The sequence below is a fragment of the Thauera sp. SWB20 genome, from assembly GCF_000831325.1.
GTDB lineage: Bacteria > Pseudomonadota > Gammaproteobacteria > Burkholderiales > Rhodocyclaceae > Thauera > Thauera aminoaromatica.
This window is the reverse complement of record NZ_JTDM01000010.1, coordinates 1-115,343: the sequence shown is the minus strand read 5'-3', so window position 1 is coordinate 115,343 and position 115,343 is coordinate 1. Positions and strand designations below refer to the sequence as shown.

101 protein-coding genes and 1 pseudogene (1 of these 102 running past the window's edge) are annotated in these 115,343 nt (G+C 69.3%); 54 read left to right on the top strand and 48 right to left on the bottom strand.

The features are described from left to right. The 4 genes in view from PO78_RS01980 to PO78_RS01965 are tightly spaced (each overlapping or abutting the next) and all read left to right on the top strand, a layout consistent with a single transcriptional unit that may run on beyond the window. Positions 1-744: the final stretch of an AmpG family muropeptide MFS transporter gene (locus tag PO78_RS01980; protein ID WP_043741766.1), read on the top strand. The gene continues 786 nt to the left of window position 1, outside the view; 744 of the gene's 1,530 nt are visible here — the last part of the coding sequence; its start codon lies off the left edge, out of view; its stop codon occupies positions 742-744. Then, entirely contained in the window at positions 744-1,487 is a 744-nt protein-coding gene (locus PO78_RS01975) for an AzlC family ABC transporter permease (protein ID WP_043741764.1), read from the top strand. The genes PO78_RS01980 and PO78_RS01975 overlap by 1 nt, the downstream gene beginning before the upstream one ends. Continuing rightward, positions 1,484-1,813 (top strand): AzlD domain-containing protein, encoded by a 330-nt coding sequence (locus PO78_RS01970; protein WP_004324376.1) that lies wholly within the window; start codon positions 1,484-1,486, stop codon positions 1,811-1,813. The genes PO78_RS01975 and PO78_RS01970 overlap by 4 nt, the downstream gene beginning before the upstream one ends. Then, on the top strand, positions 1,810-2,532 hold the full coding sequence (locus PO78_RS01965; protein ID WP_043741760.1) for a uracil-DNA glycosylase family protein: 723 nt from the start codon (positions 1,810-1,812) through the stop codon (positions 2,530-2,532). Before PO78_RS01970 ends, PO78_RS01965 begins: the two co-directional genes overlap by 4 nt. Before the next feature lie 119 nt (positions 2,533-2,651). Here PO78_RS01965 and PO78_RS01960 read toward each other — a convergent pair whose 3' ends face one another. Together PO78_RS01960 and PO78_RS01955 are read right to left on the bottom strand one after the other, a co-directional pair. Then, on the bottom strand, positions 2,652-3,485 hold the full coding sequence (locus tag PO78_RS01960) for an aldo/keto reductase (protein WP_043741758.1): 834 nt from the start codon (positions 3,483-3,485) through the stop codon (positions 2,652-2,654). Between the two features lie 242 nt (positions 3,486-3,727). Further along, positions 3,728-4,702 carry a YcjF family protein gene (locus tag PO78_RS01955; RefSeq protein WP_012586315.1) on the bottom strand — a complete coding sequence of 325 codons (975 nt, stop codon included), beginning with the start codon at positions 4,700-4,702 and terminating at the stop codon, positions 3,728-3,730. A gap of 198 nt (positions 4,703-4,900) precedes the next feature. Here PO78_RS01955 and can point away from each other — a divergent pair, with 198 nt between their 5' ends. After that, positions 4,901-5,548 (top strand): carbonate dehydratase, encoded by a 648-nt coding sequence (gene can / locus PO78_RS01950; RefSeq protein ID WP_043741756.1) that lies wholly within the window; start codon positions 4,901-4,903, stop codon positions 5,546-5,548. A gap of 16 nt (positions 5,549-5,564) precedes the next feature. Beyond that, positions 5,565-6,470, top strand: a complete 906-nt coding sequence (locus PO78_RS01945) for an ROK family protein (RefSeq protein WP_012586317.1) — start codon at positions 5,565-5,567, stop codon at positions 6,468-6,470. A gap of 216 nt (positions 6,471-6,686) precedes the next feature. On the opposite strand, the gene PO78_RS01940 is transcribed toward PO78_RS01945, so the two are convergent. From PO78_RS01940 to rpmH, 26 genes are all read right to left on the bottom strand, one after another. Further along, positions 6,687-8,861, bottom strand: coding sequence for a primosomal protein N' (locus tag PO78_RS01940; RefSeq protein WP_043741753.1), 2,175 nt, complete (start codon positions 8,859-8,861; stop codon positions 6,687-6,689). Positions 8,862-9,252: 391 nt separating this feature from the next. Then, positions 9,253-10,323: a uroporphyrinogen decarboxylase gene (hemE, locus tag PO78_RS01935; protein WP_004315390.1), complete on the bottom strand. Its 1,071-nt coding sequence runs from the start codon at positions 10,321-10,323 to the stop codon at positions 9,253-9,255. Between the two features lie 100 nt (positions 10,324-10,423). Continuing rightward, complete coding sequence (locus PO78_RS01930; RefSeq protein ID WP_012586319.1) at positions 10,424-11,899, bottom strand: TrkH family potassium uptake protein; 1,476 nt, start codon at positions 11,897-11,899, stop codon at positions 10,424-10,426. Between the two features lies 1 nt (position 11,900). Further along, positions 11,901-13,304, bottom strand: a complete 1,404-nt coding sequence (trkA, locus tag PO78_RS01925) for a Trk system potassium transporter TrkA (protein WP_004315386.1) — start codon at positions 13,302-13,304, stop codon at positions 11,901-11,903. 130 nt (positions 13,305-13,434) lie between these two features. Next, positions 13,435-14,682, bottom strand: coding sequence for a sigma-54-dependent transcriptional regulator (locus PO78_RS01920; protein ID WP_012586320.1), 1,248 nt, complete (start codon positions 14,680-14,682; stop codon positions 13,435-13,437). A gap of 9 nt (positions 14,683-14,691) precedes the next feature. Then, complete coding sequence (locus PO78_RS01915; RefSeq protein ID WP_012586321.1) at positions 14,692-16,809, bottom strand: sensor histidine kinase; 2,118 nt, start codon at positions 16,807-16,809, stop codon at positions 14,692-14,694. Continuing rightward, entirely contained in the window at positions 16,806-17,405 is a 600-nt protein-coding gene (locus PO78_RS01910) for a DUF4390 domain-containing protein (protein WP_012586322.1), read from the bottom strand. Before PO78_RS01910 ends, PO78_RS01915 begins: the two co-directional genes overlap by 4 nt. Next, a complete protein-coding gene (gene rsmB, locus PO78_RS01905; RefSeq protein WP_043741746.1) occupies positions 17,365-18,672 on the bottom strand; it encodes a 16S rRNA (cytosine(967)-C(5))-methyltransferase RsmB in 1,308 nt (435 codons plus the stop codon). The genes PO78_RS01910 and rsmB overlap by 41 nt, the downstream gene beginning before the upstream one ends. Positions 18,673-18,780: 108 nt before the next feature. Beyond that, the gene (gene speE, locus PO78_RS01900; protein WP_043741805.1) at positions 18,781-19,671 is read right to left on the bottom strand and encodes a polyamine aminopropyltransferase; all 891 of its coding nucleotides are present in this window, start codon (positions 19,669-19,671) and stop codon (positions 18,781-18,783) included. A gap of 137 nt (positions 19,672-19,808) precedes the next feature. Continuing rightward, entirely contained in the window at positions 19,809-20,579 is a 771-nt protein-coding gene (locus PO78_RS01895) for a sulfite exporter TauE/SafE family protein (protein ID WP_043741743.1), read from the bottom strand. A 421-nt stretch (positions 20,580-21,000) separates the two neighbouring features. Then, on the bottom strand, positions 21,001-21,333 hold the full coding sequence (locus PO78_RS01890) for a hypothetical protein (RefSeq protein ID WP_156147755.1): 333 nt from the start codon (positions 21,331-21,333) through the stop codon (positions 21,001-21,003). Next, positions 21,330-21,518 carry a hypothetical protein gene (locus PO78_RS01885; protein ID WP_043741737.1) on the bottom strand — a complete coding sequence of 63 codons (189 nt, stop codon included), beginning with the start codon at positions 21,516-21,518 and terminating at the stop codon, positions 21,330-21,332. Before PO78_RS01885 ends, PO78_RS01890 begins: the two co-directional genes overlap by 4 nt. A gap of 2 nt (positions 21,519-21,520) precedes the next feature. Next, positions 21,521-21,643, bottom strand: coding sequence for a hypothetical protein (locus PO78_RS23490; protein WP_269429715.1), 123 nt, complete (start codon positions 21,641-21,643; stop codon positions 21,521-21,523). Positions 21,644-22,061: 418 nt separating this feature from the next. Further along, entirely contained in the window at positions 22,062-22,592 is a 531-nt protein-coding gene (locus tag PO78_RS01880; RefSeq protein ID WP_231570592.1) for a hypothetical protein, read from the bottom strand. Positions 22,593-22,776: 184 nt separating this feature from the next. Then, positions 22,777-23,142: a hypothetical protein gene (locus tag PO78_RS01875; protein ID WP_043741730.1), complete on the bottom strand. Its 366-nt coding sequence runs from the start codon at positions 23,140-23,142 to the stop codon at positions 22,777-22,779. Positions 23,143-23,146: 4 nt separating this feature from the next. Then, positions 23,147-23,761: a hypothetical protein gene (locus PO78_RS01870; RefSeq protein ID WP_043741728.1), complete on the bottom strand. Its 615-nt coding sequence runs from the start codon at positions 23,759-23,761 to the stop codon at positions 23,147-23,149. After that, the gene (locus PO78_RS01865; protein WP_052484340.1) at positions 23,758-25,605 is read right to left on the bottom strand and encodes a hypothetical protein; all 1,848 of its coding nucleotides are present in this window, start codon (positions 25,603-25,605) and stop codon (positions 23,758-23,760) included. The genes PO78_RS01870 and PO78_RS01865 overlap by 4 nt, the downstream gene beginning before the upstream one ends. Then, on the bottom strand, positions 25,598-26,485 hold the full coding sequence (locus PO78_RS01860; protein ID WP_043741726.1) for a toprim domain-containing protein: 888 nt from the start codon (positions 26,483-26,485) through the stop codon (positions 25,598-25,600). The genes PO78_RS01865 and PO78_RS01860 overlap by 8 nt, the downstream gene beginning before the upstream one ends. 2 nt (positions 26,486-26,487) lie before the next feature. Next, the gene (locus PO78_RS01855) at positions 26,488-26,856 is read right to left on the bottom strand and encodes a helix-turn-helix domain-containing protein (protein ID WP_082047674.1); all 369 of its coding nucleotides are present in this window, start codon (positions 26,854-26,856) and stop codon (positions 26,488-26,490) included. An 11-nt stretch (positions 26,857-26,867) separates the two neighbouring features. Beyond that, the gene (locus tag PO78_RS01850; protein WP_082047673.1) at positions 26,868-27,167 is read right to left on the bottom strand and encodes a helix-turn-helix transcriptional regulator; all 300 of its coding nucleotides are present in this window, start codon (positions 27,165-27,167) and stop codon (positions 26,868-26,870) included. A gap of 197 nt (positions 27,168-27,364) precedes the next feature. After that, positions 27,365-28,678, bottom strand: a complete 1,314-nt coding sequence (locus PO78_RS01845) for a tyrosine-type recombinase/integrase (RefSeq protein WP_043741723.1) — start codon at positions 28,676-28,678, stop codon at positions 27,365-27,367. A gap of 346 nt (positions 28,679-29,024) precedes the next feature. Continuing rightward, the gene (gene mnmE / locus PO78_RS01840; protein WP_043741721.1) at positions 29,025-30,371 is read right to left on the bottom strand and encodes a tRNA uridine-5-carboxymethylaminomethyl(34) synthesis GTPase MnmE; all 1,347 of its coding nucleotides are present in this window, start codon (positions 30,369-30,371) and stop codon (positions 29,025-29,027) included. Beyond that, on the bottom strand, positions 30,343-32,001 hold the full coding sequence (yidC, locus tag PO78_RS01835; RefSeq protein WP_043741719.1) for a membrane protein insertase YidC: 1,659 nt from the start codon (positions 31,999-32,001) through the stop codon (positions 30,343-30,345). Before yidC ends, mnmE begins: the two co-directional genes overlap by 29 nt. A gap of 20 nt (positions 32,002-32,021) precedes the next feature. After that, positions 32,022-32,231, bottom strand: coding sequence for a membrane protein insertion efficiency factor YidD (gene yidD, locus PO78_RS01830; RefSeq protein WP_004329522.1), 210 nt, complete (start codon positions 32,229-32,231; stop codon positions 32,022-32,024). Further along, entirely contained in the window at positions 32,228-32,590 is a 363-nt protein-coding gene (rnpA, locus tag PO78_RS01825; protein ID WP_012586328.1) for a ribonuclease P protein component, read from the bottom strand. Before rnpA ends, yidD begins: the two co-directional genes overlap by 4 nt. Before the next feature lies 1 nt (position 32,591). Further along, positions 32,592-32,726 carry a 50S ribosomal protein L34 gene (rpmH, locus tag PO78_RS22075; protein WP_002926183.1) on the bottom strand — a complete coding sequence of 45 codons (135 nt, stop codon included), beginning with the start codon at positions 32,724-32,726 and terminating at the stop codon, positions 32,592-32,594. Between the two features lie 318 nt (positions 32,727-33,044). Between rpmH and dnaA the strand changes: the two genes are divergently transcribed. The 3 genes from dnaA to gyrB are packed head-to-tail and all read left to right on the top strand — an operon-like array spanning position 33,045 to position 38,268. Next, positions 33,045-34,547 carry a chromosomal replication initiator protein DnaA gene (gene dnaA / locus PO78_RS01820; protein WP_012584160.1) on the top strand — a complete coding sequence of 501 codons (1,503 nt, stop codon included), beginning with the start codon at positions 33,045-33,047 and terminating at the stop codon, positions 34,545-34,547. A 60-nt stretch (positions 34,548-34,607) separates the two neighbouring features. Continuing rightward, positions 34,608-35,717 (top strand): DNA polymerase III subunit beta, encoded by a 1,110-nt coding sequence (dnaN, locus tag PO78_RS01815; protein ID WP_043741717.1) that lies wholly within the window; start codon positions 34,608-34,610, stop codon positions 35,715-35,717. A gap of 49 nt (positions 35,718-35,766) precedes the next feature. After that, positions 35,767-38,268 carry a DNA topoisomerase (ATP-hydrolyzing) subunit B gene (gene gyrB, locus PO78_RS01810; protein WP_012584161.1) on the top strand — a complete coding sequence of 834 codons (2,502 nt, stop codon included), beginning with the start codon at positions 35,767-35,769 and terminating at the stop codon, positions 38,266-38,268. Between the two features lie 389 nt (positions 38,269-38,657). On the opposite strand, the gene PO78_RS01805 is transcribed toward gyrB, so the two are convergent. Continuing rightward, on the bottom strand, positions 38,658-38,945 hold the full coding sequence (locus PO78_RS01805) for an addiction module antidote protein (protein ID WP_012584197.1): 288 nt from the start codon (positions 38,943-38,945) through the stop codon (positions 38,658-38,660). Between the two features lie 3 nt (positions 38,946-38,948). Continuing rightward, positions 38,949-39,248 (bottom strand): type II toxin-antitoxin system RelE/ParE family toxin, encoded by a 300-nt coding sequence (locus tag PO78_RS01800; RefSeq protein WP_041589583.1) that lies wholly within the window; start codon positions 39,246-39,248, stop codon positions 38,949-38,951. Positions 39,249-39,402: 154 nt separating this feature from the next. Between PO78_RS01800 and PO78_RS01795 the strand changes: the two genes are divergently transcribed. The 16 genes from PO78_RS01795 (at position 39,403) to PO78_RS01720 (ending at position 59,215) form a co-directional block, all read left to right on the top strand. Next, positions 39,403-40,014 carry a hypothetical protein gene (locus PO78_RS01795; RefSeq protein WP_012584199.1) on the top strand — a complete coding sequence of 204 codons (612 nt, stop codon included), beginning with the start codon at positions 39,403-39,405 and terminating at the stop codon, positions 40,012-40,014. Continuing rightward, positions 40,011-41,201 (top strand): hypothetical protein, encoded by a 1,191-nt coding sequence (locus PO78_RS01790; RefSeq protein ID WP_012584200.1) that lies wholly within the window; start codon positions 40,011-40,013, stop codon positions 41,199-41,201. The genes PO78_RS01795 and PO78_RS01790 overlap by 4 nt, the downstream gene beginning before the upstream one ends. A gap of 115 nt (positions 41,202-41,316) precedes the next feature. Beyond that, on the top strand, positions 41,317-41,559 hold the full coding sequence (locus PO78_RS01785; protein WP_012584201.1) for a type II toxin-antitoxin system Phd/YefM family antitoxin: 243 nt from the start codon (positions 41,317-41,319) through the stop codon (positions 41,557-41,559). Further along, the gene (locus PO78_RS01780; RefSeq protein ID WP_012584202.1) at positions 41,556-41,819 is read left to right on the top strand and encodes a Txe/YoeB family addiction module toxin; all 264 of its coding nucleotides are present in this window, start codon (positions 41,556-41,558) and stop codon (positions 41,817-41,819) included. Before PO78_RS01785 ends, PO78_RS01780 begins: the two co-directional genes overlap by 4 nt. Positions 41,820-41,944: 125 nt before the next feature. Continuing rightward, positions 41,945-42,172 carry a DUF2281 domain-containing protein gene (locus PO78_RS01775; RefSeq protein ID WP_012584203.1) on the top strand — a complete coding sequence of 76 codons (228 nt, stop codon included), beginning with the start codon at positions 41,945-41,947 and terminating at the stop codon, positions 42,170-42,172. Then, the gene (locus tag PO78_RS01770; protein WP_012584204.1) at positions 42,169-42,555 is read left to right on the top strand and encodes a type II toxin-antitoxin system VapC family toxin; all 387 of its coding nucleotides are present in this window, start codon (positions 42,169-42,171) and stop codon (positions 42,553-42,555) included. The genes PO78_RS01775 and PO78_RS01770 overlap by 4 nt, the downstream gene beginning before the upstream one ends. A gap of 35 nt (positions 42,556-42,590) precedes the next feature. After that, on the top strand, positions 42,591-44,045 hold the full coding sequence (locus PO78_RS01765; RefSeq protein ID WP_012584205.1) for a DUF3375 domain-containing protein: 1,455 nt from the start codon (positions 42,591-42,593) through the stop codon (positions 44,043-44,045). A gap of 163 nt (positions 44,046-44,208) precedes the next feature. Then, the gene (locus PO78_RS01760) at positions 44,209-44,880 is read left to right on the top strand and encodes a DUF4194 domain-containing protein (RefSeq protein ID WP_041589727.1); all 672 of its coding nucleotides are present in this window, start codon (positions 44,209-44,211) and stop codon (positions 44,878-44,880) included. Positions 44,881-45,422: 542 nt separating this feature from the next. Further along, positions 45,423-48,845: an ATP-binding protein gene (locus tag PO78_RS01755; RefSeq protein WP_012584207.1), complete on the top strand. Its 3,423-nt coding sequence runs from the start codon at positions 45,423-45,425 to the stop codon at positions 48,843-48,845. Beyond that, positions 48,842-50,167 carry a Wadjet anti-phage system protein JetD domain-containing protein gene (locus PO78_RS01750; protein ID WP_043741714.1) on the top strand — a complete coding sequence of 442 codons (1,326 nt, stop codon included), beginning with the start codon at positions 48,842-48,844 and terminating at the stop codon, positions 50,165-50,167. Before PO78_RS01755 ends, PO78_RS01750 begins: the two co-directional genes overlap by 4 nt. A gap of 93 nt (positions 50,168-50,260) precedes the next feature. Then, positions 50,261-51,655 (top strand): AAA family ATPase, encoded by a 1,395-nt coding sequence (locus PO78_RS01745; RefSeq protein ID WP_052484339.1) that lies wholly within the window; start codon positions 50,261-50,263, stop codon positions 51,653-51,655. Positions 51,656-51,657: 2 nt separating this feature from the next. After that, a complete protein-coding gene (locus PO78_RS01740; protein ID WP_043741713.1) occupies positions 51,658-52,338 on the top strand; it encodes a DUF4276 family protein in 681 nt (226 codons plus the stop codon). Positions 52,339-52,539: 201 nt separating this feature from the next. Continuing rightward, the gene (locus tag PO78_RS01735) at positions 52,540-53,886 is read left to right on the top strand and encodes an NYN domain-containing protein (RefSeq protein WP_043741711.1); all 1,347 of its coding nucleotides are present in this window, start codon (positions 52,540-52,542) and stop codon (positions 53,884-53,886) included. A gap of 91 nt (positions 53,887-53,977) precedes the next feature. Further along, positions 53,978-54,532 carry a DUF2760 domain-containing protein gene (locus PO78_RS01730; RefSeq protein ID WP_043741709.1) on the top strand — a complete coding sequence of 185 codons (555 nt, stop codon included), beginning with the start codon at positions 53,978-53,980 and terminating at the stop codon, positions 54,530-54,532. After that, positions 54,529-56,376, top strand: coding sequence for an Hsp70 family protein (locus tag PO78_RS01725; RefSeq protein ID WP_043741707.1), 1,848 nt, complete (start codon positions 54,529-54,531; stop codon positions 56,374-56,376). Before PO78_RS01730 ends, PO78_RS01725 begins: the two co-directional genes overlap by 4 nt. A gap of 10 nt (positions 56,377-56,386) precedes the next feature. Next, the gene (locus PO78_RS01720; RefSeq protein WP_043741705.1) at positions 56,387-59,215 is read left to right on the top strand and encodes an Hsp70 family protein; all 2,829 of its coding nucleotides are present in this window, start codon (positions 56,387-56,389) and stop codon (positions 59,213-59,215) included. A 63-nt stretch (positions 59,216-59,278) separates the two neighbouring features. On the opposite strand, the gene PO78_RS01715 is transcribed toward PO78_RS01720, so the two are convergent. Beyond that, positions 59,279-59,593: a monooxygenase gene (locus PO78_RS01715; RefSeq protein ID WP_043741703.1), complete on the bottom strand. Its 315-nt coding sequence runs from the start codon at positions 59,591-59,593 to the stop codon at positions 59,279-59,281. Between the two features lie 328 nt (positions 59,594-59,921). Between PO78_RS01715 and PO78_RS01710 the strand changes: the two genes are divergently transcribed. Together PO78_RS01710 and PO78_RS01705 are read left to right on the top strand one after the other, a co-directional pair. Further along, the gene (locus tag PO78_RS01710) at positions 59,922-60,800 is read left to right on the top strand and encodes a methylated-DNA--[protein]-cysteine S-methyltransferase (protein ID WP_043741701.1); all 879 of its coding nucleotides are present in this window, start codon (positions 59,922-59,924) and stop codon (positions 60,798-60,800) included. Then, positions 60,797-61,318 (top strand): M48 metallopeptidase family protein, encoded by a 522-nt coding sequence (locus PO78_RS01705; RefSeq protein ID WP_043741699.1) that lies wholly within the window; start codon positions 60,797-60,799, stop codon positions 61,316-61,318. The genes PO78_RS01710 and PO78_RS01705 overlap by 4 nt, the downstream gene beginning before the upstream one ends. Positions 61,319-61,648: 330 nt before the next feature. On the opposite strand, the gene katG is transcribed toward PO78_RS01705, so the two are convergent. Next, positions 61,649-63,823, bottom strand: a complete 2,175-nt coding sequence (gene katG / locus PO78_RS01700) for a catalase/peroxidase HPI (RefSeq protein ID WP_012584218.1) — start codon at positions 63,821-63,823, stop codon at positions 61,649-61,651. 251 nt (positions 63,824-64,074) lie between these two features. Between katG and PO78_RS01695 the strand changes: the two are divergent. The 4 genes and pseudogenes from PO78_RS01695 (at position 64,075) to PO78_RS01680 (ending at position 68,524) form a co-directional block, all read left to right on the top strand. Further along, positions 64,075-65,607, top strand: a pseudogene (locus PO78_RS01695) (OprD family porin). Between the two features lie 122 nt (positions 65,608-65,729). Beyond that, the gene (locus PO78_RS01690) at positions 65,730-66,377 is read left to right on the top strand and encodes an RluA family pseudouridine synthase (RefSeq protein ID WP_043741697.1); all 648 of its coding nucleotides are present in this window, start codon (positions 65,730-65,732) and stop codon (positions 66,375-66,377) included. Between the two features lie 61 nt (positions 66,378-66,438). Further along, positions 66,439-67,533, top strand: a complete 1,095-nt coding sequence (locus PO78_RS01685) for an FUSC family protein (RefSeq protein ID WP_043741695.1) — start codon at positions 66,439-66,441, stop codon at positions 67,531-67,533. Positions 67,534-67,567: 34 nt separating this feature from the next. Then, the gene (locus tag PO78_RS01680; RefSeq protein ID WP_043741694.1) at positions 67,568-68,524 is read left to right on the top strand and encodes a LysR family transcriptional regulator; all 957 of its coding nucleotides are present in this window, start codon (positions 67,568-67,570) and stop codon (positions 68,522-68,524) included. 123 nt (positions 68,525-68,647) lie between these two features. Here the strand turns inward: PO78_RS01680 and PO78_RS01675 are convergent, their stop codons facing one another. Then, entirely contained in the window at positions 68,648-68,917 is a 270-nt protein-coding gene (locus PO78_RS01675; RefSeq protein WP_043741692.1) for a hypothetical protein, read from the bottom strand. A 242-nt stretch (positions 68,918-69,159) separates the two neighbouring features. Here PO78_RS01675 and PO78_RS01670 point away from each other — a divergent pair, with 242 nt between their 5' ends. The 4 genes from PO78_RS01670 to PO78_RS01655 all read left to right on the top strand — a co-directional run bounded on the left by PO78_RS01670 (position 69,160) and on the right by PO78_RS01655 (position 72,886). After that, positions 69,160-70,176 (top strand): class I SAM-dependent rRNA methyltransferase, encoded by a 1,017-nt coding sequence (locus PO78_RS01670; protein WP_043741691.1) that lies wholly within the window; start codon positions 69,160-69,162, stop codon positions 70,174-70,176. Positions 70,177-70,232: 56 nt separating this feature from the next. Beyond that, positions 70,233-70,577, top strand: coding sequence for a hypothetical protein (locus tag PO78_RS01665; RefSeq protein ID WP_004312780.1), 345 nt, complete (start codon positions 70,233-70,235; stop codon positions 70,575-70,577). Positions 70,578-70,758: 181 nt separating this feature from the next. Then, on the top strand, positions 70,759-72,411 hold the full coding sequence (gene gpmI, locus PO78_RS01660) for a 2,3-bisphosphoglycerate-independent phosphoglycerate mutase (RefSeq protein WP_043741690.1): 1,653 nt from the start codon (positions 70,759-70,761) through the stop codon (positions 72,409-72,411). A 79-nt stretch (positions 72,412-72,490) separates the two neighbouring features. Beyond that, on the top strand, positions 72,491-72,886 hold the full coding sequence (locus PO78_RS01655; protein WP_004312784.1) for a hypothetical protein: 396 nt from the start codon (positions 72,491-72,493) through the stop codon (positions 72,884-72,886). A gap of 381 nt (positions 72,887-73,267) precedes the next feature. Here PO78_RS01655 and PO78_RS01650 read toward each other — a convergent pair whose 3' ends face one another. Further along, positions 73,268-74,044: a polyprenyl synthetase family protein gene (locus PO78_RS01650; RefSeq protein ID WP_004312786.1), complete on the bottom strand. Its 777-nt coding sequence runs from the start codon at positions 74,042-74,044 to the stop codon at positions 73,268-73,270. Positions 74,045-74,246: 202 nt separating this feature from the next. Between PO78_RS01650 and PO78_RS01645 the strand changes: the two genes are divergently transcribed. The 3 genes from PO78_RS01645 to PO78_RS01635 all read left to right on the top strand — a co-directional run bounded on the left by PO78_RS01645 (position 74,247) and on the right by PO78_RS01635 (position 77,723). Beyond that, positions 74,247-75,587 carry a ferredoxin reductase family protein gene (locus tag PO78_RS01645; protein ID WP_012584226.1) on the top strand — a complete coding sequence of 447 codons (1,341 nt, stop codon included), beginning with the start codon at positions 74,247-74,249 and terminating at the stop codon, positions 75,585-75,587. A 207-nt stretch (positions 75,588-75,794) separates the two neighbouring features. Continuing rightward, entirely contained in the window at positions 75,795-76,628 is an 834-nt protein-coding gene (locus tag PO78_RS01640) for a DUF3025 domain-containing protein (protein WP_043741688.1), read from the top strand. A gap of 198 nt (positions 76,629-76,826) precedes the next feature. Continuing rightward, a complete protein-coding gene (locus PO78_RS01635; RefSeq protein ID WP_012584228.1) occupies positions 76,827-77,723 on the top strand; it encodes a DNA ligase in 897 nt (298 codons plus the stop codon). 201 nt (positions 77,724-77,924) lie between these two features. On the opposite strand, the gene PO78_RS01630 is transcribed toward PO78_RS01635, so the two are convergent. Further along, on the bottom strand, positions 77,925-79,856 hold the full coding sequence (locus tag PO78_RS01630; RefSeq protein WP_043741686.1) for an ABC transporter transmembrane domain-containing protein: 1,932 nt from the start codon (positions 79,854-79,856) through the stop codon (positions 77,925-77,927). A 207-nt stretch (positions 79,857-80,063) separates the two neighbouring features. Between PO78_RS01630 and PO78_RS01625 the strand changes: the two genes are divergently transcribed. Beyond that, positions 80,064-80,672: a DUF924 family protein gene (locus PO78_RS01625; RefSeq protein WP_004302857.1), complete on the top strand. Its 609-nt coding sequence runs from the start codon at positions 80,064-80,066 to the stop codon at positions 80,670-80,672. 38 nt (positions 80,673-80,710) lie between these two features. After that, positions 80,711-81,415 (top strand): type 1 glutamine amidotransferase, encoded by a 705-nt coding sequence (locus tag PO78_RS01620; RefSeq protein ID WP_004302859.1) that lies wholly within the window; start codon positions 80,711-80,713, stop codon positions 81,413-81,415. A gap of 7 nt (positions 81,416-81,422) precedes the next feature. On the opposite strand, the gene PO78_RS01615 is transcribed toward PO78_RS01620, so the two are convergent. From PO78_RS01615 to PO78_RS01595, 5 genes are read right to left on the bottom strand one after another with little or no spacing between them, the layout of a single operon-like run. Beyond that, positions 81,423-82,385, bottom strand: a complete 963-nt coding sequence (locus PO78_RS01615) for a DUF4332 domain-containing protein (protein ID WP_004302862.1) — start codon at positions 82,383-82,385, stop codon at positions 81,423-81,425. Between the two features lie 38 nt (positions 82,386-82,423). Continuing rightward, positions 82,424-82,816 carry a hypothetical protein gene (locus PO78_RS01610; RefSeq protein ID WP_004302864.1) on the bottom strand — a complete coding sequence of 131 codons (393 nt, stop codon included), beginning with the start codon at positions 82,814-82,816 and terminating at the stop codon, positions 82,424-82,426. Positions 82,817-82,868: 52 nt separating this feature from the next. Continuing rightward, positions 82,869-83,762, bottom strand: coding sequence for a hypothetical protein (locus PO78_RS01605; protein WP_012584232.1), 894 nt, complete (start codon positions 83,760-83,762; stop codon positions 82,869-82,871). A gap of 27 nt (positions 83,763-83,789) precedes the next feature. Beyond that, a complete protein-coding gene (locus tag PO78_RS01600) occupies positions 83,790-84,809 on the bottom strand; it encodes a hypothetical protein (protein WP_043741683.1) in 1,020 nt (339 codons plus the stop codon). A 21-nt stretch (positions 84,810-84,830) separates the two neighbouring features. Further along, positions 84,831-87,431, bottom strand: coding sequence for a S8 family serine peptidase (locus tag PO78_RS01595; protein ID WP_043741679.1), 2,601 nt, complete (start codon positions 87,429-87,431; stop codon positions 84,831-84,833). Positions 87,432-87,677: 246 nt separating this feature from the next. Between PO78_RS01595 and PO78_RS01590 the strand changes: the two genes are divergently transcribed. The 5 genes from PO78_RS01590 (at position 87,678) to PO78_RS01570 (ending at position 94,373) form a co-directional block, all read left to right on the top strand. Then, positions 87,678-88,178 carry an LEA type 2 family protein gene (locus PO78_RS01590; RefSeq protein ID WP_004302870.1) on the top strand — a complete coding sequence of 167 codons (501 nt, stop codon included), beginning with the start codon at positions 87,678-87,680 and terminating at the stop codon, positions 88,176-88,178. A gap of 86 nt (positions 88,179-88,264) precedes the next feature. After that, entirely contained in the window at positions 88,265-89,056 is a 792-nt protein-coding gene (locus PO78_RS01585) for an enoyl-CoA hydratase-related protein (protein ID WP_004302873.1), read from the top strand. 20 nt (positions 89,057-89,076) lie between these two features. Further along, positions 89,077-90,576, top strand: a complete 1,500-nt coding sequence (locus PO78_RS01580; protein WP_043741677.1) for an AMP nucleosidase — start codon at positions 89,077-89,079, stop codon at positions 90,574-90,576. 41 nt (positions 90,577-90,617) lie between these two features. Continuing rightward, positions 90,618-92,549 carry a B12-binding domain-containing radical SAM protein gene (locus PO78_RS01575; RefSeq protein WP_012584236.1) on the top strand — a complete coding sequence of 644 codons (1,932 nt, stop codon included), beginning with the start codon at positions 90,618-90,620 and terminating at the stop codon, positions 92,547-92,549. A gap of 126 nt (positions 92,550-92,675) precedes the next feature. Next, positions 92,676-94,373 (top strand): DUF342 domain-containing protein, encoded by a 1,698-nt coding sequence (locus PO78_RS01570; RefSeq protein ID WP_043741674.1) that lies wholly within the window; start codon positions 92,676-92,678, stop codon positions 94,371-94,373. 43 nt (positions 94,374-94,416) lie between these two features. Here PO78_RS01570 and tpx read toward each other — a convergent pair whose 3' ends face one another. Further along, a complete protein-coding gene (gene tpx, locus PO78_RS01565; protein WP_012584237.1) occupies positions 94,417-94,917 on the bottom strand; it encodes a thiol peroxidase in 501 nt (166 codons plus the stop codon). Positions 94,918-95,159: 242 nt separating this feature from the next. Between tpx and PO78_RS01560 the strand changes: the two genes are divergently transcribed. After that, positions 95,160-96,311, top strand: a complete 1,152-nt coding sequence (locus PO78_RS01560; protein WP_004302882.1) for a TIR domain-containing protein — start codon at positions 95,160-95,162, stop codon at positions 96,309-96,311. Positions 96,312-96,325: 14 nt separating this feature from the next. Here the strand turns inward: PO78_RS01560 and htpX are convergent, their stop codons facing one another. The 3 genes from htpX to def all read right to left on the bottom strand — a co-directional run bounded on the left by htpX (position 96,326) and on the right by def (position 98,721). Continuing rightward, positions 96,326-97,165, bottom strand: coding sequence for a zinc metalloprotease HtpX (gene htpX / locus PO78_RS01555; protein ID WP_004302884.1), 840 nt, complete (start codon positions 97,163-97,165; stop codon positions 96,326-96,328). A gap of 90 nt (positions 97,166-97,255) precedes the next feature. After that, complete coding sequence (gene fmt, locus PO78_RS01550; RefSeq protein ID WP_012584238.1) at positions 97,256-98,218, bottom strand: methionyl-tRNA formyltransferase; 963 nt, start codon at positions 98,216-98,218, stop codon at positions 97,256-97,258. Then, positions 98,218-98,721 carry a peptide deformylase gene (def, locus tag PO78_RS01545; protein WP_004302887.1) on the bottom strand — a complete coding sequence of 168 codons (504 nt, stop codon included), beginning with the start codon at positions 98,719-98,721 and terminating at the stop codon, positions 98,218-98,220. Before def ends, fmt begins: the two co-directional genes overlap by 1 nt. Before the next feature lie 192 nt (positions 98,722-98,913). Between def and PO78_RS01540 the strand changes: the two genes are divergently transcribed. The 4 genes from PO78_RS01540 to PO78_RS01525 all read left to right on the top strand — a co-directional run bounded on the left by PO78_RS01540 (position 98,914) and on the right by PO78_RS01525 (position 104,371). Next, positions 98,914-99,954 carry a LysM peptidoglycan-binding domain-containing protein gene (locus tag PO78_RS01540; protein WP_041589585.1) on the top strand — a complete coding sequence of 347 codons (1,041 nt, stop codon included), beginning with the start codon at positions 98,914-98,916 and terminating at the stop codon, positions 99,952-99,954. 31 nt (positions 99,955-99,985) lie between these two features. After that, complete coding sequence (gene dprA / locus PO78_RS01535) at positions 99,986-101,149, top strand: DNA-processing protein DprA (RefSeq protein ID WP_043741670.1); 1,164 nt, start codon at positions 99,986-99,988, stop codon at positions 101,147-101,149. An 83-nt stretch (positions 101,150-101,232) separates the two neighbouring features. Next, complete coding sequence (locus tag PO78_RS01530; protein WP_004302893.1) at positions 101,233-101,703, top strand: DUF494 domain-containing protein; 471 nt, start codon at positions 101,233-101,235, stop codon at positions 101,701-101,703. A gap of 103 nt (positions 101,704-101,806) precedes the next feature. Then, the gene (locus tag PO78_RS01525; protein ID WP_043741665.1) at positions 101,807-104,371 is read left to right on the top strand and encodes a DNA topoisomerase III; all 2,565 of its coding nucleotides are present in this window, start codon (positions 101,807-101,809) and stop codon (positions 104,369-104,371) included. Between the two features lie 277 nt (positions 104,372-104,648). On the opposite strand, the gene PO78_RS01520 is transcribed toward PO78_RS01525, so the two are convergent. After that, a complete protein-coding gene (locus PO78_RS01520) occupies positions 104,649-105,170 on the bottom strand; it encodes an Lrp/AsnC family transcriptional regulator (RefSeq protein WP_004302896.1) in 522 nt (173 codons plus the stop codon). 119 nt (positions 105,171-105,289) lie between these two features. On the opposite strand from PO78_RS01520, the gene ipdC reads away from it, so the two are divergent. Beyond that, a complete protein-coding gene (gene ipdC, locus PO78_RS01515) occupies positions 105,290-106,918 on the top strand; it encodes an indolepyruvate/phenylpyruvate decarboxylase (RefSeq protein ID WP_012584242.1) in 1,629 nt (542 codons plus the stop codon). A 485-nt stretch (positions 106,919-107,403) separates the two neighbouring features. Here ipdC and PO78_RS01510 read toward each other — a convergent pair whose 3' ends face one another. Continuing rightward, positions 107,404-107,874: a Dps family protein gene (locus tag PO78_RS01510; protein WP_004302900.1), complete on the bottom strand. Its 471-nt coding sequence runs from the start codon at positions 107,872-107,874 to the stop codon at positions 107,404-107,406. 116 nt (positions 107,875-107,990) lie between these two features. Continuing rightward, positions 107,991-108,947: a hydrogen peroxide-inducible genes activator gene (locus PO78_RS01505; protein WP_043741661.1), complete on the bottom strand. Its 957-nt coding sequence runs from the start codon at positions 108,945-108,947 to the stop codon at positions 107,991-107,993. Positions 108,948-109,076: 129 nt separating this feature from the next. Here PO78_RS01505 and PO78_RS01500 point away from each other — a divergent pair, with 129 nt between their 5' ends. Next, on the top strand, positions 109,077-111,113 hold the full coding sequence (locus PO78_RS01500) for a TonB-dependent receptor plug domain-containing protein (RefSeq protein WP_043741784.1): 2,037 nt from the start codon (positions 109,077-109,079) through the stop codon (positions 111,111-111,113). A gap of 148 nt (positions 111,114-111,261) precedes the next feature. Continuing rightward, a complete protein-coding gene (locus PO78_RS01495) occupies positions 111,262-112,731 on the top strand; it encodes a DegQ family serine endoprotease (protein WP_012584244.1) in 1,470 nt (489 codons plus the stop codon). Between the two features lie 81 nt (positions 112,732-112,812). Here PO78_RS01495 and PO78_RS01490 read toward each other — a convergent pair whose 3' ends face one another. Further along, entirely contained in the window at positions 112,813-114,435 is a 1,623-nt protein-coding gene (locus PO78_RS01490) for a methyl-accepting chemotaxis protein (protein ID WP_043741659.1), read from the bottom strand. Positions 114,436-114,706: 271 nt separating this feature from the next. Between PO78_RS01490 and PO78_RS01485 the strand changes: the two genes are divergently transcribed. Continuing rightward, a complete protein-coding gene (locus PO78_RS01485) occupies positions 114,707-115,159 on the top strand; it encodes a c-type cytochrome (protein WP_004304669.1) in 453 nt (150 codons plus the stop codon). Positions 115,160-115,343 lie beyond the last annotated feature (184 nt).

Sequence of the window (115,343 nt, the reverse complement as noted above, 5' to 3'; positions counted from 1 at the left end):
CCGCTGGCGGGCTGGGCGGCGCGTCGTGCCGGCTTCGAGACGCTCAACCGCTCGCTGTCGAGCTACTTCGCACAGCAGGGCGCGGCCGCCTTCCTGGCGCTGATCATCCTCTACAAGCTCGGCGACGCCTTCGCCGGCAGCCTGACCACGCCCTTCCTGATCAAGGGCATGGGCTTCTCGCAGGAAGAGGTCGGCATCGCCAACAAGGTGATCGGCATCTGGCTGACCATCCTCGGCGCCTTTATCGGCGGGCTGATCATGACGCGGCTGGCGCTGTACCGCTCGCTGCTGTTGTTCGGCGTGCTGCAGCTGGTGTCCAACTTCGGCTTCTACCTGCTCGCAGAGCTCGGCAAGGGCGCCTGGGGCGCAGTCATGGTGCCGGCCTTCGACTGGGGCTTCGTGGCGATCGACACGCCGGCCGCGCTCGACCGGCTGCTGCTGACCGTGATCGCCGGCGAGAACATCAGCGGCGGCATGGGCACGGTGGCCTTCGTCGCGCTGCTGATGGGGCTGTGCAACCAGCGCTTCACGGCGACCCACTACGCCATGCTGTCGGCCTTCGCCGCAGTGGGGCGGATCTACGTCAGCCCGCTGTCGGGCGTGCTGTCGCAGAGCATCGGCTGGCCGGCCTTCTTCCTCTTCTCGATCGTGGTCGCCGTACCGGGCGTGGTGATGGTATGGTGGCTGCGCGACGCGCTCGCGCGCCTCGGCCGCCCGCAGACCGACGGCATGGTGGACGACTGATGGCGCACACCGGCACGAGCGCACGCGGCGAGTTCCTCGCCGGCTGCCGCGACGAGGCGCCGCTGCTGCTCGGCGTGGCGCCCTTCGGCATGATCTACGGCATCGCGGCGCTCGCCGCCGGGGTGCCGGCCTGGCTGGCGCAGCTCGCCTCGGCCATCGTCTTCGCCGGCGCCGCCCAGCTCGTCATCGTGCAGATGCTGGCCGCCGGCGCGGGCTTCATTCCCATCGCGCTCACCTCCGGCCTGCTCAACCTGCGCCACGTGCTCTACAGCGCCTCGATGGCCGAATACGTGCGCCACCTGCCGCGGCGCTGGCGCCTGCTGCTGGCCTACGTGCTCACCGACGAGGCCTATGCGGTGGCGGTGCTGCGCTACCAGCAGCGTCATGCGGCAGCGGCGGACCACGCCGAGCACACGAACGCCACCGCCGACCTGCGCCACTGGTACTTCCTCGGCGCCGGCTTCACGCTGTGGGCGGGCTGGCAGTTGTCCACCGCCGCCGGCCTGCTGTTCGGCACCACCATCCCGCCCGAATGGGAACTCGACTTCGCCGTGCCGCTCACCTTCATCGCCTTGCTCACCCTGCTGCTGCGCGAGCGCGCAGGCCAGGCCGCAGCGCTGGTGGCCGGCCTCGGCGCCCTCGCCTTCGCCGCCCTGCCCTACAAGCTCGGCCTGGTGGCGGCGATCGTGCTCGGGCTCGCTGCTGGCGCGTGGACGGTGCGCCGGCTGGAGCAGGCACGATGAGCACGACAGCCCTGCTCCTGCTGCTGGTGCTGGTCGGCCTGCTGACCTACCTGTACCGCTACGCGATGATCGGCCTCTTCGCCAGCCGCAGCCTGCCGCGCTGGCTGCATGCCTTGTGCCTTCACATCGCACCGGCAAGCTTCGCCGCGCTGACCGCGAGTGCCCTCTTCGTGGCCGGCGGCGAAGTCGTTTTCGCCTTCGACACCCCGCGCCCCTGGGCGGCGCTGGTCGCGGTGCTGGTGGCCTGGCGCACGCGCAACGTGCTCGCCACCATCGGCGCCGGCATGGCCGCCCTCTACCTGCTCAAGCTGCTCTTCCCGACATGACCGCCCGCATCCTGATCGACGCCGCCCGCGAACTCTCCGCGGCGGTGGACGCACTCCCCTTCGCTCCGCCCGTGACCCACGTGTACAACCCGCTCGACTACGCCTGGGAGGTGCACCGACGCTACCTCGGGCGCTATGGCGACGGCCGCCGGCGGGTGGTCTTCGTCGGCATGAACCCCGGCCCCTTCGGCATGGCGCAGATCGGCGTGCCCTTCGGCGAGATCGCCAGCGCGCGCGACTGGCTGGGGCTGGAGGGCCCGGTCGGGCAGCCGCTCATCGTCAACCCGAAACGGCCGGTGGAGGGCTTCGCCTGCGCGCGCTCGGAGGTCAGCGGCCAGCGCCTGTGGGGCCTGTTCCGCGCCCGCTATGGCGCACCCGAGGCCTTCTTCGCCGAGCACTTCGTCGCCAACTACTGCCCGCTGGTGTTCTTCGAGGGTGGCCGCAACCTCACCCCCGACAAGCTGCCGGTGGCCGAGCAGCGCCCGCTGCTGGCGGCCTGCGACGCGCATCTGCGCATCCTGGTCGGGGCGCTGCAGCCCGAGTGGGTGATCGGCATCGGCAACTGGGCGGAAAAGCGCGCCAGCGAGGCGCTTGCCGGCCTGCCCGGGGTGAAGTTCGGCCGCGTGCTGCACCCCAGCCCCGCCAGCCCTGCCGCCAACCGCGGCTGGGCCGAGGCGGCGACGAGGCAGCTGACGGAGCTGGGGGTCTGGCGCAGCTAGCCGGCGCCGATCGGTCGATGGGTGGCGTTCGCGGCTTGCGCCGCTCCTGCAGGAAGCGGGAGCCGCGCCGGTTCTCGTAGGAGCGGCGCAAGCCGCGAACGCCGACCGCGGCAGCGGCCTCAGTGCCCGAACACGTCCGAATCCAGCATCTCCGGATCGGGGCGGTCGAGCGCACCGATCGCGGCGAGCTCCTCGGCGGAGAGCTCGAAACCGAACACGTCGAGGTTCTCGGCGAGACGCGTCGGGTTGGACGACTTCGGGATCGGCACGTAGCCGAGCTGGGTGTGCCAGCGCAGGATCACCTGCGCCGGCGTGCGGCCGTGGCGGCGCGCGACGTCCAGGATCGTCGGGTCGGCCAGCATGGCGTTGGCGCGTCCGAGCGGGCTCCACGACTCGGTGACGATGCCGCGCGCCTCGTGCACCTCGATGTGGTCGCTGCGCGCATGCCAGGGGTCGAGGTGGATCTGGTTCACCTGCGGGCACAACCCGCGATCGAACAGTTGCTGCAGGTGGGCGGGCTTGAAGTTCGAGGTGCCGATCGCGCGCACGAGGCCGGCCTCCTGCAGCTTCACCAGGCCTTCGAAGGCCTCCACGTAGCGGCCCTGGTCCGGGTTGGGCCAATGCACCAGGAAGAGGTCGATGTAGTCCAGGCCGAGGCGCTCGAGGCTGGCCTCGCAGGCCTGGCGCGCGCCCTCGACGCTGTGCCATTTGCGGTTGAACTTGGTGGTGACGAAGAGCTCGCCGCGCGCGACACCCGCGCGCCGGATACCTTCGCCGACGCCACGCTCGTTCTCGTAGTTCTCGGCGGTGTCGATCAGTCGATAGCCCATGTCGAGCGCGAGAGCGACCGTCTCGGCGGCCTCGCTGTCGTTCATCGGCCAGGTGCCGAGGCCGAGCCGCGGCATCTCGACACCGTTGGACAAGGTGAGCAGGGGAGCTGGCGTGATTTTCATGAAAATCTCGAGAAAGAGAGAGGGGCTACAGGATTCCACATTCCGGCGTCTTATGTAAGGACCCTGGGAACCACGCCAGTGCAGATCCGTCGGGCGTGGCGCCGTCACAGGGTCAGCGCGCACCGAGGCATGGCCTCGAAACGGGCAGGCCGGCGGGGCGGCCTCCGCGTGCCATCTCCCGCCTTGCAATCACTCCCGAGGGCGGTTCCACGTGAAACCGCCCTCGCGCGGCCCTCCCCTGCTCAGCGCCGCAATTCATCCGTGAGCCGCTTCAGATCCAGCGTGCGCGCACGCTGCGCGATCTCGGGCGCGTAGCGCTCCTGCATCGCCTTGGCCTGCTCGAACAGGCCTGCGAAGGCCTGGCGCAGTGCATCGCCATCGACCGTGCGGCCGCCACCGTAGTACTGCACCGCGACCTTGCCGATCGCCCAGGTGGTCGCGAAGGAGAAGGCCGAGCCGGTCGCCTGGCTGCCCACCGCGCGCCCCGCCCCGCCGAGCACCTTGCCGAGCAGGCCGCCGATCAGCCGGCGGCCGAACTGCTCGACGTACTGACCGGTCAGGCCCACGCCCGCTGCGGCGAGGAAGTCCTTGATATGCCCGCGGTCGAGCTCGTACCCATGCGCCTGGCCGATGCGATACACCAGGCGCAGCTGCAGCGGGATGATCGCCATCGAGGCCATCGACTGCGGCAGCAGCTCGAGCGCGCCGTTGAGGATCGACGCATTCAGGATGGTCCGGTCGAGCGCTGCCGCATCGGGGGCGGCGGCGGCGGACGGCGCAGCCGCCGGCTCGTCCTCGCCCAGGCCGGGAAGGCTGGCGAGCGGCCCGTCGGCCGGCGCCTGGCCGAGCGCTTCCGCCTCGCGCACGAAGGCGTCCGCAGCCGGCCGCGAGAGCTCGAGCAAGCCGGACAGGCGCTCGAGGAAGTCCTTCTCGCGCGCATCCAGCCCACCATCGGCCTCGCACACCCCGACCGCCAGCTCGAAGGCGAGCTGGCGCAGGTTCGCCTCGCCCAGCCCGGCCACCGCCGCCTCCAGGCCGAGCCCGCCGAGCAGGACGTCCTGGTAGAGCGCGATGAAGTCGATCTCCGCCTCGCGCCCGAGCGATTCGGCGACCTTGCGCACATGGTCGCGCTCTACCGCCCCCTGGTGACCGTCGGCGAAGGCCGCATGCAGGCAGATCGCGACGAGGGAACGGGCTTGCTGTGGATTCAGGTTCATGGACGGACTCCGCGGTGGAAAACATTCAGGTTGGGGATGGGCGGTGGCGCTTCAAGCGCGCATGACACGCTGTAACGATTCGACCGGCGCGGCGGCGGGACGATCCCCCCGTGCTGCGAGCACGGCGCGCCGATGCTGGCCGCCGCCGGCCGGCACGGACATAATTACGCATTACCGCACTCCAGGCCCGCACACACCATGTCCCAGTCGATCGAACATCTCTTCGCCAACAACAAGAACTGGTCGGAACGCATGCACTCCGAGGACCCCGAGTTCTTCTCGCGCCTGGTCAAGCAGCAGTCGCCGGAATACCTGTGGATCGGCTGCTCCGACAGCCGGGTGCCGGCGAACCAGGTGATCGGGCTCGCGCCGGGCGAGGTCTTCGTGCATCGCAACATCGCCAACGTCGTCGTGCATACCGATCTCAACGCACTCTCGGTCATCCACTACGCGGTCGAGATCCTGCGCGTGAAGCACATCCTCGTCGTGGGCCACTACGGCTGCGGCGGCGTGAAGGCGGCGATGAACGACAACAAGACCGGCCTCACCGACAACTGGCTGCGCCACATCCAGGACGTGCGCGACCGCCACATCGATCGCCTGGAGCGCTTCACCGACCCGGCCGAGCGCGCCGACCGCCTGTGCGAGCTCAACGCCATGCACCAGGTGGTGAACGTGTGCCAGACCTCGGTGCTGCGCGAGGCCTGGCAGCGCGGCCAGGGCGTCACCGTGCACGGCTGGTGCTACAGCCTGCAGGACGGCCTCGTGCGCGACCTCGGCGTCAGCGCGGGCACCCGCGAGGAGGCCGTGGAGCGTTATCGCGACGCGGTCGAGCGCATCGGCTGACGCTGCCCGCCACGGCATGGGGACCCGCATCGGCATCGACCTCGGCGGCACCAAGATCGAGCTCGTGGTGCTCGACGCCGACGGTCGCGAGCGCTGGCGCCGCCGGGTGCCGACCCCGCAGGGCGACTACGGCGGCACGCTGCGAGCCATCGCCGCGCTGGTCGAGGAGGCCGAGCGCCTCACCGGCGCGGGCGCCCGCATCGGCGTCGGCACACCGGGGTCGCCTTCGCCGCGCGACGGCCGCATCCGCAACGCCAACTCCACCTGCCTGAACGGCCAGCCGCTGCAGCAGGACCTCGAAGCCCTGCTGCGCCGACCGCTCCGCCTCGCCAACGATGCCAACTGCCTGGCCATGTCGGAGGCCGCCGACGGCGCCGGCGCGGGTGCACGTACCGTGTTCGCAGCCATACTCGGCACCGGGGTGGGCGGCGGCATCGTCGTCGACCAGAAACTGCTGGTGGGCGCCAACGCGGTGGCCGGCGAATGGGGCCACAACCCGCTGCCGCTGCCCGCGCCCGACGACCTCCCCCTGCCCGCCTGCTATTGCGGACGCGCCGGCTGTATCGAGACCTACCTGTCCGGTCCCGGCCTGGCCGCCGATCATCTGCGCCATGGGGGCGAGCCCCTCGACGCTGCAGCCATCGCCCGCCAGGCCATCGAGGGCCAGCGCGCCTCTCAGGCCAGTCTCGAACGCTACGAGCTGCGGCTCGCGCGCGCACTCGCGGGCGTGATCAACCTGCTCGACCCCGAGGTCATCGTGCTCGGCGGCGGCCTGTCGCAGATCGCGCGCCTGTACGAGCACGTACCGCGGCGGTGGGCTGCGCACGTGTTTTCCGACACCGTGTCCACGCGCCTGCTGCCTGCACGGCACGGCGACGCCTCGGGCGTACGCGGGGCGGCCTGGCTGTGGCCGTCGAACTGAGCGCGTCGAGCGGGAATTCTCCCGGGCAGCGCGGCACGGTGTGAATCGCGACTGGCGTCGCTCCTACAGGCGCCTGCGGGGGCGCGGCGGTTTTCTGTAGGAGCGACGCCAGTCGCGATTCGGCCGCCAGGATCCTCACGCAGCCCGTCGGGGCACGACGCCGGCGACCGAGACGAACATTCCCGCCTGGCTGCCCTGACGAACCATCACCCTGCCTCAGACCTCCAGCGGATCCACGTCCAGCTGCCAGCGCAGCTCGCGCGCGGTGCGCTGGCGGTAGAGCACCGCGACCCACTCCGCGAGGAAGGCCTGCAGCGGACCGCGGTGGTCGGCCTCCACGAGCAGCTGCGCGCGTTCGCGGCGGGCGAGGCGGGTCATGCGCATCGGCACCGGGTCGTACAGACGCAGCCCCACGGGCGCGCGCTCCTCGGCGAGCCGGCGCGCATGGCGCAGGAACTCGACGGCATCCTCCAGCGCCGGCGCATCGGCACGCAGCATGGCCTGGTGGGTGAAAGGCGGGAAGCCCGCGGCACGGCGCTCCTGCAGGGCCATGCGGGCGAAGGCGTCGAAGTCGTGCTTGGCCAGGTGCAGATAGAGCGGGTGCATGGGGTATTCGGTCTGGATCAGCACCTCTCCGGGCAACGCGCCGCGACCCGCACGGCCGCCGACCTGCATCAGCTGCTGGAACAGGCGCTCGGGGGCGCGAAAGTCCGCGGCATGCAGCGAGGCGTCCGCCCCCACCACCCCGACCAGGGTGAGCTTGGGGAAGTCGTGGCCCTTCGCCATCATCTGGGTGCCAACCAGGATGTCGGCCTCGCCTGCGGCGATGGTGTCGAGCAGCGTCTCCCACTGGCTGCGCGTGCGCGCCGCGTCACGATCGACGCGCAGCACGCGCGCCTGCGGAAAGAGTTCGGCCAGGCGCGCCTCGATACGCTGGGTGCCGCGGCCGAAGGGCTGGATGTCCTGGTCGCCGCAGCTCGGGCAGGCGTGCGGGATCGGACCGTCGCAGCCGCAGTGATGGCAGCGCAGGCGGCGATCGGCGAGGTGCACCACGAGGTTGGCCGAGCAATGCGGGCAGCGGCTGACCCAGCCGCAGGACGGACACGACAGCACCGGCGCGTAGCCGCGGCGGTTGAGGAAGACCAGGCTCTGCTCGCCGCGCTCCAGGCGCTGCGTGATCGCAACATGCAGCGCCGGGCTCAGGCCTTCGTCGAGCTTGGTCCTGCGCGTGTCGATGCAGCGCACCGCCGGCAGCGTGGCGGCGACCGCACGCCGGCTCAGCCTCTGCAGCGCATAACGCTCGCTGCGGGCGTGGAACCAGCTCTCCAGCGAGGGCGTCGCCGAGCCGAGCACCACCGGCACGTCGCGCTGGCGGCCGCGCCACACCGCCACGTCGCGCGCCGAGTAGCGCACGCCTTCCTGCTGCTTGTACGAGGCATCGTGCTCCTCGTCGACCAGGATCAGGCCTAGCCGCGGCAGCGGCGCGAACACCGCAAGGCGGGTGCCGAGCACGATGTCGGCACGACCGCTGAGTGCCTGCACGAAGCCGCGCGAACGCGCACCGTCGGCGAGTGCGGAATGCAGGCTGACCACGTTGGCGGCGGCAAAGCGCTGCGCCACGCGCTGCTCGAGCTGCGGCGTCAACGCGATCTCCGGGACCAGCATCAGCACCTGACGGCCCTGCGCGAGCGCGTGCGCGGCGAGGCGCAGATAGACCTCGGTCTTGCCGCTGCCGGTGACGCCATGCAGCAGCCAGGGCCGGAAACGCATCCCGGCACCGACGATCGCGTCCACCGCGGCGGCCTGCTCCGGCGTCGCCAGCGGCTGCGCGCCGGCTTCGTGACGCGCGCCGGGGTCGGCAACGATCTCCAGCCAGCCACGGCGCAGCAGTTCGCCCACCGCCTCGCCACCCTCCCGGGCACGGATCGCGCTGCGCCGCCACGGCCCCGGCTCCGCAGCGAGCGCCTGCAGCAGCGCGAGCGCCCGGCTCGCCCGCCGCGCCGCGCAAAGCGCCTCGCCGCCCTTCGGGGCGACGCCAAGCAGCGGATCCTCGTCCTCGTCACTGACGCCGTCGGCGCGACGCAGGCCAGGAGGCAGCGCGAGCGCCACCACCTCGCCGAGCGGCGCGTGGTAATAGCGCGCCACGAAGGACACCAGCTCCAGCCAGTCCGCAGGCAAGGCCGGCACGCCGCGCTGGATGTGCAGCACGGGCTTGATCCGTGCGAGTTCCACCCCCGCTTCGTCGCCGATACCGACGATCAACCCGGTGCGTTCACCGCGCCCGAACGGCACCTTCACGCAGCGCCCGACGTCTCCCACGCCCGCATCCGCGGCCGTGTAATCGAAGGCTTGCGGCAGCGGGATCGGCAGGGCGACGCGGACGATGGCCATGGAGCGGCGGAGGCTGGAGAAAAAATTGTTCTTCTTCAGCGACTTGTACGACTTCGCTGAGAGCGGGCCGAGAAAACGGCGGGCAAGTGGCTGGCGGGAAATGAGGCTTCCAGCTTGTCCACAAAACCTGTGGATAAGTTTGTGGGAAAGCTGGGTGAATCGGGCTCAAACCTGCGCCGCACAAGGGGTTTCGTCACAATGCCTTAACATTGCGCGAATTTTTCTACTTTATTTTCAATGACTTATGAAAACTATCGGACAAAGCCCGTTATGGGCGGCATTCCCGGGCAGAACCCGTGAAATGTGCATAAGTCAAGCCCGGAAAACACGAATTCGTGCTTGACAGATGGCGGCGGAGGCCTGTTCTGCAGCGCACCGCCGCCCGCACGCCTCAAGCCCCGGCGCGGATCGCCCGGCTGTGCGCGTGCACGGTGTCTACCAGCACGCTCACGCTCTCCGGAGGGGTGTACTGCGAGATGCCATGGCCGAGATTGAAGACGTGTCCCGGATGGTTGCCGAAGGCATCGAGCACCCGGCGCGTCTCCGTCGCGACCGCCTCGGGCGGGGCGAACAACACGTTGGGGTCGAGGTTGCCCTGCAGCGCCACCTTGTCGCCCACCAGGCGACGCGCGCGGCCGATGTCCATGGTCCAGTCGAGGCCGACCGCGTCGCAACCGATCGCGGCGATCGACTCCAGCCACAGGCCGCCGCCCTTGGTGAACACGATGCTGGGCACGCGCTGGCCGTCGCGCTCACGGATCAGGCCTGCTACGACCTGTTCCAGGTAAGGCAGCGAGAACTCCTTGTACGCGGCCTCGGACAGCACACCGCCCCAGGAGTCGAACACCATCACCGCCTGCGCGCCGGCCTCGATCTGCGCGTTGAGGTACTTCACCACCGCCTGCGCGGTGACGTCGAGGATGTGGTGCATCAGGTCGGGGCGGCTGTAGGCCAGCGACTTGACCTTGCGGTAGTCGTCGGAGGAGCCGCCCTCGACCATGTAGCAGGCCAGGGTCCACGGGCTGCCCGAGAAACCGATCAGCGGCACGCTGCCGTCGAGCGCACGGCGGATCTCGGCGACCGCATCCATCACGTACTGCAGCTCGGCGTGGGGGTCCGGCGCGCTGAGGTTGCGGATCTCCCACTCGTCCTTGAGCGGGCGCTCGAAGCGCGGGCCCTCGCCCTCGGCGAAGTACAGGCCGAGGCCCATCGCGTCGGGCACGGTGAGGATGTCCGAGAACAGGATCGCGGCGTCGAGGTCGTAGCGCGCGAGCGGCTGCAGGGTCACCTCGCAGGCCATCGCCGGGCTCTTGCACAGCTGCAGGAAGCTGCCCGCGCGCTTGCGCGTCTCGCAATATTCGGGGAGGTAGCGCCCGGCCTGGCGCATCAGCCAGACGGGGGTGTATTCGGTGGGCTGGCGCAGCAGGGCGCGCAGGAAGGTGTCGTTCTTCAGGCGGCTCACGTCGAGTCCTCTATCGGGGCGTTCATGCACAAGCCGGGATTATCGCCTGTCCGGCCCCCGAACGGGCTTGTCGTCGGTCAAGCAGTCGCGGCAGGGCCGCTCAGCGCCGCCAGAACGTGGGGGTGAGCACCACCAGGAAGGTGAAGATCTCCAGACGGCCGAGGATCATCGCGAAACACAGCACCCACTTGTGGAGGTCGTCGAGCCCCTGGTAGTTGGACGCCGGCCCCACCAGGCCGAGCCCCGGGCCGGTGTTGTTGAGGCAGGCCACGACCGCCGAGAACGCCGTCACCAGTTCCAGCCCGGCAGCGGAGAGCACCAGGGTCAGGCTGACGATGCTGACCATGTACATGAAGCTGAAGCCGAGCACGGCGTGCAGGATGTGCTCGGGCACCGGGTTCCTGCCCATGCGCACCGGGCGCACCGCGTTCGGATGCAGCGAGCGCACGATCTCGCGGATGACCTGCTTGTACAGGATCATCGCCCGCATCATCTTGATGCCGCCGCCGGTCGAGCCCGAACAGGCGACGAAGCTGCCCAGGAAGAGGATCCAGATCTGCGCGAACATCGGCCACAAGGTGTAGTCGTGCGTGGCGAGCCCGAGCGAGGTCGAGATCGAGACGACGTGGAAGGCGACGTAGCGCAGCGCCTCGCCGAAGTCGGTGAAGATGCCCTGGGCGAGGAGGTACGCGGTGAGCATCAGCGTGGAGAGCGCGAGGACGCCGAAATAGAAGGGGATCTCGGGATCGCGCCGATAAGGCGCCGACGAGCGCCGGACCAGCGCGAGATAGTGGGTCGCGTAGTTGAGTCCGGCGAGCAACGCGAAGCCGGCGGTGACCAGCTCCACCCCGACGCTGTCGAAATGCCCGAGCGACGCGTCGCGGTTGGAGAAGCCGCCCAGGCCGGCGACGGAGAACGCGTGGATCACCGCATCCCAGGGCGCCAACCCTGCCCACCACAGGCTGAATCCGCAGGCGATGGTCAGCAACACGTAGGTCAGCCACAGCCCCTTCGCCGTCTCAGCGATGCGCGGGGTCAGGCTGGAGTCCTTCATCGGCGTCGGCACCTCGGCCTTGTAGAGCTGACGACCACCGATGCCGAGCAGCGGCAATATCGCCACCACGAGCACGATCACCCCCATGCCGCCGACCCAGTGCATGAAGGTGCGCCACAGGTTGATCGAGATCGGCAGGTGCTCGAGCCCGGTGAGCACCGTGGCGCCGGTCGCGGTGAGTCCGGAGACCGCCTCGAAGTAGGCGTCGGTGAAGCCGAGATCGGGGATGTAGGCCAACAGCGGCAGCGCGCCGAAGAGCGGCAGCACCACCCAGGTCGCCGCCACCAGCAGGAAACCGTCATGCACCCGCAGATCGCGCCGCTTGCTGCGCGTCGCCGCCCAGAGCAGCAGGCCGGCGACGAAGGTGACGAACAGGCCCTGGTCGTAGGCCAGGGTCGCGCCGTCGCCCAGCACGGCCGACACGACGAGCGGGAAGCCCATCAGCAGCCCGAAGATCATGATGATCAGGCCGAGGGCGTTGAGCGCGGGGTAGTACGCGCGGGCGCGGGCGTCGGACGACATGTCAGAGGAAGTGGAAGCCGACCTGGAACAGCTTCTCGACCTTCTGCACCAGCTTCTTGTTGGTGCAGAACACGATCACGTGGTCATCCTCGCGGATCACCGTGTCGTGGTGCGGGATGATCACCTCGCGGCGGACCACCCTGCCCTCCTCGTTCTTCTCGTCGCGCACCACCGCGCCGATGCTCGCGCCACGCGGCAGGGCGATCTGCTCGATCGGGCGCCCGACCACCTTGGAGTCCTTGCTGCTGCCGTGGGCGATGATCTCCAGGGCCTCGGCGGCGCCGCGGCGCAGGCTGTGCACCGCGACCACGTCGCCGCGGCGCACGTGGGCAAGCAACGTCCCGATCGAGGTGTGCGCGGGCGAGATCGCAATGTCGATCGGTCCGCCCTGCACCAGGTCGACATAGCTCTTGCGGTTGATGAGCGCGAGCGTGCGGCGCGCGCCCATGCGCTTGGCGAGCGAGGCGGACATGATGTTGTCTTCCTCGTCGTTGGTGAGCGCGACGAATAGGTCGGTCTCGTCGATGCCCTCGGTCTCGAGCAGCTTCTCGTCGGTGGAGTCGCCGCGCAGCACGAGCGCATTCGACAGATGCGAGGCGAGCATCTCGGCGCGGGTGCGATTGAGCTCGAGGATCTTGACGTGGTGGTTCTCCTCGATCGACTGCGCGAGCCGGAAGCCGATGTTGCCGCCGCCGGCGATCATGATCCGCCGCATCGGCCGGTCGGAGCGGCGCAGCTCGCGCATCACCTGGCGGATGTGCACCGTGGCGGCGAGGCAGAACACCTCGTCGCCGGGCAGGATGATGGTGTCGCCCTCCGGCATGATCGGCTCGCCGTTGCGATAGATCGCGGCGATGCGGACCTCGACGTTGGGCAGGTGGAAGCGCAGCGCCTTGAGCGGATGGCCGACCAGCGGCCCACCCTCGAAGGCGCGCACGCCGATCAGGCTCACCACGCCGTCGGCGAACTCGAGCACCTGCAGGGCCTCGGGGAAGGCGATCAGGCGCTTGATGTAGTCGGTGACGACCTGCTCGGGACAGATGGAGAAATCCACCGCGAAGTTGTCGTCGTCGAGCAGTTCGGGATGGTCGACGTAGTCGGTCGAGCGCAAGCGCGCGATCCGCGTCGGCAGGTTGAACAACGCCTTGGCGATGCGGCAGGCGCACAGGTTGGTCTGGTCGGACTGGGTCACCGCGATGAGCAGGTCGGCATCGTCCGCGCCGGCCTCGCGCAGCACTCGCGGCGAGGCGCCGTTGCCGCACACGGTGCGGATCTCGAGGCGCTCGCGCAGCGCGCCGAGATACTCCTCGCTGGTGTCGACCAGGGTGATGTCGTTCGCTTCGGAGACGAGGTTCTCGGCCACCGAGGCGCCGACCTGGCCTGCACCCAGAATGATGATCTTCAACGTTGTATCCGGAAGTGTCCAAGCCGCCGATTCTACGCCCCCCACCCGGCCCGGCAAACGCAGACGTTGCGCCGCAGCAACCGCCGGATCCTGCCGAGCCGTGGCGCAGCGGCAGGAGAGCGCGCAGGGTTCAGGACTCCTCGTGCCGGCGCCCGGCCTGCAGGCCGAGTTGCTTGAGCTTGCGGTAGAGGTGGGTGCGCTCCAGGCCGGTCTTCTCCGCCAGGCGGGTCATGTTGCCGCCCTCGAGGCGCAGATGATGTTCGAAGTACATGCGCTCGAAGGCCTCGCGCGCCTCTCGCAGCGGCTGGTCGAGCGACACGCCGCAGGCGCCGGCGCCCAGATCCGGTGGCAGCAGGCGACGCACTTCGCCGGCGCCGATCTCCTCCTCCAGCGTGCCGAGCGCGAGCGACTTCACCGCGGCGCGCAACTCGGGGTAGCCCCCCGGCCACGGCAGGTTGCGCAGCTGGTTGAGCGCGGCGGTGGAAAAGCGCCGCAGCGGCACTTCACCCGCCTCCACCAGATGCAGCAGCATCTGGCTGGCGAGCTCGGGCAGGTCCTCGCGGACGTCGGCGATCGAGGGCGGCGCGAGGCTCACCTCGAACAGGCGGGCGAGCAGCCCCTCCTCCCAGCCCTCGCCGACCAGGGCCTCGAGACTGCGGTCGGTGGCGACGACGAGGCGCAAGTCGTAGCGCTCGAGGCGGTCGAGCGCGAAGGCGAGGTTCTTTTGCTGCGCGCGCGACAGGCGGGCCAGCTCGCCGACGAACACCACGCCGCCCTGGGTGGACTGCAACTGGGTGATGTCGAGCGGCGCGGTGACGGCGGCGAGGTCGAGCCAGGGGGCGTTGGCGGGTTGCACGCTGCGTGCGACCAGTTCGGCGAGCGACCCCGCGCCGACGCGCAGCAGCAGCACGCGAGAACTGCCGACGATCTGCTCGAGCCGGCGGCGCAGCTCGCGCAAGGGCACGGAGCGATGAAAGGCGGCGAGTGTCGGTGCCGACTGCACGCCGGGCGCCTGCGGACGCTGCAGCCCGCGCTTGACCGCGGCGAGCAGCTTCTGCAGCGCGATCGGCTTTTCCAGATAGTCGATCGCGCCGATGCGGGTGGCCTCGACCGCGGTGTCGATGGTGCCGTGCCCCGACATCATCACCACCGGCATGTTGAGCTGGCCATTGGCCGCCCATTCCTTGAGCAGGGTGATGCCGTCGGTGTCGGGCATCCAGATGTCGAGCAACACCATGTCCGGACGCACTGCGTTGCGTGCTGCGCGCGCGGCGGTGGCATTCTCGGCGAGCAGGATGTCGTGCCCCTCGTCGCGGAGGATCTCCGAGAGCAGTTCGCGGATGCCGATTTCGTCGTCAACGATCAGAATCTTTGCCATTTTTCTTCGTCATGCTTCCTTGTTTTCGGCCAGCCGCAGGCGGATGCGCACTTCGGCGCCACCGCCCTCGCGGTTGCTGAGGCGGACCTCGCCGCCATGCTCGTCGACGATCTTCTTGACCATCGCCAAGCCCAGGCCGGTGCCGCGCGACTTGGTAGTGAAATAGGGCTCGAAGGCGCGCGCCAGGACTTCGGGCGGAAAACCCGGGCCATTGTCGCGACACAGCAGCAGCGCGCTCTCGCCGTCACGACGGGTGATCACCGAGATCTCCGCGTCCTCCTGCGCGCCAAGCGCGTCCTGCGCATTTTGCAGCATGTTGTGGATCACCTGCCGGATCTGCGTCGGATCGCCCTGCACCGGAGGCAGCGCTCCCCCCAGCTCGGTGCGGATCTGCACCGCGGCACTCTCGTACAGGTGGAGCACCTCGCGGATCAGCGCGTTGAGGTCGAGCGGCGCGAGCTGCGGCGCCGGCAGCCGCGCATAGTCCCTGAAGGCGTTGACCAGGTTCTTCATCGCCTCGACCTGATTCACGATGGTGGTGGTTGCGCGCTCGAGCATCTCACGCCCGTTGTCGTCGAGGCGATCGGCGAGCTTGAAGGAGAGACGCTCGGCCGAAAGCTGGATCGGCGTCAGCGGGTTCTTGATCTCGTGCGCGAGCCGGCGCGCGACCTCGCCCCACGCCGCCGTACGCTGCGCGGCGATCAGGCTGGAGATGTCGTCGAACACCACCACCAAGCCGCCCCCCGTGCTCTCGGGCAGGCGCGAGCCGCGAATCAGCAGGGTGCGCGGCGGGCGGTCCCTGACCGGCAACTCCATCTGCTTCTGCCAGTCTCCCGTGTTGGCGGTGAAGCCCTCGCGCAGCATGTGGCCGAGCTCGGCCTGGCGTGGCCAGGCCTCGAGCGGGATGTCCTCGAATCCGCCCAGATCATCCTCGAGGATTTGCAGCGCACCATGGTTGGCGGCGCGCAGGTGACCGTCGGCCGAGAAGGCGAGGACGCCGGTGGACAGATTCGCCAGCACCGACTCCAGGTAGGCGCGCGCAGCCTCGACCTCGGCGCGATTGCGGTCGGCCGCCGCGCGCGCCTCCTGCAGCTGGCGCGTCATGCGATTGAAGGACTGCGTCAGCACGCCGAGTTCGTCGTTCGCCGGCAAGGCCTGGCGCGGGCTGAAATCGCCCTGCGCCACCGCCTGCGTGCCCTCGGCCAGGATCAGCAGCGGTTGCGCCAATCGACGCGCGATCAGCACCGCGACCGCGAGCGCGCCAAGCAGCGCGAGCAGCAGGGTCAGGCTCAAGGTGACCGTGTAGATGCGCTTGAGCCCGCTGCGTCCGAGCGTCAGCTGCTGGTACTCGCGGTATGCCTCCTGGACCGCCTCGGCATTGCGACCGAAGGATTCGGGGACCGGCTGCTGCAGCATCAGCAGATTGGACTCGCCCGCCAGCGTGCGCACCGGGATCGGCGTCAGCACGCGGATCACCAGGCGACCGTCGGGTTCGGCGATCACAGAATGAAAATGGCGGCTCTGACGGGCCTGTCGCAGTTCGGCCGTGCCCGGAAGCTCGGGAAGCAGCGTCCGGCCCGACTCGGCCGCGGTGGCGAGCACCTGGCCCGCGGGGGCAAGGATGGTGGCGCTCGCGATCCCGGCCTGCTCGCGCAGCCGATTCAGCCGGGTACCCGCGCCCTGCCCGGCCCCCTCGAGCTCCAGCACCATGTCGTCCGCCTTGTCTCGCACCTGGCTCACCAGGTAATCGAGCGCGTTCTGGCCGAGCGCGATCCCGCCTTCGAGCGCCGAATCGACCCGCACGTCGAACCAGGATTCGATGCTGCGCACCACGAACTGCAGGGACACGCCGTAGATCACCAGCCCCGGCACCACGCCCATCAGCGCGAACATCAGCACCAGGCGCATCTTGAGACGGGAACCGAACTGCCCCTCGCGGTGCTCGCGCAGCAGGCGATGCAGCTGCATGCCGACGAGCGCGGCGAGGACCACGGCCATGCCGCCGTTGAGCGCGAGCAACCAAGGATAGCTGGTCGCGAACAGGGTGGTGTTCGAACTCGCCGAGGTGAGCAGGAACAACGAGATCCCCGACAGCGCTGCGGCGACGGCGAGCAGGACGCGCTTCATCGGAACCCCGGCGCCCCCGGCAGGAAGGTCCAGCGCACCCACTCGGTCTCGACGTTCCAGTCGTTGCTGCCGATCGCGGTGACCTGAAAAGGCTTGGGAAGCTGGCTGGTGTCGAGCCGGAAGCGAAGGGAAACCTCGTGCGAGACCCCGGACTGGAGGACGCCGGTCTCCGCGACAAGCCAGTTGCGCACGCGCTGCATGGTGCGCAGCGCCTCGTCGAGTTCGTCGAAGTTCTGGTGCAGATTGCCGACCGAGAGCCGGAAGCTGCGCGTGATCGCGTGGTAATAGAGCCGGTAGTCCAGGCTACGACGCGCCACCGTCTCGTTGAGCCAGTACCAGCGCGGGCGCTCGATCAGCACCTCGGTGGTGAAGTAAAGCGAGACGCCGCGCGTGACCACATCGATCAGGCGGGGATTGAGATCGATCGCGATATCCGCGTTGAGGACATAACCGCCGTCACCGGGCACGATCTCGGCGCTGCGGATGACGCTCTCCGCGCGTACGCTCAGCGCCCACAACAAGAGCAGCGCGGCCACGGCGAAGCGAACGGCGCGCTCAGGGCCGCTTGCGGAGGAGCGCGTAATAGAAGCCGTCATGGTCGGCACAAGGCAGCAGCTGCAGGTCGGAAGATCCGCGAATCGGGAGTCGCTCCGCGTCGGCATGGCGGACGCAGAAGCGGGCGACCTGACCGGCGTTTTCCTCGTCGAACACCGAGCAGGTGACGTAGAGCATTGTGCCACCCGGGGCGAGCGTGCGCCAAAGTGCCTCCAGGATTTCCGCCTGCTGTGCGGCAAAGTTGGCGATATCGCTGTCCCGGCGCAACCACTTGATGTCCGGATGTCGGCGCACCACGCCGGAGGCCGAGCACGGCACATCGGCCAGGATGCGGTCGAAGGGACGACCATCCCACCACGCTGCCAGGCGGCGGCAGTCGGCGACCTTCAGCTCCGCGCGCAGGCCGAGGCGGTCGAGGTTGCGCGCCACCCGACCCGCCCGCAGCGGATCAAGCTCCAGCGCGAGCACGTCCGCATCGGCCCTCTCGAGGATGTGTGCAGTCTTGCCGCCGGGGGCCGCGCAGGCGTCGAGCACACGCTCGCCGGCTCGAGCATCGAGCAGTTGCTCCGCCCACTGTGCCCCCGCGTCCTGCACCGACAAGCGCCCTGCGGCGTACCCGGGCAGGCGTGCGACCGCCAGCGGACGCGCGAGCACCAGCGCGTCGTTGTCGAGTCGCCTGAACTCCAGCCCGGCTGCGGCAAGCTCCGCCTCGACCTCGGCCAACGTCGCACGGCGCGGATTGACCCGCAAGGCCATGGGGGGACGCGTATTGCCGGCCGCGAGCAGATCCTGCCAGGCCTGAGGATGCGCGCTGCGCACACGCTCCACCCACCAGGCCGGAAAGGCATGACGCGCCTCGGGCTCGGCCTCGATCCAGCCTTGCCACTCCGACTGCCGACGCAGGGCATTGCGCAGCACACCGTTGACCAGGTTGCGCAGGCCGGGCATCGCCACGGCCGTGGCGCCCACAGCCTGATCGACCACCGTGTGGGCTTGCTCGGGGCGCTGCGTCAGGCGCTGCAGGGCAACCAGCAGAAGCGCCCGAATCTCCACCGGAGGAGGACTATGCAGCAGGCGGGAAAGGATCGCATCACCGCGCCCGAACTCGCGCAAGGTCGACCAGGCGAGGTCGCGCACGGCGCCACGCGTGCCTTCCGGCCACTCCGGATGCCCGGCCTGCATGCGCTCGAAGGCATCGGTCAGGTTGGCGCCGTCGATCACGCCAGCGACCAGTTCGGTTGCCCGTGCGAGCGCGTAGCCGAGGCTGTCGATGGGCTGTTCCGGAGCACGGCGTGGGGCACCACGCACACCGGCTGTGCGGGAGCGGGGCGAGCCGGCGGCCGGCAGGGCGGACCGTCGGTCTTTGGGGTGGGCTGGGGTCAAGGTCTGGAGAACGGCCGAAGAAGCGGCACTGGCTCAGGCCAGCAAGGCACGCAGATGATTGGGCAGGGCGAACTGCGCACAGTGTACCGCACCATTGAAGTGCTGCAGTTCGCGGATGGCGCGCTCGGCAAGACGGCGGTCCACCTCGTTCGCGTCGAGCGCAGCCGGGTCGAGCGTATCGGACGCGCAGGCCATGCCCCAGAGGCTCCCATAGAGCGGAATGTAGAGGAAGTACGGCCGCACCCGCGCAAACACCCGACGCAGGCGGGCGAGCAACTCTCGCACACGCTCGGGCTGGAATACCGGCGTACCGATATGCAGCGTCAGCGCCCCGCCCTCGGCCAGCAGGGCCTTGCAGGCTGCGAAGAAGTCGGCGGTGTAGAGCGCTTCCGCCGGCCCGATCGGGTCGGTCAGATCGAGCACGATCAGGTCGTAGCGCTCGCCCGCGGCGGGAGCATGCTCGCACACATGGGCCATCCCGTCCCCGATGCGGATCTCCACGCGGGGATCGTCGAGGGCGCCATGATGCACGGCGTCGAGGTAGCGCCGGGCGATGTCGACCACCTTCGCGTCGAGCTCGGCGATCACGATACGCTCGATGCCCGGATACTTGAGCAGCTCTTCGGCCGAACCGCCATCCCCTCCCCCGATGAGCAGCGCCCGGCGCAGGCCAGGATGGGCAACCCCGGGAACGTGGATCAGGTTCTCATGGTAGTGGAACTCGTCGCGCTCGGACGTCATGAAACAGCCATCGAGGCGAAAGAGCTTGCCGAAGCGCGGCGTTTCCCAGACCTCGTAGTCTTGCCACTCGGAGCGGCCGGACTCGAGCAGGCGCGCACCACGGAGAAAGTAGCCGGCATCCTCGCCGAGGAGCTCGGCGAGGACATCCTTCGGCAGATCGGCAAACCAGGACGCTCCGCACATGATCTTCTGCACTCCACAGCTTTCGATTTCAGGCAGCCACGAACACCGCCCGCCGCCACCCCGGCGGCGTCAAGCCATCCTTCCATCCAAACACGAGGTGCATCCGCACGCGCGGCTGTTCCACGTGAAACAGCCCGTCAGCGCAGGAAGGTATCGTAGGCAAGGCGAAGGATCAGCACCGCTACCACTGCAAGGAACATCTTTCGCACAAAACCCGTACCGTGCCTCAGCGCCACCCGGGAACCGAGGATCGAGCCGCTCAGATTGCACACCGCCATGATCGCCGCCAGCTTCCACATCAGCTCCACATTGCCGACAAAGAAACTGATCGCCGCGAGGTTGGTCGCCACATTCACGATCTTGGCCGAAACCGATGCGCGGAGAAAGTCCATCCCCAGCAAGCGGATGAAAAGGAAGATCAGGAAGCTCCCGGTTCCAGGCCCGAAGAAGCCATCGTAGAACCCGATCACTCCACCCACGCCGAGCCCGATCGCAACCGAACGCGCCCCGTGCTCCGGCTCGGACGAGACCGCGCCGAGATCCTTGCGCAGGAAGGTGTACACGGCCACCAACACCAACAGTGCCAGAATCAACGGACGCAGGATCGCGGGATCCAGGTAGGCCACCGCCTTGGCTCCGTACCACGACCCGACAAGCGCAGCCAGGGCACCCGGCGCCGCGACGCGCCACGGAATCTCGACCCGTCGGCTGTACTGGACGGCGGCACTGGTCGTGCCGACGATGCTCGCGAGCTTGTTGGTGCCGAAGAGCGTCGCAGGCGCGGTCGTCGGAAAGGCCGCAAAAAGTGCGGGCAACTGGATCAAGCCTCCACCGCCCACGATGGAGTCCACGAAGCCGGCAAACAGCGCGGCGACGCCGAGGGCAAGGAAGAGGAATTCGGTTTCCATGGGAGGGGTGTTTCACGTGGAACAGAGAGAGACGGCCGAGGAGGATCGCGACGGTTTGACGCGACGGCGGCCGACGGCGCGCACGCGACACCGGATCCCGGCATGAACGCCGGCTGTCGGCGCGCCTCTGTTTGCGACTTCCGCCGCGCCAACCGACCGACGGTCAGCCCACTTACTTCGATGCAGAAGCGAGCGAATCCGCCACCCCCCTTGCGCTTCTTGGCCTTCATTCTGAATATCGCCTCGAATGGGCACAACCTTGGGCACAAACGGCGCAGCACCCCCCGGAATCTATCAGAACATCAGCCGTTGCAGCCCCAACCCGCCCTGTTGCGCCACCTTCATGCCTTCGCGGTCACCACGCCACAAACAACAAACCCGGCGCACGGCCGGGTCTGGTTGCTGCTGGCGCAGCGTGCGGTCAAGCGCCTCCCCTCTGCACGTCCAGCGGTATCAGCCTCGATGCGGCGTAGCTGCCGACCTCGGCCATTGCGCCGACCGTCTCCAGCGAGTGCGACAGCGAGCACAGCAGGGCGAACACGTCTTCCGAGTTCTGGAAGAAGCCTGAGCGGGCCGCGCTCTCGCCGTCATCGCTCACCATGCAGCCGATATGCTCGGTCACCTTGGCCAGCCGTAGCGCCTCGCTGGCGGCGGCGTCTGCCAAGTCGGTCAGTTGAAACCAGTCAGCGGGCGTCAGTTGGTCGTGCGCCCGCTGCATCAGCAGGTGCATGGATTCGTAGATCGGTCGTCTCATACCTCCCCCCCTTCGGAGTCCGTCAGCGCCAGCGCAAACAGTGCATCAGCAGCGGCGCGCATGATGCCGGTCAGCAGCTCGCGCAGTTCGGCGGCGCGGTCGGCGCAGTCGGTGCCGGGGATCGTGAGCGCGGAGGCCAGCGCCTCGATAGCGGTGATGGCGGCGTGCAGTTTGGCGGTGTCCATGCTCACGCCCTCCACGCGAAGGCGATGCGATAGGCCAGCGCAGGCCCGAAGGCATGGCGCAGGGTGCGGTAGAGGTGCAGGCGGGTGATGGTCGGCGCGGCGTGCGCCTGGATGATGGTGTGCATGGTGCGTGCTCCTGTAGCGGTCTGAATCTCCGCACCCCGCTTTCCAATCGGGGTGGCGGAACCGTGCGGGGTTGGAAAGACCGGCCTACAGGAAACCGGCAGCCCGAAGGCTCCCCGCACGGCCCGCCATTGAGCAGGCGATGCCATGCAGCCGACGTGAAAAAGCCGCGACGTGCGCGGCCTCATCGGCCTGTAGGTTTCGGGCTTTCCAATTCCCGGCACCGTTGTTTGCGATGCGCCTGCATCATCGCCGCGATGTGCGTCACGGTCAAGCGGTGTGGCCTGAGAGTCCGTTTTTGCCGGTAACCATGCTGGTAACCATGGGCTGGTAACCATCGATCACAGCCCGCGTTTCCGTGGATACCCTGCTGGATACCTCGGCCTTGGATACCAGTCGGGCAGATACCGCGCCGCAAGGTCAGCGCCCGGTTCCGCCCAGAATGCCCAGCCGCTTCGCCCACGCGCCCAGCGCGCCGCCCTTCAGTCGGTCATGCTCTGCCTTCAGCCGCCAGAAGGTGCGCCAGTGCATCCCTTTCGGCTTCCATCCATCCGAGTTGAGGATGCCCGCCTCCCATTTCAGCCGCTCCCGGATGGCGTCCGCCCGTCTGGCGATGCGGTCCATCACATCCTCCCGCTGCACCTCGTAGGCCAGCCGGTAGCAGCGCCGACACGCGAACATCGCGCCGCCGTACAGGATCGCCACGCGCCGCCCGCAGCAGGGACACAGGAACCACAGTCGAGCACCGCCGTAGTTGCAGGCCGAGCGCGAGAGCGTCACCGCGTAGTCGTAGTTCTTGCGCTCGCCGCCGCTGGTCGCGTCGTACCGCAGCCTGATGGATGACTCGCCCGCCTCGATGTTGATCTCGGCCCGTTTCTCCCCGCGTCGATACCAGCACCAGCCACCGCGCCAGCCGGGTGTCAGCACGCCCGCACGGTGCAGCTCGCGCACATCGAGCCGCCGATAGTGCGCAGTCAGATCACGTCCACCGCGCCGCCCGCTACCACTTCCGCCCATGTTGCCCTCGCAAAAAATTCACCGAAATCAAAAGGGAGTTTGCGCGCTCGTAAAACGTACCGATTCGCCCGCATCCCTCGCCACCATTGGGATACAGGCGTTTCTGATGATGTTGCGATCAATGCAGCGGGTGCAGGTCGCGTGCATCCTTCGCCTGGATCGCATCCGACAGGCCCATCGCCGCCGCGTCGGCCCTGAGCACATCCATGTGCTGCTGCACCTCGTCTGCGGGGATGCCCAGCTTCGCCGCCAGCGCATCGAGGCTGTAGAACCTCTGGCCGTCGTCGTCGCACACGCACGGCTCAGGGATCAGGCCCATGTCCTTCGCCATCGCGGACATTTCATCCATGAACCACGAAGGCGCGGTGTGCACCACCAGCAGCCACAGGCGGCGTGCCAGGGGATGGTCGTCACCCAGGCCAGCAGCGGTGTCGCGGTACTGCTGCATCAGCGCGGAGAACTCCGGGGGAAAGGTCTTTTGCATGGTGTCAGTCCTCGTGCGGTCGGTAGCTGGCGCAGCTCGCGCCCTGGTCATCAGGCAGGCGACGAAGCGGGTGATGGTCGCCATACGCCCCAGGCAGATCGTCACGCCCTGAGCAGTAGCCCGCCGACAGGCCCGGCCTCCTTCGGTGTCGGCAGGACTTGCAGCCCCGCGCCGTCGTTTCCGTGCGTACCTCGTCGCGTACTGGCGGCGTGCGTACTTCGGGCAGCGGTTCAGCCGCCACCGCATCGGGATAGCCCACCAGCGCCTCGGCATGGTCGGCAGCAGGCGCGAACCACACCTCCATCGGCTCGCGGTCGGCGTAGTGCAGCAGCCAGCGGGTTGCTCGGACGGGCGGCGCGGTGTCGGTCGGCGTCTCGCGGTGAACGTCTCCGGCAAGGGGTAGTTCTTCCCCCGCAGGGTTCGTACATAGGAAATGAAGTTCACCACGTTCACCAACTTCACGCGCCGTCTGTATCTCAGCGAGCAGGCTGGGCTTGTGATGGCGTATGCGCTCGATCAACTCCGGGGTGAGCGCCCCTTTCGGGGCGTCGAGTTGCAATCCGCCGTCGCCGCCGATGCTGGCGATGATGCCCAGCTTGAGCAGTTCAGAGAGGTTCATAGGGTCACAACCTCCCTTTGCGGTGAACGTTGTGAACTTGGTGAACTTGGTTCTCTATTTACGGACTCGCCGGGGAAAGACTCGCCCCCGGCCCTTAGATGGCAGTGCATCCCATCGCGCCTCGGCTTGGTATCCACGGAGAGATGAATACCGATCTGCCGAAGCGCAGGTGCAGCCCGCCGCAGAGCATCGCCTAGACCTTTGGGGCTTCGCGGCCAGTAGTCGCCGCGCTCGATGTTGCTGTCCGCGTTGCGCGTGTTGAACAGTTCCAGCAATCCCTTGACCGTGCCGCTGTAGCGCCCGCCGCTCTCCACCAGTTCGATGCAGGCTTGCGCCACTGGCGACGAATCAATGGTGCGCCGGATCGCATCCCGCCGATGGCCCAGGTACATCGCCAGCCATGCCCCCGGAGTGCCGCCCATCGCCCGGTGCATTGCTTCTCCCAGGTGCGCGAAGTCCGCCATGCGCGGCCTGTCTTTGGGGTCGATATGAACAGCATCGAGTCCCGCAAGCGTCTGAGCAAACAGGTCGAGCAGCCCCGCCATGACGGAAGGTGCCGAACGATCAACGGCTACTGCGTGCTCGGCCTCGGTGATGCGCTCACCGATTACCGGGAGGCAGACTGCAATCGTGCGGTCGAGCAGGTCAGGCCGGGTGACAACTGCGCCGATGCCGTTGAGCATCACCGGGTTGTGCGCCTCGATGATGTGTTCCTCGCCGTTGGTGAAGAACAGGCGTCCGGCCTGCCCGCCCCCGGTGCTGATGGTGCAGAGCGCATCCGACAGTTCCGGCGTGATGCCCGAGAGGTTTTCCAGACTGATGACATGGTTTGCCCCAGCCGCGACAAACACATCCTCTACGCCCTTCGGCCTGCCCCGCAGCATCACCTTGTTGGGGTCGAGGAACAGCCGGATCGTCTCTTGCGTCGTGCTCTTGGCGCTACCTTGCTCGCCAATCAGTTCGAGTACCGGATAAGGCGTGTCCGGCCGCAGGGATTCCAGAATCCACGCGAGAACCAGCGGACGATCTTCCTCCGGCACGTTCACCAGCGCCCACAGCAAGTCTACGTTGCCGTCTGCCGAAGGAACGATCATCGAGCGCATGGCCTTGTTGCGAATGAACCGGACAGGCGGCTTTTCGACAATCGCCCACCCTGTCGTCGTCGTGTGGATCGCCCTCCACTGGTCGTCGCACATGTCGAGCCAATAGCCCGCGCCCGTCTTGGCGACACGCAATGCCGGTGTGTGCTCTGCGCCGTCGAACTTGGCTTTGCCGCTGATGGCGTTGCAGGCTGATTTGACCGTCTCGGACGATGGCGCGGCCCCTAGCCGGGTGTGGCCCAGCCATGCCAGCCAATCCTTGAAGCCGGTCGATTCGACACGCCAGTGCTCACGATGCACGCCACCGTCGTGCTCGCGCTCGAAGCTAGCGAAAGCGTTACCGTCCGGGTCGTGCCACAACTCGCACAGCTCCGAAGCGAGCGCCGTCAGTGCGGTAGCTGCCGATTCGTGAACTTGCGCTCCTGAGTTGTCCGACTTGGTGAAGTCGTCCAGCGTCTCCACGCGCACCAACTTGTTCGCCTGCTTCATCCGGGTGCGGGCAATCTCGTATTCAAGCGGATCACACTCGCGCACCAGCTTGAAGGCACTCATGGCCGACGGGTCGAGGTGTGCAGTCGGGTCGTCCTTCGCGGCCTCGATGATTTTGGCGACCACGGCCAGCGCCGCCGCTAGCTCATCGCGTGCGGGATCGGTTGCGCGCTCGATCAGGTCTGCAATCGTTGGAACGTCTGCCGCGTCTGCGCCGAAAAGATCGGCGGCCAGGGTGTCGATTGCTTCACTCATGGCGGCCCCCTTTGCGACGGAGCATCGCCAAGTCGTTGAAGTCCGAACCCGCCACGCCCTCGGGGAACTCGGGAACGATCAGCTTCGCCCCGGTCGCCTTCGCCGCAGCGGTCGCGTAGGTCACGCCCGGATTGCCTTCGGTGAAGCGGTCGTTGTCCGCGCAGATTACAAGTTCAGCACCAGCCCAGGCGGAACGCGCCGCCTTCGCCACGGCCAGCAAGCTGCCCGCGTTCATCGCGCACAGCACCGGATGCCCGCTTTCCTCATGCAGCGTTGCGCCGGTCGCCCATCCCTCGCAGGTCAAGATCGTCGTCGGGTTGGTGAAGTCGCCAATGGGAGAGAACAGACCACCGGCCCGGCCCGGCTTGAACCGCTTGCCGCCGTCCGCCTGGATGCGCTGCACGTTCCACAGCAGCCCGAAGGCATCAAACAGGGGAACGATCAGCAGCCCGCCACGCTGGCGCAGGTTGTGCGGCCCCACGCCCTTCCTGGTCAGATACGGGTGCGCCGGGTCAGCCGGTGCCGCAGCATCCCATTCTGCCCGCGCCTCGATAGCTCGCGCTTCGTGTTCGGCCCGCCGCTCGGCTTGCGCCTTCAGCCGCGCCGCCTCGATCAGCCGGGAGAACGTCTCGCGCTCGGCCTCAGACATGCGCTTGCCGTCCGCCGCCCACGTCGAGCGCAGTCCGGTTTTCCACGAACCGAACATGCCAGCGGCTCGGCCATCGGGATGCAGGACGTAGTAGCCGTTGCGGGTGCCGGGCTTGTCGCCATGCACATGGAAGCGGTGCAGTTGCCCGTCTGCCTCGATCACATCAGGCGGGGCCAGGCCAGCGTCGAGCATGGCGGTGCGAAACTGGTTGATGGTGTCGTGAATGCTCATGGTCACGCCCCCATCCAATCAACATCGTCATCGAACGGATCGCCAGCAGCCGCGCCGCCCTGGTTCGGAGTCAGTACATACCGCGCTTGGCGATGCGGATCGCGCCCGGCCTCCGACGGTTCGAGCGTCCACGCGGTGTCGATCTCCGCGCCCTGGTTGCGCAGCTCGGTCACGCGCTGCGACGGGTTCATCACTTCGAGGAACAGCCGCGCCTCTGTCGTCGTGATGTGCCCGGCCTCGCGCATCGCGGCCAGCAGTCGCGCCCGTTGCGCTTCGGTGCTGTTACCCGGAAAATCGGCGTGAATCTGCTGAAGCAAGCTCTTGCGGGTCGCGCCGTCGCCACGGTCGCGGCCCGTTCTCTTGTAGTCCATGGCGCGCCCCCTTACCGGATCACGCCAGCTTCATCGGCGCGCTTGCCTCCGCGCCGGCATTGCTCGGCCTCGTTGGCCTGTGCGCGGCTCTTCTCGATCTGCGCCGCCAGCCAGCCGTCAATCTCGGCCTCGATCCAACCGACAGCGCGAGCGCCTACGGCGATGGGCTTAGGGAACGTGGGGTCGAAATCGCCCGGCCTCTTGGGATTCGGGCGCATCTTCGCGTAGATGGTCGAGCGGGAAAGCCCGGTGCGGGCTTCCACTTTACTGCGCCTCAGGATGGTAGGTGCGGGCTGTTTGATTGCGGTCATGCTTGCTTCTCCTTGGAACTGAGCAGCGCGCCCCGGAACGCCCGGAGCACATGACGCACTAGTATTAGCATCCGCAAGTGGTTTGCACGCCCTACAGGGGGTCAGTGCGGAACGTCGCGGAGTTTTGCGGCCTTCTTTGGCACGATGCTTGCTTAATTCACTCCCTTTTCCAGTTGAACAGACCTCCCATGACGGGATCACGCCGCCCGGTAAGTCTTCCCGAAGCGCCCGATGATGACCTTCCGGCCTTCCTCGATCTGCGCATCAACGAAGTCGGCCCACCACTGAAGCATCTCGCGCCGGTGTCCGATGTACTCGGCCCTGTTGTACACGCCTCGGATACCCTTGGTTTCGTGCGCTAGGCACTTCTCGATCCAGTCGGAGTTGAATCCGGCCTCGTGCAGCAACGTGGACGCCGTGCGTCGGAAGTCGTGCAGCACGAAGTCCCGCACGTCGAGGTCGAGCGTGCGAACGGCGACGTTCAGCGTGCTGTGCGCGATGGGCTTGTTCAGGCTGCTACGGCTCGGAAAGATGAAGTCGGAGCCACTTGAAAGCCCTTTCAGTTCCTCGAACATCGCCAGCGCCTGCTTGGACAGCGGCACCACGTGCGGGCGATCCTTCTTCATGCGCTCACCGGGGATCGACCACACCGCCTCATCGAAGTCGACTTCATCCCATCGCGCCTCGATCAGTTCGGACTTGCGCACCATGCACAGGATCAGCAGGTGCAGCGCCAGCTTGTTGGCGCGCTTCATCGAAGACTGGTAGATCGACCTTAGCAGCCTGCCCACCTCGTCCGACGACAGCGCCACATCCCGGCTCTTGGCGGTGGCGATGTACTTCGCCTCCACCGCCGCAGCCGGGTTGAATTTCGTCAGCCCGCGAGCGATGGCATAGGCAAACAGCCGCTTGAGCACATTGCGCGTTGCCAGCGCCATCTGGTCGGCCCCTCGCGCCTTGATCTTGTCCGTGATCGCCAGCACATCATCTGCGGTAACTTCCGCCACCTGCTTATCGCCCATGCCCGGAATCACGTCCTTGTCGAGGATGCGCCGGATGTTGCGCGGGTTGCTGTTGCTCGGCTCGGCCACCTCGCTGAACCACCGCTCCGCAAATGCCTGGACCGTGCTGGCGGCGCGGGCTTCCGCCGCCTTCGCCTCAATCTTCTTGCGGACGTGCAGGCACCAGTCATCGATGAACTTCTGCGCTCGTTCCTTCACCGCCACGGCCACATCATTCGGGATCGCATCACCGCGCTTCAGTGCCATCGGAGATACGCCCCGCTCCACCAGCGCCGTGCAATCGTCGCGCCACAGCCGGGCGTCCGCCAAGGAGTAGGCAGGGTAGTCGCCAAGCGTCACCTTCTCCTGTTTGCCATACAGGCGATAGCGCAGTCGCCACGGCATCGCACCGCCAGGCATCACCTCAACAAACAGCCCACCGCCATCAGATACCTGGAACGGCTTTTCCGCCGGTTTCAGGCTTCGCAGCTTCGCATCCGTCAGTGCCATGTCTCACCTCGCGCTTGTGCCCATGCATTATGCTTTTCAGGTTTTTGTGCCCATCTTACGAAGGATCGCACCCAGCGCCTTAACCCCAATACCAGCGCAGCATTCCGGACCATCCGTTGTTCGCTGTGCCCATCGTGCCGCGCTGTTCGTCTGCGCCTTGGGCGTAAAAAATGGGAAGTTGTGCCCATTATCGAAACCCCCTGTGCCCATCTGCCGGGCACTGATATGGGCACATTCTAGGCGGTAGCTTGCGGAACTCGCAAGACGATACAGGAACAAAAAAGCCCGCATTTACGCGGGCTTGATGGGTGTTCACATGACGCTTTGGAAGCTCGCGGAAGCCTCGCTATTTTCCGATGCAGAAGCGGGCGAAGATCACCCCGAGCAGGTCGTCGGCGCTGAACTCGCCGGTGATCGTGCCGAGTTCCTCCTGCGCGAGGCGCAGCTCCTCGGCAAAGAGTTCGAGCGCACCGAGTTGCGTGCCTGCGGCCTCCACATGGCGGAGCGCTTCGCGCAGCGCGAGCAGATGACGCTCGCGCGCAAGAATCACATCCTCACCGTGCGCATGCCAGCCGGCGATCCGCAACAGCTCCTGGCGCACCAGCTCGACACCCTCCCCGCTTCGCGCCGACACCTGCAGGCGAACCCGTCCGCCCGCCTCCACGCGGCCCGCGGGCAATCCTGCGAGGTCGATCTTGTTCGCCACCATGATGCGCTCTACACCTTGCGGCAGGCGCTCGTCGAGGTCGCCCTCGGCCGCCACGCCCGCCTCGACCAGATGCAGGATCACGTCGGCGCGCGCGATCTCGCGCCAGGTGCGCTCGATGCCAATGCGCTCGACCCGGTCCTCGGTCTCGCGCAGGCCGGCGGTGTCGATGATGTGGAGCGGGATACCCTCGACCTGGATCGTCTCGCGCAGCGCGTCGCGAGTCGTTCCGGCGATGTCGGTGACGATCGCGCGCTCCTCGCCGGCGAGCTGGTTGAGCAGGCTGGACTTGCCGACGTTGGGCGCACCCACGAGAACCACGTCGAGCCCGCTGCGCAGCAGCGCCCCCTGGCGCGCACGGTCGAGCACGCCCTCGAGCGCCTCACGGATGGATTCGAGCCGCGGCATCGCGCGCGCACGCTCGAGGAAGTCGATCTCTTCCTCGGGAAAATCCAGCGTTGCTTCGACCAGCATGCGCAGGTCGATGAGCGCGTCGACGATGCGATGGACTTCCTCGGAGAACTGTCCGGACAGCGAGCGCACCGCCGAGCGTGCAGCCGCCGCAGTGGAGGCCTCGATCAGGTCGGCGACACCCTCGGCCTGAGCGAGATCGAGCTTGCCGTTGAGAAAGGCGCGACGAGTGAATTCGCCGGGCTCGGCCAGGCGGGCGCCGAGTTGCAGGCAGCGCTCGAGCAGCATCTGCATGACCACCGGGCCGCCGTGGCCCTGCAGCTCGAGCACGTCCTCGCCCGTGAAGGACGCCGGCGCGGCGAAGTAGAGCAGGATCCCCTCGTCGATCGGCCGCTCGTACTCGTCGAGGAAGCGGGTGAAGTGCGCGATGCGCGGCTGCGGCGTACGGCCGCACAGCGCGAGCGCGAAGGCGCCGAGACCGGCACCCGAGACGCGGACGACACCGATGCCGCCGCGGCCCGGTGCCGTCGCGATCGCGGCAATCGTGTCAGGCGGGCTTGCCGGCCGACTTTCCACTTTCGATCATCCGCGTGATCTGCCACTGCTGGGCGATCGACAGGCAGTTGTTCACCACCCAGTACAGCACCAGGCCGGACGGGAACCACAGGAACATGAAGGTGAAGATGATCGGCATCGCCATCATGACCTTGGCCTGGATCGGATCCGGCGGCGTCGGGTTGAGCTTCATCTGCACGAGCATGGACACGCCCATGATGATCGGCAGGATGAAGTAGGGGTCCTTGGCCGAGAGGTCCTGGATCCAGCCCAGCCACGGCGCGTGGCGCATCTCGACGCTGCCGAGCAGCACCCAGTACAGGGCGATGAACACCGGGATCTGCACCAGGATCGGCAGGCAGCCGCCGAGCGGGTTGATCTTCTCGGTGCGGTAGAGATTCATCATCTCCTGCTGCATCTTGGCCTTGTCGTTGCCGTACATCTCCTTCATGCGCTGCAGGCGGGGGCCGAGCACGCGCATCTTGGCCATCGACTTGTAGCTCGCCGCCGACAGCGGGAAGAAGATCGCCTTGATCGCGACGGTGACCAGGATGATCGCCCAGCCCCAGTTGCCAGTCAGGTTGTGGAACCAGGACAGCACCCAGAACAGCGGCGCCGCGATCACGGTCAGCCAGCCGTAGTCGACCACCAGGTCGAGGCCCGGGGCGATGCCTTCGAGCTTGTCCTGCTCCTGCGGGCCGGCATACAGACGATTGGACACCGTACCCTCGGCACCCGGGGCGATCGCGGTCACCGGCAGGATCACGCCCGCCGAGAACAGGTTGTTGCCCAGCGCGCGCGCGAAGTACTCGCGCTGCAGGCCCTGCTCCGGCAGCCAGGCGCCGACGAAGTAGTGCTGCACCATCGCCACCCAGCCGTCGCTGGCCGTCTTCGCGAACTTGGCGCTGCCGTCGGTGATGTGCTCGAAGGTAACCTTCTGGAACTTGGCCGCATCGGTGTAGAAGGCCGGGCCCGTGAAGGTCCGCACGCCGAAGGCCTCGACCTGTTCGGCCGGATTGCCGTCGCGGGTGAGCTGGAAGTAGGCGTGCGGCGCGAGCGCCTGGCCCGATTCGTTGCGGATCTCGTAGGACACGTCGATCAGGTAGCTGCCGCGCGCGAAGCGCATCACCTTGGTGACCTGCACGCCGTTCTGCTCGGGCGCCTGCAGACGCAGCTCCACGCCGTTCTCGCCGTCCTTCAGGCGCAGCTCGCCGGCCGGAAGCTGGAACAGGGTCTTGTGGGTGGGCAGGCCCTCGCCGATCAGGCCCGACTGCGCGGCGTACTGGTGCCGCGTGGTGCCGTCGTCGAGCAGCACGAAGTTGCCGCCCGCCTCGCCGCTCGCCTTGTGCTGCTTGAGCTCGAGGCGAACGATGTCACCGCCCTGCGCCGAGACCTCGGCACGCAGCAGATCGGTCTCGACCACGGCACGCGGCGCGGCCGCAGCCTGGGCGGCCTGCTCGCCCGGCACCACCGGCTGGCCGGGCGTGGCGCTCAACGTGGGCGTGGGCACCGCGCCGTCGGCCGGCGCCGCGCTTCCGGCGGCGGCCTGCTGCTGGGCCACGGGAGGCTGGTTCTGCTTGATCCAGCCGTCCCACAGCATGACGAGCGAGAAGGAGAAAATCAGAAAGAGGATGAGGCGGCGTTGATCCATCGGAATCGTTCTGTCTCAGGTCAGGGAACGGGATCATACCCGCCCGGATTGAAGGGATGACAGCGCCCCACCCGTTTCGCGGCCATCCAGCCGCCACGCAACGCGCCGTGGCGCTGCACGGCCTCGATCGCGTACTCGGAGCAGGTCGGGTGAAAGCGGCAATTGCGGCCGAGCATCGGGCTGATCGCGTAGCGGTAGAAACGCAGCAGGGCGATCAGCACGGTCTTCATTGCCGGGGCAGCCTTTGCAGAAGGGAGAGCAGGTCGAGGTTGATCTCGGCGCGCGTGGCCTTGGCCACCGGCGCGTTCAGGCGCACGACCAAGTCCATCGCCGGAAGCTCGATGCGCTGGCGCCGGAAGATCTCGCGCGCGATGCGCTTGACCAGGTTGCGCACGTTGGCGCGCTTGGCCAGCTTCTTCGCCACCACCACGCCGAGGCGGGCGGTGTCCAGACCATTGGGCCGGTAGTGCAGCATGTAGAACCGGCCGCGCAGCGCCCGCCGAAAAGCAAAAACGGATGAATACTCATCCGTTTTGTGCAATCTGTGAGCGCTGCGGAAACCCTGGTCAGCGCCCGTGGGCGAAACCACCTCAGACGGCGAGGCGGTGACGACCCTTGGCACGGCGTGCGCGGATGACCGCACGGCCGCCACGGGTCTTCATGCGGACCAGGAAACCATGGGTGCGCTTGCGGCGGACAACGGAGGGCTGATAAGTGCGTTTCATGATCGGACTGCCAGTGTTAGGTCAAACGCGAGAGTTAAATGGATAATGCCATGTTTGTCAATAAGAATTTTTGCCCGAGCCTGTGGATAAGTCTGCCTCCGCAGTTTAGAATGCTGTCTTTCGACGCCACGCTCCCATGCGCTGCTGCGCGGGGCGAGGCGCGCACAGTGCGCCGCTCGAGTGCACCGTCGGTACCACTCCCCGACTCGTACAGCAACCCGGCCGCGCCCCCAGGCGCCGCGCATCAGGAATCCCGCTGCAGCCTGACCCGCCGCACGCTTTCCCGCCATCCTGCCCGACGACATCCAAGCCCCCGCCGTGACTCAAGATTTCTGGACCTTCTGCCTGTCGCGCCTTGAACAGGAGCTGCCCCAGCAGCAGTTCAACACCTGGATCAAGACCCTGCGGGCCGAACCCGGCGAGGGTGGCTGGGCGCTCATCGCGCCCAACCGCTTCGTGCTGCAATGGGTGCGCGAGCGCTACCTGCGCCGCGTCGAGGAACTCGGCGAAGAGTTCGCCGGCGCCCCGCTCGCCATCGAGTTGCAGCTGCCACCGGCCGGCGCCGCACGCCCGGCGCGCGCCGCAGCCACGGCGGATGTCGCTCCGGCGCGCGCGAGCGCGCCGAGGTCGACGATCGAGGCCACGCCCGCCCAGGCGGTCGAAACCGCCGAAACAGCGCCTGCAGTCCTCGATACGGTGGACGCCGCCGAGCCGGCGGAGCCGCCCGTGCGCCCCCGGCGTGCCGCAGCACCCCGCTCCCACAGCAGCGAACCGAGTTCCGGCCTCGACCTCGCCTACGAGAAGACCCGACTCAACCCCGACTTCACCTTCGACACCCTGGTCACCGGCCGCGCCAACGACCTCGCCCGCGCCGCCGCCATGCAGGTGGCGCAGAACCCGGGCACGTCCTACAACCCGCTGTTCGTCTACGGCGGCGTCGGCCTGGGCAAGACCCACCTGGTGCACGCCATCGGCAACGCGGTGTTCCGTCACAACCCGCGCGCGGTCATCCGCTACGTGCACGTCGAGGACTACTACGCCGACGTGGTGCGCGCCTATCAGCAGAAGAGCTTCGACGCCTTCAAGCGCTACTACCGCTCGCTCGACATGCTGATCATCGACGACATCCAGTTCTTCAATAACAAGAACCGCACCCAGGAAGAGTTCTTCCACGCCTTCAACGCGCTCACCGAGGCGCGCAAGCAGATCGTCATCACCTGCGACACCTACCCCAAGGACATCCAGGGCCTGGAAGACCGCCTCATCTCGCGCTTCGACTGGGGCCTCACCGTGCAGATCGAGCCGCCCGAGCTCGAGATGCGCGTCGCCATCCTCAAGAAGAAGGCTGAGGCGCTGCGCGTGCTGGTCGACGACGATGTCGCCTTCCTGATCGCCAAGAACCTGCGCTCGAACGTGCGCGAGCTCGAGGGCGCACTCAACAAGGTCGTCGCCTACGCACGCTTCCACGGCCGCCAGATCGGCCTCGAAGTCGCCAAGGAGGCGCTCAAGGACCTGCTGCACGCGCACAACCGCCAGCTGTCGATCGAGCACATCCAGAAGACCGTCGCCGACTACTACAAGATCAAGATCGCCGACATGCACTCCAAGAAGCGCACGCGCGTGATCGCACGCCCGCGCCAGGTGGCGATGTGGCTGGCCAAGGAGCTCACGCCGATGTCGCTGCCGGCGATCGGCGAGGCCTTCGGCGGCCGCGACCACACCACCGTGCTGCACGCCTGCCGCACCATCACCGAGCTGCGCCTCGGCGACGCCCAGCTCAACCACGACGTCCACGTGCTCACCCAGGTCCTGCGCGGCTGAGCCGGTTGAACGCCAATCCATCGAACACTCCCGATCAACCCATCGACCCGATCTGACGCCATGCTCCTGCTCACCACCACCCGCGATGCGCTCCTGGCCCCGCTGCAGTCGGTCGCCGGCATCGTCGAGAAGCGCCACACCCTGCCCATCCTGTCGAACGTGCTGATCGAGAAGCACGCCGACCAGCTCACCATGCTGGCCACCGACATCGAGATCCAGATCCGCACCACCACCGGCGGCCACATCGGTGGCGAGGACGCCTCGATCACCGTCGGCGCGCGCAAGCTGCAGGACATCCTGCGCGCCCTGCCCGACACCGCCGAGATCTCGCTGACGCTCGACGACAAGCGCCTCACCGTCAAGGCCGGGCGCAGCCGCTTCCAGCTCCAGACCCTGCCCGCCGCCGACTACCCGCGCCTGAACCCGCCCACCGATGCCGCTGCGCACCTGAGCATCGGCCAGCGCACCTTCAAGCGCCAGCTCGCCCAGGTGGCCTACGCGATGGCGCAGCAGGACATCCGCTACTACCTCAACGGCCTGCTGCTGATCGCCGACGGCGGCGAGCTGCGCATGGTCGCCACCGACGGCCACCGCCTCGCCTACGCCGCGTCCGACCTCGAGGCGCCCATTGCCACCCGTACCGAAGCCATCCTGCCGCGCAAGACCGTGCTCGAGCTCGCCCGCCAGCTCGCCGACAGCGACGACCCGCTCGAGATCCTGCTCGCCGGCAACCAGGCCGTGTTCCGCTTCGGCCCGATCGAGCTCGTCACCAAGCTCATCGATGGCAAGTTCCCCGACTACGAGCGCGTGATCCCGACCGCGCATCCCAAGCTGATCCACTTCGCCCGCCAGCCGCTGCTGTCCGCGCTGCAGCGCGCCGCCATCCTCACCAACGAGAAGTTCCGCGGCGTGCGCATGGTGCTCGAGGACGGCGTGCTGCGCATCGCATCGACCAACGCCGAGCAGGAAGAGGCCATGGACGAGCTCGAGATCGACTACCAGGGCGACAAGCTCGACATCGGCTTCAACGTCACCTACCTGCTCGACGTGCTCAACAACCTGAGCTCCGAGACGGTCGACTGGCGCTTCAATGACGGCAACTCCAGCGCCCTCATCACCCTGCCCGGCAACGACAAGTTCAAGTACGTCGTGATGCCGATGCGCATCTGAGTAGCCGCCGCACCGCAGCACCCGTTCTTTACGAATCACCGAGATGACCATGTCCGAACCGCAAGACCAGCCCACCGCATCCGCCAAGGCGCACGAAGACTACGACGAAACCAGCATCCAGCAGCTCGAAGGGCTGGAAGCGGTGCGCAAGCGCCCCGGCATGTACATCGGCGACACCTCCGACGGCACCGGCCTGCACCACATGGTCTTCGAGGTCGTGGACAACTCCATCGACGAGGCCCTGGCCGGTCACTGCGACGACATCGTCATCACCATCCACGCCGACAACTCGATCTCGGTCACCGACAACGGCCGCGGCATCCCGGTCGGCGTCAAGATGGACGACAAGCACGAGCCCAAGCGCAGCGCGGCCGAGATCGTCATGTGCGTGCTGCACGCCGGCGGCAAGTTCAACCAGAACAGCTACAAGGTCTCCGGCGGCCTGCACGGCGTGGGCGTGTCCTGCGTGAATGCGCTGTCCAAGTGGATGAACGTCACCGTCGCCCGCGACGGCAAGCGCCACCTGCTCGAGTTCGAGCGCGGCAAGCCGCAGAACCGCGTCATCGAGGTCGTGGATGGCGTCGAGGTCAGCCCGGCGCGCGTCATCGGCGAGACCACCAAGCGCGGCACCAAGGTGCATTACCTGGCCGACGAGGAGATCTTCGGCACCATCGAGTACCACTACGACATCCTCGCCAAGCGCCTGCGCGAGCTCTCCTTCCTCAACAACGGCGTCAAGATCCGCCTCATCGACCAGCGCACCGGCAAGGAGGAAGACTTCGCCTTCGCCGGCGGCGTCAAGGGCTTCGTCGAGTACATCAACCGCGCAAAGACGGTGCTGCACCCCAACGTCTTCTACGCCACCGGCACCACCCGCATCCCCACCGGTCACGGCCACGACGCCGAGCTCGCGGTCGAGGTCGCCATGCAGTGGAACGACAGCTACCAGGAACAGGTGCTGTGCTACACCAACAACATCCCGCAGGCCGACGGCGGCACCCACCTCACCGGCCTGCGCGCGGCGATGACGCGGGTGATAAACAAGTACATCGAAGAAAACGAGATCGCCAAGAAGGCCAAGGTCGACATCACCGGTGACGACATGCGCGAAGGCCTGGCCTGCGTGCTCTCGGTCAAGATGCCCGACCCCAAGTTCGCCAGCCAGACCAAGATGAAGCTGGTGTCGTCCGAGGCCCGCCCGGCGGTGGAAGAAGTCGTCGCCAGCAAGCTCGGCGACTTCCTGCTCGAGAACCCGATCGACGCCAAGACCATCTGCAACAAGATCGTCGAAGCCGCCCGTGCCCGCGACGCCGCCCGCAAGGCGCGCGAGATGACGCGCCGCAAGGGCGTGCTCGACGGCGTCGGCCTGCCCGGCAAGCTCGCCGACTGCCAGGAAAAGGACCCCGCGCTGTGCGAGCTCTACCTCGTCGAGGGCGACTCCGCAGGCGGCTCCGCCAAGCAGGGCCGCGACCGCAAGTTCCAGGCGATCCTGCCGCTCAAGGGCAAGATCCTCAACGTCGAGAAGGCGCGCTTCGACAAGCTGCTGCAGAGCCAGGAGATCGCCACCCTCATCACCGCGCTCGGCACCAGCATCGGCAAGGACGACTACAAGCCCGAGAAGCTGCGCTACCACCGCATCATCCTGATGACCGACGCCGACGTCGACGGCGCCCACATCCGCACCCTGCTGCTCACCTTCTTCTACCGCCAGATGCCCGAGCTGGTCGAGCGCGGCCACATCTACATCGCCCAGCCGCCGCTGTACAAGATCAAGCACGGCAAGAGCGAGATGTACATCAAGGACGACAGCGAGCTCTCCAACCACCTGCTGCGCCTCGCCCTCGACGGCGCCGTGCTGGTGCCGCGCGAAGGCGCCGATCCGATCAGCGAAGAGGCCCTCGGCGGCCTGGCGCGCACCTACCTGCTCGCCGAAGCCGTCACCCGGCGCCTGGCCAGCTACATCGACCCCGAAGTGCTGCAGGTGATGCTGGCGCACGACATCGAAGTCAGCCTCGACGACGAAGCCGCCGCCCGCGCCTCGGCCGAGCGCATCCAGCCCCACCTGCCCGAAGGCCTGCAGATCTACGCCGAATACCACGACGAAGCCGAGGGCTGGCGCCTCACCATCGAGCGCCTGCACCACGGCAACCGCAAGTTCGGCTGGGTCGAGCACGACTTCCTCGTCTCCGGCGACTACCGCGCCATCCGCAACGCCGCCGAAGCCATCTCCGGCCTCATCGGCCCCGGCGCCGAGATCCGCCGCGGCGAAAAGCGCCAGACCGTCTCCCGCTTCGCCGACGCCATCAAGTGGATGCTCGCCGACGTCGAACGCGGCATCACCAAGCAGCGCTACAAGGGTCTGGGCGAGATGAACCCCGAGCAGCTGTGGGAGACCACCATGGACCCCGCGGTGCGCAGGCTGCTGCGCGTGCAGATCGACGACGCGATCGCGGCGGACGAGATCTTCACCACGCTGATGGGCGACAACGTCGAGCCGCGCAGGGCGTTCATCGAGGGCAACGCGCTGTATGCGCAGAACATCGATGTGTGACACCTGTAGCGGCGACCATAAACTGGCAAATGGCTAGCCAATTATTGGCAGACGGCCAGGAAGGGCGGGCGAATCCGATGGGTTCCCCGCCCTTTTCTTTTGGCTGCTACAGACGGGAAGGCTTGCCCTGACTGGGCTCCCGAGCGCATGCCTGATCGCCTTTATGACATGTACCTGACGCGTGACGACCTTGTCGCTCTCGGTGAGTGCAGATGTCCCAGTCCGGCCCGTTGCCGTCGTTCGGACCACGAAGGCATCTTCGTTCGAGCCACCGACTCGATCTGAAACTTGCCTGACGTTCGACCGTCAGAGATTAAAGCTCGGAGGGAGACTGCAGGCGGTTCTGTCGATCGACTGCTCGGGCGCGGTGGCCGACGCTAGCGCAAGTCTCAAGAATGGACTGGCGTTGCGGTGATCTTCACGCCCAGAGCATGAAGCAGCTTGAGCACTGTGTCATAGCGAGGCTTCGCGCCGGGCGTGAGCGCCTTGTACAGGCTCTCACGGCCAAGACCCGCATCCTTGGCGAGTTGCGCCATGCCGCGGGCGCGCGCAACGTCGCGGACGGCAGCGAGAAACACATCAGGGTTTGGGTCTTCCAGGGCGGCCGTCAGATACTCCGCGATGGTTTGCTCGTCGTTCAGGTAATCGGCAGCATCAAAGCTGGCGGTCTTGACCATCGTTCACTCCTTGTCCAAAGCCCGCGCCATCTCGATGGCACGTTTGATGTCGCGCTTGTGCGACGACTTTTCCCCGCCCGGCAGAAGCAGATAGATCACAGCCCCACGTCGCGTGTAGTAAGCGCGATACCCAGGGCCGACGTGGATGCGCATTTCCGAAACGCCTTCGCCTACCGGCTCACAGTCACCAAGATTTCCATGCTCGGCAGAGCGGATACGGTGGACGATGCGGGCTCGAGCCACGTTGTCTTTCAAGCCGGCAAGCCAGGCGTCGAAATCGTCGGTGCGCAGGAAAGTGTTCATGCCGGCATGTGTGTCCATACGGATACGCTCGCACAAGGGCGAACCAGTGGCGAAGACCGAGCTTCCGCGGCACCAAACGCCCCCGCGATCCCGCTGCTATGCTCACGCGCTCGGACTAGCATGCCCCCAAGCCACCGGGACCGGAGCGACCTGCATGAAACAATTCATCCGCGACAACCCGACCATCGCCTTCGGGCTCGGCCTGCCGCTGCTGCTCGTCGCGGTCTTCCTCGCCATCTCGGGCATTCCCGTCCTGCTGGTCGCACCGGCGCAGTACGAGGTGCTGTACGCGACCCATTACAACTTCCACAACAACCCGCACAACGCGATCCGGATCGCGGTCGTCGGTGATCGCGTGCAGGTCAGCTACGTCGGCAACACGCAGCCCTACCAGACCCCGCGGCTGTGGCGCTTCAATCCGAAGACCGGCGCGGTGAAGGAAATCGCGCTGCCCTTGCCGCCCGGCCTCGCCCCCAACAGCGGGCGCCCGGTCGAGGCGGAGAAGACACCGAGCGTAACGCCCATCGACGTCCCCGACCTCGCCGGGCTCAGGGTCGATTCGTCGAGCCTGGCGCCCGACGGCTACAGGTTCAGCAGCGGCGCCGATGGCTACGGCGGAAAGGTCTTCGACGGCCTGTTCCTCGGTTCTTCGCGCTACCGGGTCCACGCCGAACTCGTCAAGGACGGGCGCAGCATCCGACTGCCCGAAACCGAAGGCGCCTACTACGGCAACGCTGTCCGCTTCGTCGGCTGGGTGCTGCCGTGACCTGGCTCCTACTGCTGATCGTGCTGATCGTCCTCGCCGGCGGCTGGTGGGGCTGGCCGCTGGCCGCGGCGCTGTTCGGCAGCCGCGCGGTGCATGACAAGACCAGTGCGCTCGGCAGGATCGCCGAGCTGATGCGTGCCCATGACATCTCGCCGGCTGAAGTCGCTGCGGTATACCGCGATCCGACCCTGCTCGCGACCACGGCGCCCAAACGCAGCAGCGGCGAGATTGCACGGACGCTCTTCATCTATCTCGGCGCGATCTTCATCCTCGCCGGCATCGGCACCTACATCGGCATGTTCTGGAACCGCATGGGCAGCGTCATGCGGATCGTCGTCACCCTCGGCGTAGGTTATGCGCTGCTGGTCGTGCTGGTCTCGGCGCTGCACGAGAGGAAGTTTCCCAGGCTCGTCCTGCCACTGACGCTGGCGACGGCGTTCATGCTGACGAACGGCTGGTTCGTGTTCATCCACGAGCTCTTTCCGCGCGGCAACGACTGGCGGCTGGCCGCGCTCGCCGTCTTCGGCACGATGGCGATTCATCAGGGCCTGCTGTTCCGCCAGTACGCGTCGAGCGTGCTCGCCTTCACCGCCCTGTGCTTCGTCTACGGCTTTCTGGCGGTCGGCCTCGACCTGCTCGACGTGCCGGCGGGCTTCAGCGCGCTCGTCCTCGGCGCCTCGCTGTTGCTCGTCGCCAGCGGGCTGGAAGGATCGCCGCAGCGCAGCCTCGCCGAGTTTGCCTACCTGATCGCGCTGTGCTGGTTCAACGCCGGCCTGTTCGACCGCGTCGCCATCGCCGCCGCGGCCGACTGGGCGGCGCTACTGACCGGCGCCTCGGTCATGTCGGCCGCCTACGGCCTGCACAAGGACGGGCGGCAGCTCCGGCTATCCGGTCTCGGCTACCTGATCGGCTCGGCGCTCGCCTACAGCGGCCTCTTCGACCTGCTGCGCCAGACCCCGGTCGAACTGCTCTATTTCGCCGTCACCGCGGCGATGCTCTACGTCTGCGTGTTGCTGCAGAGTCGCGCGCTGCTCCTGACCACGGTGCTCGCGATGCTCGGTTTCATCAGCCACTTCACCGCCCGGCACTTCGTGGACTCGCTCGGCTGGCCGATCTCCCTGGTCCTCATGGGTGTCGCCTTCATCGGCGTCGGCGCGCTGGCGATGCGGATCAAGCGGCAGATGTGAGGGCCTTGGCCTGGAAGGGGCAGCATTAAACGGGAACTTGCGACCCTCGAACGAACGCCAGGATTGACGCCACGTACGCTAACGCGTACGTTAGCCGCATCGACGGAGACCCGCAATGACCACGCTCACCGCTTCCGAAGCACGGGCCAACCTGTACCGCCTCATCGATCAGGCCGCAGAGTCCCATCAGCCCATCCACATCGCGGGCAAGCGCACGAGCGCCGTCCTGCTCTCCGCGGAGGACTGGCAGGCCATCCAGGAAACGCTTCACCTGCTTTCCATTCCGGGGATGCGCGAGTCCATCAAGGAGGGCATGGCCGAGCCGCTTGACGAGAGCGCCCGGGAGCTCGACTGGTGAGCTGGCAGCTCGTGTTCTCGAAGTACGCCCGGAAGGACGCGAAGAAACTGGCGGTAGCCGGCCTGAAGTCGAAAGCCAAGGACTTGCTTGCGATCCTGGCGAAGGATCCCTTCCAGAAGCCTCCGCCCTACGAAAAGCTCGTGGGTGATCTTGCCGGGGCTTACTCGCGCCGGATCAACATCCAGCACCGCCTGGTCTATGAGGTCTTCGCCGAGGAGCGCGTGGTTCGCGTGCTGAGGATGTGGTCGCATTACGAATAGGAAGGCGGGAAACGTGGCGGGCGACGACGCCTCGCAACCGTTTCCAAAAACGGAACGGTTCAAAAGGAAGGCGCTCGTGTTCGACCCTTCAGCGTGTGCGAGAATCCAGCGCGGGAGCTATTCACATGAACCTTGCAGAAGCCATCTATCGACACAGCCAGCGCCTGCCGGATGAAGCGGCTCGCGAGGCGCTCGACTTCATCGAGTTTCTCGAACAGCGCTATGGCGTGAAGCCTGCTGAAACCACCGCTACGCCGCGCGAATTTCGCGAGCCGGGCAGTGCCCGCGGCAAGCTGGAGATTGTCGCGGACGATGACGACCACTTGGTCGACTTCAAGGACTACATGCCTTGAAGGCCCTGCTCGACACCCATACCCTGCTGTGGTTTCTGCTCGACGACCCGGCCTTGTCGGGCACTGCACGGGAGTTGATCCGCAGTCCGGAGACCGAGGTCTTCGTCAGCCCGGCCAGCTACTGGGAAATCGCGATCAAGATCAGCATCGGCAAGTACCGCTTGCCCGAACCGCTTGCAGCATTCATGGATCGAGAACTGTCCCGCAACCGCTTCGACATCCTGCCCATCTCGGTCCGCCATGCCGATCGCGTCGCACGCCTGCCCTTCCATCACCGCGATCCATTCGATCGCCTGATCGTCGCGCAGGCCCTGGAAGACGCGATGCCGCTGCTGAGCGCCGACCAGGTCATGGACCGCTACGGAGCTCAACGCGTCTGGTAAGCGACGTCCTCCATTCACGCTGACCTCCGCAGTCCATGCCCCTCGACTTCACCACCCTCGACACCCTGCGCAGCCACCACCCCGCGTGGCGGCTACTGCGCTCGGACCACGCGGCGCTGGTGGCGAGCTTCCTGCACCGCGTCTTCGTCGCCCCCAACGTGCGCGGCATGGCGGCGGCGGACCTCGCCGAGGCGCTCGAGGACGAGCTCTACGCGCTGCGTCTGCTGCGCGGCGACGACGCCTTCCCCAAGCCGGCGCTCGACTACCTCAACGACTGGGCCGCGGCCGACAAGGGCTGGCTGCGCAAGTACTACAGGCCCGGCACCGACGAGGCCCAGTTCGACCTCACCCCGGCCACAGAGAAGGCGCTCGCCTGGCTGGCGCAGCTGAGCGAGCGCCAGTTCGTCGGCACCGAGTCGCGCCTGCTCACCTTGTTCGCCCTGCTCAAGCAGATGGGCGAGGGCAGCGAGACCGACCCCGCGCGCCGCATCGCCGAGCTGCAGCGCAAGCGCGACGAGATCGACGCCGAGATGGCGCGCGTGCTCGCCGGCGACATCCCGCTGCTCGACGACACCGCGCTCAAGGACCGCTTCCAGCAGTTCATGCAGGGCGCACGCGAGCTGCTCGCCGACTTCCGCGAGGTCGAGCACAACTTCCGCCAGCTCGACCGCCGCGTGCGCGAGCGCATCGCGCTGTGGGAGGGCAGCAAGGGCGCGCTGCTCGAACAGATCATGGGCGAACGCGACGCCATCGCCGACTCCGACCAGGGGCGCAGCTTCCGTGCCTTCTGGGACTTCCTGCTGTCGAGCCGGCGCCAGGAGGAACTCAGCGACCTGCTCGACCAGGTGCTCGCCCTGCCCGCGGTGGCCGAGCTGAACCCCGACGCCCGCACCCGCCGCGTGCATTACGACTGGCTCGAGGCGGGCGAGCACACCCAGCGCACGGTGGCGCAGCTGTCGCAGCAGCTGCGCCGCTTCCTCGACGACCAGGCGTGGCTGGAAAACCGCCGCATCATGGACCTGCTGCACGGCATCGAGAGCAAGGCGCTCGCCCTGCGCGCCGCGCCGCCGCCCGGCCCCGTGATGGAGATCGCCCTGCCCGGCGCGGCGATCGAGCTGGCGCTGGAGCGCCCGCTGCACACCCCGCCCACCCGGCCGGCGATCGCCGCGCTGCGCGTCGAGGCCGGCGACGAGGATGTCGACCCGCACGCGCTCTTCGAGCAGGTCACGGTGGACAAGGCACGCCTCGCCCGCCACATCCGCCACGCCCTGCAGGACCGCGCCCAGGTCACGCTCGCCGCGCTGGTCGCCGCGCAGCCGCTGGAGCAGGGCCTGGCCGAGCTGATCGCCTACCTGCAGCTCGGCAGCGACGCCTTCACCACCACCGTCGACGAGGCCACCCCCGAGCCGATCGAATGGCAGGCGAGCGCCGCCGACGGCGCCATGGTCACCCGCAAGGCCCGCCTGCCGCGGGTGATCTTCATGCGCTGAGCGCGCGCACGCGCAACCAAGCCGGGCATCGGATCAGATGCTTGCACAGGGCGGGCAGGATGAGGAACATGCCGACCCGACAGGGCGACAATCCATGCGCTCACTCGATCGATTTGCGCGCCCCGAGGCGCAAGCTGACAATCCCCAACCGATGAAGCACTCGATGGACGACGAAGACCTCGCCCCCAGCCCGGCCGAGCCGCCCGGCCCCGCCGCCGCACCCGACCTCTCGGTGCTGCTCATCGGCCTGCTCAAGGGCGTGCTCTACCGCGAAGCCGACGAACGCCAGTGGTCCGGCCTGCTGCAACTGCAGGCGCGGGTGCGCGAATACGTCGCCGTGCTCGCCCTCGAGCTGGTGCTCGACGAGGCCGAGGGCTACGCCTTCCTGCGCGGCCGCCCCGAGCCCGCCGACGACGACCCGGCGCCGCGCCTGCCGCGCCTGGTGGCGCGCCGGCCGCTGTCCTACCCGGTGAGCCTGCTGCTCGCCCTGCTGCGCAAGAAGCTCGCCGAGTTCGACGCCGGCGGCGGCGACACCCGCCTGGTGCTGGGGCGCGACGACATCGTCGAGCTGGTGCGCGTGTTCCTGCCCGAAGGCCCCAACGAGGCACGCCTGATCGACCAGATCGAGACCCACATCAACAAGGTCGTCGAGCTCGGCTTCCTCGCCCGCCTCAAGCCCGCCAGCGCCAGCGCCACCGCGCCCGCCAGCTTTGAAGTGCGCCGCATCCTCAAGGCCTTCGTCGACGCGCAGTGGCTCGCCGACTTCGACGCCCGCCTCGCCGCCTACCGCGCCGCCCTCGCCGATGGCAAGGAGACCCCGTCCGATGAGCCCTGAAACCGTCGAGCCTTCCCCTGTGGGAGCGACGCACGTCGCGATTGCAGCGCCGGGAATCCGCGCCGGCGCAGCGGTAGCCGCCGAATCGCGACTTGCGTCGCTCCTACAGGCGCGCCGCAGACCGCGTGGGTTCCTGCCAGATCCACCGGCGAGCAAGGGCGGTGATGCCGGCGCCGACACCCGCGAGCACAGCCTGCGCTCCTATGTGCTCGGCCACTGCAAGTCCGAACGCAACGAGGTCACCGGCGCCGCGCGCCCGCCTCGCCGGCTACCGCACCGCCCTCGCCGACCGCAAGGAAACCCCGTCCGATGAGCCCCGAAACCTTCGAGCACCCCCCCGTAGGAGCGACGCAAGTCGCGATTTCAGCGCCGGGAATCCGCGCCGGCGCAGCAATAGCCGCCGAATCGCGACTTGCGTCGCTCCTACGGGCGCTCCTACGGGCGCGCCGCAGACCGCTTGGTTTCCTGCCAGGAGCGGCGGCGAGCAAGGGCCGTGATGCCGGCGCCATCGATGGCGCGTATGCGCAGCGCAGGTGCAGCCCATGAACGACCCGCAATCCCTCGGCCTCGACTTCGTCGCCGACGACACCCTGTCCGGCTTCCGCCTGCAGCGCCTGGAGGTGCTCAACTGGGGCACCTTCGACCGCCACGTGTGGACGCTGCAGCTCGACGGCCGCAACGGGCTGCTCACCGGCGACATCGGCTCGGGCAAGTCCACCCTGGTCGACGCGATCACCACCCTGCTCGTCCCCGCGCAGCGCATCGCCTACAACAAGGCCGCCGGCGCCGACACGCGCGAGCGCAGCCTGCGCTCCTACGTGCTCGGCCACTACAAGTCCGAGCGCAACGAGGTCACCGGCGCCGCGCGCCCGATCGGCCTGCGCGAGCCCGGCAGCTACTCGGTGATCCTCGGCGTATTCCACAACGCCGGCTACGACCAGACCGTGAGCCTGGCCCAGGTGTTCTGGTTCAAGGAGGCGCAAGGCCAGCCGGCGCGCTTCTACCTCGGCGCCGAGCACGCGCTGTCGATCACGGACGATTTCTCCGGCTTCGGCCCCGACATCACGCAGCTTCGCAAACGCCTGCGCGGCGCCGGGGCCGAGGTGCTCGACAGCTTCCCGCCCTACGCAGCGTGGTTCCGCCGCCGCTTCGGCATCGACAACGAGCAGGCGCTCGAGCTCTTCCACCAGACCGTGTCGATGAAGTCGGTCGGCAACCTCACCGACTTCGTGCGCAACCACATGCTCGAGCCCTTCGAGGTCGGCCCGCGCATCCAGGCCCTGATCGACCACTTCGACGACCTCGACCGCGCCCACCAGGCGGTGCTCAAGGCGCAGCGCCAGGTCTCCCTGCTGGGCCCGCTGGTCGACGACTGCCACCGCCACGACGCGCTCGCCGCCGACATCAGCGCGCTGCGGCGCTGCCGCGAGGCGCTGCAGCCGCACTTTGCCGCGCGCAAGCTGGCCCTGCTCGACCACCGCCTCGAACTCGCCGCCGAGGAGTGGGCGCGCGCCGACGCCCAGGTCATGCGCCTCGACACGCTGCGCGAGGAACAGGCCGGCCGCATCGACGCGCTCAAGCAGGCGATCAACGCCAACGGCGGCGACCGCCTCGAGCGCCTCGCCGCCGAGATCCGCAAGCAGGAGCAGGTGCGCGACGCGCGCCTGGCCAAGGCACGCCGCTACGGCGAGCTCGCCGCGGTGCTCGGCGCGTCCGCGGCCGCCGACGCCGAAGCCTTCGCCAGCCAGCGCCTGCACTTCGCCGCCAGCCGAGAGGAGGCGCGCAACCGCGACGCCGAACTGCAGAACACGCTCACCGAGCACGCCGTCACCCTGCGCCAGGGCAAGCTCGAGTACGACGCGCTGAGCGCCGAGATCGACAGCCTCAAACGTCGCCGCAGCAACATCGACGACCGCCAGATCCAGATCCGCGCCGCGCTGTGCGGCGCGCTCGGCATCGACGTCGAGGACATGCCCTTCGCCGGCGAGCTGCTCCAGGTGCGCGAGGACGAGCGCGACTGGGAGGGCGCCGCCGAGCGCCTGCTGCGCGGCTTCGGCCTCGCCCTGCTGGTGCCCGACGCGCACTACAAGGCGGTCGCCGAGTGGGTGGACGGCAACCACCTGCGCGGCCGCCTGGTGTACTTCCACGTCCGCCCGCCGCGCGCGGGCGAGCTGCCCGCGCTGCACCCCGACTCGCTGGTGCGCAAGCTCGCGATCAAGCCCGACAGCCCGCACTACGACTGGCTGGAACGCGAGCTCGCCCACCGCTTCGACGTCGCCTGCTGCGCCACGCAGGAGCAGTTCCGCCGCGAGACGCGCGCGATCACCCGCGCCGGCCAGATCAAGGACCCCAGCGGCCGCCACGAGAAGGACGACCGCCACGCCATCGCCGACCGCAGCCGCTACGTGCTGGGCTGGAGCAACACCGCCAAAATCGAGGCCCTGGAAGCCCAGCGCCGCCAGCTCGAAGCCCGCCTCGGCGAAGTGGGCAGCCAGATCGGCCGCATCGAGGCCGAGCGCCGCACCCTCGCCGGCCGCCTCGACGCCCTCACCCGCCTGGAAGAATTCACCGCCTTCGACGAGCTCGACTGGCACGGTGTCGCCGGCGCGATCGCCACGCTGGAGGACGAACGCCGCGCGCTCGAAGCCGCCTCCGACCTGCTCAAGACACTCAACCAGCAGCTCGCCGACCTGCAGCGGATCCGTGTCGACACCGAGCGCGAGCTCGGCGCCGCGCGCGAACGCCGCGCCAAGGTCGAGCAGCGCCAGGCCGACGCCGAGGCGCTGCGCACCGCCACGCTCGCCCTCGTCGACGCCGCGCCGATCGACCCGGAGCTCGTCCCCCGATTGGAAGCCCTGTGCGCCGAGGTGCTCGGCGAGCACCCGCTCACCGTCGAGTCCTGCGACAACCGCGAGCAGGAGGTGCGCACCGCGCTGCAGTCGCGCATCGACGCCGAGGATCTCCGCCTCAAGCGCCTGGCCGAGAAGATCATCAAGGCGATGGCGGCCTTCAAGCAGCAGTTTCCCCTCGAGACCGCCGAGATCGACGCCAGCCTGGAGGCCGGCTTCGAGTACGAGAAGCTGCTCGCGCAGCTCGACCGCGACGACCTGCCGCGCTTCCTCGCCCGCTTCAAGGAGCTGCTCAACGTCAACACCATCAACGAGATCGCCAACTTCAACGCCCAGCTCGCGCGCGAGCGCGAGACCATCAAGGAGCGCATCGCCCACATCAACAAGTCGCTCGGCGAGATCGACTACAACCCCGGGCGCTACATCGTGCTTGAATCGCAGGCGAGCCCCGACGCCGAGATCCGCGACTTCCAGCAGGAGCTGCGCGCCTGCACCGAGGGCGCGCTGACCGGGGCGGGCGAGGGCGACGACGAGCAGTATTCCGAGGCGCGCTTCCTGCGCGTCAAGGGCATCATCGACCGCTTCCGCGGCCGCGAGGGCCTCTCCGACCAGGATCGCCGCTGGACCGCCAAGGTCACCGACGTGCGCAACTGGTTCCTCTTCGCCGCCAGCGAACGCTGGCGCGAGGACGACAGCGAGCACGAGCACTACTCGGACTCCGGCGGCAAGTCGGGCGGGCAGAAGGAGAAGCTCGCCTACACCATCCTCGCCGCCAGCCTCGCCTACCAGTTCGGCCTGGAGTGGGGCGCGGTGCGCTCGCGCTCGTTCCGCTTCGTCGTCATCGACGAGGCCTTCGGCCGCGGCTCGGACGAATCCGCGCAGTACGGCCTGCGCCTGTTCGAGCAACTCAACCTGCAACTGCTGATCGTCACCCCGCTGCAGAAGATCCACATCATCGAGCCCTTCGTCGCCAGCGTCGGCTTCGTGCACAACGAGGGCGGCAGCGCCTCGAAGCTGAGGAACCTGTCGATCGAGGAGTACCGCGCGCAGAAAGCCGAGATGCGGGCGGCGGCGCAGGCCGCGCCCCGCGCCGGCGGCGGCGCATCCGCATCATGAGCTGGAGCACCGCGCAGGACCTGAGGGCGCAGGTGATGCGCCTGTGGGAGCGCGGCGAGCTGCTGCGCGAGGGGCTGCCGCAGGACAGCGGCGCCCCCCCGTGCGCGTGCTTGCCGGAGGAGGAGAGCGAGGGCTCTGGCGCTCAGCCTTGCGAGCTACCGGCCGATGCCGCGGCGTACACGGCCGTGGGACCACCTGCAGGCCACAGCCGCTTCCCGCTGCGACTCACCCTGAAGACCCCAACCTCGGACGACATCACCCGCCACTTCGATGCCGTGCGCGCCTGGGTCGCGGCGATCTCGGCCACGCCCCATGTGCGCCTCGAATGGCAGGAGACCCGCCACCGCGTGCAGGGCAGCCAGCGCCTGCCCGCGAGCGCCTGGGTCGACCGCCTCGACGACGCCCTGGCCTGGATCGGCAAGCGCGCCGAGGACGCGCGCTTTCGTGCGCTGCACGCCGAGACTGCCGCACGCCAGCCCCTGCTGCTGCCCTGGCTGCACAAGCGCCCGCTGCGCGCGCTCGAACTCGCCGCCGAGTGGTCGCGCCTGCTCGACGTGGTGGCCTGGCTGCAGGCCCACCCGCGCCCGGACGTGTATCTGCGCCAGGTCGACCTGCCCGGCATCCACACCAAGTTCATCGAATCCCAGCGCGGCGTGCTCGCCGAGCTGCTCGAGCTCGCCCTGCCCGCGGCGGCGATCGACCCGAGCCGCACCGGCGCGCAGCAGTTCGCCGCCCGCTACGGTTTCCTCGACAAGCCCGTGCGGCTGCGCTTGCGCGTGCTCGACCCGGCGCTCGGCCTGCTCCCCGGCGCGCCCTGCCCCGACCTCGCCCTCGACGCCGACAGCTTCGCCCGCCTGCGACTCGACGTGGCACGCGTCTTCATCACCGAGAACGAGACCAACTTCCTCGCCTTCCCCCGCGTCGACAAGGCCATCGTGATCTTCGGCGCCGGCTACGGCTGGGAGGCGCTCGCGCGCGCCACGTGGCTGCAGCGCTGCCCGATCCACTACTGGGGCGACATCGACACCAACGGCTTCGCCATCCTCGCCCAGCTGCGCGCCCGCTTCGCCCATGTCGAATCCCTGCTGATGGACCGCGCCACCCTGCTCGCACACGAGGCGCTGTGGGGCAGGGAAGACAGCCCGCGCCCGGCCGACATATCCCGCCTCACCACCGAGGAACGCAGCCTCTACGAAGACCTGCGCGACCACCGCATCCGCCCGTCCCTGCGCCTGGAGCAGGAACACATCGGCTTCGGCTGGCTGGAAAAATGGCTGAAAATCGTCCATTTGATGGATGATTTTCAGCCGTACGGCGGTTGATTTTCATCCGCCCTTGCTACGATCCGGGCAACAAGCCGCAACCAGACTCACCCGAGCACCCGGATCAAGATCCACGCCGAGAAGGACCGCCGCATGCTGACCCGCCTCGAAATCGACGGCTTCAAGACCTTCGAGAACCTCACGATCGACTTTCTGCCCTTCACGGTCGTGCTGGGCAGCAACGCCGCCGGCAAGAGCAATCTGTTCGACGCGATCCGGCTGCTTTCTCTGCTCGCCACGCGCGACGTCGCCGAGGCGGTCAAGGACATGCGCGGCGAACCGCTCGAGCTGTTCCGCCTGACGCCATCGGGCCGCAGCACCCAGATCCGCATCGCCGCCGAGGTGCTCGTCGACCCTCTGGTGCGCGACCCGTGGGGTAGCGAGGTGAAGATCACGCACACGCGGCTCCGCTATGAGGTGACGCTGGAGCGGCGCCAGACCAAGCCCGGGATCGAGCGGATTCAGGTGGCACGGGAGTGCGTGACCCCCATCATGCGCAAGGACGATCGCTGGGCCAAGGCAGTGAACCCGACCAAGGACTTTCGTTCGACGTATCTGAAGTACACGCGCCTGAAGCCGTGGCTCACGACCGACGAGACGGACGAAGGCCTGGCTTTCAGCATCCATCAGGACGGCAAGCAAGGGCGCAATCGACCCGCAAGCGCGGCCGAGGCAACGGTGTTGTACAGCGTGACCAACGCCGAGTTTCCGCACCTTTTCGCCCTGCGAGAGGAGATGCGCCACTGGCGCCTGCTGCAGCTCGACCCCGCACTGCTGCGGCGTCCAGTCCCGGCGACGGCATCGGACATGCTCGATGCGGATGGCTCCAACCTTGCCGCGGTGCTGACTCAACTCAAGGCCGAAACCGCGAGTGCCGAGAAACCGGATGGGGTACTGAGCGACATCGCGGCGGAACTGAACCACCTGATCCCGGGGATTGCCCATCTCGACGCCAGGCTGCACGAGGCGAGCCGCGAATACCGGATCGAACTCACGATGCGCGACGGCCTGCCCTTCACCTCGCGTGTCATTTCGGACGGCACGCTACGCATCCTCGCCCTGCTGACCCTGCTGCACGACCCGCGCCATCGGGGCCTGATCTGCTTCGAGGAACCGGAGAACGGCGTGCATCCCGGCCGCATCAAGCAGCTCGTTCAGCAACTAAGGGACATCGTCACCGACCCAGCCGAGTACGACGCCGAAGACAACAGCCCACCGCTCAGCCAACTGCTACTGAACAGCCATTCGCCGGTGGTCTTGTCCGCCCTCCTCGACGCGAATCGACGCCCCGTCGACGGTGCGGTGCTGTTTGCCGACACGGCCGTGGTGACCGACCCCGCACGCAAGGAGCAGCGCCGCAAGACGCGCCTTCGGCCCATTCACTCCAGACCGCAAGCCGCCCTGTTCGGGGACGACGCGAATCCGCAAGGCATCGTCTCCGATCTCGAGGTGCGCAAAGTGCTCGATACCGTGGCGGCGGAGGGCTGAGGATGCATTACCTCGGACTGGCGCTCTATGCCGAAGGCCCCACCGACTACTACTTCCTGCGCCCCTTGCTGCTTCGCCTCTGTGAAGAGATCTGCCTGAACGAGGCGAACCAGTCGGTGGAGTTCGGCGAGGAGGTCATCTCCTTGAACGAACCCGCACGAATGAAGGACGCCCCACGCGAGGAACGGATCATCGAAGCTGCTCGCGAAGCGCGGGGCGCCTGGCGCATCGTTTTCATTCACACTGATGGCGCAGGGAGTGCGGAGCGCGCCCGTGCGACGTGCGCGCAGCCCGCCATCGACAGGCTCGCTCAGGAACTTCCCAATGATGGTCTCGCCATCGCGGTGGTCCCGATACGCGAAACGGAGTCATGGGCGCTTGCAGATGGCGATGCGATTCGCAGGGTATTCGGTACCCCCCTATCCGACGAGGTGCTGGAGTTACCGCGCAACGCCGCAGATGTGGAAACAACACGTGATCCGAAGAGGACCTTGCACCTCGCCTTTCTGAAGACCAACCCAAGCTCACGGAAACGACGGCAAGGCGTTTCTCCGATGTTGAATGCGCTTGGCGAAGCTGTGTCGCTGGATCGATTGCGGCGCCTGTCGGGGTTCCAGGCACTTGAGACGGAATTGCGCCTGGGCATGAGAAGGCTCGGGATCCTCAGCGAGCTCAGGAGCTAATCCAGCCACAACGCTCAGCTTTGCCGTCCGCTCGGTCAGAATCTCCTCCCGTGACTGAGCGCTTCCCGTCCGCAGGCTCGACAGTTCAGCACGCAAGTGCTTGTTTCAACTGAATCACACTTCCAGAAATGCCACCACACGACGCCCGCCCCCACGGCCCGGCCACGAGCCCTACCTGACCCCCCATCCCCGCGAGACATCTTGAAAAGCGCCCTCTTCGTCGACTTCGACAACGTCTATTCCGGCCTGCGCAAGCTCGACCCCGCCATCGCCGACCGCTTCGCCCGCCAGCCCCTGGAGTGGGTGAACTGGGTGATCGGCGCGCTCGAGCTGCCCGACCACGCCCCCGCCGGTGCGCGCCGCCGGCTGCTGGTGCGGCGCTGCTACCTCAACCCGCAGGCCTACCAGCGCTTCCGCCCGTCCTTCAACCTCGCCGGCTTCGAGATCATCGACTGCCCCGCGCTGACGAGCGAGGGCAAGACCAGCACCGACATCCACATGGTGCTCGACATCATCGACCTGCTGCAGCACGAGGCCCGCTACGACGAGTTCATCGTGTTTTCGGCCGACGCGGACTTCACCCCGGTGCTGCGCAAGCTGCGGCGCTGGGATCGGCGCACCACGGTGCTGGCGATCGGCTTTCCGTCCGCGGCCTATCGCGCCTCGGCCGACCTGCTGATCGACCCCGACGAGTTCGTCCGCAACGCCCTCGGCTTCAAGGACGAGGACGAGGCGCCCGGCGCCGGCGCGCCCCCTGCCGACGTCACCCCGGAAAGCCTGTCGCTCGCAGCGAGCGCACGTTTCGCGCAGGCGTCGCCGGAAGCGGCCCGGAGCGTTCCCCCGGCCTCGCTCTCCAGCGGCGCCGACGCCCTCGACCACGACCTCGCCGAGATCGTCGAGACCATGCGCGTCGAGGTTGCGCGCTCGGCCGCGCCCGTCCCCTGCAGCCGCCTGGCGAGCCTGATCACCACGCGCCACCCCGCCCTCGCCGCCGACTGGAACGGCAAGGGCAGCTTCCGCAGGTTCGTCGACAGCCTCGAGCTCGCGCCGCTGCGTTTCGACTGGAGCAACAGCGGCGGCTTCGTCTTCGATCCCGCCCGCTCCGGCGCCGGCATGCAGGACGGCAGCGTCACGCCCGACTGGGGCGAGGATCAGGACATCCTGCCGCTCGCCATGCAGATCCACGAGGTCTCCGGCGTCCCCCTGCTCGGCCCGGCCGAATACCGCGCGCTGTTCTCGATCATCGCGGACGACGTCGGCCGCCATCCCTTCGACCTCAAGGAAACCGGCAAGCGCGTGCGCGACCGCCTGCGCGAAGCCGGTCTCGGCGGCAGCCGGCTCGACGTCAACTGGATCCTGCGCGGACTGCTGATGCGCGGCCACGCCTTCGGCGAGGGGCAGGACCGCGCCGCGACGCTCGCCACCAAGACGGCGAACAACGTGCGCTCGCTCTGCCTGCGCGAGCAGATGATCCTCGACCGCGCGGCCGAGACGGCGATCGCGCGCTGGTTCGGCACCCATCCGGCTCCCACCCGCAGCGGGCAGTGAGCCGATGCGGGTGCCGCGGCCCTCGACTCCGCCTCCCACACGCTTCTGAGCTATATTGCGTCGCAACAGATCCAGCACGAGGACCACCCCCATGGCCAGTCGCAACCCCTCCTTCTTCCGCCGCATCGGCCTCGCCTTCTCCGTCCTCTTCGGCGCCGAGCTCGCCGGCCGCCTCGTCCGCCTGCGCGAGGAAGGCGCAGACACCGAGGCCGCTGCCGGCACCGAGGACGCCGCCGCAGCCGCCCAGCCCGCCATCGTGCGCGAGACCACCCCCGAGGCCGCGCTGCAGCTGCTCGGCCTGCTCCAGCGCGACGCACGCTTCATCGATTTCGTCCAGGAAAACATCGCCGCCTATTCGGATGCCGACATCGGCGCCGCCGCGCGCGTAGTGCACGAGGGCTGCCGCAAGGTGCTCGACGAGCACTTCGCCATCGCGCCGGTGCGCGACGAGGCCGAAGGCAGCCGCCTCACCCTGCCCGAAGGCTTCGACGCCGCGGCCGTACGCCTCACGGGCAAGGTGGTGGGCAAGCCGCCCTTCACCGGCACCCTCGGCCATCGCGGCTGGCGCGTGACCGACACCCGCCTGCCGGCGCTGGCCGAAGGCCACGACGCCAGCGTGATCGCCCAGGCGGAGGTGGAGCTGTGAGCGCCCCCGCCCGCTACACCCTCGGCATCGACCTCGGCACCACCCACTGCGCGCTCTCCTATGTCGACCTCGAAGCCAGCGACGGCGACCAGGCCGCGCAGCAGGTGCTGGAGATCCCCCAGCTCACCGGCCCGGGCAGCATCGAGGCGCGCCCGCTGCTGCCCTCCTTCCTCTACCTGCCGCACGCCGACGAGCTCGCCCCCGGCGACCTGAGCCTGCCCTGGGGGGCGACGCAGGATCACGCGGTGGGCGAGTTCGCCCGCAACCGCGGGGCGGCCACGCCGATCCGCCTGGTGGCCAGCGCCAAGAGCTGGCTGTGCCACCCCGGCGTCGACCGCCGCGCCGACATCCTGCCCGCCGAGGCGCCGCCCGAGGTGGCGCGCATCTCGCCGCTGACCGCCTCGGTGCGCTACCTGTCGCACCTGCGCGCGGCCTGGAACGCCGCCCATCCCGAGGCGCCCTTCGACGCCCAGGACGTCACCGTCACCATCCCGGCCTCCTTCGACCCCGCGGCGCGCGAGCTCACCGCCGAGGCCGCGCAGGCCGCCGGCTACCCGCCGATCACCCTGCTCGAGGAGCCGCAGGCGGCGCTCTACAGCTGGATCCAGCGCAGCGCCGGGCAGTGGCGCAAGGAAGTGAAGACCGGCGACCTGATCCTGGTGGTCGACGTCGGCGGCGGCACCACCGACCTGTCGCTGATCGCGGTGCTCGAGCGCGAGGGCAACCTCGAGCTGCACCGCGTGGCGGTGGGCGAGCACATCCTGCTCGGCGGCGACAACATGGACCTGGCGCTGGCCTACACGGTCACGCGCAAGCTCGCCGAGCAGGGCACCCGGCTCGACCCCTGGCAGACGCGCGCGCTCGCCCATGCCTGCCGCGGCGCCAAGGAGGCGCTGCTGAGCGACTCCGACCTCGACAGCGTGCCGGTGGTGGTGCCGAGTCGCGGCTCGAAGCTGATCGGCGGCTCGATCCGCACCGAGGTGCGGCGCGAGGAGCTGGTCGCCACCCTGGTCGAGGGCTTCTTCCCCCGCGTCGCGGTCACCGAGATGCCCATCACGCGGGCGCGCGCCGCGCTCACCCAGCTCGGCCTGCCCTATGCGCAGGACGCGGCGGTCACCCGCCACCTCGCCGCCTTCCTCACCCGCCAGCTCGGCGCCACCGCCGATCTCGAAGGCTTCGCCGCGCAGCCCGAGGAGAGCGTCTTCCTGCACCCCACCGCGGTGCTGTTCAACGGCGGCGTGCTCAAGTCCGGGCTGATCGCCGGGCGCGTGCTCGACACCCTGAACGACTGGCTCGCCGCCGACGGCGCCGCGCCGGCGCGGCTCCTCGGCGGCGCCGACCTCGACCTCGCGGTGGCGCGCGGCGCGGCCTACTACGGCTACGTGCGCCGCGGACGCGGGGTGCGCATCCGCGGCGGCACCGCGCGCGCCTACTACGTCGGCATCGAGTCCTCGATGCCCGCCATCCCGGGCATGGAGCCGCCGCTCGAAGCCCTCTGCGTCGCCCCCTTCGGCATGGAGGAGGGCAGCGAGGCCGCCCTGCCCGCGCAGGAGTTCGGCCTGGTGGTCGGCGAGCCGGTGCGCTTCCGCTTCTTCGGCTCCTCGGTGCGCCGCCAGGACGAGGTCGGCACCCTGCTCGACTTCTGGCAGCCCGACGAGCTGCAGGAGCTCGAGGAGATCGAGGCCACCCTTCCCACCGAAGGCCGCCGCCCCGGCGAGGTCGTGCGCGTGAAGCTGCACGCCCGCGTCACCGAGACCGGCACGCTCGAGCTCGAGGCCCTGCCGGTGGACGGCAGCGCGCGCTGGAAGGTGCAGTTCGACGTGCGCGGTAACGCAGAAGCCTGAGGTCCTTCGCGTGGCGACGCGCTACACCGTCGGCATCGACCTCGGCACCAGCAACACCGTGGTCGCCTTCGCCGCAGAAGGCGAGGACCGCATCCAGGTGCTGGAGATCGAGCAGCTCGTCGGCCGCGGCGAGCTCGCCGCGCGCACGCTGCTGCCCTCGGTGCGCTACCACCCCGCCGCGGGCGAGCTCGACCCCGCCACGCTGCGCCTGGTCGCGAGCGCCGGCGAGGGGCAGGGCGCGCCGCCGGCGGTGCTCGGCGAGGCGGTGGTCGGTCAATACGCCCGCGAGCTCGGCGCCCAGGTGCCCGGGCGTGCGGTGGCCAGCGCCAAGAGCTGGCTCTCGCACGCCGGCGTCGACCGCAACGCCGCGATCCTGCCCTGGGGCGCGGCCGAGGACGTGCCGCGGGTGTCGCCGGTGGTGGCGAGCGCGAGCTACCTCGCCCACGTGCGCGCGGCGTGGAACCGTCAGCATCCCGGGGCCGCGCTCGAAAATCAGGACATCGTGCTCACGGTGCCCGCCTCCTTCGACGAGGGTGCGCGCGCCCTCACGCTGGAGGCGGCGCGGCTGGCCGGCCTGCCGCGCCTGCGCCTGCTCGAAGAGCCCCAGGCCGCCTTCCACGACTGGCTGTTCCGCCACCGCGAACAACTCGCCGCGGAGCTCGCGCAGTCCCGCCTGTTGCTGGTGTGCGACATCGGCGGCGGCACCACCGACCTCACCCTGATCCAGGTCGAGCCCGCCGCGGACGGTCTCTCGCCGCCGCGCCTGACCCGCATCGGCGTCGGCGACCACCTGATGCTGGGCGGCGACAACATGGACCTGGCGCTCGCCCACCTGGTGGAGAAGCGCCTGCTCGCCGGCGGCGAGCGCCTGTCCGCCGCACAGCTCGCACAACTTGTGCAGCGCTGCCGCGCGGCGAAGGAGCAGCTGCTCGCCGCGGACGCGCCGGAAGAACTCAAGGTCACCCTGCTCGGCGCCGGCTCGCGCCTGATCGGTGCGGCGCGCTCGACCGCGCTACGCCGCGACGAGGTCCTGCGCCTGGTGGTGGACGGCTTCCTGCCTCTGGTCGGAGCCGACGAGGCACCCGCGCGCCGGCGCGCCGCGATCGTCGAGTTCGGCCTGCCCTATCCCGCCGACCCTGCGATCAGCCGCCACCTCGCCGCCTTCCTGCGCCGCCACGGCCAGGTTTCGCGCGCGGCGCTCGGGATGCCCGGTCCGGGCGCGGGCAGAGATGCCGACGGAGATGCGGACGAAGCCGCAGCCCCGCTCGCGATCCCCGACACCCTGCTGCTCAACGGCGGCGTGTTCCGCGCCGACGCGATCTCCGCCCGCCTGGAAGGATTGCTCGCACACTGGCGCGGCGCGCCCCCGCGCGTGCTGCACAACGACGCCCCCGACCTCGCCGTCGCCCGCGGCGCGGTGGCCTTCGCGCTCGTGCGCGCGGCGCGCAGCGGCCCCGGCATCGGCGGCGGCTCGGCACGCAGCTACTTCCTGGTGCTGGAGGCGGGTGGCGAGGCCGCGCGCGCGATCTGCGTGCTGCCGCGCGGCACCGAATCCGGCACCGAGGTCGCGCTCCCCGAGCGTCGCTTCGCGCTGCGCCTCGGCCAGCCGGTGCGCTTCCACCTCGTGTCCTCGACCGGCGACCGCGCGTGGCAGGCGGGCGAGCTGGTCGAGCTCGACGCCGACGATTTCATCCACCTGCCCCCGCTCGCCGCCCGCCTGCCCGCCACCGCCGCCGGACGTCGCGAGAACGTCGCCGTGCGCCTGGTCGCCTGCCTGACCGAGGTCGGCACGCTGGAGATGCAGTGCGTGGCGATCGACGACGACACGCAACGCTGGCAGCTCGCCTTCCAGGTGCGCGCCGAGACCGACACGCCCGCCACCGAGGCCGCGGCCGGCGCCCATCCTCGCCTCGCCCAGGCCATCGCCCTCATCGACGAGGTCTTCGGCGGGCAGGCGCGCGAACTCGACGCTAAGGCGGTACGCCAGCTGCGCGCCCGCCTCGAGCGTGTGCTCGGCCGCCGCGACGACTGGGACATGGCGCTGCTGCGCGCGCTCTTCGACGCCCTGCTCGAGCGCGCGCGCCGGCGCCGGCGCTCGGCCGAGCACGAGCGCGTGTGGCTCAACCTCGCCGGCTACTGCCTGCGCCCCGGCCTCGGCGCGGCGCTCGACGACTGGCGCGTCGACCAGCTGTGGGCGCTGTTCGGCCAGGGCCTGCAGTACGTGCGCGAGGGCAACAACTGGAGCGAGTGGTGGACGCTGTGGCGGCGCTGCGCCGGCGGCCTCGACGAGGCACGCCAGCTGCAGGTCCTGGAGGTGCTGGCCGAGCACCTCGAAGACACCGACGCCGCCCGCCGCCGCGGCGACCCGGTGCAGGGCAGCTACGACGACATGGTGCGCCTGGCCGCTGCCCTCGAACGCGTGCCGGCGATGCACCGCATCGAGGTCGGCAAGTGGCTGCTCGAGCGCCTCGCCCGCCCCGCCGAAAAGGCCCACACCTGGTGGGCGCTCGGCCGCGTCGGCGCGCGCGAGTCGCTCTACGGCAGCGCACACAACGTGGTGCCGCCGGAGACCGCCGCCGAGTGGCTGCAGGCCGTGCTCGCGCTCGACTGGAAGGTCGTCGAGCCCGCCGCCTTCGCCGCCGCCCAGCTCGCCCGCCTCACCGGCGACCGCGCGCGCGACCTCGCGCCCGAACTGCGCGACGAGGTCGCGCGCCGCCTCGCCGCCCTCCGCGCCCCGCAGAGCTGGATCACCATGGTGCGCGAGGTCGTCAGCCTCGACGACGCCGACCGCCGCCGCAGCTTCGGCGAAGCGCTGCCGCCGGGCTTGCGGCTGCTGTAGCGCTGCGCGGTGGAGGGAGGAGGGCGCGCCGTCGCCGGCTCGATGCCGACGGCGCCCATCCGGTCACTGCAGGCCGGCGAGCGGCGCGCGGTCGATCGCCGACAGCGGCGCGTTGACCTCGAACAGCTTCGCATGCACCTCGGGCACGCCGAAGCCGAGCAGGCGCGCGCGGTGCATCGCCAGGTAGCGCTCGGCGTCGGCGCGGTCGGCGAACAGGTAGATCCCGCCCGCCTCGCCGCTGTCGCGGTTCTCGGTCCAGATCTTCCACAGCAGGCCGGGCTCCTGCGCGATGGACTCCGCCAGGCCCCGCATGGCCTGCGCCATGTCCTCGCCCCAGGGGCCGGCATAGGGAAAATCGACTTGAAGAAGGATGGGCACGCGCGATCTCCTGTGCGTCGGGGTCGGAACGGAAGGCAAGCCGGGTCGCGCCGGGAGGGTGGACCGCGACGTTCGCACGGTTCAGGACGGCTCCGGATTCATCGGCCATTCTACCGTCGCGGCGCAGGTATCCGGTCGCGGCGCCAAACGAACCGACGCATCGCGACTTGCGTCTCCTATGGAAAACCGGGCAGGTTTCCGGAGCGCCCGCAGGAGCGACGCCAGTCGCGATAGCAGCGCGTCCTGCACAAGCCTCGCCGGCCAGGCCGGCTACCATTGTCGACCGCAAGGCCACCCCGCCTTGTCACCCATCACACCCGCACCCGCCATGTCCACCGACTCCGCTGCCCTGCACTACGACACCATCGCCCGCGCGATCGCCTTCGTGCGCGCCCGCCCCCGCCACACGCCACCGTCCGGGGCGGTCGCGGAGGCGCTTGGCCTCGATCTCGGGCAGTGGCAGCAGGTGCTCGCGGAATGGGCGGGGATCACGCCCGAGCGCTTCCTGCACTGCCTGGGGCGGGCGTATGCACGCGAGCGCCTGTCGCCGACGCCGGAGCGGCTCCCGGAGCGCGACGCCGGCGATCCCGCACCGTCGGACCTGGCCCGCGCCGTGCCGCTCACCTGGGAGCCGATGCCCCCCGCCTCAGGGCGCACCGTCGCACTCGGCCACGGCCTTGCAGCCACGCCCTTCGGCGACGCGCTGCTGGCGTGGACCACCCGCGGCGTGTGCCATCTCGCCTTTCGCTGTCGTGACGAGGCGGCCCTGCTCGTCGAGCTACGCAGCCTCTGGTCCGCCGCCGCGCCGGTGCGCGACGATGCGCACGCACACCGCCTGGCGCAGCGGATCTTCCCGTCGCGCGCGCCTTCCACCCCGGTGGCTGCAGCCACCGGGGCTTCCGCGCCCGCCGAAGCGGCGAACCCCGCCCCAGGCGGCGTTCACCTGATCCTGCGCGGCACGCCCTTCCAGGTCCGCGTCTGGTCCGCCCTCATGCGCATCCCGCCCGGCCGCCTGATGTCCTACCGCCAGCTCGCCACCCTGCTCGGCATGCCGGCTGCACCGCGCAGCGTCGGCAGCGCGATCGCGGCCAACACGCTCGGCTACCTCGTCCCCTGCCATCGCCTGATCCGCGCGGACGGCGACGCGGGCGAGTTCCGCTGGGGCCGCGAGCGCAAGCTGGCGATGCTGGCCTGGGAGGCCACTTGAACACGCGGCGCAGCCCCGACTACCTGGCCGGCTACCCACCGGCGCTGGTGCATCAGGTGAGAACGCTGATCGAGCAGGGCGGACTGGCCGACGCGCTGCGCCGACGCTATCCGCAGGGGCACGCGGTGCGTTCGGACAGCGCGCTCCACGACTACGTGCAGGCGCTCAAGGCCGCCCACCTGCGCAGCGCGCCGCCACTCGCCAAGGTGCGCTTCGACAACACCCTGCATGTGATCCGCAACGCGCTCGGCACCCACACCGCGATCTCGCGCGTGCAGGGTTCGCGCCTCCAGGCCAAGCGCGAGATCCGCATCGCCACGCTGTTCCGCGCCGCGCCGGAGGCCTTCCTGCGCATGATCGTGGTGCACGAACTCGCCCACCTGCGCGTGCGCGAGCACGACAAGGCCTTCTACCAGCTCTGCCTGCACATGGAGCCGGATTATCACCAGTACGAGTTCGACCTGCGCACCTACCTGAGCTACCGCGACGCGGGCGGCGAGGCGCTGTGGGGGGCGTAGGGATGCCGGAGTCCAGATACGCAGCGCGCGTCGCGGCCGCACCGCACGATCGCGACTTGCGTCGCTCCCACCGGGCACGGCGGAAGCACGGCGGCTATCCGTAGGAGCGACGCAAGTCGCGATCGGCCGGCGCGGCGGTTTTCCGTAGGAGCGACGCAAGTCGCGATCGGCCTGCACGGCGGTTTTCCGTGGGAGCGACGCGAGTCGCGATCGGCCGGCACGGCTCGACACGACGTGGCGAAGGGCACATCCCGGCCGTCCCCGAACGAAACCGCCCACACCGCGCGGCTGCACGGTGTGGGCGGGAGGGTGCTGCAGGCGGGAACCGCGTCAGCGCAGGTCGAAACGATCCGCGTTCATGACCTTGGTCCACGCGGCGACGAAGTCGCGCACGAACTTCTCCTGATTGTCGTCCTGGGCATACACCTCGGCGTAGGCGCGCAGGATGGAATTGGAGCCGAACACCAGATCGACGCGGGTCGCAGTCCACTTCTTCGCGCCGCTCTTGCGCTCGACGATGTCGTAGCTGTTGCGCCCGGTGGGCTTCCAGCTGTAGGACATGTCGGTCAGATTGACGAAGAAGTCGTTGGTCAGCGCGCCGACGCGGTCGGTGAACACGCCGTGCCCGCTGCCGCCGTGGTTGGTGCCGAGCACGCGCAGGCCGCCGACCAGCACGGTCATCTCGGGCGCGGTCAGGCCGAGCAGTTGGGCGCGGTCGAGCAGCATTTCCTCGGGCTGGACCACATAGTCCTTCTTCTGCCAGTTGCGGAAGCCGTCATGCACAGGCTCCAGCACCTCGAAGGACTCGACGTCCGTCTGCGCCTGGCTGGCGTCGCCTCGACCCGGGGCGAAGGGCACCTCGACATTGAAGCCGACGGCCTTGATCGCCTGCTCCAGGCCGACGTTGCCGCCGAGCACGATCACGTCCGCGATGCTGGCGCCGGTCTCGGCGGCGATCTTCTCGTAGGCCGCCAGCACCCTGGCCAGCCGCGCCGGTTCGTTGCCTTCCCAGTCCTTTTGCGGGGCGAGGCGGATGCGGGCGCCATTGGCGCCGCCGCGGTAATCCGAGCCGCGGAAGGTGCGTGCGCTGTCCCAGGCGGTGGCGACCATGTCGCCGACCGACAGGCCGGCGGCGGCGATCCTCGCCTTCACCGCGGCGACGTCGTAGGTCTTGTTGCCGGCGGGCACCGGGTCCTGCCAGATCAGGTCTTCGGCAGGCACGTCGGGACCGAGGTAGCGCGCCTTCGGGCCCATGTCGCGGTGGGTGAGCTTGAACCAGGCGCGCGCGAAGACGTCCTCGAAGTAGGCCTGGTCGTTGCGGAAGCGCTCTGCGATCTTGCGGTACGCCGGGTCGAATCGCAGCGCCATGTCGGCGTCGGTCATCATCGGCTTGCGGCGGATCGACGGGTCTTCCACGTCCACCGGCATGTCTTCCTCGGCGATGTTCACCGGCTCCCATTGCCAGGCACCGGCGGGCGACTTCTGCAGCCACCAGTCGTGCTTGAAGAGCATGTCGAAGTAGCCGTTGTCCCACTTGGTCGGATGCGAGGTCCACGCGCCCTCGATGCCGCTGGTCACGGTGTCACGACCGATGCCGCGGGTGGTGTGGTTCATCCAGCCGAAGCCCTGCTCCTCGAGATCCGCAGCTTCGGGCGCGGGGCCGAGGACGGCGGCGCTACCGTTGCCGTGCGCCTTGCCGACGGTGTGGCCGCCGGCGGTGAGCGCCACGGTTTCCTCGTCGTTCATCGCCATGCGGGCGAAGGTCACGCGCATGTCGTGGGCGGTCTTGATCGGGTCGGGCTTGCCGTCGACGCCCTCCGGGTTCACATAGATCAGGCCCATCATCACCGCGGCGAGCGGATTCTCGAGGTCGCGTTGGCCGGAGTAGCGCGAGCCCTCGCTGCCGCTGGGGGCGAGCCATTCCTTCTCGGAGCCCCAGTAGATGTCCTTCTCGGGATGCCAGATGTCTTCGCGACCGAAGGCGAAGCCGAAAGTCTTGAAGCCCATCGACTCGTAGGCCATGTTGCCGGCGAGGATGATGAGGTCGGCCCAGCTGATCTTGTTGCCATACTTCTTCTTGATCGGCCACAGCAGGCGGCGCGCCTTGTCGAGGTTGCCGTTGTCGGGCCAGGAGTTCAGCGGCGCGAAACGCTGGTTGCCGGTGCCGCCGCCGCCACGACCGTCGGCGATGCGGTAGGTGCCGGCGGCGTGCCAGGCCATGCGGATCATCAGGCCGCCGTAGTGGCCCCAGTCGGCCGGCCACCATTCCTGGCTGTCGGTCATCAGCGCCTTGAGGTCGTTCTTGAGCGCGTCGACGTCGAGCTTCTTCAGCTCTTCGCGATAGTCGAAGCCCGGGCCGAGCGGGTTGGTCTTGCGGTCGTGCTGATGGAGGATGTCCAGGTTCAGCGCCTTGGGCCACCACGCCATCACCGCATCCTTGGCGGCGGTATTGCCGCCATGCATCACCGGGCACTTGCCGGCGGTGTTCGTGCTGTTCTCGCTCATCTGATTCTCCCTCTGTGACTGCTACGCAGACTGATTGCGAGGGGCGGTCGCGCCTCGCAGAAAACCGCTTCCGAAGCTCGCTCCACGATCGCGGAACAAGGCCGGAAACGGCCGAAAACCGCTGCTGACAGGCTCAGACTAGCAAAGATCGGGCGCTTTGGAAGCAATGGAGAGAATTGACGGAGGCTATCTTCCGACGTTGCGGTGCACAATAAAATTTATCCGGCTGGCCTGCGGAACGCGTTCCGCTCATGCGGCTCCACATCGTCCAGCAGAGGTGCGAACGCCCTGCCGGTCGCGCGCACGAAACCCAGCCTGGCTACCCAGTTCGAGCAGTTTTCTCCATAGCCGGGTGTAAGAAAACCCGACACTCCGGGGTCGCCAACCTTGTTCGGCCAGGGACTGTCATTTTCCTGCAACCCGCCGCACCGCTTCGCGCCGGAAATGCGAGAATCGCGCCCCCTCTCCCGCGGGCACGACCCGCCGGCAGGCTGGAAAAGACAACGGACACCATCGAGGAAAGCAACATGTCGAAGAAGTTGGCAGGTTTGATCGTTCTTGGGCTCGCGAGCGCGACGCCCGCATTCGCCGCCGGGCAGGCCGAGGCGAAGGGTCTCGTGGAGGACAGCTCGCTGAACGTGCTGCTGCGTAACGCGTTCATCAATCGTGATTACAAGGGCGGCCGCCACGACAGTGGCGAATGGGGCCAGGGTGCGATCGCGAACTTCGAGTCGGGCTTCACACAGGGCACGGTCGGATTCGGTGTGGACGCATTTGCCGCCTATGCGGTTCGCCTCGATGGCTCCCGCGACCGCGCAGGCAACTGGGGGATCGACTTCTTCAAGCAGGACAGCACCGGCATGCCGGAGAAGGATGTGGCAAAGGGTGGCGCCTCCCTCAAGCTGCGCTTCTCGAACACCGTGCTCGCTTACGGCGACCTGCGCCCCAACCTGCCGGTGCTGAGCCACGACAACTCCCGCCTGCTGCCCGAGAGCTATACCGGCACCATGCTGACCTCGACCGAGATCGAAGGCCTGGAATTCAATGCCGGCACCTTCCACGCCCAGTCGCGCAAGAGCGACGAGGGTCGTGACAGCGGTGGCCTGAAGGGCATTGACGTGATCGGCGCGAGCTACAAGTTCAACGACGCCTTCAGCGGCGCGTTCTAAGTCTCGGACGTCGAGGACGTGCTCAAGCGCCAGTACCTCAACCTGAACTATGTGCTGCCGATCGCCAGCAACTCGCTGACCTTCGACTTCAACGGCTACCGCACCAAGCAGGACGCCGACTTCCAGCCCGGCAAGAGCCGCATCTGGAGCCTGGCCTCGACCTACGCGACCGGCCCGCATGCCTTCACGCTGGCCTACCAGCGCAACAATGGCGACATCGACTACAACTACGGCTTCTACCAGAGCGAGGGATGGATCGGTGACGGCGGCGGCTCGATCTGGCTGGCCAACTCCTACTGGTCCGACTTCAACGCTGCGGACGAGCAGTCCTGGCAGGTGGCTTACTCGGTCGACTTCGCCGAGTACGGCATCCCCGGCCTGAGCTACCGCATCGCCTACGTCCGCGGCCACGACATCGACGTCGGCACGACCACGGATGGCAAGGAGCACGAGCTCTTCAACCAGCTGTCGTACAAGGTGCAGAGCGGCGCCGCCAAGGATCTGAACGTCCGCCTGCGCGCATCGACGCTGCGCGTCTCGGATAACGCCCGTGCCTACAACTCCAGCGGCAACGAAGTGCGCGTCTTCCTCGACTACCCCTTCAGCGTGTTCTGACCCACGCCATGCGCAGCGCATCGGTCACGGCCGACACGCTGCACGGTCGTGCAAACGGGAGCCCTGGCTCCCGTTTTTTCTTGATGAATCCCGCGCGGACGCTCCCGGAGGCCCGTTCCACCATGTCTGCCGAAGCCTGCCCACCCGTCCTGTTCATCGACGAGTTCCTCCTCGTCGTCGACAAGCCCGCTGGCCTCCTCTCCGTCCCCGCGGGCGGGCCGGGCCGTGACGACTGCCTGGCGGCGCGCATCCAGGCGCGCTGGGCCGATGCCCGCATCGTGCACCGGCTCGACGCCGCCACCTCCGGTCTGGTGCTGTTCGCGCGCGGCGCGGAGATGCTGCGCCGCATGAGCCTCGCCTTCGAGCAGCGCGTCGTCGGCAAGCAGTACGTGGCCGTGGTGCACGGGCATCTCGCGCGGGACGACGGCGAGATCGACCTGCCGCTCGCGGAGGACGCGGACCACCGCCCCCGCCAGGTCGTCGATCCACTGCGCGGCCGGCGCGCGCTCACCCGCTACCGCGTACTCGATCGCCAGGGACACGACGCCGACGCCATCAGCCGGCTGGAACTCAAGCCGGTCACCGGACGCGCGCATCAGCTGCGCGTACACCTGCTCTCCCTCGGCCACCCCATCCTCGGCGATGCGCTGTACGCTCCGCCCGAGTCCGCCGCCCGCTTCGCCCGCATGCACCTGCACGCCACCCGCATCGCCTTCATGCATCCGCACACCCGCGTACCGATGCTGCTCGACAGCCCGGCGCCCTTCTGAAGCCGCTCCCCCTTGCCACCCGCGGCGTGCTATACATCGTGCCCTCGACCGGCAGAAGCGCATGACGATCCGCTCCCCGCTGCAACGCGTCGCAGACCTGCTGCGCACCGAGTGGCACCACCTCACCGCGTTCACCCCCAGCACCCGGCGCTGGCAACTGGCCTTCGCCGCCGCGCTGGCCTCCGGCCTGCCGCTGATGGTGGGGGCATGGTTCGGCCATCTCGAATACGGACTGATCTCGTCGATCGGCGGGCTCGCGCTCCTCTACCTCCCCAACACGCCGATGTCGCACCGCATGGTGTGGCTGATGGCCTGCGCCTTCGGCATGGCGGCGAGCTATGCGCTCGGGCTGATGACGCATTTCCTGCCGCTGGCCAAGGTAGGCGTGCTGGCGTTGATCGCGATGCTGGTGACCATGGTGTGCCGCTTCTATCGCGTCGGCCCCCCGGGCAGCCTGTTCTTCGTCATGGCCGCGGCGATCGGCGCCTACACGCCCGGGACGGTGGAGGAGATCCCGCTGCGCGTGGGCTTGCTGACGATGGGCGCGCTGCTCGCGAGCCTGATCGCCTTCGTCTACAGCCTCCAGGTCCTGCGCCTGCAGCCGGCCGATGCGGTGCCGCCGCTGCAGCCGCCGACCTTCGACTTCGTCGTCTTCGATTCGGTGGTGATCGGCGCCTTCGTCGGCCTGTCGCTGGCGATCGCACAGGCGCTCCAGCTCGACCGCCCCTACTGGGTGCCGGTGAGCTGCCTGGCGGTGATCCAGGGCGTCTCGCTGCGCGCGGTGTGGAACCGCCAGCTCCAGCGCGTGCTCGGCACAGCCATCGGCATGCTCTTCGCCTGGTGGCTGCTGAGCCTGCCGCTCGACGCGTGGCGGATCGCGCTGCTGGTGATCCTGCTCGTCTTCGTGATCGAGAGCCTGGTGGTGCGCCACTACGGGCTCGCGGTGATCTTCATCACTCCGCTCACGATCCTGCTCGCCGAGGCCGCCACCCTGGGCCACGCGCCGCTCGCCGAGCTGATCGCGTCGCGCTTCACCGACACCCTGCTCGGCTGCGTCGTCGGCCTGGTGGGCGGCATCTGCCTGCACAGCGCACGCTTCCGCACGCTCGTCGGCAACCCGATGCGCCGGCTGATCCCACGCCAGCCGCCATCCTGACCGGCTTCAGTTCGTAACCGCACCGCCAGCACCGATGAAAATCAACCAGTTGCGCTATTTCCTCGCCGTGGCCGACAAGGGCAGCGTGCGCGCGGCCGCAACGGCACTCGGGGTCTCGGCTGCCGCCGTCAGCCAGGCCCTGCGCGAACTCGAGACGGCGATGGGGACGCCGCTGTTCACGCGCGAGTCGCACGGCGCGGTGCTGAGCTACGCCGGACGACAGTTCCTCATCCACGCCCGCCTGATCCTCGGCCAGGTCAGCCGCGCCGAAGCCGAGATCGCGCAGATCCGCGGCGCAACCGGTGGCTCGCTGACGATCGGGGTCACGCCCTGGGTCGCGCAGTCCATCCTTCCCCACGCCCTGGCCCGCTTCCACGCCCTGCGCCCGGATGTGCATCTGGACGTCACCGAGGCGGTGGGCACGGTCCATCCGCTGCTGCGCGACGGCACCCTCGACCTGGTGATCGCGATTCCGCCACCACGCCAGGAGGCGTCGATCTTCTACACGCGCGAGCTGTTCCGCTGCGATCTGGCCGTCGTCGGCCGCCTCGGCCATCCCTTGGCCAGCGCCACTTCGCTCGAGGAGCTCGTCGACCAGGACTGGGTGCTGACGATGCTCGGCGCCGGCCAGGACGAGCCGCTGGTCAACCTGCTCGCCCCTCACGGCATCGCGCCGCCGCCGCACCGTGTGCATTACGCGCGCTCGGCGCTGGTTGCCATCAGCATGCTCGAGGTCGGCAACATGCTCACCATCTGCCCCTGGCCGCTGCTCGAGACCCCGCTGCTGCGCGGGCGCGTGCAGGCCCTGCCGATCCGCAACCCGCTGCCCGAAATGCACACCGCCATCATCGTCCGCCGCAACGATACGCTGAGCGCGGCGGGGCAGTTGTTCATCGACTGCTTCGAGGACGCCACCCGGACCTGCGTGGCCACCGACGATCCCGCGCTCAAGCGCATCATGAACTCGGTCGAACGGACGCCGGAGGGCTGATCTGCATCAACCTCGGCAAAAAAATGCCCGCAAGCTGCGGGCATGAACCACATTGAAGTGGAGGAGGGAGACCAGAAAGGATTTGCAGGCGGTCGCGTGGCACCACGCCACGCCCTTGCAGGCTCAGGCGGCGCAGCGTTGCGCGACCGCGCCCGGCGGCCACCGCCGGGTCACGCTGGGCGCCGGGCGCGCGGCGCGTGCCGACAGGACGGTAGCGCGGGCATGGGCGAGGGCGACGAAGCGATCGACCGCAACGCGATCGAAGGTCGCGCCGCTGCGCACGCCGACGTACGCGGCCGCATCGACCAAGGCGCGTCGCCAGGCATCGAGGGCATCACCTTCACTGATGCCGGCCTTGCGGGCAACCCAGGGCAGAATTTTGGGGGCTTGCATGGTGAGAACTCCCGTGAATTTCGTCGAAGGCCGCGCGCCGGTGAGCCTGGTTGCACGCCTCTTGCAGTGCACAAATCTTATGGGACGATGGACCGTCCGAATAGACAGGCATTTCCGTGGGCGTAAGGTTTTTGTTTACGCGTGACGACGCCCGCTGGTCGCACTGCCCGCGGGGCAGGACAGGCGCCAGCCCGGGCCGGCGCGCTTCGGGCATACTGGCGCGCCCCGCGCAGGAACCCGCCATGTCCTCCACCCTCACCGACCTGCTCTCGACCGCGCTCGCCGCCCGCGCACCGCTGATCGCACAGCTGGCTGCCGAAGACACCGACGCCTGGCGCCTCTTCCACGGCACCGTCGAGGGCGCGCCCGGCATCACGGTCGACCGCTACGGCAGCGTGCTGCTGGCGCAGACCTTCCATCGCCCGCTCAGCGCCGAGCAGCTGGCCGAGCTCGAGGCCTTCTACGCCGCCGCCCTGCCCGGCCTGGCGCTGGTGTGGAACGACCGCAGCGGCAAGAACTCGCGCGTCGCCAATCCCCTTCCGCCCGAACAACAGGCCCTCGCCGAGCAGCCTTCGGAGTTTTCCGAGCTCGGCGTGCGCTACCGCTTCCAGGCCCGCCATGGCGGGCAGGACCCCTGGCTGTTCCTCGACCTGCGCGCCGCGCGCCGCCGCGTCATGCAGGAGGCCGCGGGCAAGTCCCTGCTCAACGTGTTCGCGTACACCTGCGGTGTCGGCATCGCCGCAGCCAGGGCCGGCGCGCGCCACGTGGTGAATGTGGACTTCGCCGAGTCCGCCCTCGCGGTCGGCAAGGACAACGCACGCCTCAACGAGCTGCCGATCCGGGTGCGCTTCATCAAGTCCGACGCCTTCGCCGCGCTGCGCCAGTACGCCGGCATCGGTCAGCCGAAGATGGTGCGCGGCAAGCACCTGCCGCCCTTCCCCGAGCTCGCGCCGCACCGCTTCGACCTCGTCTTCCTCGATCCCCCGCGCTACGCCAAGAGCCCCTTCGGCGTGGTCGACCTGGTGCACGACTACGCCGCGCTGTTCAAGCCCGCGCTGCTCGCCACGGAAGAGGGCGGCACCCTGATCTGCTGCAATAACGTCGCCCGCGTGGATCGCGAGGACTGGCTCGAGCAGCTCGAGCGCAGCGCCCGCAAGGCGGGCCGTGCGGTGCGTGAGGCCGAATGGATCAGCCCCGAGGCGGACTTTCCCAGCCGCGACGACAACCCGCCGCTGAAGGTGGTGCTGCTGCGCGTTTGAGCAAGGCGCCGGCACGCCGCCACCGCCCATCCACCGGACACGCCCCAGGAGAGGTCATGGCAGGATTCGAGAACTATCAGGAAGCCACCCGCAAGATCGAGGACGAGATCGAGCACATGGGCGTCGCGCTCGGCATCGACTGGTCCGACGAGGCCCAGGTGAGGGCGCTCGCGCGCGAGGCGCTGGACCACTCCCAGGACAGGATCCGCGAGGCCGCGGCCAGCCCGGACGACCACGAGCTGGGGGCGAAGGTGACGCTCTTCGGCCTCGCCAGCCTGATGCTGCGCACGATGGAAGAGAGCGCCGGCGTCGGCATCGAGAGCCATGGCGGACCGGTCTGGAAGGCCTTCGGCCGCGCGCTGTGGCTCGAGGCCGAGCAGCGCCGCCAGCCCGAAGCCTGAGCCTTGCGGATCCCGATCGCGCCGCATGCGGTCTCGGCGCGGGAGGTGCGCGGAAAGAAGTCATTGGGCCGATAAACAACGCGCATGAAAATCCGCTGCGGATTTGACGGAAAATATGGTTTTGGCCGGTCCGCAGCCCCGCTGCCCCGCCGGCCCCGGATTTCTCCTTCAGGAAGCGACCATGCTGCAGAAATTCCCCGCCTTCGCCGGCGTCCAGGGCCCTGTCGTCGTCATCGTGATGGACGGCTACGGCATTCCCAAGCACGAGGTCGGCAGCGCCATCGACGCCGCGCGCAAGCCCACGCTCGACCGCCTGTTCGCCCAGTACCCCAACATCGTGCTGCGCGCCCACGGCACCGCGGTGGGCATGCCGTCGGACGACGACATGGGCAACTCCGAGGTCGGCCACAACGCCATCGGCGCCGGCCAGGTGTATGCGCAGGGCGCGGCACTGGTCGCCAACGCGATCGCCGAAGGCGCGATCTGGCAGGGCGAGGCCTGGCAGCAGATCGTCGCCGGCGCCAAGACGGGAGCCAACGGAAAGGCAGGGGTGCTCCACTTCATCGGCCTGTTCTCCGACGGCAACGTGCACAGCCACATCGACCATCTCAAGGCGATGGTGCTGCGCGCGAAGGAGGAGGGCGTGCCCACGGTACGCATCCACGCCCTGCTCGACGGCCGCGACGTGCCCGAGACCAGCGCGCTCGACTACGTCGTGCCCTTCGAGGCCTTCCTGAAGGACATCAGCACTGCCGGCTTCGACGCCCGCATCGCCTCCGGCGGCGGCCGCCAGACCATCACCATGGACCGCTACGACGCCAACTGGCCGATGGTGGCACGCGGCTGGCGCACCCACGTGCTGGGCGAAGGCCCGCAGTTCGCCAGCGCCACCGACGCGGTGCACGGCCTGCGCGAGAAGCACCCCGGCACCATCGACCAGGACCTGCCCGAGTTCATCGTTGCCGAGGATGGCAGGCCGATCGGCACCATCGAGGACGGCGATGCGGTCGTGTTCTACAACTTCCGTGGCGACCGCGCGATCGAGATCACGCGCGCCTTCGTCGAAGAGCACTTCACCGCATTCGACCGCGTGCGCCATCCGCGCACGACCTACGCCGGCATGCTGCAGTACGACGGCGACCTGCAACTGCCCAAGCGTTTCCTGGTTGCCCCGCCGGCGATCAAGGACACCTCCAGCGAGTGGTTCAGCAAGTCCGGCCTCGCCCAGTTCGCCTGCTCCGAGACGCAGAAGTTCGGCCACGTCACCTACTTCTGGAACGGCAACCGCTCGAACAAGTTCGACGGCGAAACCTGGCAGGAAGTCCCCAGCGACGTCGTGCCCTTCGAGCAGCGCCCGTGGATGAAGGCAGCCGAGATCACCGACGCGATGATCGCCGCGCTGCAGTCCGGCCGGTTCAAGGTGCTGCGCTGCAACTACGCCAACGGGGACATGGTCGGCCACACCGGCAACTTCCGCGCCGCGACCATGGCGATCGAGGCGGTGGACCTGGCGCTCGCGCGCCTGCTGCCGGCGATCGACGCCGCCGGCGGGGTGGCACTGATCACCGCCGACCACGGCAATGCCGACGAGATGTTCGAGCTCGACAAGAAGACCAGGCAGCCGGCGCAGAACAAGGACGGCAGCTACAAGGCCAAGACCGCGCACACGCTCAACCCGGTGCCGCTGATCCTCTACGACAACGTCAGCGGCGGCAAACTCGGCCTGAAGCCGCTCGAGACCGCCGGCCTGTCGAACATCGCCGCCACGGTGGCCAACCTGCTCGGCCTGCACAAGCACGACAAGTGGGACGACAGCCTGCTGGAGGTGAAGTGATGGCTACGGCCACCGGGCGCCGCCCCTTCCCCGGCTTCGTGGTCGGAGTCTTTCCTTTGGAGCCGGTTCGATGCGAAGCATGAAGAAGCCCGTGCGTGCGGCCTCTGGCGCACTCCTCTTCGTCGCCGCCCTCGCGACGGGCGCATGCGGCCTGCTCCCGCAGAAAACCGAGGTCGCCCCGGGCGTGACCCAGCAGACCGGCCAGTTCGAGTTCGCCCTCCCCAGCGGCGAATACCGCTGCGAGCGCGGCGAACGCCTGCAGATCCGCCGCGAGCTCGCCAACGCGGTGAACAACCGTATCCAGCTCGGCTGGAACGGCAGCCAGTACCAGCTCGAGCGCGACCTGTCGTATTCCGGCCTGCCACGCTTCGAGGACGGCGCCAGCGGCCTGGTCTGGATCGACCTGCCGTGGAAGGGCCTGCTGCTCGACGGCCGCACGCACAAGCCGCTGGCCAACGAGTGCCGGGCGGCCTGATGGCACGGTGACGACAGCCGGAGTCCGAGCCTACCCGCCACAATCGCGACTTGCGTCGCTCCTACAAACGCTCGAGAGACCGTGCTGGTCCGTGTAGGAGCGACGCAAGTCGCGATCCGGACGATGCGGTGGCGACGGGCGTCGTCGAATCGCGACTGCCGTAATCGCGACTTACGTCGCGCCTACGAAAGCTCGAGAGACCGCGCTGGTCCGTGTAGGAGCGACGCAAGTCGCGATCCGGACGATGTGGTGGCGACGGGCGTCGTCGAATCGCGACCGCCGTAATCGCGACTTGCGTCGCTCCCGCAGACAGCCCGCGACAAGCCATCCGCAGGCGATCGAACCCATGTCAACGCGAGGCCTTGGGCAGGGATCCCGCGCTCAACCCTCGACCACCACGCCCAACGCGGCGGCGTTCGCCAGCGCCAGCCCGTCGGCGACCGCCCGCGCCGCCTCGATCTCCGCCTGCGCACGCGCCTGCGCGTCGGCGACGCCGAAGCGCGCCGCGTCCTCCGCCTCGCTGCGCAGCGCATGCGCGCTGCCCACATGCAGGCCGAAGCGCGCCAGCGCCGAACGCGCGGCCGGATCGGCGCCGTGCACGATCGCCATGCACTCCGCGCCCGCCTCGAAGAGCTTTGCGCGCCGCCGGCGCGCGATGTCCAGCCAGGCCTCCGGCGTACGGGACGCCGGCGCGGCGAGCAACTCGCGGTACGCCACCTCACCCTCGGCGATCACGTTGGTCGCATCGGACAGCACCCGCATCACCTCCATGTCGCCGAGGTCCACGATCATGCGGAAGGCGCTGGTGTAGAGCAGGTCGCCGAGCAGGATGTTGCCGGCGTTGCCGAACAGCGCTCCCTCGCGCTCGCCGTCGGCCGCGCCGCCGCTCGCCTCGGTGACGTCGTCGTGCAGCGCGAGCGAGATGTGGATCAGCTCCACCGCCGCCGCCAGCGCGTGCGGGCGCTCGCCGCCGTGACCGAGGGCGCGCGCGCTCGCCAGAACCAGCGCCGGCCGCCGGCGCTCGGCACCGTGCAGGATGAACTCGACGACCTGGCGGATCAGCGCCACGTCGTTGTTCATGTGCGCGCGGATGATCGCGTCGACCCGCTCCATGTCGTGCTGGAGCCAGGCGGGGGAGGGGGCGGAGTGCTGGAACATGTTCGGGGTGCCGTGCGGTGGCCGCAAACGGCGGCCGGTCGAGGTTCGCCCGCGAGTCTATAGGCGCGCCGCCACGCTGACCAGCCGCAGGCGCCCGCGCGGGCTACAAGCCGGTACAAGGCGGACACATGCTGTGGCGCACAATTTCCCGCATGGGATCCGCTGCCTCATGGCGGCCGCATTCCGCTCGAAGGGAGCCATCATGAAGAACATCAAACTCGCACTCCTCCTCGTCCTCGCCACGCTCAGCCTGCTGTGGTGGTGGGCCGATCCGCTGCTCGTCCAGGGCGACACCTACTTCGCGCTGCGCACGCTCGCGGTCAACTACACCGGCGTGCTCGCCATGGGCGCGATGAGCATCGCGATGATCCTCGCCCTGCGCCCGGCCGCGCTCGAGCCGCTGCTCGGCGGCATGGACAAGGCCTACCGGCTGCACAAGTGGCTGGGCATCGCCGGCCTGTCGGTCGGCGTGGTGCACTGGCTGTGGGCCAAGGGTACCAAGTGGGCGGTCGGCTGGGGCTGGCTGCAGAAACCCGCGCGCGGCCCGCGCCCCGAGCAGACCGTCGAGCTCTTCCGCTTCTTCCAGGAGCAGCGCGGCCTCGCCGAGACCATCGGCGAGTGGGCCTTCTACCTCTTCGCCGTGCTCGCCGCGATCGCGCTGATCAAGCGCTTCCCCTACCGCCGCTTCGTACAGACCCACCGCGTGATGGCGGCGGTGTACCTCGCACTGGTCGTGCATGGCGTGGTGCTGCTGCCCTTCGCCTACTGGACGCAGCCGCTCGGCATGGTCATGGGCATGCTGATGGCCGCCGGCAGCTGGGCCGCGCTGCGGTCGCTCGCCGGCCGCATCGGCCGCGGACGCCGTGCACACGGCCGCATCGAGCGCGTGGTGCGGCACCCCGCCAACCAGGTGCTCGAGGTCGGCCTGCGCCTCGACACGCCTTGGCCGGGACACCAGGCCGGACAGTTCGCCTTCGTCACCTTCGACGAGCGCGAGGGTCCGCACCCCTTCACGATCTCCTCCGCCTGGGGCGGCGACGGCCGCATGGATTTCATGATCAAGCCGCTCGGCGACTACACCCGCAGCCTGCCGGCGACGCTGAAGCTGGGTGACCCGGTGCGCGTCGAAGGCCCCTACGGCCGCTTCGACTTCGGCGGCGCCCAAGCTCGGCAGATCTGGGTCGCCGGCGGCATCGGCATCACCCCCTTCGTCGCCCGCATGCAGGCGCGTGCGCAGGAAGACAGGCCGGGTGGGCGCGCGGCGGCGATCGACCTCTTCTACAGCACCAGCGCCCCCGACGAAGGCTTCATCGCCCGCCTGCGCGAACTCGCCGCGCGGGCGCGGGTGCAGCTGCACGTGCTGGTCTCGCCACGTGACGGCCGCCTCGACGCCGACGGCATCTGTCGCAGCGTGCCCGACTGGAAGCAGGCCGGCGTGTGGTTCTGCGGCCCGGCCGGCTTCGGCGCGATGCTGCGCGACACCCTCGCCGCCCGCGGCCTGCCCGCCGAGCGCTTCCACCAGGAGCTGTTCGAGATGCGCTGAGGCGGATGATCCGGAGTCCCGGGCGACTTCCAAGGGTTTGGCACAGGAGCGACACAAGTCGCGATTTGAGCGCTCACGCGACGCGACACGTCGTCTCCTGCGAATGGCGCGGCAATCGCGACCTGCCTCGCCCCTGCCAAAGGCTCGAAACCCCGACCGCGGCACGCACCCTGGCTGCACCGCCCGCGAGCCGGCACAATTCCACAGATGAACGACGCCCTCGCCATCCCCGCCGCCTTCGCCGAGCGCCGGCTGTTCGAGCCGATCGCACCGTGGCTGGCCCGCTTCACCACACCCAGGCTGCCCTCGCGCGCCGCGCTCGACGCCCTGCTCGCCGAGGCCGCGCCCGCGGCGCGCAGCGGTGGCGGCGCGCCGATCCGCTTCGCCGCGCCGGGCGACGACGAGGCCGGCTACGAGGCGCGCATCTTCGCCACCGGCGAGGTCCCCACCCGCGAGGCCGACTGGCACGACTTCTTCAACGCGCTCGCCTGGTGCGCCTGGCCGCGCACCAAGGCCTGCTGCAACCGCCTCCACCTCGACGAGCTGCGCGCACGCGATGCCGCCGGCCTCGCCGGGCGCGGGCCGCGGCGCGACGCGCTGACCCAGTTCGACGAGTGCGGCATCGTCGTGGTGTCCGCCGACCCGCAGGTCCTCGCCCTGCTCGCCGCGCACGCGTGGGAAGAGGTGTTCTGGAACCGGCGCGAGGCCCTGCAGCACAGCACCCGCTTCCTCGTCTTCGGCCACGGCAGCTGGGACCAGCTGCGCGCGCCCTTCCCCGGCCTGTGCGCCAAGGCCATCCACCGCGTGGTCGATCCGGCCTGGCTCGCACTGCCCGCGGCCGCGGCGCGCGCCGAGACCGATGCCTGGCTCGCTGCCCGGCTCGCCGCCACGATCGGCGACTTCAGCCCGCGCAGCCTCGCCCCGCTGCCACTGCTGGGCATCCCCGGCGTGACGCCGGCCAGCGAGTCCGCCGGCTACTACCGCGACACCCGCCAGTTCCGCCCGCAGCGCATGCCTGCGGGCACCGCCGCCGGCGCTTGAACTTCCGCCTGGCGGCGCCCACGCACCGCAGCTATAATCCCTTTGTCATTTTCCGGCCTCGCATGCCGACGTGCTCGAGGCGAGCATCGAGGGCACAGGCTGCCGCCCCGCGAGGGGCTTGCCCGCAAGCCTTGTCCGCGTTGGCGCGGCACGGGCGAAGAGGCGCCCACACCCGCGATCGGACTGGAGGGTTCGCCCGTGAGACCGCCCACCCGCATTCCCGCACCGGCCCTGCGCAGGCCGGGCAGGTGCATCCGCAGCCTGATCCTGGCCCTCGCCCTGCTGCCGGCCGGCGCGGTCGCACAGACCGCGGAGCCCGCAGACGCGCCCGCAGCCATGCTCGCCCTGCGCTACGACCCCGCGATCGACCCCGCGGGCTGGTGGGTGAGCGAGAAGCTCGACGGCGTGCGCGCGTCGTGGGACGGCAGCGTGCTGCGTTTCCGCAGCGGGCGCGCGTTGCCGGCGCCGGCCTGGTTCCTCGCCGCGCTGCCGCCGGTCGCCCTCGACGGCGAGCTCTGGCTCGGCCGCCGCCGCTTCGACGAGCTCTCCGGCCTGCTGCGCCGCGAGGATCCCGCAGACCCGCTGTGGCGCGAGGTGCGCTACATGCTCTTCGAATTGCCCGGCGCCGCCGGCGACTTCGACACCCGGCTGGCGCGTCTGCGCAGCCTGGCCGAGGCCGCCGATGCGCCCTGGGTGCAGGCGATCCCGCAGCAGCGCGTACCCGACCGTGCCGCCTTGCAGCGCCTGCTCGGCGAGGTCCTCGCAAGTGGCGGCGAAGGCCTCATGCTGCATCGCGCCGACGCCCTCTGGCAGCCCGGCCGCAGCGAGGCCCTGCGCAAGCTCACCCCCTGGCTCGACGCCGAGGCGCGCGTGGTGGGCTACCTGCCGGGCAAAGGCAGGCTGCAGGGCAGGGTGGGTGCGCTGCAGGTCGAGCGCGCGGACGGGCGGCGCTTCCGCATCGGCAGCGGCCTCAGCGACGCGCTGCGCGCCAACCCGCCCGCGCTCGGCGCCCTCGTCACCTACCGCTACCGCGAGCTCACCCCCGCCGGCCTGCCGCGCTTTCCGCGCTACCTGCGCGAACGCACGCTGCCGTGAAGCGCCGGCGCCATCCGGGAGCGTCAGCGCGTGCGTGCCCGCCGCAGGGCGCAACGGATCCGCGCCTGCGCCACAGGGCCGCCCGATCGCGACTTGCGTCGCTCCCACAAGGCTCGCCGAAGCGCGGCGGTTTTCCGTGGGAGCGACGCGAGTCGCGATTGCAGCGCACCGGGTCCGCGCCTGCGCTGCGGGAGGCTCCGGTCAGCCCTCCAGCTGCAGCGCCGCCAACCGCGCATACAGCCCGCCCTGGCGGCGCAGGTCGGCCGGGGTGCCGGTCTCGACGATGCGCCCCGCGTCCATCACCACGATGCGATCCACCTTCTGCACCGTCGCAAGGCGGTGGGCGATGATCAGCGTGGTGCGGCCCTGCATCGCGGCGGCCAGGCCTTGCTGCACCAGGACCTCGGCTTCGGCGTCGAGCGCGCTGGTGGCCTCGTCGAGCAGCAGGATGGGCGCGCCCTTGAGGATCGCGCGTGCGATCGCGATACGCTGGCGCTGGCCGCCCGAGAGCCGCGTGCCGCGCTCGCCGAGGAAGGTTGCGTAGCCCTCGGGCAGGCGGGCGATGAACTCGTCGGCGGCCGCGGCACGCGCGGCGGCGATCACCTCGGCGTCGCCTGCGTCGGGGCGACCGTAGCGGATGTTGTCGAGCGCGCTCGCGGAGAAGATCACCGGGTCCTGGGGCACGAGGGCGATACGCGCACGCAGGCTTCGCAGCGGCAGCGCGCGGATGTCCTGGCCGTCGATGCGGATGCAGCCCTCGCCGGCCTCGTAGAAGCGCAGCAGGAGCTGGAACAGGCTGGTCTTGCCGGCGCCCGAGGGGCCGACCAGCGCGAGCCTTTCGCCCACCGCGATGCGCAGGTCGATGCCGTCGAGCGCTGGCACGGCGGGGCGGGCAGGGTAGCGGAAGACGACGTCGGCGAGCTCGATCGCGGGGTGGGTGGCAGGGGCCTTGGTGGGGGAATCGGGTGCGGGGTTCGCGGCGGGCGCCGCGCCCGCAGGGCGCGTGCTGCGCGGGTTCTCATGCAGGCGCGGCGCCCGTCGCGAACCGCCACCTCCGGCCGCCTCCGCTACGCCCTCCGCCGCCTCTGCATCCCGGATCACCGGCTCTGCCTGCAGCAGCTCCAGCAGCCGCCCGCTCGCCCCCGCGGCGCGCATCACGTCGCCCCACACCTCGGCAAGCGTGCCGGCGCCGCCCGCGACCAGCGCGGCGTAGATCACGAAGGCGCCGAGATCGCCCACCGACAGCGCGCCGGCCTGCACCTGGCGCGCGCCGATCCACAGCACGAAGATGATCGTGCCCATCACCGCGGCGATGATCAGCCCGGTGAGCGCCGCGCGCACCCGGGTGCGCCGCACCGCGGCGGCGAAGCTGGTCTCGGCGCGGGCGGCGAAACGCGCGGCCTCGTTGTCCTCCTGCCCGAAGGCCTGCACCGTGGGCATGGCCGCGAGGATCTCGCCGGCGAGCGCCGAGGCGTCGGCGATGCGGTCCTGCGCCTCGCGCGAGAGGCTGCGCACGCGCCGGCCGATCAGCGTGATGGGCAGCGCGAGCAGGGCCATGAGCCCGAAGATGAGCCCGAAGAGCTGCACGCTGGTCACCGCCAGCATCAACATGCCGCCGACGAACTGGAAGAGGCTGCGCAGCCCCAGCGAGATCGAGCTGCCCACCACCGTCTGCACCAGCGTCGTGTCGCCGGTGAGCCGCGACAGCACCTCGCCGGTCTGCAGGGTCTCGAAGTACTGCGGCGACTGGCGCAGCACGCGCGCATACACCGCGCTGCGCAGGTCGGCGGTGACGCGCTCGCCGATCCACGACACCGTGTAGTAGCGCGCGGCCACCGCCGCCGCCCAGAACACTGCGAGGCCGAACAGCGCGACGAAACGTCCGTCCAGCCCCTGCGCGCCAAACAGCCCGCCGCCGTCCGCCGCCCCGCCCGTCGCGGCACCGCCGACGGACACGCCGCCGAAGCCCGCGTCGATCAGGTCGCGAAAGGCCAGCGGCACCACCAGGATGGCCGCCGAGCCCAGGCACAAGAACACGAAGGCGAGCACCACCCGTGCGCGGTAGGGGCGCAGGAAGGGGAGCAGGCCACGCAGGGCGGAGAGCGGGGCGGGGGAGGCGGTGTCGCTGGGCATGGCGGCATTATTGCGCCACCCGCGCGGACGGGGTGCGAACCAGGCGTCTGGAGCAGGGCGATTGCATGAAGGCGCTGCAGGCGCTCATCGCCTGCCACGTGGGAGCGGACCATTCCGTTGGAGCGATCGCCCTCGCGCCCGACGCTCCCGCATCGCAGCGGGCTGGGCTATGCTTGCCCCACCCCGATCGGCCGCCCGGAGCCCCGCATGGACACGCCCGCCACGATCCACGCCTTCTGGTTCGGCCCCGCGGCCGATGCGGACGCAGAGGCCGCCATCATCGAGCGCCAGTCGGCGCTATGGTGGAGGAAACAGCCCGCGGTCGACGCGGAGATCCGCGCACGCTTCGCCCCGCTGGTGGGCCGCGCCGCGGGCGGGGAGCTCGACACCTGGCTGGGCGGGCTGCGCGGGCGCCTGGCGCTGGTGCTGCTGACCGACCAGTTCCCGCGCAACATCTGGCGCGGCGAAGCCGCGGCCTTCGCCTTCGACGTGCTCGCGCTGCGCTGGGCGAAGGAGGCGCTCGCGCGCGGCCTCGACGCCGGGCTGCGCCCGATCGAGCGCGTCTTCCTGTACCTGCCGCTGGAGCACTCCGAAAACCTCGCCGACCAGCGCGAGGCGGTGCGTCGGTTCGATACGCTCGCCATCGCGGTCGAGCCCGCGCTGCGCACGGCCTTCGCCGGCTACCTCGACTACGCCCGCCGCCACCTCGAGATCATCGAGCGCTTCGGCCGCTTCCCGCACCGCAACGCCGCGCTCGGGCGCGAGACAAGCCCGGAGGAGGCCGAATTCCTGCGCCAGCCCGGCTCGCGCTTCTAGAATAGGCCACCCGTTCCATCTCGCCACCCCAGGACGCCATGAAAGCCCACATCCTGCAGCACGTTCCCTTCGAAGGCCCCGGTCACATCGGCGACTGGCTCGCCGCGCGCGGTGCGGACATCGGCTCGACCCGCTTCTGGGAATCGCCGGTGCTGCCCGACCCGGCCGCGATCGATCTGCTGGTGGTGATGGGCGGGCCGATGAGCGTCAATGACGAGGCGGAATTGCCCTGGCTGGTCGCCGAGAAGCGCTTCATCGCGGAAGTGGTCGCGCTCGGCCGGCCGGTGCTCGGCATCTGCCTCGGCGCGCAGCTGATCGCCAGCGCGCACGGCGCCCGCGTCTATCGCAACGCGGACAAGGAGATCGGCTGGTTCGAGGTCGCCGCCAGCGGAGCGGAACCCGACGCTGCAGACACCGCATCGCGCTTCCCCTTCCCCGCGCGCACCACCGTGCTGCACTGGCACGGCGAGACCTTCGATCTGCCCGCGGGCGCGCGCCTGCTCGCGTCGAGCCCGGCGTGCCGCCACCAGGCCTTCCAGCTCGGCGGGCGTACGATCGGCCTGCAGTTCCACCTCGAGATGACCGCATCCAGCCTGCGCGCGATCGTCGACAACTGCCGCGGCGAGCTGGTGCCGGGACGCTGGATCCAGGACGAGGCGACGATCCTCGGCCACGCCGACGGGCACTTCGCCGCGACCCACGCGCTGATGGACGGCCTGCTCGACTGGCTCGTACGCGCCTGAGGCAGCTTCAGCCGCCCTCGCGCGGCCGGCCGTGGTACTTCTTCGCGGCCTCGATCCAGGAGGCGGCCTGCGCCGCGTTGATCGGGGCGAGGCTCTTGTGTGCGCGGCGGGCGACCTCGGCGTTGTATTTCTCGACGACCTCCACCGCCGCCGCGCCGGCGAGCGTCTCCAGCGAGCGGATGCCGACCGTCCACAGCACGTCGGCCGCGCGCGGCTCGATCGTGCGCACCGAGAGCAGCTCCGCATGACCCATCCACTCGGCCAGGCGCTGCCGATCCACCCCCACCAGCGCGGCCAGTTCGGCGCTCGACTTGAGCCGCGACCCGGCCACCAGCAGGTCGGCGATGGTGAAGATCTGCTGGCGGTTGAGCGCGCCGCGCCAGGTCTCGCCGACCCCGACGATGTCTTCCACGCCCGCCCACGGGCTGAACTCCGGGCTGGCGCTCAGGCCCGCGTCCTCGCGCGGCAGGGGCACGAGGTCGAGCCGGATGCGCGACAGCTTGGACGGATCGATGTCGTCCTCGGGGCGCACGAAGCGGTACTCGAGGGTGCCCAGCGGCGACACGTCCACCGTCACCTGGGCGTCGATCGCCACCTCGCGCACCGCGAAGCGGCTCACCGGGTTGGTGGTCTGCGCCAGCTTGTGCTGCAGGGTGTCCAGGGTGTGGGCGACCGCGCTGGCGAAGTCGTCCGGGCTGCGCTTGCGCGCCGCCTCGACCTCGGCGAGCTGGCGGCGCAGCGCGGCGTTCTCGCTCTCGAGGCGGACGAGCTCCTTGCGCAGCGCCGCGATCACCGCCTCGGTGTTGTCGGCGCCGCTGCCGTCCTCCGCCACCGGGGTGAAGACGCCCAGCCTGCCCTCCAGATTCACCAGGCTGGACGTGCCGACGGGCTTCAGGTTCATCGTGTCCACGAGCCGGGGGTCGAGCAGCGAGCCGGCAGCGGTGCGGAGGTCCTTGGGATCGATGGGCATGGCGGGGCGACGAGTTCGTGAGGGGAAGTGCGGGCGATTCAGGCGGGTGGCGGCGAGACGTCGGGCATGCCCTGGCGCGGCGCCAGCCGCAGCCGCACCATCAGGCTGCTCGCGGCCTGGTAGCCGTAGAGGCTGACCTGGCGCGCGTCCACAGGGCGCGACATGAGGCGCGGCGGGACGCTCCCGCTGGCGCGCTCGACCGATGCGGAGAGCGCCACCTCGAGCGTCACCTCGGTGAAGGTGTACCACAGCGGCGGCACCCGGGGGGCGTCCTCGTCGCCGCGCTCGATCGCGTCGAGGCGATCGGTGGCGTGGCGGTCGAGCGCCTCCTGCGCCGCGGCGACCGAGACTACGGTGCGCGCGAGCAGTTCGCCCAGCTCGACGGCCTGCTGGCCGGCCAGTTCGCCGGCACTGACGTTCGCCTTGTCCATGCGTTCTCCCGCCGGCGCGGAGGCGGGCCTTCCCGCCCCCACGCCGGACCGTTCAGAAGGTGACGGTGACCGAGTTGCTCACCAGGCCGATGCGCGCGGTGATCACGAAGCTGGCCGGCGCCGTGTCGGCGTCCTCGTCGAGGAAGTCACGCCTCAGCTCGATCTGGAGCTGCCCCGCGGCATCGGTGACGCCGCTGCCGAGATGCCGCCAGGGCACGCCGGAGCTCTCGACCGACAGCGCCTTGCCGGCGATCGGCGCGCCATTGCGGCGACTGTACTGCAGCAGCACGCTCATGGTGCGTCCGACCAGATCGCCGCCATCCATGACGTCGGCAATCTCGCCCTGGATGAGCGCGAGGCGCGGCCCGCGGATCACCTGGTTGGGCTTGGGGATGCCGACGTCGTCGCGCGGCTCGAGCAGCGCACTGGCGCGGATGCGGCCGAGCGAGACGTCGGTGGACACGTCGGTCGTGGTGGTGCTCGACCCGGATCCGCTCCCGCTGGTGACCATGCCGGGGCCGAAGAACATCGACACGCCGCTGCCGAAGAGCCCGAAATTCGAGCCCGAGTACGCGCTCGTGGTCTCCGAGGACGCGGCGAACTCGCGTGCGTAGAACTCGCCCTGCAGGCGCACGCTGGTCCATTGGTAGAACACCGGATCGATGAAGCTGATCAGCGGCAGCGGGCGCACGTGGTTGGTGACATGGTCGAGCGTGCCGTCGTCGCGGAACACCTGCTCGCGCACCGCGATCACGTTGACCAGCGTGGCGGCCAGCGCCGAGGCCGTCGCCGCGCTCGAGGTGTCGAGCTGCAGCTGGGTCGCGGCCACGGCCGCGCCGGTGCGTTCGACCAGCGTGCCGAAGGCGATGCCGGCACCGCGCAGTTCGTCGGAGACGTTGGCGTCCTCGGCCAGCGCTCGGGCAAGGGGAGGAAGTAGATCAGGCATGATGGTTTCTCCTGTGGCGGGCGGCGCTCAGAGCGACACCGTCGTGCTGCGTTCGATCTGGCCCAGCGTGGCGGTCACCGTGCCGCGCACGCGGCGCTGGAAGAGCGGGCTGGGGATGTTGCGCGACAGCGTGATCCGGCACTGCCCGGCCGCGTTCGTGGTGTTGCCGGTGAAGCCGTCGGTGGTCGCGAAGGACAGGTCGAAGGGGCCGGGATCGACGTCGATCGTCACGGTCGGATTCACCGCGCCGTTGGCCTTGCGCACCGTGATCACGATGTCGGTGGAGCGCGCGGTGACGACGCCCGAGTTCAGCGTCTCCTGCACGCTGCCCAGCGCCATGAAGATCTGCGGTCCGATGGAGACCTCGGCCGGCGGGTCGAATCCGTCGACGTTGCGCGGCTGCAGCAGGGCGTCCATCAGCACGCGCCCCTCCGCCCAGTTCGATTCGAAGTCCGACTCCTCGGAACGGAAGGTCGATTTCTCCTTGAACGACGACACGCCGATGCCCAGGAAGCCGAAGAAGAGGCCGACATTGGTCGCCCGCGCGCTCTTGGTCTTGCTGTTGACGCTGATGCCGCGCTCGTTGTCGACCGCACCGACGGTCATGTCCATGCGCAGCGCGACGTGGCTCCACTGATGCGCGGTGGGACGGACGAAGTTGATCAGCGACACGTTCTGGGTCACGAGCTGGGTCGCGCTGGGGACCGGGAGGCCGTCGTCGTTCAACTCCTGCACGACGTCGGTGACCACCGTGATGTTCGACTGCGACAGGGTGGTCGCGGTGTCGACCAGGCCACGATCGAGGGCGGTCTGCGAATCGGCGACCCCGCGGCCGATCGAGGCCAGGATATCGCCGAAGCTGGGCGCGAGCTCGGCGAGTTCGCCGGAGACGTCGGCCCCGAGGGCGAGCGCGCCGCCAACCGCACCGGGCATCAGCGCACCCGCCGAGAGGATGCTGCCCTCGGGCAGCGCGGTAGCCGGCGACGTCGCGCCGGCCTGGGTCCGGGTCGGCTTGCCCTTGCCCGGTTTTTCGGTGTTGTCAGCCATGATGCACTCCTTGTGAGTGGTTCATCGGAACAAGCGCTCGCCGCGGACCTCGCGGGCGACGTTGCGGTCGAGCGCTTCGAGCAAGGGAGAGAGCGCGGCGGCCAGGGCCTGCCATGCGACGGTGGAGACGGTCTCGGGCGCGCCGGAGAGCAGGGCGTGGAGCGGATGCGCCAGCGCGAGCCGCGCCGCGGCGGGTGGCGGCGCACCGAGGAAGGCAGCCAGGCTGCGGATCTGCGCGCGCAAGGCCGCGGGCAGGAAGGCCAGCGCATCCTCGTCCGGGACACCGGCGCATAGTGCGGCGAGCCCGCCGGGCAGCGTGCGCTCGAGTTCGATCGCGCGTCTGGCCCCCACGCCGCGCACCGCCGTCCACGGCAGGTCGACCCGCCAACGCGGCGCGGGCAGCGGATCCGCGGGCACCGTCGGCGTCCCCGGCGCCGCGGGGGTGGCCCGCACGACGACGCCGGGACTTGTCGCCAGCGCCCACGGCTGCGGCCCGAGCGGCACATTCACGCCGCGCACCTCCAGCATCCACTCGCCCTCGCCGAGCGCCACGTCGATGCATTCGACGGTGTTGCGCCGGTCCGGACTGCCGACCGCGCCGGCCGGGTGGTTGCCCCAGGCAAGCACGCTGCCGCCGGCATCGCACAGCACCAGGTCGAGGTCGTTGATCAGGGCCTCGCCCGGCGCGTCGTACCAGCACAGCACCGCGCGCAGCCGTCCCGGCCCCGTGCAGTCGATGCGGCGGCGCTCGCCGGTCGCCACACCGACGCGGTCCTCGATCAGCACCGGCCCGTCGGGACCGGGCAGGCTGCCGGCCAGCCACAGGCGACCGAAGCCCGCGCGCTGGCGGTCCTCCTCGCCCTGTCCGTCGCGCCGATGCACCGCCCGTGCGCCGTGGATCAGCAGCGCCTTGAGCGCGGCGCCGCCCGGCGCCTCGCCGAGCACCGGCCGCCAGCGCTGGCGCAGCACCGCCGCCGCACCCGCGACCACCCCGGTCGACATCGAGGTGCCGCCGAGGTACTGGTACCAGGGCAGCGGATTGGCCAGGCCCCAGCCCCGTGCCGAACTCGCCGTGCTGCGCGCGGCGGCGAGGTTGGTGCCGGGCGCACACAGGTCGGGCTTGATGCGGCCATCCAGCGTGGGACCGCAGCTCGACAGCAGCGCGAGCCGCTCGGCGTCGCCCGAGACGGACGCGCCGCGCTGTGCCGGATCGGGAAAGCGCGTGCCAGCGGGATCGAGCGCCGCCCACCCGCCGCGCAGGCCGATGCCGGCATCCGGTCCCTCGGTGGCACCGACGGCAAGAACGCTTTTCGCGCTTGCCGGCGCGTACAGCGTGCCGGCATCGACGGCCCCGTCGCGGTTGCGGTCGCGGCCGGCGTTGCCGGCGGCGACGATCACCAGCATCTCGGCATGGGCGTGAAGGAAATGGTCGCACTCCCAACTGTCGTCGGTATAGGCGCCCGCAGCCTCCACGCCCCAGGCGTCGACGTGGATCGCCGCACCGGCGGCGCGCGCCTGTTCGAGCAGCTCGCGCAGGTCGAGCGGCCGCCCGGCGAGGTAGAAGCCGGGCTGCAGCCGGCTGCGCCATTCCGGCAGCGGGTCGACGTACTGCTCGATCGCCTGCATGAGGATGCGCGCACCCGGCGCCACGCCCACCAGCCTGCCGGCGCTCAAGCCGCCGTCGCCCGCAGCCAGCCCCGCCACATGGGTGCCATGGCCGCTGCCACGATCGGCGCCACCGTCGTCCGCGCCCGGAGCGCGCACGAAGGCCGACCATCCGGGCGCGAGCGGCCAGCTATGGATCGCCTGCACCCGCCCGGCGAAATCGGGATGCGGCGCATCGGTCGCACCGGTTCCCAGGCCGGTATCGGCGAACGCGATCAATTCGCCCTCGCCGCCCTGCGCGCCAGTCGCGCCGCCCGCGCTCTCCGGCAGGGCGGTCGCACCGATCGCGAGCCGCAAGGACAGCGAGGCCGTGCGCGGCAGGGTGCCCGGATCGGCAATCTTCACCCCGACCGCGTCGCGCAGCCGGCCGACCGCACCCGCATCGCCGCTCACCCGCAGCTTGTAGGGGCTGCTCGCGACCACCTGCAGGCCGGCGGCGGTGAGCTCGCCTTCGAGGCGGACGCGGTCTTCCACGCTGAAGGCCACCGCATCGACGGTGTCCGGCAAGGCCGCCACCCCGCCCGCGCCCGCGCGCGCGCAGTCCTCCGCCGCGTAGGGAGCGATCGCGCGCAAGGCAGGAAGCGCGGCACGCAGGGCGACAAGATCGCCACCGACGTCCGCACACAGGCCGCTGGGCGGACAGTCGAAGCGTGGCGTCCAGCCCAGCGTGGCGAGCGTCTCGCGCCAGGCTGGCAATACCGGGCCGGCGAAGCGCAGGATGCAGCGCGGCCCCGCTCCCGGTTCGAAGCATCCGGACGGAAGAATGCGGGGCACGCCATGGACCCGGATCGGATCGAGATCCGTCCAGCTCGCCCAGGCCGTGACCGGCACACGTTCGACCTCGACGAGCGCCAGCTCGCCATAGCGAGCCAACACCGCGCCTGCTGTCGCCGCGGCCGGCACGAGGGCGAAACACGCGGGCGCGACGCCAGGATGCGCGCGCGGGGCGGGAACCATGCTCGACTCCAGGGAAGAAGGCTGCGCGGACAACCGGGGGGACGAGCACCGGCGCACAACCGACCGGCACCGCAGTCACCACCGATGCTTTCACCATAGCCCCAATGCGGGTCGAATTCAAAAGGCGGAGACGCTTTGTCCCACGCCGATCGACTGCGCCAGCTTCCTTGCACGGCGCGGTTAGAATGAATGCCACACTCGCCCACCGTGGCCGCAGAGCGCGCGCCCTTGCCCGGAGTCGGCACCATGTCCCTTGCTGTCCGCCCGTCTGCCTCGTCCTTCACCCGCAGCCTGCTCGCCGTGCTCGCATCGGTGCTGCTCGCCGGCTGCGCCAGCCTGATCCAGCGCGAGCCGGTACGCATCAACGTCGTGGGGCTCGAACCCCTGCCGGGCGCGGGCATGGAGATGCGCTTCGCAGTGAAGCTGCGCGTGCAGAACCCCAACGAGGCGGCGATCGATTTCGACGGCCTCGCCCTCGAACTCGACCTCGACGGCAAGCCCTTCGCCACCGGCGTCAGCGACCGCAAGGGCAGCGTGCCGCGCTTCGGCGAGGCGCTCGTCGAGATCCCGGTGTCGGTCTCGGCGATCGCGGTGGTGCGCCAGGCGCTCGGCGTCATCGAAGGCGAACCGAAGACCGAGGTGCCCTACACCCTGCGCGGGCGGCTCGCCGGCGGGCTGCTCGGCGGCACCCGCTTCAGCGATGCGGGCATGCTGAAATTGCCCGAGCCGCTCCGTAACCCGCGCTGAACGCAGCGCCCGAACCAGTCCCAGGCCCTGCCCCAGGCCGCGCACCGCGGCCCCCAACTGTCCGCCGCCCACAAGGAGACCGCACGATGACCCTGCCCACCGTCCACGACGCCCGCCTCCAACTCGACAAGCGCGTCGCCACCCTCACGCTGGCGCGCGACGACGTGCGCAACGCGCTCACCGGCACCGCGCTGATCGACGACATCGTCGGCGTGGCCGAATGGGTGAACCGCTGCGAGGAGGTCTCCGTCCTCGTCATCACCGGCGAAGGCGCGGCCTTCTCCGCGGGCGGCAACGTCAAGGACATGGCGGCGCGCGGCGGCGACTTCGCCGGCGACGTGGCCGAGGTCGCCACCCGCTACCGCCAGGGCATCCAGCGCATCCCGCTGGCGCTGCAGGCGGTCGAGGTGCCGGTCATCGCCGCGGTCAACGGCCCGGCGATCGGCGCCGGCTTCGACCTCGCCAACATGGCCGACATCCGCATCGCATCGACCAAGGCGAAGTTCGGCGAGACCTTCCTCAACCTCGGCATCATCCCCGGCGACGGCGGCGCCTGGTTCATGCAGCGCCTGATCGGCTACCAGCAGGCCTTCGAGCTCACGCTCTCGGGCCGCATCGTCGGCGCCGCCGAGGCGAAGACGCTCGGCATCGTGCTCGAGGTGGTCGAGCCCGAGCAGTTGCTGCCCCGCGCGCACGAGCTGGCCGCACGCTTCGCCGCCCAGCCTCCCAAGGCCCTGCGCCTCACCAAGCGCCTGATGAAGATGGCGCAGCGCATGGAACTGAAGGACTTCCTCGACCTTTCCGCCGCCTTCCAGGGCATGTGCCACAACGAACCCGAGCACCTCGAGGCGGTCCAGCGCCTGCTCGCGCGCACCTGAACCACGAGCACCCGCAAACGATGAACGGCCACGCCCCCCACTTCGACGTCGAGGACTTCGCCGATCCGGCCGCGGCGCTGGCCCGGGCGCACGAGATCTACGACCTCGCGGTCGAGCACCTGCGCCGCGGCCTGCAGCACTACGTCGACGGCGCCGACATCGGCCGCCACGTGCGCGCCTGCTATCCGCTGCTGCGCGTGCGCACCGACACCGTGGCGCGCGCCGATTCGCGGCTGTCCTACGGCTTCGTCGCCGGGCCGGGCGTGTTCGAGACCACGCTGACCCGGCCCGACCTGTTCGCCGACTACTACCTGGAGCAATTCCGCCTGCTGGTGCAGAACCACGGCGTGGCCTTGCAGGTGGGCAGCAGCACGCAGCCCATCCCGGTGCATTTCGCCCTGCCCGAGCACGACTACCTGGAAGGCCACCTCGGCCCCGAGCGCCGCCGCCTGCTGCGCGATCACTTCGACCTGCCCGACTTGGGCGCCATGGACGACGGCATCGCCAACGGCACCTTCGAGCCCGGCCCCGGCGAACCGCATCCGCTCGCGCTGTTCACCGCGCCGCGGGTGGATTACTCGCTGCACCGGCTGCGCCACTACACCGGCACGCGGCCGGCCTTCTTCCAGAACTTCGTGCTGTTCACCAACTACCAGTTCTACATCGACGAGTTCATCCGCCTCGGCCACGAGCTCATGGCCGACACCGCCTCCGGCCACGGCTACGAGGCCTTCGTCGAGCCGGGCAACGTGGTCACCCGCCGCAGCGACCTCGCGCCGCAGGCCGAGGACGCCGATGGCACCCCGCCGCCGCGCCTGCCGCAGATGCCGGCCTACCACCTGGTGCGCGGCGACCACGCCGGCATCACGATGGTGAATATCGGCGTCGGCCCGGCCAACGCCAAGACCATCACCGACCACATCGCGGTGCTGCGCCCGCACGCCTGGATCATGCTCGGCCACTGCGCCGGGCTGCGCAACAGCCAGCATCTGGGCGACTACGTGCTCGCCCACGGCTACGTGCGCGAGGACCACGTGCTCGACGAGGAGCTCCCGCCCTGGGTGCCGATCCCGCCGCTCGCCGAGGTGCAGGTCGCGCTCGAGGCCGCCGTGGCCGAGGTCACGCAGCTGTCCGGCTACGAGCTCAAGCGCCTGATGCGCACCGGCACCGTCGCCAGCACCGACAACCGCAACTGGGAGCTGCTGCCCTCGCACGGCATGTCGAGCAGCCCGGAGCGCCGCTTCAGCCAGAGCCGCGCGGTGGCGCTCGACATGGAATCCGCCACCATCGCCGCCAACGGCTTCCGCTTCCGCGTGCCCTACGGCACCCTGCTGTGCGTCAGCGACAAGCCGCTGCACGGCGAGATCAAGCTGCCCGGCATGGCCGACAAGTTCTACCGCGAGCGGGTGGACCAGCACCTGCGCATCGGCATCCGCGCGCTCGAGCAGTTGCGCGAACAAGGCGTCGACCGCCTGCACAGCCGCAAGCTGCGCAGCTTCGCCGAGGTGGCGTTCCAGTAGCGGCTGCGGCATCCTCGCGCCCTTCGCCCGCAACATCCGCCATGTCCGCCGCGCCGCCCTCCGCCCACCCGATCCGCGTGCTCTCCGTCATCCCGCCGATGACGCAGCTCAACACGCCCTACCCGTCCACCGCCTACCTCACCGGCTTCCTGCGCTCGCGCGGGGTGGATGCGGTGCAGGAAGACCTGGCGCTGAAGCTGGTGCTGCGCCTGCTCTCGCCCGCCGGGCTGGACGACATCCGCGCCCGCGCCGAGGCGCTGCCGAAGAAGCGGCGCACGCCGCTGGTACAGGGCTTTCTCGACCACTTCGCGCGCTACCGCTACACCGTCGACCCCACCATCGCCTTCCTGCAGGGTCGCGACCCGACCATCGCGCACCGCATCGCCAGCCGGACCTTCCTGCCCGAGGGGCCGCGCTTCGATGCGGTGGACGCCTACGTCGACCCGGACGACCCCGAGGGCGGCGACCCGCTCGCCTGGGCCTTCGGCGCCCTCGGCCTCGCCGACCGCGCGCGCCACCTGGCGACGCTGTACCTCAACGAGCTCGCCGACATCCTGCGCGACGCGGTGGATGCGCGCTTCGAGTTCGTGCGCTACGCCGAGACGCTGGCGATGAGCCAGCCCACCTTCGAGCCGCTCGCCGCCGCGCTTGCCGCCGCACCGACGCTGGTCGACGCGTATTTGAAAGACCTGACCCTCGAAGCCCTCTCCCGCCACTCGCCGCAGGTGGTGCTGGTCTCCACCCCCTTCCCGGGCTCGGTGTACGGCGCCTTCCGCATCGCGCAGGCGATCAAGGCCGCGCATCCGGAGATCGTCACCGTGCTCGGCGGCGGCTTCGTCAATACCGAGCTGCGCGAGCTCGCCGAGCCACGGGTGTTCGACCATTTCGACTACGTCACGCTCGACGACGGCGAGCGCCCGCTGCTCGCGCTGCTCGAGCACCTGCAGGGCCGGCGCGGCAGATCCCGGCTGGTGCGGACCTTCGTGCGCGATGCGGATACGGGCCAGGTGCGCTACATCAACCTCGCCGAGCCCGACGTGCCCTTCGCCGAGGTCGGCACCCCGACCTGGGACGGCCTGCCGCTGGACGGCTACCTGTCGGTGCTCGACATGCTCAACCCGATGCACCGCCTGTGGTCGGACGGGCGCTGGAACAAGCTCACCGTGGCCCACGGCTGCTACTGGAAGAAGTGCAGCTTCTGCGACGTCAGCCTCGACTACATCGGCCGCTACGACGGCGCCGCCGCCGGCCTGCTGGTCGACCGCATCGAGGCGATCATCGCCGAGACCGGCCAGACCGGCTTCCACTTCGTCGACGAGGCCGCGCCGCCCAAGGCCTTGCGTGCGCTCGCCGAGGAGCTGCTGCGGCGCGGCTTGGCGATCTCGTGGTGGGGCAACATCCGCTTCGAGAAATCCTTCAGCCCCGAGCTCTGCCAGCTGCTCGCCGACAGCGGCTGCATCGCGGTCTCGGGCGGGCTGGAGGTGGCCTCCGACCGCCTGCTGCAGCTGATGAAGAAGGGCGTTTCGGTCGAGCAGGTCGCGCGCGTCACCCACGCCTTCACCGCGGCCGGGGTGCTGGTGCACGCCTACCTGATGTACGGCTTCCCCACCCAGACGGTGCACGACACCGTCGACGCGCTCGAATACGTGCGCCAGCTCTTCGAAGCCGGCTGCATCCAGTCGGGCTTCTTCCATCGTTTCGCATGCACCGTGCATTCTCCGGTGGGCAGGAACCCGGAGGAGTTCGGCGTCACCCTGGTGGCGCTGCCCGAGATCACGTTCGCGAAGAACGACGTCGGCTTCATCGACCCCACCGGGGTGGACCACGACCGCCTCGGCAAGGCGCTCAACAAGGCGCTATACAACTACATGCACGGCATCGGCCTGGACACCGACGTGCGCGCCTGGTTCGAGGACAAGGTGCCGCGCCCGCGCGTGGCCAGGCACTTCATCGCCCGCGCACTGGGCGCCTGAGCATTGCACGGGCGACACGGCCGCGGGCGTCGAATCAGGTTCGCCCCATTGGCACCAACAATATGCGCGCGGCTACAATCCCCCGACCGCGCACGCGGACCTTGCTGATCGGATCGCACTGGAAACATGGACAAGCAGCCCACGGAAGGCCCGGAACTGGAGGTGTCGTTCGACGAACTCACGCGCGTCCTGAGCGTGAGCATCGCCCATGACCCGCATTTTCCGCGCATCGACGCCTTGTGGCTGCGCCGACGGCTCGAAGCCGCGGGCTACGCCGACCTGCAGATCCGCCCCGACCCGATCCGCCGCCTGATCGCCCAGTACAACGCCGGCGAGGCGGTGGCGCCGGTCGAGATCGCGCAGTGCGTGGATGCGTCGATGCAGATCGGAGTCTCGCTGGACGGACTGGTCGCACGCCTGAGCATCGTGCCGGCCAAGGGTGGCAAGCCGGCGAGCAAGACCGAACTGCTCGCCCTGATCGAATCGCGCGGCATCGTCGAGGGCCTGCTGCTGGAGGAGATGAACCGCGCCATCGCCGACGGTCAGGCCGACGACCTCGCCATCGCGCGCGGCCGGGAACCGGAACCGGGCAAGGACGGCTGGCTCGAGTACCTGCTGCCGGAGACGCGCGAGCGCGTACCCAGCGTGCGCCCCTGCGGCCGCACCGACTACCGCGACCTCGGCGAGATCCTCGTCGTCCACGCCGGCGATGCGCTGATGCGCCGCCATCCCCCGCAGCCCGGAGTCGACGGCGTCAATGTGTACGGCCGGCCGATCGTGGCGCGGCGCGGTCGCGAGCAGCGCTTCGCCCCCGGCCTGCGCGGCACCGCGATCTCGCCCGAGGACCCCGAGCTGCTCGTGGCTGCCTGCGACGGCCAGCCGGTGCGGGTGCGCAACGGCGCGATGGTGGAGCCGATCTTCACCGTGGATGCGGTCAACCTCGCCACCGGCAACATCGACTTCGACGGCAGCGTGCGCATCCGCAACGATGTGCAGGCCGGGATGACGGTGCGCGCCAGCGGCGACATCGAGGTCGGCGGCGTGGTCGAGCCGGCCACGCTGGAGGCCGGCGGCAGCATCGTGGTCAAGGGCGGCGTGCTCGGCGGGCTGGGCGGCAAGACCGCCGGCAAGGATTACAGCGCGCACGCGATCCGCTGCGAGGACAGCTTCTGCGCCACCTACGCGCAGCAGGCGCGCATCAGCGCGGGCGACTCGATCTTCATCGACGACGTCGCCATGCAGTGCCAGCTCGAGGCACGCAACCACATCCGCGTAGGCAAGCGCCTGCGCGGCCAGATCGTCGGCGGCCATTGCCGCGCCAGCCTGTCCATCCACGCGCGCACGATCGGCGCGAACAGCCGCATCCGCACCGAGCTCGAGATCGGCATGGACAACGGGCTGGAACACGCCATCCAGGAGAAGGCCGAGGCGCGCGACGCACTCGAGAACCGCTTGCTCGAGATCGGCAAGATGCTCACCTTCGCCGACCGCCATCCCGATCGCGTGACACCCGAGATGCTGGGACGTGCCGAGCAGACGGCGAGCGCGCTGTCGGGCGAGATCGAGAGCTTGCGCAGCGAGGAGGAGGATCTGCAGCACCGCCTCGCGCTCACCCGCGAGGCACGGGTGAATGCGGAGCGCGAGATGTTCGAGGGCTGCATCGTGCGCATGGGCGAGCAGCTGTTCAAGCTGTCGCAGGACCGCGGGCCGACCACGGTGCGACTGGCCACCCAGGGGCTGGGCGTGTTCCCGCTCGAGGACGACAGCCGCTTCGACGAGCCGCAGCGCCCGGCGGCGGCCAGCCAGGGCTCGTCCCGGCGCTGAGCGTCGCCACCGCGCCCGGCGGCGACGCCCGCGGCACGGCGGCTTACTTCAGCGCGGCGAGCGCGGCGGCGTAGTCGGGCTCTTCCTTGATCTCGGGCACGAGCTGCGAATACACCACCTTGTCGTTGCCATCGACGACCACGACCGCGCGCGCGGTGACGCCGGCGAGCGGGCCGGAGGTGATCGCGACGCCGTAGTCCTGCGCGAACTTCGGGTTGCGGAAGGTCGACAGCGTATGCACGTTCTTCAGGCCTTCGGTCTCGCAGAAGCGCTTGGCGGCGAAGGGCAGGTCGGCGGACACGACCAGCACCACGGTATCCGCGAGGCCGGCGGCCTCGGCGTTGAACTTGCGGGTCGAGGTGGCGCACACCGGGGTGTCCAGGCTGGGGACGATGTTCAGCACCTTGCGCTTGCCGGCGAAGGCCTCGAGGCCCACGTCGGCGAGATCGGCGCCGGTGAGCCTGAAGACGGGCGCCGCCTCGCCGGCCTGCGGGAAACGGCCCGCCACGTCGATCGGGTTGCCGCCAAGGGTGACTTTGCTCATGTCGATCTCCTTCAGGTGAGGGTTGCGCCGGCACGTGCCTGCGTCGCCGGCTGGTGGGACCGCTAGCCTACACCAAGCCGATGCATGCAGGCGTTCTGGTCCGCGCGCGGAGGCTCCGCACCGAAGTGCGCCGTGGAAGCGGGCCGGGAAGGGCTCGGGCGAGGCGGGGGTCCCGACACCACGCAGACGGAGCCGGCCTGATCTATGGTGAAGATCAGGCGGCAACCCGATGGAGCATCGTGATGGAACCGGTGGATCTCTTCTACAGCTACGCGCACGAGGACGAAAAGCTGCGCGACGAGCTCGACGGCCACCTCGCGCTGCTGCGGCGCAAGGGCGTGATCCGTCCCTGGCACGATCGCGGCATCGTCCCCGGGCAGGAGTGGGACAAGGCGATCGACGAGCAGCTCGCCATGGCAGACCTGATCCTGCTGCTGGTGAGCATGGACTTCCTCAACTCCGACTATATCTGGGGCAAGGAGCTCGCCACCGCGATCGAACGCGCCCGGCGCGGCGACGCCAGCGTGATCCCGGTGCTGCTGCGCGCGGTCGATCTCGAGGACGCGCCCTTCGCCCACCTGCAGGGCTTGCCCACCGACCTGCGCCCGGTGACCTCGTGGCCCAACCGCGACGAGGCCTGGACCGACGTCGCCAAGGGCATCCGGCGCGCGGTCGAGGCCATCCGCCAGCGCTGGGCGAGCGCACCGCCCCCGGCAGCCCCGCCGGCAGCCCCGCCGGAGGCGCCGTCCGTACCGCGCGCGAGCGGTTTCGGTACGGCGGTCGCAAGCGTGCCGCTTCCGGAAGAGCCTGTCCGCACGCTCGAAATGGCGCGTCCGGCGCCCAGGATGGCCGCGACCCGGGACGCCCGCACCGACGCCCTGCTCGAGCGCACCATCGCCGCGTTCGCAAACGAGCTCGCCCTCGCGGCGCGCATCAAGGGCGTGCAGGGCATCGGCAGCGGCGAGGCGGAGGGCCTGGCCGAGGCGCTGATCGACATGCCCGCGCAGAAGCGCGTGCTCTGGGTGGACGACCGCCCGGAAAACAACCGCCATGAGCTGGCCGCGCTGGCGAAACTGCAGGTCGAGGTGGTGAACGTGCGCAGCACCGGGGAAGCGATCGCCTGCCTCGACGCGGACGAGGAAGGTTTCGACCTGATACTGTCGGATTGGGACCGAGCCGAACCGGCCGCCACCGCATCGAGCGCCGGACTCGAGCTGCTACGCATGCTCGCCGCACGCCCGCGGCGACCGCCGGTCATCTTCTATCACGCCGAGTTCGATCCCTCGCGTCGCGCGGCGCGGCGCGAATGCCTGCTGCGCGCCGGTGCCTTCGGCGAGGCGGTGCGGCCGGGCGAGCTGCTCGCCCTGATCCGCAGCGCCTTCGCGTCGGACTGAGCGTCGGGCAGGCCTCAGCGCATGGTCTGCAGGCGCGCGATGCGCTCCTGGGTGGAGGGGTGCGTCGAGAACAGCCCGCGCAGGCCGCCGCCGGAGAGCGGGTTCATGATCATCATCTGCGCGGTCTCCGGGTGGCGCTCGGCTGTGTGCATCGGGATGCCGCGCGCGTAGGCGTCGATCTTGGCGAGCGCGGCGGCGAGCGCGGCGGGATCGCCGGAGATCTCCGCGCCACCGCGGTCGGCGCCGAACTCGCGGGTGCGGCTGATCGCCATCTGGATCAGCATGCCGGCGAGCGGGGCGAGGATCATCATCGCGATCGAGACGATGGGGTTGGGACGCTCCTCGCCCTCGCGGCCGCCGAAGAACATGCCGAAGTTGGCCAGCATCGAGATCGCGCCCGCGATGGTGGCCGAGATGGTCGAGATCAGGATGTCGCGGTTCTTCACGTGTGCCAGTTCGTGCGCCATCACCCCGCGCAGCTCGCGCTCGGAGAGCATGCGGATGATGCCGGTAGTCGCCGCCACCGCGGCGTTGTCGGGGTTGCGGCCGGTGGCGAAGGCATTGGGCTGGGCCTCGTCGATGATGTACACCTTCGGCATCGGCAGCTCGGCACGGCGGGCGAGCTCCGCCACCATGTTGTACAGGTAGGGCGAGGAGGCGGCATCGACCTCGCGCGCCTTGTACATCTTCAGCACCATCTTGTCCGAGAACCAGTAGGCCCAGACGTTCATCGCGCCACCCATCACGAGCGCGATCAGCATGCCCTGCTGGCCGCCGATGGCCGCGCCCATCGCCCCGAACAGGGCGACGATGCCGGCCATCAGGATGGAGGTCTTGATCCAGTTTCCGAACATTGCGGGATCCTTCCTGCGAGAGATTGATTCGTCAGTGTAGCTTGGGGCGTCCGCGACCGCCTTCAAGGCCGCCACGGACGCGCCGCGCGCTCACGTCGCAGACGCGAAGCGTTCGCCCACAGAGACCGGGAAACCGCGCAGGAATTCCCCCGCGGGCAGGCGCTTGCTGCCCGGGCGCTGTAACACCGTGCAACGCAGCGCGTCGCGCCCGCAGGCCACGACGATGCCGTCCGCATCGACCGCGAGCACCCGGCCCGGCTCGCCCTCGCCGGCCACGACCCGTGCCTTCCAGCACTTGACCGCGGTGTCGCGCAGGCTGGACACGGCCCCCGGGAAGGGGTCGAAGGCACGCATGGCGCGCTCGATCTCCGCCGCCGGCCGGCTCCAGTCGATGTCGGCCTCGGCGCGGCCGATCTTGGCTGCGTAGGTGACGCCCTCCGCCGGCTGCGGCGTCGCGACCAGCGCGCCGGCGGCGAGCGCGGCGAGCGCCTCGACGATGCATGCGCCGCCGAGCGCGGCGAGGCGGTCGTGCAGGCTGGCGGTGGTGTCGTCCGCGGCGATCGGCAGCGCGCGCCGCAGCAGCATCGGGCCGGTGTCCAGGCCCTCGTCCATCTGCATGATGGTGATGCCGGTCTCGGCGTCGCCGGCCTCGATCGCACGATGGATGGGCGCCGCACCACGCCAGCGCGGCAGCAGCGAGGCGTGGATGTTGATGCAGCCCAGGCGCGGCAGCGCCAGCACCGCGGGCGGCAGGATGAGGCCGTAGGCGGCGACCACCAGCACGTCGGGCGCGCAGGCGACGAGGCGGGCACGCTGCTCTTCGGTGCGCAGCTTCTCGGGCTGGTCGACCTCGATGCCGTGGGCGAGCGCGAGCTGCTTGACCGCGCTCGGGCTGAGCTTCATGCCGCGACCGGCGGGGCGGTCGGGCTGGGTCAACACGAGCGGGACCGCGTAAGCGGCCTTCAGGATGGCGTCGAGCGCCTGCGCGGCGAATTCGGGGGTACCGGCGAAGGCGACGCGCAGGCCGCCGGCCCCGGATGCGGTGGCGGCCATCACGCGGTGATGCGGGCCTTCTTGGCCAGCTTGGACTTGATGCGGCCGAGCTTGAGCTGCGACAGGTATTCGACGAAGACCTTGCCGTCGAGGTGGTCGATCTCGTGCTGCACGCATACCGCGAGCAGGCCGTCGGCCTCGAACTCGAAGGATTCACCCTTTTCGTTCAAGGCGCGAACTTTCACACGCTCGGCGCGCGACACCTTCTCGTAGATTCCGGGTACGGACAGGCAACCTTCCTCGCACACCTGTTCGCCCGAACGCTCCAGGATCTCGGGGTTGATCAGCGCCATCAGGCCGGACTTGTCCTCGGACACGTCGATGACGACGATGCGCTTGTGCACATCGACCTGGGTGGCGGCCAGCCCGATGCCGGGCGCTTCGTACATGGTCTCGGCCATGTCTGCGATCAGCCTGCGGATTTCGTCGTCGACCCGGCCGACCGGCGCGGCGACCGTGTGGAGGCGGGGATCGGGGTAGCGGAGAATGGGTAGGAGAGCCATGAATACCTTGCTGGGTTAAGCCTTTGAGTGCAGAATTTCAAGCGTTTTCACACGCTTCGGCATGTATTTAGCCGGAATATCCGCGACCGGTATGCAGCACGCGCGCACTGCGCGGTTCGTTGCTTCGACCCCGGCGCATAGCCAGCGTTCCGGGTCGAACCCGGCACGCGAGGTCCCGATCGGATGCGTCCAATGATGCGAATTATATTCCCTCTGCTCGTCGCCTTCGCGAGCCTGCTGGGCCCTGCCGCGCACGCGCAGTCGAACGTGCGCCTCGCCCCCGACGCCCCCGACAGCTACACCGTGGTGCGCGGCGACACCTTGTGGGGCATCTCCGGGCGCTTCCTGCAGGAGCCTTGGCGCTGGCCCGAGGTCTGGCGCCTGAACCGCGACGAAATCCGCAACCCGCATCTCATCTATCCTGGCCAGGTCGTCCTGCTCGACCGCAGCGGGCCATGGCTCAGCGTGGGCCGGCGCGTCGGCGATGGCGGCACCCGCGACGGCCGCCTGCAGCCGAAGGTCCATAGCGAGCCGATCGCCGAGGCCCTGCCGAGCATTCCGCTGCAGATCATCGAGCCCTTCCTGAACCGTCCGCTGGTGGTCGACCAGCCCCGCCTCGACGGCTCGGCCACCATCGTCGCCACCGAGACCAGCCGCGTGCTGACCGGCACCGGCGACACCGTCTTCGCCAAAAATATCGGCGACGACGCGGACATCTGGCACATCTATCGCCCCGCGCGCGCGCTCGAAGACCCGCAGACGCGCGAGGCGATCGCCTGGGAAGCCGCCTATCTCGGCACCGCCCGCGTCACCGAGCGCGGCGAACCGACGACGCTGGAGATCGTCTCCGCGGTCGAGGAGATCGGCACCGGCGACCTGATGATGCCGAGCGAGCCGCCGAGCGTGTTTTCCTACGCCCCGCATGCACCGGACTTCGAGGTCGAGGGCAGGATCCTCTCCATCTATCGTGGGGTCAGCGAGACCGGCCGCCTCAACGTGGTCGCGCTCAACGTCGGCGAGCAGGACGGCCTCGAACGCGGCCACGTGCTCGCGCTCCATCGCAACCGCGGTGTCGCCGAGTACCGCGGCGAGGACGGCAAGGAAAGCTTCCGCCTGCCGGAAAAGCGCTACGGCGTGGCCTTCGTGTTCCGCGTCTTCGAGCGCGTCTCGTACGCGCTGGTGATGGAGTCCGACGGTCCGGTCACCATCGGCGACACCCTCCGCAAGCCCTGATCCGGCACCGGCAAGCCGCAGCCGCCCGATCGTGACCGCGCCTGCCGACGACCTCGCCGACTGGCTGCGCCTCGCCTGCATCCCGGGCGTCGGCACGCAGGGCCAGCGCGCCCTGCTCGCCGCCTTCGGCCTGCCCGGCCACATCTTCGCCGCCGGACGCGGCGCGCTCGCCGCGGTGGTGGGCGGTCAGGCGGCGGACGCCGTGCTCGCCGTGCCGGCACACGAAGACATCGAGCGCACGCTCGCATGGGCGAGCGAGGCCGGCAACCGCGTCCTGACCCTGGCCGACGCCGACTACCCGCGCCAACTCTTCGACATCGCCGATCCCCCGGTGCTGCTCTACGTCAAGGGCGAACCCGCGCTGCTATCGCGCCCGGGCATCGCGCTGGTCGGCGCACGCTCGGCGACCGCGGCCGGCGAAGCCAACGCCGAGGCCTTCGCGCGCACGCTCGCCCAGCAAGGCCTCGTCGTCGTCAGCGGACTGGCGCTCGGCATCGACGCCGCGGCACACCGCGGCGCGCTCGCCGCCGGCAGCACAGGGGCCGGAACGGTGGCGGTGATCGGCACCGGCATCGACCGCATCTACCCGGCGCGCAACGCCGCGCTCGCGCGCGAGATCGCCGCTGCCGGCGCGGTGGTCAGCGAGTTTCCCCTCGGCACGCCGCCTCTGCAGCACAACTTCCCGCGCCGCAACCGCCTGATCGCCGGACTGGCCGAGGGCGTACTGGTGGTCGAGGCGGCGCTCGGCAGCGGCTCGCTGATCACTGCGCGCCTCGCCACCGAGACCGGCCGCGAGGTGTTCGCGATCCCCGGCTCGATCCACTCGCCGCTGTCGCGCGGCTGCCATCGCCTGATCCGCGACGGCGCGAAGCTGGTCGAGACGGCGGAGGACGTCGTCGAGGAACTGCGCGGCCGCCTCGGCTGGCCAGCGCCGGTCGCCGCATCGGTAAAGGACCGCCGGAGTCGCGGCGCGGTACCCGCCGTCCCGGCCGCACCCCCTCGCCAGGCCGCGATCGCGCTCGATGGCGAGCGCACACGCGTGCTCGAGGCGATCGGCCACGATCCGGTGGACCTCGACACGATCGCCGCACGCTGCGGCTTGACGGTCGATGCCCTCTACGCCATCCTGCTGCCACTCGAACTGGAAGGGCGCCTTGCCAAGCTGCCCGGCGGACGCTTCCAGCGCATCACCTGAAAGAGCGGCCGCGAGCCGCCGTCCCCATGCCCCAGCGGGGGCCCGGCCCTTCCGTCTCACCTGCCGATCCACGAGAGGCCGCCTTGTTCGACATCCTCGTATACCTCTTCGAGAGCTACATCCACGCCGACGCCTGCCCGGAAGGGGAGCTGCTCAACCGCAAGCTGTCCGCGGCGGGCTTCGAGCAGGACGACATCTCCGAAGCGCTGGAGTGGCTCGCCGGCCTGCGCCGCGTCGCCCGCGACATCCACCCCGGCACCGCACCGCAGGCCGGGTCGGTGCGCATCTATACCGAGGAAGAGCAGGCCCTGCTCGACGGTCGCTGCCGCGGCTTCCTGAGCCTGCTCGAGAGCGCTGGCGTGCTCGGCACCGCCCACCGCGAGCTGATCATCGAACGCGCGATGGCGCTGGCCGACTTCACCATCACGCTCAACCGGCTCAAGGTCATCGTGCTGATGGTGCTGTGGCAGCAGGAAGAGCCGATCGACACCCTGATGGTGGACGAGTTGCTGACCGAGGAAGACGACTGGGCCTACGAACCCACGGTGCACTGACCGGTCCACCCGCTCGGCTTGCCTGTTCCGGCGGGCCGTCCTTATCATCCGCCGCTTCCGAACCCACGCGCCCTCGCGGCGCGACCCTCGTTGACCGTCGAGCATGAGCAAGCAACTGATCATCGCGGAAAAGCCTTCCGTCGCGCAGGACATCGCCCGTGCGCTGGGCGGCTTCACCAAGGAGAAGGACTACTTCGAGTCCGACGAATATGTATTGTCGTCGGCCGTCGGCCACCTGCTCGAGCTCACCCTGCCTGAGGAATTCGAGGTCAAGCGCGGCAAATGGACCTTCGCCCATCTGCCGGTGATCCCGCCCCACTTCGCGGTCAAGCCGATCGAGAAGACCGAGGACCGCCTCAAGCTGCTCACCCGACTCATCAAGCGCAAGGACGTCACCGGCCTCATCAACGCCTGCGACGCGGGCCGCGAAGGCGAGCTGATCTTCAACTTCATCGCCCAGCACGCCGGCACGAAGAAGCCGATGCAGCGCCTGTGGCTGCAGTCGATGACGGCGCAGGCGATCCGCGACGGCTTCGCCCACCTGCGCGCCGCGCAGGACGTCGAAGGCCTGCGCAACGCCGCGATCTGCCGCGCCGAATCCGACTGGCTGATCGGCATCAACGGCACGCGCGCGATGACCGCGTTCAACTCCAAGACCGGCGGCTTCCACCTCACCACCGTGGGCCGCGTGCAGACGCCGACGCTGGCGATGGTGGTCGAGCGCGAGGACCGCATCCGCAAGTTCAAATCGCGCGACTATTGGGAACTCGAGGCGCGCTTCGGCTGTGCCGCCGGCGAATACCCCGGTCGCTGGTTCGACGAGAAGTTCAAGCGCCCGGAAGGCGACGAGCACGCCACCGCCTTCCGCCTGTGGGACAAGGCCCAGGCCGAGGCCATCCGCGCCAAGTGCGCGGGCAAGCCGGGCGTGGTCAGCGAGGAGGCCAAGCCCTCCACCCAGCTGTCGCCGCTGCTCTTCGACCTCACCAGCCTGCAGCGCGAGGCCAACGGCCGCTTCGGCTTCTCCGCCCGCGTGACCCTGCAACTGGCGCAGGCGCTGTACGAAAAGCACAAGGTGCTGACCTACCCGCGTACCGACGCGCGCGCGCTGCCCGAGGACTATCTCGCCACCGTGGGCGAGGTCATGCGCACGCTGCCCGACCAGTACGCGCCCTTCGCCAACGAGATCACCAGGCAGGGCTGGGTACGGCCGAACAAGCGCATCTTCAACAACGCCAAGATCTCCGACCACTTCGCCATCATCCCCACCGGGGCGCTGCCGAAGAGCCTGTCGGACGCCGAGCACAAGATCTACGACCTGGTCACCAAGCGCTTCCTGGCGGTGTTCTACCCCGCGGCCGAGTACCAGATCACCACCCGCGTCACCCGCGTCGAGGGCGAGGCCTTCAAGACCGAGGGCAAGGTGCTGGTCAATCCGGGCTGGCTGACGGTGTACGGCAAGGAAGCTGCCACCGACGAGAAGGAATCCAAGGAAGGCGGCGCCCCGCAACTGGTCGCGGTGAAGCAGGGCGAGACGGTGTCCACCGAGGACATCGTGGTCAAGTCGCTGCAGACCAAGCCGCCGGCGCGCTTCAACGAAGCCACGCTGCTGTCGGCCATGGAAGGCGCGGGCAAGATGGTGGACGACGAAGAGCTGCGCGCGGCGATGGCCGAGCGCGGCCTCGGCACCCCGGCCACGCGCGCGCAGATCATCGAAGGCCTGATCAGCGAGCAGTACATCCACCGCGAGGGCCGCGAACTCATCCCGAGCGCCAAGGCCTTCTCGCTGATCACGCTGCTCAAGGGCCTGGGCGTCACCGCGCTGACCTCGCCCGAGCTCACCGGCGGCTGGGAATACAAGCTCGCGCAGATGGAGCACGGCAAGCTCAGCCGTGAAGCCTTCATGAACGAGATCGCCGAGATGACGCGCGAGGTCGTCGAGCGCGCCAAGCGCTATGAATCCGACACCGTGCCGGGCGAGTTCGTCACCCTGCAGACGCCGTGCCCCAAGTGCGGCGGCGTGGTGAAGGAGAACTACAAGAAGTTCGCCTGCCAGGCCTGCGACTGGAGCACCTGGAAGATCGTCGCTGGCCGCCAGTTCGAGTACGACGAGATCGAGACCCTGCTGCGCGCGGGCAAGGTCGGCCCGCTGCTCGGCTTTCGCAACAAGATGGGGCGGCTGTTCAACGCCGACATCGTGTTGAACGAGGACAAGCAGCCGACCTTCGACTTCGGCCAGCCCAAGGAAGGCGAGGAAGCCGAGGCGGTGGATTTCTCCGACCAGCAGCCGGTCGGCGCCTGCCCGAAATGCGCCAGCCGCGTCTTCGAGCACGGCATGGCCTATGTGTGCGAGAAGTCGGTCGGACCGGGCAAGAGCTGCGACTTCCGCTCCGGCAAGGTCATCCTGCAGCAGCCGATCGAGCGCGAGCAGATGGCCAGGCTGCTGACCGAGGGCAAGACCGAGTTGCTCAAGGGCTTCGTATCGGCGCGCACCCGGCGCAAGTTCTCCGCCTTCCTGGTGCGCGGCAAGGACGGCAAGGTCGGCTTCGAGTTCGAGGCCAAGGCACCCAAGGCCGGCGCCAAGCCCGCCGCCGGCAAAGGCGACGAAGCCGCAGGCGAGGACGCCGAACCCGCCGCGCCGCGCAAGCGCGCTGCGCGCAAGGCAAGCTGAAGCCCCGCACCGGCCGCCTGGCGCCGCATCGCGACTCGCGTCGCTCCCACAGGCCCTCCTGACACCGCGCCGGTTTTCCGCAGGAGCGACGCGAGTCACGATCGCAGCGCAGCGGATTTGCGCACGCGCGGTATCGCGACTAGCGTCTCTCCCACAGGCCCGCCTGACACCGTGCCGGTTTTCCGTAGGAGCGACGCAAGTCGCGATCGCAGCGCATCGGGTTTGCGCGCGCCCGCGCAAGCGCGGCATCGCGACGCCCGTCTCTCCTGCGAAAGCTTCAGCTCACAGTGAAGCGCACGCCGCGGCGGGGCCGGCCGGGGCGGGCGATGTGCTCGAGCGGCAGCACGTGGGTCTGCTTGACCTTGCCGAGCACGATATCGGTCTTGATGTTGGCGATGCCGGGCAGGCGCAGCACGCGCTTCATCATCAGCTCGGAGAAGGCGGCGAGGTCGGGCGCGACGATGCGCAGCACGTAGTCCGCATTGCCGCTCACCGAAAAACACTCCAGCACCTCCGGCAAGGCCGCGACCCCGTCCTCGAAGGCCTCGGTGCGCACGCCGCCGTGGCGCTCGAGCACCACATGGGCGAACGCCATCACGTCCAGTCCGAGCGCGGCAGGGTCGAGCAGCGCCGCGTAGCCGGTGATCAGCCCGGCCTCCTGCAGGCGCTGCAGACGACGGCTGACCTGCGAGGCGGACAGGTGCACCGCCTCGCCGAGCGTGGCGTTGGTCGCGTCGCCGCTGCGCTGCAGTGCGTCGAGAAGCGCAAGATCGTGGCGGTCTATGCTCAGGGTGCTCATCATCCGGCCTCAGAATGCACGGAACGTGCGTATCGGCAGAGTTTATACCCGCATGATGCGCACACGGTGCGGAGCAGGCCAACCATAATGCCCGTCACCAGACCAAGGAGGAGACGAGCATGAACCTGACCGAATCGCTGCTGCACGCGCTGGTCGACCACGGCGCACGCCAGATCTTCGGCATCCCGGGCGACTTCGCCTTGCCGTATTTCCGCATCATCGAGCAGACCGGCATCCTGCCGCTGCACACGCTGTCGCACGAGCCCGGCGTGGGCTTCGCCGCCGACGCGGCCGCGCGCGTCCAGGGCGGCATCGGGGTGGCGGCGGTCACCTACGGCGCCGGCGCGCTCAACATGGTCAACGCGGTCGCCGCCGCGTATGCCGAGAAGTCGCCGCTGGTGGTCATCTCGGGCGGACCGGGGCTGGGCGAATCGCAATCCGGCCTGCTGCTGCACCACCAGGCCAAGACGCTGGACTCGCAGTTGCGCATCTTCCAGGAGATCACCTGCGACCAGGTGCGGCTCGACGACGCGGCACGCGCGCCGGCCGACATCGCGCGCGTGCTCGGCAACTGCGTGCGCAATTCACTGCCGGTGTACATCGAGATCCCGCGCGACATGGTCGCCCGGCCATGCGCGCCGGTAGTGCGCGAGGCGCCGCGCGCGGTCGATGCCGACGCGCTCGCGGCCTGTGTGGACGAGATCCTCGCACGCCTGCGCGCGGCCCGTGCCCCGGTGCTGATGGCCGGCGTCGAGGTGCGCCGCTTCGGGCTGGAGGACAAGGTCGCAGAGCTGTCGCGCCGGCTCGGCATCCCGGTGGTGACCAGCTTCATGGGCCGCGGCCTGCTCGCCGACCAGGACGCCCCGCTGATGGGCACCTACATGGGGCTCGCCGGCCTGCCCGAGGTGAGCGCGCTGGTGGAGGATTCCGACGGACTGTTCCTGGTCGGGGTGATCATCTCCGACACCAACTTCGCCGTCTCCGGCAAGCACATCGACCTGCGCCACACCATCCAGGCGCTCGAGGCCCGGGTCACGATGGGCTACCACACCTATGCCGACATCCCGCTCGACGCCCTGATCGACGGGCTTCTCGCGCGCGTTCCGCACGCCGACGCGCACTTCACGGTCGACCGCCCCGCCTTTCCGCACGGCCTGCAGGCGGACGAAGCGACGATCGCGCCCGCCGACATCGCCTGCGCGGTAAACGACCTGATGGCGGCCCACGGCAAGCTGCCGATCGCCTCCGACATGGGCGACTGCCTGTTCACCGCGATGGACATCGAGCACACCGCGCTGGTCGCGCCCGGCTACTACGCCACCATGGGCTTCGGCGTGCCCGCCGGCCTCGGTGTGCAGGCCGCCACCGGGCAGCGGCCGCTGATCCTGGTCGGCGACGGCGCCTTCCAGATGACCGGCTGGGAGCTCGGCAACTGCCGGCGCTACGGCTGGGATCCGATCGTGCTGTTGTTCAATAACGCGAGCTGGGAGATGCTGCGCACCTTCCAGCCCGAGTCAGGCTTCAACGACCTCGACGACTGGGGCTTCGCGCAGATGGCCGCGGGCCTGGGTGGCGACGGCGTGCGCGTGCACACGCGCGCGCAGCTGAAGGCTGCGCTCGACAAGGCGATCGCCACGCGCGGACGCTTCCAGCTCATCGAGGTGATGATCCCGCGCGGCGTGCTGTCGGAGTCGCTGTCGCGCTTCGTCAACGCGGTCAAGCGCCTCAACGCCGCCAAGGCCGCCTGAGTCCGCTGTAATCGCGACTCGCGTCGCTCCTACGAGAACCACTGCGCTCTCGGAGACGTCCGTAGGAGCGACGCGAGTCGCGATCGGGCGGTCCCGATGCGTCAGCGCGGGTCTTGTGCGCCGCAATCGCGACTTGCGTCGCTCCTACGAGAACCACTGCGCTCTGGAAGACGTGCGTAGGAGCGACGCGAGTCGCGATCGGGCGGTCCCGATGCGTCAGCGCGGGTCTTGTGCGCTGTAATCGCGACTTGCGTCGCTCCTGCGAGAACCACTGCGCTCTGGAAGACGTGCGTAGGAGCGACGCGAGTCGCGACCGGGCGGTTCCGATGCGTCAGCGCGAGTTTTGTGCGCCGCAATCGCGACTTGCGTCGCTCCTGCGAGAATCACTGCGCTCTCGGAGGCGTCCGTAGGAGCGACGCGAGTCGCCACAGATACAGGAACGGGCCCCGCGGGCCCGTTCATTTGCTGCACAAGCGCGGCGGGAATCAGCCTTCGAGCAGGCTGCGCAGCATCCAGGCCGTCTTCTCGTGCACCTGCATACGCTGGGTGAGCAGGTCGAGCGTGGGCTCGTCGCTCGCCTTGTCGGCGATCGGGGCGATGCTGCGGGCGGTCTTGACAACCGCTTCCTGACCCTGCACCAGCAGGCGGATCATCTCCTGCGCGTTCGGCACACCTTCCGGCTCGGCCATGCTGGTGAGCTTCTGGAATTCCTTGTAGGTGCCCGGCGCCGGGAAGCCGAGCGCGCGGATGCGTTCGGCGATCTCGTCCACCGCGAGCGCGAGTTCGTTGTACTGCGTCTCGAACATCAGATGCAGGGTGTTGAACATCGGCCCGGTCACGTTCCAGTGGAAGTTGTGCGTGGTCAGGTAAAGCGTGTAGCTGTCGGCGAGCAGACGCGACAGGCCCTCCGCGATCTTCGCGCGGTCCTTTTCCTTGATGCCGATGTCGATTTCCATGCTGGTTCTCCTGTGTATGCAGGCTTCACACCGCCCGCAGGGGTTTGCGCTTCATGTTAGCGCCTGAGGGATGCATTGATCAAACCGATTACCCTGATGGATCCGATCAAGAATTCTCATCGCGAATCCACCCACGGCACCTGCCCGGGCGGCACGGCGCGGCCCACCGGACGCACGCCCGGCAGGGCGCTGTCGAGGATCGCCGCGCGCAGCACGTCGATCGCCCCGTTGCGCGGATAGGTCACCCGCCAGGCGAGCGCGACGCGACGCGAGGGCTCCGGCATGGTGAAAGGCCGCACCGCGACCAGCGGATTCTGCGTCGCCATCTCGTCCGCTGCCGAGCTCGGCAGCACGGTCACGCCGAGGCCGGTGGCCACCATGTGGCGGATGGTCTCGAGCGAGCTGCCCTCGAGCGTGCGCTGCAGCCCGCCGATGTTGCGGCAGCTCGGGCACACCTCCAGCACCTGGTCGCGGAAGCAGTTGCCGGCACCGAGCAGCAGGAGCTGGTCGTCGGCGAGATGCTGGGGGTCGATCTCGCTTTCCGCATTCCACGGATGGTCGGCCGGCATCAGCACGCGGAAGGGCTCGTCATACACGGGCTGCGCCACCACGCCCGCCTCGTCGAAGGGCAGGCTGATGATGATCACGTCGAGTTCGCCGCGCTTGAGCGCCTCGGCCAGACGCGCGGTGAAGTTCTCCTGGATGATCAGCGGCATCCGGGGCGCGAGCTGATGCACGCGCGGAATCAGCCGCGGCAGCAGGTAGGGTCCGATGGTGTAGATCACGCCCACACGCAGCGGCCCGGCGAGCGGGTCCTTGCCTGCGGCGGCGATCTCCTGGATCTGACTCGCCTCCATCAGCACCCGCTCGGCCTGGGCGACGATCCGGCGCCCGGTCTCGGTGATCTTGACCTCCGAGGCGCTGCGCTCGAAGAGCTGGATGCCGAGCTCCTCCTCGACCTTCTTCACCGCCACCGACAGCGTGGGCTGCGACACGTGGCACTTCTCGGCGGCGCGGCCGAAATGACGCTCGTGGGCGAGCGCGACGAGATAACGGAGATCGGTCAGGGTCATGGCTTCGACACGATGGAAGGGCGTGCACCCGGAGTCGACGGTGCCCGATGTTACCCCGACTGATCGTTGCTGCGCGCCCCGAAAGCGCACTGGGTATACTCGCGCATTCTGCGCCGCCGCCCGCTTCCGATGCACCTCCACCGCCCCCCCACCGCTCTCGCCCTGCTGTCGCTGCTGGCTGCCGGCACCGTCGAAGCGTCGTCCGCAGATGCCTTCTTCGAGCCCCTGCCGGTGGTGCTCAGCGCCTCGCGTCTGGCGCAGCCGTTGCAGGACAGCCCGGGCGCGGTCACCGTGATCGATGCGGACCTGATCGCCGCGACCGGCTACCGCGAGCTCGCGCGCGTGCTGCGCCTGGTGCCCGGATTCCAGGTCGGCCAGGAGCGCGGCAACCTGCAGTGGGTGACCTACCACGGCCTCGGCATGGACTCGCCGATGCAGATCCAGCTGCTGGTCGACGGACGCGCGTCGCTGACGCCATCCTTCACCGCCAGCGCCGAGCGTGCCCTGCCCGGAGACATCGAACGCATCGAGGTGGTACGCGGCTCGAACTCGGCCGCCTACGGGTCCAACGCCTTCCTCGGCATCGTCAACATCATCACCGACGACGCCAGCCGACATCCCGGCACCCGGCTGAAGCTCGCCACCGGCGCACCCGGCATCCGCGACGCGAGCCTGCGACACGCCGTGCAGAGCGGGCCCCTCAGCGTGCGCATCGGCGCGCATCATGAAGAAGACGAAGGGTTTGCCGATCTGTACGACGGTCGCCGCACCGACGTCCTGAACCTTCGCGCCGACCTGCAGGTGGGCGAACACGATGCACTCGCCCTCAACGCGGGGGTCGCCGAGAGCACCCACGAACTCGGATACGCCGGCTCGATCTTCGACATCGCGGCCCAGCGCGAAGGGCGCGACACCAACCGATCCCTGCATCTGCGGTGGCGGCACGGCCCCGAGGACGACGCGATACGCGTGTCGGCCTACTGGAGCCGGCAGAGTCGCGACGATCTCTGGCGCTACGACTCCGCGGCAAACAGCCGGACCCTGGCGAACGCCTTCCCCGAGCGCCTGCGCGGCACGGTCGGCAACAGCGCCACCTTCGTCCAGCACAACCTGGAGATCGAGCGGCGCGAGCGCGTGGACGAGGCCACGCGGCTGATGTGGGGCGCGGAATGGAAGCGCATCGAGCACGACTCGCCCTTCTGGTATCACGAGCGCCGCAACCATGCGCGGGACGAACACCGCCTGTTCGCCAATCTCGAGCTGCGAACGGGCACCGCCTTCCTGTGGAACGCGGGCGGCATGCTGGAGCAGTTGCAAGGCGACGAGGCGCGGCTCGCGCCACGCGTGTTCCTGAACTGGCAGGCCGCTCCACGGATCACCTGGCGCATCGGCCACTCGCGCGCATGGCGACAGCCGGACCTTTTCGAGCGCAACGTCGACATACGGATCACCGACGACAAGGGCGAGCTGGTCCAGCGCCGGCAATACCCCAATCCGGACCTGCGCCCCCAGCGCATCGACGCCAGCGAGATCGGCTTTCTCGGCGTTTTCGGCGACAGCCGCAGCACGCTCGACGTCCGCCTGTTCCGCGAGCGCATCGAAGACCTGATCGTGCGCAACGCCGTTCCCTCCGACTGGCCGATCGAGGGCAAGCTCCCCGAGGCGATCTCGCGAGGGCTGGGCAGCACGCGCTGGGAGAACCACAGCGGCCGCGTACAACTGAACGGCATCGAAACCCAGCTCCACCTGAAGCCCTGGCGCGGCACCGAGTTCCTCCTTGCGCACAGCCTCATCGACCGCGACGTCGACGACCCACGCATCCGCCGCAACGTCGCCCCCTACACGGCCAGCCTGAGCTGGCTGCAGCGTGCAGGGGCGTGGCGCTCGCTGCTCAGCGTGCTGCGCATGGGGCCGATCGACGCCGGCTTCAGCTATGTTCCCGGCTTCGACTACACCGTGCCGTCCTACACCACGGTGGACTGGAGCGTCTCGCGCAGCCTGCGGCTGTTCGACATGGCGGTGGAGCTCCGCCTGACCGGCATCAACCTGCTCGGCCGCCACCAGGAACTCGCCAATCGCCCCCTGCAGGCCCAGCCCGAGTTCGCCGGCCGACCCGCCAACGAGGTGAGCCGCCAGGCCTGGCTCGCGCTCGAAACCACTTTCTGAACGCAGCCTCTTGAAGCGCCCGTGCCCGACCCGATTTGAAAACGCAGGTTTCGTCGGGAACGGCGCACGCCAGGCCGCGTCCACGACAGGTGGCCGCCGGGACTCCGGCGCCGAATCTTTCCGTTGCCGAACAAGGATGCCCGACAACATGCGCAAACTCCTGACCGTCACCGCCGTCGCGCTCGCGCTCGGCACCCTCTTTCCCCAAGCCTCGGCGCTGAGCGCCGCGCACGCCCAGGCGGCCGCCCCGTCGATGGTCTCGCCCAACCGCTTCGGCCTGCCCGACTTCGGCGACCTGGTCGAGCAGGTGGGCCCGGCGGTGGTCAATATCCGCGTGGTGCAGCGCGCGGCCCAGGGCACGGCGGGCGAGAATCCGCTCGCCAACGACCCCTTCTACGACTTCCTGCGCCGCTTCGGCGTGCCCATGCCGGGCTTCCCCGGCCAGCCCGGCATGGGTCCGCGCGCGCGCCAGGGCATCGGCTCGGGCTTCATCGTCAGCAAGGACGGCTACGTGCTCACCAACGCTCACGTGGTCGCCGGCGAGGATGGCGACGCCGCGCTCTCCGAGGTCACCGTCACCCTGATCGACAAGCGCGAGTTCAAGGCCAAGGTGGTCGGCATCGACCGTCGTACCGACGTCGCCCTGCTCAAGCTCGACGCCAGCGGCCTGCCCGCGGTGAAGATCGGCAACCCCGACCAGGCCCGCGTGGGCGAATGGGTGGTGGCGATGGGCTCGCCCTTCGGCTTCGACAACACGGTCACCGCCGGCATCATCTCGGCCAAGGCGCGCCGCCTGCCCGACGAGACCTACGTGCCCTTCATCCAGACCGACGTGGCGATCAACCCGGGCAACTCCGGCGGTCCGCTGTTCAACCTCGCCGGCGAGGTGATCGGCATCAACTCGCAGATCTACTCGCGCTCGGGCGGCTTCATGGGGATCTCGTTCGCGATCCCGATCGACGTCGCGATGAACATCAAGGACCAGCTCGTCAGCCACGGCCGCGTGCAGCGCGGCCGCCTCGGCATCGCCATCCAGAACGTCGACAAGGACCTCGCCCAATCCTTCGGCCTCACCGATCCGCGCGGCGCGCTGGTCGCCAGCGTCGAGCCGGGCAGCGCCGCCGACAAGGCCGGGCTGCAGGCGGGCGACGTGGTGCTCGCGGTCGATGGCCGCCGCATCGACGACTCTGCCGAGCTGCCGCGGGTGATCGGCGAGAAGCGCCCGGGCACGCGCGTGAAGCTGGAGCTGTGGCGCGACGGCCGCAGCCGCGAGGTCGCCGCCACGCTGGACGAGCTCAAGGCCGAGACCGTGGCCGGCAGCGCACCGGCGCCCAGCCAGGTGGAGCGTATCGGCGAGCAGTTCGGACTGAGCGCGCGTGCGCTCACCGCGGAAGAGACCGCCCGCCTGCAGCTGCGCGGCGGGGTGGTGGTGGAGGGCGCCGACGGCGCCGCGGCCCGCGCCGGCCTGCAGCGCGGCGACGTCATCCTGGCGATCAACAACCAGCCGGTCGCCAGCGTCGCAGACCTGCGCGCCCAGCTCGAGCGCGCCGGCAAGCGCTTCGCGCTGCTGATCCAGCGTGGCGAGGCACGCATCTTCGTGCCGGTACGCCTGGAGTGATGGCAGCGCGCTGAAGGGCGAGCGGGCAAGAGGGCGGGACCGGCGACGGTTCCCGCCCTTTCCACGTCCGCCTGGGCGCACTCAGAAACGGAAGCGCGACACGGATTCCTGCAGGCGCAGGGCGAGTTCGCCGAGCTCGCGCGCCGAACGCACGGTGTGGGCGAGCGCGTCGTTGTTGCTGCGCGCCATGCCGGCGATCTCGCCGATGCGCGCGGTGACCGACTCGCTCGCACTGCGCTGCGCACCCGTGGCGCCGGCGATGCGGTCGAGGCCTTCGCCCACCTCGACCACGAGCGAATTCGCCGCGGTCAGCACCTGCATCACCGCGTCGGCCATCTGCCGGCTGGAGGCGAGGTGACCGAGGCCGTCGTCGAGCGCGCCGCGCACCGAGCTCGAACGCCGGGCCACCTCGCGGGTGATCTGGTCGATCTCGCCCGCCGAGCGCGCGGATTTCTCCGCCAGCTTGCGCACCTCGTCGGCCACCACCGCGAAGCCGCGGCCCTGCTCGCCGGCGCGCGCGGCCTCGATCGCAGCGTTGAGCGCGAGCAGGTTGGTCTGCTCGGCGATCTCGCGCACCTCGCTGGTCATGCGCGAGATCGCCTGGGTGGAGTCGACGAAGGCGACCACCGCGTCGGCCATCTGGCGCACCGCGGCCTCGACCTCGCCGACCTCGCCGACCAGACGCTCCAGGCTGCGCTGGCCCTCGCGCGAGCGTTCCAGGCTGTCGTGCGAGCGCTCGCGCACCGCCTCGGCGTGCTCGGCGATCGCGGAGATGCTGCCGACCATCTCGTCCACCGCGCCGGCCGCGCCCACCGAGCTCTCGTTCTGGCGCTGCGAGCTCGCAGCGACCGCCTCGGCGTCGGCGGCCAGCCGGCTCGCCGCCTCGGTCACCGCGCTCGCCGAGTCGCCGACCTGGCGCACCAGCCCGCCGAGCGTGCCCATCATGTCGTTGAAGGTGCGCGCGCTGCGGCCGATCTCGTCGCGGCCGCGCACCGGCAGTTGCAGGCGCAGGTCGCCGCCACCCTCGGCGATCCGCCCCAGGCCCCGGTTGAGGCCGTCGAGCGGACGGGTGACGAAGCGGGTGATGAAGAGGTAGATGAACAGGATCAGCGGGATCGACACCAGCGCGGCGAACATCGCGCTCTGGTTGCGGAACGCATTCACCGCGGCATTCGCCTTGTCGAGCGAGATGCGCATCGACACCGCGCCGAGCGGCGTGCCCTGTGGCACCTGATGGCAGGCGATGCAGTCCTTGCCGAGCCAGGCGGGCGAGGCCAGCGAGGGAATCACCACGCGCAGATGCTCGCCATGCTCGGCGTCGTGGTCGACCCGCATCGTGGCGCGGCCCTCGACCAGGGCCAGGCGCTCGTCGGCGTCGCGCGCCGCGTCGCGCGCACCGCCCGCCCCGAACACCCGGCTCACCGCCTCGCCGCGGATCACCTCGAGGTCCTGCACCACGCTGAGCTCCTTGATCTGGTCGAGGAAGACGTCGCGCTGCGCCACCGTGCCGGTGATCATCATGCCGGTGAGTCCGGCCATCGTCATCTCATTGACCGTGCCGGCGAAGTCCTTCGCCTGCTCGATCGCCATGTCGCGGTTCACCCGGGTTTCCCAGACGATCATGCTGCCGAACGCGGCCACCATCATCAGCCAGATCGCGCCGGTGAGACGCAGCCATATCGGGGTGTCGGAAAATCGGATCATGTCGGTTCTCGCGGTCCTGCGGACGGTCGGCGGCGTGGGGACAGGCAGCCTCTACTCCTTCCTTACGGCCGCGCACGGCCCGGCTTGAGCGCACTTCTTCCGCGCCGCAACACGAGCGGACGAAGGAATATCGACCGAATTTGTTATAAGTCGGGTGCCGGCAGGCGGATCCCGGCATGCAACACGATGGAACTGGCGCGGCGCATCCTGGTCTGCGCAGTTCCCCGCAAGGTTTGTTCCTTCCTTCAACCCCCGACTCAGGAGGCTCACGATGAAAAAAGCGATCGCCCTCGGCATCCTCTCCCTTACCCTCGCCACCGCGGCTTCGGCCCAGGTCAAGCCCGAGGACCAGATCAAGTTCCGCCAGGCCGGCTACAGCTTCATGAGCTGGAACATGGGCAAGATCAAGGCCAACCTCGAGGGCGAGTACAACCCCCAGCAGGTCCAGGCCGCCGCCACCGCGATCGCCGGCATCGCCGGCTCGGGCATGGGCGCGCTCTACGGCCCGGGCACCGAGAAGGACATCGGCAACCTCAAGACCCGCGTCAAGCCGGAGTTCTTCCAGGAGATGCCGAACGTCGGCAAGCTCGCCACCGACTTCAACAACGCCGCCGCCAACCTCGCCAAGGTCGCCGCCACCGGCGACAAGGCCGCGGTGCAGAAGGCCTTCGCCGACACCGGCAGCACCTGCAAGGCCTGTCACGACAAATACCGGATGGAGTAAGGCGTCAGATATCGAACGACAAAGCCACCTGCGGGTGGCTTTGTCGTTCCTGGCACGGATGCGCGCCTAGGAGTCTGCGCGGCAGAACTCCAGAGCGTGTTTTCTAGCAGAATGATTGGCGAACCGCGAGGTGCGGCACGAGACTGAGGCCGTGGTCAAGTTGCTTTGCGACGGCGCGGCGCGC

Coding starts and splice junctions, on each gene's coding strand:
- can (WP_043741756.1), top strand. CDS start 4,901: ATGTCCCAGTCGATCGAACATCTCTTCGCCAACAACAAGAACTGGTCG.
- fmt (WP_012584238.1), bottom strand. CDS start 98,218: ATGGCCGCCACCGCATCCGGGGCCGGCGGCCTGCGCGTCGCCTTCGCC.
- PO78_RS01560 (WP_004302882.1), top strand. CDS start 95,160: ATGGAACCGGTGGATCTCTTCTACAGCTACGCGCACGAGGACGAAAAG.
- PO78_RS01570 (WP_043741674.1), top strand. CDS start 92,676: ATGGACAAGCAGCCCACGGAAGGCCCGGAACTGGAGGTGTCGTTCGAC.
- PO78_RS01860 (WP_043741726.1), bottom strand. CDS start 26,485: ATGAGCATTCACGACACCATCAACCAGTTTCGCACCGCCATGCTCGAC.
- PO78_RS01745 (WP_052484339.1), top strand. CDS start 50,261: ATGCTGACCCGCCTCGAAATCGACGGCTTCAAGACCTTCGAGAACCTC.
- PO78_RS01710 (WP_043741701.1), top strand. CDS start 59,922: ATGTCCACCGACTCCGCTGCCCTGCACTACGACACCATCGCCCGCGCG.
- PO78_RS01760 (WP_041589727.1), top strand. CDS start 44,209: ATGGACGACGAAGACCTCGCCCCCAGCCCGGCCGAGCCGCCCGGCCCC.
- PO78_RS01495 (WP_012584244.1), top strand. CDS start 111,262: ATGCGCAAACTCCTGACCGTCACCGCCGTCGCGCTCGCGCTCGGCACC.
- rpmH (WP_002926183.1), bottom strand. CDS start 32,726: ATGAAACGCACTTATCAGCCCTCCGTTGTCCGCCGCAAGCGCACCCAT.
- PO78_RS01630 (WP_043741686.1), bottom strand. CDS start 79,856: ATGCCCAGCGACACCGCCTCCCCCGCCCCGCTCTCCGCCCTGCGTGGC.
- PO78_RS01845 (WP_043741723.1), bottom strand. CDS start 28,678: ATGGCACTGACGGATGCGAAGCTGCGAAGCCTGAAACCGGCGGAAAAG.
- PO78_RS01850 (WP_082047673.1), bottom strand. CDS start 27,167: ATGACCGCAATCAAACAGCCCGCACCTACCATCCTGAGGCGCAGTAAA.
- gpmI (WP_043741690.1), top strand. CDS start 70,759: ATGCTGCAGAAATTCCCCGCCTTCGCCGGCGTCCAGGGCCCTGTCGTC.
- PO78_RS01755 (WP_012584207.1), top strand. CDS start 45,423: ATGAACGACCCGCAATCCCTCGGCCTCGACTTCGTCGCCGACGACACC.
- PO78_RS01650 (WP_004312786.1), bottom strand. CDS start 74,044: ATGTTCCAGCACTCCGCCCCCTCCCCCGCCTGGCTCCAGCACGACATG.
- PO78_RS01910 (WP_012586322.1), bottom strand. CDS start 17,405: ATGACGGCTTCTATTACGCGCTCCTCCGCAAGCGGCCCTGAGCGCGCC.
- def (WP_004302887.1), bottom strand. CDS start 98,721: ATGGCTCTCCTACCCATTCTCCGCTACCCCGATCCCCGCCTCCACACG.
- PO78_RS01795 (WP_012584199.1), top strand. CDS start 39,403: ATGAAACAATTCATCCGCGACAACCCGACCATCGCCTTCGGGCTCGGC.
- PO78_RS01785 (WP_012584201.1), top strand. CDS start 41,317: ATGACCACGCTCACCGCTTCCGAAGCACGGGCCAACCTGTACCGCCTC.
- PO78_RS01640 (WP_043741688.1), top strand. CDS start 75,795: ATGAACGACGCCCTCGCCATCCCCGCCGCCTTCGCCGAGCGCCGGCTG.
- PO78_RS01975 (WP_043741764.1), top strand. CDS start 744: ATGGCGCACACCGGCACGAGCGCACGCGGCGAGTTCCTCGCCGGCTGC.
- PO78_RS01940 (WP_043741753.1), bottom strand. CDS start 8,861: ATGGCCATCGTCCGCGTCGCCCTGCCGATCCCGCTGCCGCAAGCCTTC.
- PO78_RS01610 (WP_004302864.1), bottom strand. CDS start 82,816: ATGGACAAGGCGAACGTCAGTGCCGGCGAACTGGCCGGCCAGCAGGCC.
- PO78_RS01670 (WP_043741691.1), top strand. CDS start 69,160: ATGTCCTCCACCCTCACCGACCTGCTCTCGACCGCGCTCGCCGCCCGC.
- tpx (WP_012584237.1), bottom strand. CDS start 94,917: ATGAGCAAAGTCACCCTTGGCGGCAACCCGATCGACGTGGCGGGCCGT.
- PO78_RS01595 (WP_043741679.1), bottom strand. CDS start 87,431: ATGGTTCCCGCCCCGCGCGCGCATCCTGGCGTCGCGCCCGCGTGTTTC.
- PO78_RS01885 (WP_043741737.1), bottom strand. CDS start 21,518: ATGGACACCGCCAAACTGCACGCCGCCATCACCGCTATCGAGGCGCTG.
- PO78_RS01590 (WP_004302870.1), top strand. CDS start 87,678: ATGTCCCTTGCTGTCCGCCCGTCTGCCTCGTCCTTCACCCGCAGCCTG.
- PO78_RS01945 (WP_012586317.1), top strand. CDS start 5,565: ATGGGGACCCGCATCGGCATCGACCTCGGCGGCACCAAGATCGAGCTC.
- PO78_RS01585 (WP_004302873.1), top strand. CDS start 88,265: ATGACCCTGCCCACCGTCCACGACGCCCGCCTCCAACTCGACAAGCGC.
- PO78_RS01970 (WP_004324376.1), top strand. CDS start 1,484: ATGAGCACGACAGCCCTGCTCCTGCTGCTGGTGCTGGTCGGCCTGCTG.
- htpX (WP_004302884.1), bottom strand. CDS start 97,165: ATGTTCGGAAACTGGATCAAGACCTCCATCCTGATGGCCGGCATCGTC.
- ipdC (WP_012584242.1), top strand. CDS start 105,290: ATGAACCTGACCGAATCGCTGCTGCACGCGCTGGTCGACCACGGCGCA.
- PO78_RS01685 (WP_043741695.1), top strand. CDS start 66,439: ATGACGATCCGCTCCCCGCTGCAACGCGTCGCAGACCTGCTGCGCACC.
- PO78_RS01800 (WP_041589583.1), bottom strand. CDS start 39,248: ATGAACACTTTCCTGCGCACCGACGATTTCGACGCCTGGCTTGCCGGC.
- PO78_RS01500 (WP_043741784.1), top strand. CDS start 109,077: ATGCACCTCCACCGCCCCCCCACCGCTCTCGCCCTGCTGTCGCTGCTG.
- gyrB (WP_012584161.1), top strand. CDS start 35,767: ATGTCCGAACCGCAAGACCAGCCCACCGCATCCGCCAAGGCGCACGAA.
- PO78_RS01655 (WP_004312784.1), top strand. CDS start 72,491: ATGAAGAAGCCCGTGCGTGCGGCCTCTGGCGCACTCCTCTTCGTCGCC.
- PO78_RS01690 (WP_043741697.1), top strand. CDS start 65,730: ATGTCTGCCGAAGCCTGCCCACCCGTCCTGTTCATCGACGAGTTCCTC.
- PO78_RS01765 (WP_012584205.1), top strand. CDS start 42,591: ATGCCCCTCGACTTCACCACCCTCGACACCCTGCGCAGCCACCACCCC.
- PO78_RS01805 (WP_012584197.1), bottom strand. CDS start 38,945: ATGGTCAAGACCGCCAGCTTTGATGCTGCCGATTACCTGAACGACGAG.
- PO78_RS01520 (WP_004302896.1), bottom strand. CDS start 105,170: ATGAGCACCCTGAGCATAGACCGCCACGATCTTGCGCTTCTCGACGCA.
- PO78_RS01920 (WP_012586320.1), bottom strand. CDS start 14,682: ATGGCAAAGATTCTGATCGTTGACGACGAAATCGGCATCCGCGAACTG.
- PO78_RS01895 (WP_043741743.1), bottom strand. CDS start 20,579: ATGGAAACCGAATTCCTCTTCCTTGCCCTCGGCGTCGCCGCGCTGTTT.
- PO78_RS01740 (WP_043741713.1), top strand. CDS start 51,658: ATGCATTACCTCGGACTGGCGCTCTATGCCGAAGGCCCCACCGACTAC.
- PO78_RS01575 (WP_012584236.1), top strand. CDS start 90,618: ATGTCCGCCGCGCCGCCCTCCGCCCACCCGATCCGCGTGCTCTCCGTC.
- dnaN (WP_043741717.1), top strand. CDS start 34,608: ATGCTCCTGCTCACCACCACCCGCGATGCGCTCCTGGCCCCGCTGCAG.
- PO78_RS01615 (WP_004302862.1), bottom strand. CDS start 82,385: ATGCCCATCGATCCCAAGGACCTCCGCACCGCTGCCGGCTCGCTGCTC.
- PO78_RS01750 (WP_043741714.1), top strand. CDS start 48,842: ATGAGCTGGAGCACCGCGCAGGACCTGAGGGCGCAGGTGATGCGCCTG.
- PO78_RS01960 (WP_043741758.1), bottom strand. CDS start 3,485: ATGAAAATCACGCCAGCTCCCCTGCTCACCTTGTCCAACGGTGTCGAG.
- PO78_RS01580 (WP_043741677.1), top strand. CDS start 89,077: ATGAACGGCCACGCCCCCCACTTCGACGTCGAGGACTTCGCCGATCCG.
- PO78_RS01525 (WP_043741665.1), top strand. CDS start 101,807: ATGAGCAAGCAACTGATCATCGCGGAAAAGCCTTCCGTCGCGCAGGAC.
- PO78_RS01870 (WP_043741728.1), bottom strand. CDS start 23,761: ATGAACCTCTCTGAACTGCTCAAGCTGGGCATCATCGCCAGCATCGGC.
- PO78_RS01915 (WP_012586321.1), bottom strand. CDS start 16,809: ATGAAGCGCGTCCTGCTCGCCGTCGCCGCAGCGCTGTCGGGGATCTCG.
- PO78_RS01625 (WP_004302857.1), top strand. CDS start 80,064: ATGGACACGCCCGCCACGATCCACGCCTTCTGGTTCGGCCCCGCGGCC.
- PO78_RS01540 (WP_041589585.1), top strand. CDS start 98,914: ATGATGCGAATTATATTCCCTCTGCTCGTCGCCTTCGCGAGCCTGCTG.
- PO78_RS01620 (WP_004302859.1), top strand. CDS start 80,711: ATGAAAGCCCACATCCTGCAGCACGTTCCCTTCGAAGGCCCCGGTCAC.
- speE (WP_043741805.1), bottom strand. CDS start 19,671: ATGTGCGGAGCGTCCTGGTTTGCCGATCTGCCGAAGGATGTCCTCGCC.
- PO78_RS01930 (WP_012586319.1), bottom strand. CDS start 11,899: ATGTCGTCCGACGCCCGCGCCCGCGCGTACTACCCCGCGCTCAACGCC.
- PO78_RS01875 (WP_043741730.1), bottom strand. CDS start 23,142: ATGCAAAAGACCTTTCCCCCGGAGTTCTCCGCGCTGATGCAGCAGTAC.
- PO78_RS01605 (WP_012584232.1), bottom strand. CDS start 83,762: ATGCCTGATCTACTTCCTCCCCTTGCCCGAGCGCTGGCCGAGGACGCC.
- PO78_RS01510 (WP_004302900.1), bottom strand. CDS start 107,874: ATGGAAATCGACATCGGCATCAAGGAAAAGGACCGCGCGAAGATCGCG.
- PO78_RS01505 (WP_043741661.1), bottom strand. CDS start 108,947: ATGACCCTGACCGATCTCCGTTATCTCGTCGCGCTCGCCCACGAGCGT.
- PO78_RS01865 (WP_052484340.1), bottom strand. CDS start 25,605: ATGAGTGAAGCAATCGACACCCTGGCCGCCGATCTTTTCGGCGCAGAC.
- yidD (WP_004329522.1), bottom strand. CDS start 32,231: ATGAAGACCGTGCTGATCGCCCTGCTGCGTTTCTACCGCTACGCGATC.
- PO78_RS01680 (WP_043741694.1), top strand. CDS start 67,568: ATGAAAATCAACCAGTTGCGCTATTTCCTCGCCGTGGCCGACAAGGGC.
- PO78_RS01855 (WP_082047674.1), bottom strand. CDS start 26,856: ATGGACTACAAGAGAACGGGCCGCGACCGTGGCGACGGCGCGACCCGC.
- PO78_RS01775 (WP_012584203.1), top strand. CDS start 41,945: ATGAACCTTGCAGAAGCCATCTATCGACACAGCCAGCGCCTGCCGGAT.
- PO78_RS01665 (WP_004312780.1), top strand. CDS start 70,233: ATGGCAGGATTCGAGAACTATCAGGAAGCCACCCGCAAGATCGAGGAC.
- PO78_RS01600 (WP_043741683.1), bottom strand. CDS start 84,809: ATGGCTGACAACACCGAAAAACCGGGCAAGGGCAAGCCGACCCGGACC.
- PO78_RS01890 (WP_156147755.1), bottom strand. CDS start 21,333: ATGAGACGACCGATCTACGAATCCATGCACCTGCTGATGCAGCGGGCG.
- PO78_RS01965 (WP_043741760.1), top strand. CDS start 1,810: ATGACCGCCCGCATCCTGATCGACGCCGCCCGCGAACTCTCCGCGGCG.
- yidC (WP_043741719.1), bottom strand. CDS start 32,001: ATGGATCAACGCCGCCTCATCCTCTTTCTGATTTTCTCCTTCTCGCTC.
- PO78_RS01730 (WP_043741709.1), top strand. CDS start 53,978: ATGGCCAGTCGCAACCCCTCCTTCTTCCGCCGCATCGGCCTCGCCTTC.
- PO78_RS01675 (WP_043741692.1), bottom strand. CDS start 68,917: ATGCAAGCCCCCAAAATTCTGCCCTGGGTTGCCCGCAAGGCCGGCATC.
- katG (WP_012584218.1), bottom strand. CDS start 63,823: ATGAGCGAGAACAGCACGAACACCGCCGGCAAGTGCCCGGTGATGCAT.
- PO78_RS01485 (WP_004304669.1), top strand. CDS start 114,707: ATGAAAAAAGCGATCGCCCTCGGCATCCTCTCCCTTACCCTCGCCACC.
- PO78_RS01955 (WP_012586315.1), bottom strand. CDS start 4,702: ATGAACCTGAATCCACAGCAAGCCCGTTCCCTCGTCGCGATCTGCCTG.
- PO78_RS01490 (WP_043741659.1), bottom strand. CDS start 114,435: ATGATCCGATTTTCCGACACCCCGATATGGCTGCGTCTCACCGGCGCG.
- PO78_RS01645 (WP_012584226.1), top strand. CDS start 74,247: ATGAAGAACATCAAACTCGCACTCCTCCTCGTCCTCGCCACGCTCAGC.
- PO78_RS23490 (WP_269429715.1), bottom strand. CDS start 21,643: ATGCACACCATCATCCAGGCGCACGCCGCGCCGACCATCACCCGCCTG.